Below are 115,343 nucleotides of genomic sequence, written 5' to 3'. Positions count from 1 at the left end.
TGCTTGGGCTAGTCATCATATAACCTAGTGGTACTTTTACTTTAAGATTATTTCTGTCAACGTACTCAATGTCACTGTTAACAGTTATTGTGCTAGAACCTCCGAAAACTGGTTCCGATTCTAAAGGTACAACTCCTAATCCGTACTCAAGCGACAACACACGTACGGCTGGGTAACCGAATTGATTGTGTTCGATGGAAAATACTTCTGAAACAGGGTTCAACTTGTCGGATATAGCTTGCATAGCATCTAGCCGCTCTTTAAGTGTTTTATAAACAAACCCTCTTAGTTCTATTCTCGCATTTATTACTTCATCATCTACGGTAACTCCTGCAAGAGTGTTCTTCCATTCATCAGAAAGTAACTTGTAGTCTTCGTTCCACTTTTCTTCAAGTGAAATTGCTAGTTTTTCAAGTGCTAATGCCACTTGATTTGCATCAAATAAATCAGATGATGTCTGTTCAACTAAGCGAGCTAAAGCTTCACGAACATCAATTCCATACATTTTTTCACGAATCCAGTTCGCTAACTTCCTATGAAGTTCATCCACTTTATCCATATCGACCCAATTTTCAATATCGATAGGTGTTGGATCAGTATAATATTTTGGCATTCTATCACCTTCCTAAATATTGTTTTTTAAACCTTTCAGATGGTTCTTTATTCATATCAACATTTCCTTCAATGCCAGCTATGCTACCATTTGAAGTGTATTGCCATAAATCAAAAGCATGATCTGGTGGCGTACTTCTGTATGCAGGTATCACGATGCTTCCAAAACGAGCAACATTTATATTGAACTGCTTGTATAAATGATTCGCAATATAAGCGACTTGATTCACTTGAACAACACCGAGTGAAATCATCTTGTTTTGCCATGATTCCGTACCTAGTCGCATATTTTCCATAGTAGCAACTTCTAAATCAATCATATAGAATTGAGGACTTTTTCCAGTTCCGACAATCGACCTTGTTCTATTATAAAAGTCAGTTGCTTCCTGTCCTGCATCGGCTTCATTAACATATCGGGCAAAGGCATAAACCGCATAAGGAATATTAAAGCGTTGGCATTGTTGAATGTTATAACGATAGTAGTTATCAACATAAGAACTACCATCTTGAACTCGTATGATCGCAAGTTCTATATTATCTCCCTTCACTTTTGCCCAATCAATTTGACCTTGATGTTCAGATACATCAATAATTTTCCCTATTTCTTGTGGATTAGTTCCGTTTTTAAGATTCTCAATTCGTTTATTCATTTCAGCGATCTGCTGCTGTTGTTCTGTGATTATTTTATTGCTGTTATTTAATTCATTTCCTAGCGTAGTAGTTGTTTCGCTAAGTTTACTAGTTATTCTAGATAATGAATTTGCTTTACTAGCCAAATCATTTAAGGCATTATTCTTTTTATTTATTTCATTTTGGTACTGAGATAAAGTTAAAAACCTATCTCCAAAGGTTAAATCTGAAGTAGACAGATTAATAATATCAATCCCGATTCCAACAATTCTTAACTCTTCATCAATTCCCATAACTGCATTTCTTAAAAAGTGATAGCTACCAACTTCAAAACGCCTGACATCTAAGTCGATTAACGATAAATCTAGTGCTGATATGCGATACTGAGTTAATGCCGACTTTTGGCTGTTTAAAAACTCGATTCCTTTAGACAATAGAATTTGCGGTTGAGTTACCTCTGACCATTCTTTTGTTTTTTCCATTATTCCGAACTCGTCAATCAACGCTTGAGGTGCATCAATATACTCTTTTCCGTTATTAACACTTGCTATTGTCAGTCTAGGTTGTGATGCATCAGAGTTTGTTTCTTCTGTTCCTTCCAAACGTTCCCCTCGAGGAAATAAACGAGTACAAATTTCAGTAGGATCAACACTTTTAGAAATTGAAATAAGATTTTTAGCTAACTCAATAGTGGTATCAACGTGTTCTCCTATTTCTGTAACGTAATCAATATAATTAACGCCATTTACTTCTCGAACTCGGATTTCTCCGCCGATTCTACTAATCAATTTGTCTTGTATTGTTTCCCAGGTCGTTGCCATGTCATCTACATAACGATAAACATTGTCAGTGCTGTTTGTAACTGTCACGATACCCACAATAAACCTTTTATGCTCTTCGGCCTGTGCATTGTGAATGCCTATCAGATATCTGAAAAATTGTTCTGGTGTTGTGTTTTGGATTTTGGCATACTTCTGAACAGTGTCTTGTAAATAACTCAAGTCCGAAGCACAAGTATAGCTACAGTTAAATTCACCAGTTGATTCCATCTGATCAGTAGGGATTAAAACTCTACCTTTAAATATATTCTTGTTCAATTGACTATCAAAAACTCTAATAAGCGTTGTTAAAGGTTTCATTTTTCCAAAAGCAGGATTATTAGGAATAAACGACAAATTAAAACTGTCAAAGGTGTTAATTCCTTTTTTTATTGAACCTTCAATTAATTTTAAATCATTAGAAAAAGGCGAATGAATTTCTAATTCATCGCCTTTAGGACCATTTTTAATTAAGACTTGATACATTAAATCACTTCCTTGTAAAACTTGAACTCAATTGTTCCATTTCCAATAACTTCAAGTTCGTTGATACCAGGTAACAGATAAAATCCAGCTATTTTATTTTCTCCACTTAACACCTTGTAAGACTTCCCTTTATGGCGAATTTCCATTTGAGAGCTGGCTACAACAAGTGGTGCTAAATTCGACATTCCAACATTAAACAAACTAATTGATTTTGAACCTTTGACATCATGCTTAACCAGTTGCGCCATGTCTAACTCAAAATTAAACGTATCCCAAATATCGTTTCCTTCTTGAAGTTCATATATTCTAAAGGGGTAGCATTGGAAAACTACAGTTAATTTACCTCTATATTTCAATTCGTCTATATCTGGTTTGACTTGAACCTCACCTAAATAATAATAATCTTTCATGATATCATCGTATAAAGGTATTTTTGTACTAGGTTTCATCAACCAATCAAGAACTTTAGTCCACTGAATATACATAGAATCTTTAGTCCATAAGCTACGATTAATAATATTGAATGTCACTGTAAAAGTACGTTCAGTATAGTTTTGCGTACCATATACTTGGCTAAAATCATAAACGTAATTGGAATGGGGAATGCTTATTAATACTTTGTTTTTACCTGGGAATGATATTTGTTTATCGATAACATCAAGCCCAAGCTCCGAGCTATGTCGCCCATTATATTGTATTCCGTAATCATATAGGTTGTTCATTGGATTTCTAACCCCCATCCACTAAATTTAGTTCGTTGACCTTGCACTTCATCGTTTGATGAACCTAGTCCTTTTGAAACTTTATTACTATCCAAGTAAGTGACTGCGACTATTGGGTTTTCTGTTAAAGCATTAACAGCAGAAACCAATTCTCCAATGTTTTCGTTTTGCTTAATTGAATGATTATTATTGATTGCTGCATTTATACCACTAGGACTAATTGACATTCTAGAACTAATGCCTAGCGCTGCTTCAGCATTAATTGATGGTATTTTCAAACCGCCGACTAGCGAATCCATAGCTTTATAAGCTGTTCGAGCATCCGCATCTATACCATTAGCAATTCCTTGTGGGATGAATTTACCAACATGATCACGCATCCAACGTGATGGCGAATGAATACCCAATGCCCCTGTTATATTCTCTTTAATTCCGCTAGCGACTTCTCCAACTTTTTTAGCAGCAGCATCAATCATAGATCCCACTCCATCAATTAATCCTTGAATAATATTCTTCCCAACATCAAATAAAGCATCTGGAACAAATACTCCTATAATCGCATCCAATAAATTTACAGCCGCGGATTTTACTTCCTCTTTGTTGTTTCTGATGTTTTCAGCCATACCGTTAATTAATGTCGTAACAGCTTTAAACAACCTATCTTGCGCTTGGAGTAATCCTTCGACTATTTTATCAATAAGGTACATACCAGCATCAACAATTTTTTCAATATTATTTGCAATACCTAGCACAAATTGCACAATTAAATTGACGGCCGCATCAATAATTTGCCATAAATTGTTCGCAATTCCATTAATGAAGCTAGCTATTAATGTTACTGCTGAACCGATAATATCTGGCATTCTTGAAGCTAACCCATTAACAAAACTAACAATTAAATCAACTGCAGCATTTACAATATCAGGCATTCTAGCTACAATCGCTTGAACAAAGTTAACAACAATACTGATAGCTTGGTCTGTTATTGCTCCAATATTTAAAGCAATTCCTTGTAAAAATGTGATTAATAAATTAAAACCAGCTTGTAAAATTTCTGGCATATGTTCATTCAATGCTGTTAGCCATGTTACTATCAAACTTGCTGCACTTGTAATTAGCGCTGGGAGTTGTTCCGTGATACCTTGAAGTATTGCATTGATTAGTTTTCCACCAGCTTCAATAATCCGTGGTAGAGCTGTAGTTAATGCGCCTAAAAATGCTACAATAATCGCTGTAGCAGATAGCACAACAGTAGGAATAAGAACTAACATTGCACCTGTGAAGGCTGTAATAAATTGGAATGCTGCCGCTGTTAACATCGGCAATCCTTTAGCAATTCCGGATATAAAACCCGCCACTACTTTTAAAGCCCCAGACACAATCCCTGGCAAAGCTTTAGCGATAGCTCCTAAAATGCCTTCTAGAGCTTTACCAAACGATTTACCCAAATTAGGCCCATTAGATTTAATTCCTTGAGCTAAACCGTCAAACGATTGCATAATCGTGTCAATCCCCTTGCTTACGTCGCCGCCCCCTAAAGCTTTCACAACTAACTCAAAAGCTTTTGCAAATAAACCGATTGGTCCTAATAAAGTTAGGAATACACCTTTGATTACCTTAAGGGCAATTCCAAATCCGTCAACAGATCCAGACCCTTTTTTTAAACTTTGTAAGAAATTATAAACTACATCACCTAATTTGGTAATAGCTTTCAAAATATCTGGAGGTATTTTAGCTTTCAATGAATCGAAAATACCACTAAAAGCTTCTTTTACATAAGGTTTCAATTCGTTAAACACTGCTACAAAAATAGCAGGTAAACCTTTTAGTATATTCGTAAACATAGGGATGAAATTATCTATCAAGAATGTCTTTGTTGTAGAAGCCAAATCTTTTAGTTTCGGTGTTATATCTTCCCCTAACGCTAGCCCTCCTAGAACATCCTTAAATACTGAACTCATTGCTGCAAAGGACCCAGTAAAAGTTTCGGATGCCTCTTTAGCTGTCGTTCCAGCGATACCCATTTCTTCCTGAACTGCATGAATAGCGTTATAAACGTCGTCTAGGTTGTTAATGTCGTACTTGACGCCTGTTAGTTTTTCGGCATCAGCTAAAAGTCTTTCCATTTCTGTTTTAGTACCGCCATATCCAAGAGAAAGGTTATCTAACATTGCATAATTCTGCTTGGCAAAACCTTTATAAGCATCTTGAATACTCTCCATAGACGTTCCCATCTTATTCGAATTATCCGCCATGTCAATCATTGCCATATTGGCTGTATCTGCTGCCGCTTCAGTATCTCCGCCCATAGATTGCAATAAGCTAGCACTGAAACTGGTTACAGTCTCCATATAGCTGTTTGCAGACATTCCAGCTGTTTTATAGGCCTCATCTGCATAAGCTTTTACTTTGTCTCCACTATCTTTAAAAAGTGTTTCAATACCACCTAATGATTGTTGTAATGCAGCACCTTCATTTAATGAAGCTCCAATTCCATCTTTTAAAGCTCCAAATGCAGCACTTGCAAGTTCTACAAGCCCTAATGCTGTAACAATTTTCCCGATAGAAAGAGAAGCTTTTTCACCATTGCCCTCTACACTGGCAAGATCACTATTCAATCCGTTAAGACTGTCGCCATTTACATCAACATCAATAGTAATGCTTCCATCTGCCATTCTTACTCACCCTCTTCCAAGTTTTGGCTTGGTAAAGCATATAATTCTTTAAGTTTCTTCAATTCTTTTCTTTCTTTTTCGCTACCTTTACCTTTAGGCATTTCACGCTGTCGTATATCCATAACTTGTTGGAACTTCGTATCAGTCGGTAACCCTATTAAATAGGCTCTGAACTTGTCCCAGTGCAGCTTGCCTTGTTCCTCTATCAAATCAATGTCATACGCCTGTTTGAACGAGGAAAATATGTATTCAGCATCATATTTAATGGAATACACTTGCTTGTTTTCCTCTTTAACAACTGGCATAGGATCACCATTTCTATCAAGAGCTATTTTTTCTTTTTCAGATGTGTATACTTTCGTTTCAATAATTTCATTAAAAATATCCACTTGAGTTTGTAAGTCACATTCTAGTTTTTTATCAAGTAACATTTCTAACCCCATTGTTACTTTTCTGATAGGCTGTATATCCTCATCGTCAAGCATTTCAATGACTCTTAAAACATTATCGAAACTCATGTCTATATCATGCTGAACGCCTTGAATTTCGATACTGTCGTTAAATCTATATGCAAGTGAAAACATTATTCACACCTACTTTTTAGACTTCTTTTTATCAATTAAATACTTAGCTTCTTTTTTCTCCATTTCTTTATTGCGTTTCTTTTGAATGTTGTTTATTTCTGAAACGATTCCTTCACAAACAGGATCTAATAAATCAATGAGTTTTGAAAATGATGGAACAACTTTGTACAATCTATCAAACGAACCCTCGCCGAATAAGAAATTGTAATTGATAGCTAAGTCTTTAACAGCTAAATCAAACACTTTTTTGTACTCAGTCTCGTTAAATTCGTTATCTTGAATCTTATCCAGTTCTTTTTTTAATTTATTTCCTCGTTCTTTAACTTCTTTTTCAAAGTCAAAAAATTTAATTAAATTTTCTTCAGTCGCATCAAAATTAAAAGTTTCTCCATTAATCGTAACTGGGACTAAATCTACTTCTACATTAAAATTCATTGCCATTTTTGAATTCCTCCTTGAATTAAAAAGGAGCAAAAATTAATCTGCCCCCTTCTATGGTTATTTATTTAAATTAAGTTTTGCTGTTTCAGGTGTTGTTGGCGTTACTGTTTCTTTTGGAATTTGGTTATACGAAATTGTGCAAGAGAAATCTTCAAAGTCTGTCGCATCGCCTGAACCTGCCACGATACCCGAAACTGTCGCAACCCCAATAAACGTCTTTTTCCCATCAGAAGTAACTACTTTATGCCAAACTTTACGATTCTCACCCGTTTTAAATCTAATCCCTTCGATATAAGCCTGCGCTTTATCTTCTGGATCAAAACTACCTTCGAAACTATATGCTGCACTGACACCAGTAACTGTCGTTTCCTGCGAACCGTCACCATCGTAATATCCAGTATCATCTGTTTGTTCGTCTGTATCATCAGATACGTTTGAAATCCATTTAGCTAGCTCCATCCATTCAGTTGGTGCTTCTTCACCTAATACATAAGGTGCGATAAAGTGACCTCTTAGCGCATTTTTTAATCTTGCCATTTATAATTCCCCCTCGATTGTGATATTCGCTGTAAAATCCAATAAAAAAACAAGCCAACCTTGTTCATCGTATTGATTGATGAACGGCTTGCTTGTAATAGTTAATTTGTTAAACGTAAAACTATCGTCTTGACTAATTACGCTTTTTACTTTGTCTAAATGCTCTGATATAAGCCAAAGCACCTGTTGTAACTTATCGCCATCTTTTGACTTCATAGCAATTTCATAGTTCATGTTAACGTCTTTTGCACCGTCCATGTACTCTTTAATTGCAGTGCTACCAGCCGATGAATAAATCACTAATGATTCGCTAACTCCTAGGTAACCACTCCTTAACTTAATAGGCAATTCGTCAATAGAATTAACTGAATCTTTAATCCGTTCGATAAAGTCCATTAATTAATACCACTTCCTCTTAGAAACGCTTTTTTCCACGAATCCATATACATTCCTTTAGCTTTCAAATCCCACCTAGGACCTGTTCCAGGAGTTGAGTATGTTGTGCCGTTTAAATGAAACTGCCGTTTCGCATATGGCATTTCATAAAGTATTTTACCCACACTTGTAACGTGCACCGCTGTTCTCAAATTCCCTTCTTTTCTAGGAACGAATCTATCCATGTCAGCCATAGCTTGATTGGCAACTGCATATTGACCACGTTTGACGTTTTGACTGCTTATCTTACGCTTAATACCACCGAAATTAACAGTAACACTCATCAAATCACCTCTAATTCATAAGAATAAAGGTCATCAGAATAAGCTTCTTTAATTGGAATAGCAGAAGTAATAACATGTTCTTGGCCATCGTATATTACAAGCCCTTGTTCTTTAAATGGACCGATAGGACTTGTTAGCCCTGGATAACAAAATACAACAGCGTTAAACAACAACTGCTTACCACTTGTGGTAGCTGTATATTGTGGTGTTTTATCAATGCGACAGTTTTCAATCAAAATAGGTTCTGTATAAACGGGTTTATTCCAATCACCTTCACCTAGATAGTCTTTATACTCAAAAGAATCAACTAGAAACTCTATTGGTGGTTTAGGCATCATAAAGATTTCACCCCTTTTTTAATCAACAAAAAAAGACTCAAATTAGTGAGTCTTTTTTGCTATTCATCTTCTGTTCAATCTACCTTTATAAATTAAATCTTCACCTGTGTAGCCATTTTCTATTCTCCACCAAATAGTTCCGACTTTAACACCTGTTTCATCGGACCATTCTGTCATGGTTTTTTTGACTCCGCTTATCTCTATCACTCTATTAACTCTAGTATTATTGGCTTGAATTTTGTGGCTTGCCCACCGACAATTACGGGGTTCATAGTTTCCATTAACATCTATTCTATCTAAAGTTAATTCACTAGAGTAACCATGGGTATCTGCCCAATTTTTAAAATTAAGCAAATCTTTCCATTCCTCACAATATCTTATACCTCTGCCACCATAGTTTTTGTAATCAGCGCATGTTTCAACATCACATCTTTCTTTCATGTGCCGCCATATAGTGTGAATTCTTGTTCCGTATAACCCGTGAATTTTAGCTGTTTTGCTAATTAATTCTTTTTGTAAGCACCCACAACTATTTTTTTCTCCAGATGTTAATTTGTAAGTTCTTGATATTGTAAGGTTTCCGCAATCGCATTGACAAATCCATAAAGCGTTCCCTTTTTTATCGCTCCCTGACCGTTCGATTGCAATCAACTTCCCGAATCTTTCACCTGATAGTTCTTTTGCTTTTGACATATTGATTACCTCCCAAGTAATCCCCATAAAATTTGTGGAAAGCAATTGGGTTATTGCCTTTCAGGAGCTACCCTATCCACTATTACATTATATCAAAAAATCATTAACAATGGTAGATAGATCGGTTCAAAAGTCCAGTTCCTTCTAAATAGATATAAACATCTTCTGAAACTAGAGATTTGCTTTCGTTTTGACCAGAAGCATTGTATCTAGTGCCGTTTGAAACACTTGTACGACCAGCGCTGAACGATTGTGGAGCTTTATTAATACTCTCATGAGTATCAGCTCCAACCTCGCCAAAATAGATAATTTGGGCGCATAACGCTAATTTAAATTGTTGTACTCTGAAAACTATTGGATCATCAGCGATTGAGTTGAACTGATAAAAGTGATTGGTTGTATTGTTAATAATCGCTGATGCTTTCAATAGATACTTATTAAATGTATCTTTAAAATCATCAGTTTTATTTGTCAATTCTTTGAATTCTTCAAATGTTAGATAAGCCATGAATTCCCTCCTAATATAAAAGAGGGAAGCATTTAGCTACCCTCTAATAATTTTATTAATTCACTTTTGGTATCACTTGTTTTATAAGGAATACCTTTTTCGTCAAGACTTTCTTTTAACTGTTTAACGGTAAGGCTGTTATAGTCTATTACCACCACTCTTGACTGTGGCGATATTACTTCCCCGATGGAGCAGGAACAGTAAGTTTAGCTTTCAAAATCGCTTTTTTATTCTTGTCTGGAATGTATTTAGCGTATTTACCAGCTCCTTGTAATGCTACTCCATTGAAATCTTCTGAATCCATCGCGCGCGCAACTTCAATACCGACTCCAGCAACTCCAATACCAATCGCTGTAAAGTAGGCATTTTCTCCAGTTTGAAATTGATCATCAGCAAGTTCTTCTAATTCAAAACCTTTGAAACGATATAAAGTTTGGTTGTCAATGTTTACACTCGAGTTTTTATCAGTTTTAGCAAGGTCATTATCTACCAAAAAGTTAAAGACATCTGGAGTCACATAAGCAACTTTTGCAATAGTTGAAGAAACTTTATTGTTTACGAATTTCTTATGTGCTGCTGCAAACATTTTAGTTACTCCAGCTTCTGTTAAATCACCAGTTAGTGTTTCACTAGCATTATCAGAAATTGCTTTACCTAAGAATTTATTTACATGTTCTGCCCAAGCGACACCATGTAGAGCTAAACGTTCCGCAACTACTTGGTCTGGGATATCATTCACTGTAAATTTATCAATACCTTCATGAATTGATAAAGGTTTTTCCCATGGAACACTTTTATCTGTAGACTTAACTTCTTTTCGTGTCCCAAAACGATTGGAACTACCTGTACCAGTACCGAAACCAACGTTTGCATCTGTACTGTATTCTTGAATTGTCACATCAGTGTCTGTGATTTTTAAATCCAAGAATTCTTCGTTATATTCCGCATCTGATTTGACTTGTAATTGTCCACCAAATACTCGTAAAAAAGGTGTCTTCGTCTCAAACAAACTAGGTAAAATTCCTGCATATTGTTTTGTATAGATTTTAATTGTCATTTTTTATTTCCTCCAATTTGTTATTTAAATTTATTTGCTGCCACTGTAAATGGATCGGTATTCCCAGGCGTATTATTCGCAGGATTACCAGGAGTTACAAATTGCTGTGATGTTTCAGTTGTTTCTTTTTGTTTAAACAAAAATGATTTGCTTTCTTTCAATCCATCTAACTGCTCTTTTAAACCTTGCACTCCATCATCTGATACTTTTATTGTATCCTTGTCTAAAAGCCCAAGTACGATGCTTGCATCTAAAGGATTAGCTTCTTTTAAAGCTGATTGGATAGCAAAATCTTTTTGTTGAGATAAAAGCTTTGTTTCCGTTTCTGCTTTCACCGTATCCATTTTTTCTTGGATTTCAGTTAATTGCTTTGTTAACTCTTCGTTATCTTTAGCAGACTCCTTCAAAGTATTAAGTTCACTTTGATTTGTATCTAGTTGCTCCTTAAACTGATCACGTTCCCCTTCTGCGGTAGCTACTTGCGCATTAAGCTGTGTTACAGTTTTACCATGGAGCGCCATAATAGATTTTGCCGCTTCTTCTTCGATTCCTAGTGCAATTAAATCTTCTTTTTTCATCTTTCTTCCTCCTAAGTTTTTTTAGAGTGGCAACTCCCACATTTGAGCCGTCTTTTAGAGACATACAGGCAGGTCATTAATTTTTAAGCTCCTATTCATCATCCGTTTTTATTTCAATATATTTATTCGGGCAATTTTCAATATTTAAAAGCACAGAATCGATACATCTTTCTGCCAATTTTGGAAATAGAATCGAAAGCATTCTTAGGCAAAAAATATAAACTTTAATCTTATTTTTAATCTTTATATTTATTGTGATTACTCCTTCTGACATACAATCACCCTTTCTTATTGTTCCATTGCAAATCCAGCTATATTAGCTAAAAAAAATGTCGCCTTACGCTTCGTTTCAGTGCTAACTCCAAAATATTCAAAAGAAATTACACCTGCTCTAGAATCAAAATTTTCAACCTGTTCAAAAAGAGCTGTCTTTCCATCTTTAAACCAAATTACTAGCGTTTTACTTTCCATCGTTATCTCTCCTATTCATCATATCGGAAATCCTTTACTAATAAATCTATAGGCGTATAAACCTTTTCTCTTGCGTAGTTCCTTGATAGATACTCATTGCTATCAACAAGTTCTCTAATCGCTCGTTGCGTTGCTATAATGTCTCTTTGCCATATTTTCGCACCATCTGTGTTATCCATTGACTCCGAAACCATTTTATTTTTCTTTAATTTAACAATTCTTCGTTCAAGTTCTCGTTGCCTTTTGGTCAATTTCGCAACCTTTTCATTTTCTGAAGCGTTATATTTAGTTTGATTATTCGTATTTACCCCAGGAATAAAAGGAATATGATTATGAGTACAGTTAACACCTCGATGACCCCCAGCCGTTCCGTATTCAGCATTCCAATAAGAATCGTAAATACTCCTATATTCTGCTTTGGCTGGTACAGATTCTCTCAAATCAACAACATTACCTTGTATCTTTGAACAAGCAGCACGAGCTCCCATATGGCTAGTGACAATGACCGTATGAACATCATATTCAGCCATCCTATCTTTTCTTAACTGATTATAGGTATTTCCGAGCGTTGACTTTAAAACGGTTCTTACATACCTTTCGAGTGACCATGTATGACCACCTTTATCAATAAAAGAACTATTAATTCCTTTTTGTGCCCATTTTTGAACAGTTTTCTCTAAAGCTTCTTCAAATGTAAATAGACCAGCATTAAATCCAGCAGTCGTCTTGTTGATAATATCCGTATACATTGCAGTTATTGCAGTTCTATAGCCGTTATTCGTTGAAATAAGCGTTTGGTTAACATAGTTGTCAACATCGCCCCAAGCTTGTTCGTAGTATGCTCGCATGATATTGTCTAAATCAGTTGGCAAAGGTAAATCATCATAAGGCACAGCACCATCAACATCTTTAATTATCTTAGGGCCAACTTCACCAAATATATTCTCGATTTGCTTTTGAGATAATCCAGTAGCATCAGAAACAACTTTAGCTGTATCTTTGTTAATTAACTTTAAATCGTTTAACTTCTGATGTTGCCAGTCTTGAATGTTATCTGGATTAGTATTTAATTGTTTAATGATTATCTTTAATATTTCGCCTTCTAACGATTGATAGATATGCGACATGTTACTAGACCATATATCAAGTTGATAAGGTGTAATTGGCATTTAATCACCCCTTATTAGTCTGTTCCGTAACTTCTATTCCTTCAATATCAACTTCTTTAATATGATATTCTAAATTAAGAACATAACAGCTACCGTAATCCATCGTTAACGTAGATTTAGCCAGATATTTACCATCAATTTCTACTCCATCCAGAAACATACGGTCTATTTTTCCATCACGTATAATCCTTAACTTTTTGCCAGCCATTATTCATCACTCCCAAGTTCTTTCTTCTCTAAATAATCATCAATTTCAATGCTATCAAGACCCGTCTCTTCCATCTGAATCCTTTTAAACCATTTTTGGGACTCTTCATCAGTTAGTTTGAAAATACCTTTCAAAGCTTCTGTAGTAGGTACTAACCCAACAGTTTTAGCCTTACTGTAGAACTCTAACTTCTGATCTCTACTCCCAAAAATACCATCGTCAAAATCAACGCTAATTTGGTCAAACGTCGGAATATCACCATCGTATAATGCTTTCCCATTAACCTTTGTTGCTTTAGACACTTCCAAAATAGATACAATTAATCCTTTAATGAACTTTTCAACCTCGTTACACTGCATGTTACGAGTTCTGTATGTTAATGAGTTTTCGCTAACGACTTCCGTAGCTGTTTTAAATGACTTCCCATCGAAACTAAATGTTCCAACAGATAATTGCATTTGCATTTCTAGCATTTTCAACGATTGATTGATTGCTGAAATATACTGGTCGGTTCTAATATCGCTAGTGACATCTTTAATCGCTTCGTTATTGTCGTCCATTCTTAAAGACTTGAACACATTTACATCTGGATCAAATACAGGCTTCATTACTTGATTCTTTTCATCAGGAACGTAATTAAGCATATGGTCGCTTACTAATACAGTTCGCTGCCCCATTCTAATTTCCCAGTTAAATTGGTCGAATGTATCATTTATCTGCTTTACAACACTTGCGGAATTGTCACATAAACCAATACCTAAAGGACTATATAAGCTGAAATTATTGAAACCACTTGGCTTTAGATAATTTAAAATAGGCTTACTAGGTTCAGTTATTGTGGCTGTTTCGAGCAAATCCTTATATTGATCGTTATATCCTAACGGCACTCGTTTACCAACAATAGTTGAATCTTCTGATTCGTATAACTCATTCGTAATCTTTATGTTTCCGTCTTCCCATTCGTGAAATTCTAGCAAGGTATAATAGTAAGTTTTCTTGCCACTGTTCACAACTGTTTTAAAGACGACAACACCCTCTGTAATTCCCTTAGAATTGCTTCTTAACGGATAAAAAGAGTTTGCCAAAGCCCAACTAAACTCGACTTCACCTATGCTAGTATCAACATATGGCCTAACTGCTAACCCTCCAATCGCAAACATCGGTTCTAAATATTTAGCCAAATTACGTTTGAAATCATTATGTTCAAATGTTTTTTGAATGAAGTCGTTAGCACCCTTGTTAGCTTTTGTATCAACTTTAATCTCAGTTTGTTCATTAAAAACCAACGATGACATCATTTCAGCAGTCATTTTCCTTAAATTAAGAGCCATATACTTACGCTTAGCAATTTGGTTGTTGGAGTTAATATACTCAATATCTGGATAGTCGTTTTTGTACTCTCTAAAGTTATTTTCAATTCTAATTAACTCTTCGGGATCTATGTTAATTTTCCAATGGTCATTGATAGTACCAAGTGATTCGCTATTCAAGGCATAACCTCCTTTCTTAAACATATTTTTGATTCTGTCCATAAACGTCATAAACTACCCTCCTACACCTTCAATTTCCACTCTCTAGCGTTATCAATACAACCATATTTAAAAGCATCAACAGAATGGTCAAACTCTTTAATTACATCTGGGTTATCGCTATTCAATGTTGTCTCTTTAAACTGGTATCGTTTGTGTTCTTCAACAAAGAGTGTTAAATCGTCGCAATTACTTAACCCAGTCTTAATAGTAGGAACTAAATAATAAAAACGCCCCTGCGCTAACAAATCATGGACGTAATCAATCATATCTATGTTCTTTTTCTTAGCAACCGGATGCCATCTTTGCCCATAATCTTTGTAGTATTGATTCCTTAATCCACCTTCAGCAGAATCAATGGTCCTTTGCCTAACTTGTGCATTTCCAACGCTTGGATGATTGGCAGTCTTTTTTACAAACTCGTATAAATCTTTAGATAAATCACTAGGAGCTTTTTTAACTGCTTTGCCTTGCGGACTGTAATAGTACATATTAAGCAATATAACCTTCCCTTTGGCTGTTAAACCAAAAGCTAGGCAAACTGTAGCAGATGTTTGATGACCTACGTCAGTGGCGTAATACAGGCTGGTTATCCTATCATCAGTTGGCAACTCTTCCAAAGCTTGGAACAAATCAATGTTGTATACGTTAGTACCTAACCCGACTGGTTCGCCTAAGTACAAATAGCGATAGTAATCGTAATCGTTTTTTTTAATTCGCTCAATATCGTCAAGCATTTGCTGTGTAACAAACCCTAATTCATCATTAAGGTAACTTGATTCATTCACTAGGTAATTACTTAGACCTTTTAACGACTCAACCCATTCATTTATCCATGAATATGGATTACGAGGTGGATTGTAACTCCAAAAGAACCTAACCATATCTGCATCTGGATGTTTTTGTCTCATGAAAGTTGTATTTGATTGGTCAAATTCTTCAGCATTTTTAAATTCAGCAGCTTCTTCATACCAAACTGATATGATATTACCTATATCGTTTGATTTAAGCTTTTGGAAATCATCTTGCCCATAAAAGAAAAATGTAGACCCAGTTTTTTTGTGCGTAACCCTAAAAGGAGATACAGTACAAGTAAACTGATCCATAATTCCGAACTTCGATAAAGCCCATTGTATTTTCAGATAAACCGAATCACGTATGTTGCTAGCCACTTTTCTTATAACGACAACATTAGCTTTTTTTCCTGTAACAAGGTAACTAATCATCATATAAACCAAAAGAAGCGCAATAACAGATGACTTAAAACTGTTACGTCCGCCTTTTAATATGTTATACGGTTTTTCAGTGGTCCATACTGGTTTAAAATGAGGATTTATTTCATTTTGTATTACTACAACCTTATTCACTCGCACCACCCCACGAATCTACAATAGTGATATTTTCAGTATCACTTGATTCTTCATCAAGCATATTTTCAATAGATTTAGTTTGAGCTTTCGCCAATTTGATTTGTTCTTTTTTGAACTCTTCATCAATACTATTGTGTTTTTGCCAACTATCACGCTTTCTGTTCTTAAGCCACAACGCAATAGCTCCTGTATCTGGCGAAACGTGCTTGGTAACTATTTTAGTTGTTGTAAAAGCCCCTGATTCTGTCAATTGCCTTGTCTCTTCCTCATATTCATAACCTATAGCTCTTTTGTACAAAGCATCCTCAACTTGGTAGTCAGCAATTTCTTTCCCTTTTTTTAGGGACTCCATTAACTCCGAAAACTCTCTTTTATAGTTGTTGAATGTTGACTCAGCCACATCTAACCTTTTGCATATTGGATATATACTAATAAAGTAGACAGTATTTTTAATGGTATACTGTTTATAAGTAGACACTAAAACGAAAGGAATGATTCAAATGTCCAATTACAAAAAATATGATGAAGAATTTAAGAAAAGCCTTGTTAATCTTTACCATGGAGGTAAAACACAAACTTCGTTGTGTAAAGACTATGGCGTTTCCTTTACAGCGTTATCCCGCTGGGTAAAACAATATTCTGAAGTTCAAATTGAAGATGGTTCTATCCTTACTGCTAAACAGATTAAAGACTTACAGAAGAAAAATGCTTTATTAGAAGAGGAAAACCTCATCTTAAAAAAAGCGATTGCCATCTTCACGCCACACTCAAACAACGATTAGATGCGGTTCATTTATTACGTTTTGATCATTCTATTGTGCGCCTTTGTAGAGTCTTAAACGTAAATAGAAGTACCTATTATAAACACTTTGACCCAACTCCTGCTCCTAGAACTGTTGAAAATCAACAGCTTCGACAAACCATTTTTTCTATCTATATGGATTCTAAAAAACGATTAGGTGCTGCGAAAATAAAAGTTGTTCTTGAGCGTGATTTTGGAATTTTCATTAGTGTTGGGCGAGTGTACCGATTAATGAAATCAATGGATTTGCCAAAAATGTCTACAGCTAAGCCGAAATTTTTATATGCGAAACCAAAGGTTTCTTTAGCTTACTCAAATCACTTAAACCAACAATTCAATCCGACTGAACCGAATCGAGTTTGGACGAGCGATATTTCTTACATTCCTGTTAATAAAGGGTTTGTTTATCTCTGTGTCATTTTAGATTTATTTTCCAGGAAAATTATAGGATGGCGCGTTCGTCCAACTATGGAAGCTTCTTTAGTCCTTGAGACACTTGAAACAGCTGTGAATCAAAGAAATCCCAAAGAGCCTGTTCTATTCCATACAGATCGTGGAAGCCAATACTGTGCGACTAGTGTTCGTCAATTTTTAGACACACATAACCTCGTTCCATCTTATTCCAAAGCAGCTTACCCATGGGATAATGCCGTAAACGAGTCTTTTTTTAAATATATGAAAAAAGAAGAACTGAACCGCAGAACATTTAGAACAATCCAAGAAGTTGAACAATCTTCATTTGAATATATAGAGGGTTTTTACAATTCAAAACGCCCCCATTCAGCAAACAATATGATGACCCCGAATGAAAAAGAAAAAATCTATTTTGGGTCTATCTAAATTGTATCTATTTTTGTGTCTACTTTATTGACATCTGTCCATCACTCATTTAAACCCACTCCATTCACTCTATATTCTGTAAACTCCCAATATTTATCGCTCATTTCCATTTCAATTACATAGGCGCCAAACTCTCTCGGCAACACGTAATCTATGCCTGCTTGAGTTGTAATAATGAAAATCGATTCACAACCTGTCAGCTCATTTCCTAGCCAGTCTGTTAAGGTATATTCATCATTCATCGGCTTGCTCCGCTTTCACTTTTTCAAAAAATGTTGTATCAAAAGGAATGTCATCAATTTGTTTTTGAGTAAATCGAGATTGTTTTCCGCCAGCATCTCTACCACGAACAAAAGAATACTTTCCAAGCCACTGATTCAAAGTATGCTCTCCATCAAAACAACCAGGAGTAGTTAAATAAAACCTTTCCTCTTTAGGTAGTTCGATTGACCATAAATCATTGATATCTTTTGCAGATATAATAGCTTGCACAGGTATATGTTGTTTTTTTGCTAATCCAAAATAATTTAAAGTTGATTTTTTAACATTGTAATTATCGCCTTGCGGGTTGAAAACACAAGCACCTATTGGCAATTCCTTATTCTCCAACATTGCAATAATCTCGCTAAATTTATATTGTTTGCTTTCATCAATTTTAGTCATTTTTAATTTGCTCCATTCTTTTTAGAATTTATTTAATTAAAGAATTTCTTTCTTATTAATTTCCTTAAAAATTATTTTTTCAGGCAACATTTTTGATGTAATATAAACACTAGAAAAAGGAGGATTCAAAGCCGTTTTACCTGATTCATAGTCTTTCATATAAGCAACTCGTCTATTCATATACATAATTTCAAATTCATTATCTCGAAACATCTCAAACCGTTTTTGGCTTTCAAAAATACCTACCACACCCAACAACATTGCAAAAGGCTTTTCTGTTTCAAATAGCGCTTGTAAAACCTCTGTTTTCAAGCTATAAGGAGGATTGCTGATGATATAATCACACCAATCTGCAATTTCAGAATTACTGATTTCAAAGAAATCTTCTCCATTTTCAATGTGGGTACAAATAACTTCACAGCCTTTTTCTTCTAGCATTTTTACAAATAAACTTTCTTTTTTATCAAAAGGACACCAAATTTTAGAACCTTGTTTCACATATTCTAAAATAGGTTTCACTGCATATTTGGGTGTAAAAAATTCGTCGTTTCCACTTCCTGCGATTTTATCCATCTTCATTTTTAATTTGCTCCATTCTGTGATATACTTTTGTTAGATGTTTTTTTCAAGTCGCTGATTTAGGTTGCCGCCTAGTCAGCTTTTTTGTATTTAACGCCGTTGATTTCGATTGTGTCGTCTGATCGAGAACTTTTATTGAAAAACTCATACTCTTCTTCTTTACTAAATAGACTGAAATATCTAATTCCTTCAAATTTAAACTCATATTTTGAATACGGGCCGTTAGCTTCTTGATACGTTGGAGTTTCTCCGCAAAATTCAGAATATTTAATTAAATCCTCAGATTTCACGTGCATTTCACGCCTAATACCTAAACAAGTTTTATCAAGTTCATCTAAAATACGTTGATAGGTCTTAATCCGGTTAAAGAATACCTTTCCTTCTTTACTCATACCTTTGCGACTTATCTTTTTTTCGATTCGTTTATTCATTTAAATCTCTCCTTTTTTGTAGCTCCAACCCAAACCATCGGTTTTAGCTTGCTTTGCTATTTCATCAATAGTTAAATTTCCATATTCTAGGCTTAGATAAGCTAGGATATTTTGCAGTTGTTGAGGTGTTAAAATATTCATTTCTTACACTCCCACAAAAACTCAACTTGATTATCAGATACATAGTTTGCTCTGTAGCCTTTCTGTTTCATATAAGCCACATCTTTCCGAACGTCCTTGTAGCAGTCATAAGAATGTACGATAGGACGATTACGGTAAGCAATTGATAGTATCAGTAATATGAAAAGGACAAATGCTACCATACATATGAGTACAAACTGGTTAAACTCCATTTCTGTTTTCCTCCCACCATATTTGTTTTCTGACTTTCTCGATCTCTCGCATATTCGCCCAGAGGGCTTTTAAATTCTTGCTGATTAGCAAGTAATCTGTGGTTAATTCTAGTTGTTTGAGTTGCCATTTTAAGTTGTTCATCGCTTACCTTCTTTCTGTATGCCTTTTAATAATCACCTGTTATAATTAAATTGAAAGGTGGTGATTGTATGATTAAGACTAAACCCGAAGCTTTAAAGGAGTTAAAATCTCTCTGTTCATTAATTCAATCGAACTTAGAAACGCTAGTAGAAAGCACTAGCTTGGATATCCCAAGCTCACCTAACATAAAGAAAAAAGAATTAGCGTCTATTTCTAGCTTATTAGATAGTTATCATGATGCTTGCAAAATTATTTTAACTACTTGGGAAACGAACAGAGTCAACGAAATTGATTCGTACCTTTTTAAAGCTAATTTTTTCTGGCTTTCTTACCAAAAATATTACGAAAACACGACTCAAGATAAATTGAATAGACTAGAAGACCTTTTCGATGCTCTTAAAATTCATTACAAAAAGATCTAAACTACTCTTCTTCAAAAGTCATGTAACCTATTAAGAGGACCACTGCCATATCGAAATTATGTTTCCTCAAATCACCATCAGCGTTACCTAGCTCTTTACTATTGCTTCGGAAACTTGCAGAGACTTCTTTGTAATAATCTCTAGCCTCTTTTTCCGTTTTAAATTGAGATAAGATGCCGTTTAAATAATCTTGCGTTAGTTCGTGTAAACTGCTTGCAAATTTCAAAAGTGGAAGCAATATTTCATCGGGCGTAAACTCTAATTTATTCCCACAGTTTTCACAATAATTTGCATCCGTATCATGATTTGTTTTTTTACATTTAGTACATTTGATAGTTACTTCTTCAGGAGTACTATCTTTTTTTGATTGATCATTCATCGCTTGTTCCTCCAATTCCATAATTTATAATCACATATCAGATAATTCACTTTGAATTTGAGCACAATTAGTACAAATATATTTACCATCTTCAAGTTTTAATATGCCTACCTCGTTACAATTGACGCATGGTGGGCGTTTTACTTTTTTTAAATAAAGTTCGATTAGCCACAACGGAATAATTCTATTTACAAATTTCATCGCTTGTCCCTCCAGTTCCTTCTATTTAGATACTTCTTAACACGAAACTCTCGCTCTTCCTTGTAGATGTTGATCAAACTAATTACGCAGTAGATTAAGCTAGCCAAGCTTAGTAGAAATAAGAATATGAGAATCTCTGGATGTTGTAATACTGTGAACACTACTCTTTGAGTCATGATGACCGTACCTCTTTTTTAGCTATGCGTACCTTGCAACCATTTACGACACTTAGAATCATTAATGCAATCTCATCAGGAACATGAACGTCTTTCATTGAATGAGTCCTTGTTCCGTCTTTTAATATGTTAATGACTTCCATTTTAGGAACTTCTTTTTTTGCTGGCATAACTTTACCCCCCTATGCTAATTCGAATCGGAAGAGCCTGCTTCTTTAAACATGGCAGGTTCTTCTTTTGTATGCTCTAAAACCTTGTATCCGTCGATGTAAATAATGCTATCAGTTAAAAAATCAATACTTGCGATTAACTCATTTTTTTCTGTTACGACTGAAAATCCTGTGATTTCTTGTTTTTTCATTTTGTTTCCTCCTCATATTTGTATTACGCTAGTTGTAGTTGTTCAATATCCATTAACGGATATACATTTATTTCTTTCAATGACTCGTAAATGAATAATCTGCCTTTTTGGGTCCACTTCGTGTTCATCACAACTTTTTCTTTTCCATCTGCTTTTGGAACTCGAGTAGTATGTGATTTGGTGTAGCCTTCACGTTGATGTCTTGTATATAAAATCCATTGACCGCCAACTTTGTGCTGTATTTTCAATTCATTTAATCGCTTGTTCATCGCAACTGCTGATAGACCGTAATCCGCTGCTATCTGAGTGATCGTTACAGTATCAGTTGATTCTAAAATGCTATCTAAATAGCTAATCTTAGGCTCATACTCTGCTACTCTCTGTTCAGCTACAAGCCGCAAGGTGCGTTCTTCTTTTAACTTGGTTGCAACTTCTATTAATAAATCAGGGTTGTCTAGCAGCTCGTCTGTGGCATACATTCCGTTTTTTCTAATAGATGGCAATACCTCAACCGCTAGCCAGTCTTGGAATTTTTCAGCGACTTCGTTGTTCGCTTTGAAAGCTAATTTATATACCATTGGTTCGCTGATGAAATCATTTTTCCCAACTTCTTGGGAAATCACTGTCCCCACTTGTGGGGATGACAAGTTTAAATATTTATTTACTCTTTCCCATCGAACTACTTCATTTCCGCTTTTTGCAATTTGGGTAATACCCAAACTTCTTGCTACACTTTCTACATTAAATAAAGATTCGCCATTTTCTGATTTTACTTCTAATTGGAATAACTCATTGTTGAATTTCTGTAAGTTTGACATTTTAACACTCCTTTATCTTTTTTAGTTAAATCTGTTATAATTAATTTGAAACGAGGTGATAAAATGAAATTAAACCATGAATGCGTTAGAGAAATGTTGCTTTCAATTGAAGAAATACCATACCAACAAGCGAGATTAGGTTTAGCTTTTTATGAAATAATTAAATCTTCTAGGTTGTCTATTTTTTCTCAAGAAGACCTTGAATATACAATAATTCAACTTGTGGATGCATCCTATATAGATGGAGTCATTACTTTTGATCACGCTCAAAACATAATGGATGACTTAAAACACATGACTTGGGAAGGTCATAAATTCCTTGATACAATTAGAGATAACAAAGTTTGGACTGATACTAAAAAAGTAACCTCAAAATTTTCAAGTGTTTCTATTACTATGGTTGAAACCGTTGCTTCAAATGTTCTGACAAACATAATTTCTAAGCAAATGGGACTTTCTTAATTTATTTTTTTAAATTGCTTTATCCAAAAATAAAACACTGTTATCCAGAAAATGAATATTATACCTAGCACTGCAGCTAATAGCAGTGCTAGTTTCACCTGCCAAATTAGATATACTGCTAACGCTATTAAAAGCAATACAATCGATGCTGTAATCCAAAACATCAATACAGTTCCTTCTTGAATTTTCTTTTTGCTCGGCATCTCTTTCCTCCTTTATGCTGAATGAAAACAACTTGTCCGAAATGCAACAAAACTTTTGATGTAACCTTTTGGTCTTGATTCGATTAACGCTGTAATCAAGTCGGTTTATAACACTCTTCAAGATTTACCTGAGGAGAAATAACAAAAGAGACATTAACTTCGTACTTTTCAGAAAGGGCTTCTATCTCAAGTAGAAGCTCTTTTGCTTGTTCTACGTTTTCTAAAGTTGCTGATACTGTGATTGTTTGTTTTTCCATCGTTTACACCTCCTTCACTGTCACGTTGTTAATCCCGTGTTTGATAAACGCTTCTGCTATTTCTCCGATGGTCATATTCGTTTCATCTTTAAGTTGTTTTAATTGCTCGTGTATTTCCGAGCTGACGAAAATTGGTTTTGTTTCTGCTTTAAGCTCTCGTTTAGTTAAAATTAACTCGCTCATTTTATTTCCTCCTTAAACTAATTGTAATCGTTCTTTTAATTACCTCCTAGGATGGTTGTTTACTACGCGATTCTGATTTTTCGGTTTTCCGAACTTCTAATGAAAAAAAATAAGTTTTGAAATCATTATCTGTAATTTGTAGCGCTTTTTGAATTCCTAACATTTCTTTTGGTGAAAACATGACTTTGCTGTTTAATTTTCCGCTTAGGGATGTTGCTGATAAATTTATCGCTTTTGCCAAATCATCTTGTGTAACTTTCTTTTCTCTCATCAAGCCTCTTAGCTTGTCATAATTGAATCTAATTTCTGTCGGTTTCATACTAATCACATCCTTTCGGTTTTCCGAACTAACACAATCTTACATCACCGATATTTAATTGTCAACATAAAAGTTCGTGTTTCCGAATATATTTATTAATTTTTCTTGAAACGCTTTGAATAATAGTATATAATCCTATTAAAGGAGGTTCGGAAAAATGAATGATATTTCTTCTAGAATTAAATATGCCTTAAAGTATAGAAACGTAAAAGCAAAAGAATTATCTGAAATGACTGGCATTTCTCGGTCCTCTATCAGCGAATGGCTATCTGGTAAATACGAGCCTAAACAAGATAAAATTTTCATTATTGCTAATGCATTAAACGTAGACGAAGCATGGTTACTTGGTTTAGATGTCCCTATAGAAAGGAAATCAACTATTACTTCTATATATAACGAATTAGAACCGCCTAGACAAAAAGTCGTTTATAAATTCGCTGAAAGACAACTTCAAGAACAAAACAAAAAACCTAAAGTTGTTCATCTTCCTATTATAGAAGATGACGAAGAAATCGAGATACTTAGTGGTCATGAATCAGCGGCAGGATTTGCGATACTCGGTGATGATTCTAACATGACTAGTACAGTCATGAAAGCTTCTAAAGTGCCTAACGGAGCAGACGAGGTAGTAGTAATCAAAGGTAATTCTATGGAACCACTGATTATGGACGGAGAGCAAGTCTTTATTAGACATCAACCTTCAGTTGAAAACGGAGAAATAGCAATTGTTGCGATTTTAGATGATGGTATAACTTGTAAAAAAGTGTACTATGATGATGCAGAAGGAACTGTTACACTAGAGTCTGTTAATGATGATTATGAGGATATGGTGTTTCCTGTTGAGGATATACGAATTATCGGTAAAGTTTTAGGTAAATAAAAATACCCTAGTAAGTGCTGATACACTTCTAGGGTTTCATACTCACATATTAGGATATGGTATAAAAATATTATAACACAAAGGAGATTTAAAATGAAAAAAATTATTAGTTTAGGTTTTATTAGCTTGTGTGTTGTTGCGTTATCAGCTTGTGGTGCACCAGAGGAAAAAAGCGAAAAAGCTTCTGACCAAAAAAGTTCTCAGGTTCAAAAAGAAAGTATTTCAGAAAAGAAAAAAACAGATGACGTCACTTATTCTGATAAAACTATCGAAAATAAAGATGGAAAAGTTAAAATCACTAGCATTGAAAAAGGAGTAGACTATAATGATAAACCTGCTATGATTGTTCATTTTGAGTTAACTAACAAAAAATCAGAACCCGAAAATGTGCAAATAGCTTATATGAGTTATATTAAGGCTGAACAAAATACAGGCGATACAACAGAAGATCTACAATATGCAATAATGACTGAAAATCCTTATCAAGATAAAACTGACATGTTGCAAAAAGACATCAATCCAAACGCTACTATCGAGGGCGTTTATATGTATGAGTTAGCAGACGAAACTAAACCAGTTACTCTTAAATTTTTAGATGGAATGTTTGGTAAAGAAGTAGCCACTGAAGAAATAACAGTTCAATAAAAAAGAACATCCTACTCAACTTGGCGGCTGAAGGATGTTCGGTAAAAAATCACCTTACAATAAGGCTTCTTTTCTATGCCTATTGTACCATAAAATAGGAGTGGTTAAAATGGAAATCAACAAATTAAAAGCGGCCTTATATGTTCGAGTATCAACAACTGAACAAGCTAATGAAGGCTACTCAATCCAAGCTCAAACAGAGCGTTTAATAAACTATGCTAAGGCCAAAGATTATTTCATAATCAAAACTTATACTGATCCAGGTTTCTCAGGTGCTAAACTAGATAGACCTGCCTTGCAAGAAATGATGAAAGATATAGAAAACAATCAAATTGACATCGTTTTAGTTTATAAATTAGATAGGCTTTCTAGGTCTCAAAAAAATACTCTATTCTTAATAGAAGATGTCTTTTTGAGAAACAATGTAGATTTCGTTTCTATGCAAGAATCTTTTGATACTACCAGCGCATTTGGTCGAGCAATGATAGGCATACTATCTGTATTCGCTCAGTTGGAACGAGACACTATAACGGAGCGTATGGGCATGGGGAGGACTGAACGAGCTAAAGAAGGTTACTTTCATGGAGGCGGCTCTGCTAGAATACCTGTAGGGTATGACTATATAGATGGACTGCTACAAGTAAATGAATATGAAGCGGAAATTGTTCGTTCTATATTTGAATTGTATAACTCTGGAAAAGGCGTGAATTCTATTTCTAACGAAATAAGAGATAAGTTTCCAAGCAAACGAAAGTTTGGGGTATCTCTCATAAGGTCTATTCTAACGAATAATCTTTATGTAGGATTAATTAAATTTAACGATGGAGTCTATGAAGGTAAACACGAACCTATTATATCTAAAGATATTTTTGATAAGGCTCAGAACGAATTTAAACGGCGTACAACTGGTAAGTTAAAATTGTTCACATCTAAGTATTTGCTAACTGGCATAACTTATTGCGGACATTGTGGCGCACGAGTAAAAGGGACGGGGTCGTCTAAACTAAAAGATGGCACTAGATTATCTTATTATAGCTGCTATTCAAGAGCTGGATCACCTTCACACATGGTTAAGGACCTGAATTGCCCTTCTAAAATTAATAGAACCGAAATATTAGATGAATACGTTATTTCTCAAATGAAAGAAATAACTAAAACAGATATTAGTATAGAGATTGATAGTGAATTCACTGATGATAGCGACACTGACAATACAGTTATACAAAACGAAATCAAGTCAATTGAAGATCGAATTAACAAGCTCCTAGAACTATATCAATTCGGCAATGTTCCTCTAGACGTATTGAATAGTAAGATTAATTCTTTAAACAGTGAAAAATCAAAATTAAACGAGATAATAAACGAAAGCGCAACAGAAATAATAGACGATACCATAGACAAAGTAGAAATATTTAATAACTTAAAAAAAGTAGATTGGAATACAATTACTCATGAAGAAACTAAGACTATCATTTCGAAATCAATTGAGAAAATTACAATTTTTAACGAAAAAATAGAGATAGAATGGAAGTTTTAACCACTCTATCTCCTTTATTTACAACGTTTTTAAGCTTCTATTCTTGTTAACAAACTACAAGATTCCACATGGCTTGTTTGAGGGAATAAATCAACTGGTTGAACTTTCTCAACTTTATACCCACCATCAGCTAGTAAAGCTAAATCTCTTGCCAATGTTGCTGGATTACAACTTACATAAATTATTTTATTAGGTTTCATTGTAAGTGCTGCTTCAATAAAGCTACCTTCCAACCCTTTACGAGGAGGATCCACAACTAACAAATCAACTGCTAATTCTTTCTCAGCCCACTCAACCATTACCTCTTCAGCTAAACCAGCTTCAAAAGTTACATTTTCAATGCCATTTAGTTTTGCGTTGTTTTTAGCATTCTCAACAGCTGCTTCAACTACTTCAATACCATAAACTTCTTTCGCTTCTTTAGCTAATGAAAGAGAAATTGTTCCAATTCCACAATACGCATCAATAACTGTTTCTTTTCCAGTTAGCTCAGCATATTCTAAAACTGTTTGATATAATTTTTCTGTTTGAGTTGGATTTACTTGGTAAAAAGCAGATGCTGAAATTTGGAAAGTATTGCCTAATAGCGTATCAGTAAAATAATCTTGACCCCATAAAACAATATTTTCAGGTCCTAATATTTTATTTGTACGACTTGGATTTACATTTTGAATGATACTAACCACTTCTGGTAATGCCTCTGTAATAGCAGGTAAAATTTTACTTGTTGGAAATAGTTTATTTGTTCTAGTAACTAAAACAATCATGATTTCGCCTGTATGATAACCACGGCGCACAACAATATGGCGTAAATTCCCAGTATTTTCTGCTTCGTTATAAGGTTTCACATTAAATTCGCGCATAATATCGCGTACAATCACAACAGCTTGATCAATTTTTGGATCTTGAATGACAAAATCTTCCATTGCAATTAAATCATGACTATTTTTACGGAAAAAGCCAGTTGTTAGTTTATCATTTTGTTTACGAACTGGGATTTGAGCTTTATTACGATAACCCCAAGGTTCTGCCATTCCGATTGTTTCAAAAACAGGAACTTCTGGCATTTTAGCAATTCGTTCCATAACATTTCGTAATTGTTGGCGTTTAAAAACTAATTGAGAGGCATAAGTCATATGTTGTAGAGGCGTAATTCCCACTCTAGTATAATTTTCATCTTTAATTTCTACTCGACTTTGGCTTGAAGTCAAACGTTTCATCATTTTTCCGTAACCAAAAGATTTACCTGTTTTATGGATTTTAATTTCCATTTGTTCCCCAGGTAAAGCATTTTCGATAAAAATTGGGTAACCTTCTATTTTAGCAACCCCCATACCTTCATGAGTTAAATCCTCAACCTTAACTGTATGTTTTTCATTTTTTTTAACGGGTATAATTCTTTCTTCTTTCATTAAAAAGCTCCTTTCGCTTGACAATGTCTATTCAACAGTAATAAGCAGTGTTTTATGTCCTACAATTTTCAAGGTTCTAACTTTATTTAAATAGGATGTATGTTTTTATTTTAAGGACAATCACAAAATTGAATCACAAGTAACAAAAGACTAAGTTCCGCTAATCCTCGTCACTTTTCCATTCAAAAAGTTTGCTGTCCTTTTAGAGTATCTCACAAAAGGACAGCAAACTCAAAATAATTTGTCGTTTAATTCGTAATTTCTACTTTTTATCAGGTTTTGAAATAACTCCATCCCCGTCAATATCTTCATTCGTTAAGTGTTCCATTTCTTTAATGAAGGCTTCTTCAGCGGCTTCTATCTCTTCTTCACCAATAACAGCATCATCAGGAATAGCATCTAAATCACCAAACATTTCAATATGTTGATGTAAATTTGTAAAAGTCATCGGTGCATCTCCACCATATTCACCATCTAAATTAATCATCATTCTTGATCCATCCATTGGCTCAGCTTTTACTTTACTCGATTTTACATAGAGAAGTTTTGGATGATCAATATGTTTTCCACCATTTAACATTAAAGCCACAAGATGTAGAATTTCCACAACATTAGAAGTTTTAATGATCATTAGCGAAAATAAACCGTCATCTAAATGGGCGTCTGGTGCAATTTGCTCAAAACCGCCAACTGAATTTGTTAATCCTAATAAGAACATCGAAGCTTTTCCTTCATAGACACCTTCATCATATTCAATCCGCATTGGAATCGGTTTGACTCTCGGTAGCATTTCAGCCCCTTTGACTAAATAAGCTAAATAGCCAAAAATCGATTTTAATTGAGATGGAACATCATAAGTTAATTCAGTTAAATTCCCACCGCCAGCAATATTTATAAAATAAGTTTCATTGGCTTTACCGATATCCATTTTAATGGTTTGGCGCTTCTGAATAACTTTTGCTGCAGCAACAACATCATTTCGTGGAACATGAAGTGCTCTTGCATAATCATTAGTTGTTCCAGCAGGAATAATGGCCATTTTCGGACGATTTTCTAAATGCGCAATGCCGTTAACAACTTCATTAATCGTTCCATCCCCACCAGCTGCTACTATTAATTCAAAACCATCTAAAGCAGCTCGTTCGGCTTCTTTCTTGGCTGAATTTGGTTCTGCAGTTGTAGCGAATGCGCTGGTTTCATAACCCTCTGCTTCAAGAATCTCTAAAATGTCGACTAAACTTTTTTTAAGAACTTCTCTTCCTGAAGTTGGATTATATATGACTCTTGCTCTCATAAATATCCTCCTTTGGAAATATCTATTTCCAATTAATTACCGTTTTGCCAATTCTTGGTTCAATAATTGATTTACTACACCAGGATTTGCTTGTCCTTTAGTAGCTTTCATAATTTGACCAACTAAGAAACCGACTGCGCGATCTTTTCCGTTTTTGAAATCTTCAATCGATTGTGCATTATTATCTAAAACCTCATTAATCATTGGTAATAGTTGCGCTGGGTCAGATAATTGAACTAAACCTTTAGCTTCAACCACTTTCTTCGCATCTCCACCGTTTAAAATTAATTCACGGAAAACTTTTTTCGCAATTTTAGAACTAATCGTCCCATCTTCAATTAAGGTAATCATACCAGCTAAGTTTTCAGGAGTTAATTTTGTTTCAGCTAATTCAAGTTTTTCACTGTTTAAATAAGCAGATACTTCACCCATTAACCAGTTTGATGCTTGTTTTGCATCAGCTTTTTTGTTTAGCATTTCTTCAAAGAAATCAGACATTTCTTTTGTTTGCGTCAGAACCATCGCATCATACTCTGGTAAACCTAGCTCATTTACATAACGTAAACGACGAGCTTTAGGCATCTCTGGAATGCTTTGACGAACCCGTTCCACCCACGCATCATCAATTTCTAAATTGGGAATGTCAGGTTCTGGGAAATAACGATAATCACTTGAACCTTCTTTAACACGCATTAAAATAGTTTCGCCGGTTACTTCATCATAACGACGTGTTTCTTGTTGAATTACACCACCGGATAATAATACTTTTGCTTGACGAATTTCTTCATGAGCTAACCCACGACGAACAAAGTTAAATGAGTTTAAGTTTTTAAGCTCCGCTTTTGTCCCAAATTCTTCTTGACCAATTGGACGTAAAGAAATATTGGCATCACAACGCATTGAGCCTTCTTCCATTTTCACATCACTAACACCTGTAAATTGAATAATTTGTTTAACTGCTTCTAAATAAGCATAAGCCTCTTCTGGTGAACGCATATCTGCTTCTGAAACAATTTCAATTAATGGCGTACCTTGACGATTTAAATCAACATAAGAATACCCATCTGAACCATGGTTATTTTTACCAGCATCCTCTTCCAAGTGTACACGTTCAATTCTGATTTTCTTCGTTACACCCTCAACTTCAATTTCAATCCAACCATCATGTCCAATTGGTTGATCAAATTGTGAGATTTGGTATGCTTTGGGATTATCTGGATAAAAGTAATTTTTACGGTCAAATTTAGTATGTTGTGAAATTGTACAATTCAAAGCTAAGGCTGCACGCATTCCAAAATCAATTGCTCTTTGGTTAACAACTGGTAATACACCAGGGTAACCCCAGTCAACAACGTTCGTATTTGTATTCGGTTCTGCACCAAAATGAGCTGGAGCAGACGAGAACATTTTAGAGTCGGTTTTTAATTCTACATGGACTTCAAGTCCGATTACTGTTTCAAAATTCATCTAGCTTTCTCCTCCTACAAGTTTGGTTTTTTTTGATGAAAATCAGTTGCTTGCTCGAAAGCATAAGCCGCTTTATAGATAGTTTCCTCGTCGAAATGTTTTCCAATTAATTGTAACCCGATTGGCATGCCATTTTCTGCAAAACCACATGGAATTGAAATCGCAGGAACCCCCGCTAAGTTAACAGGAACCGTTAAAATATCGTTCATGTACATAGTCAATGGATCATCCATATTTTCACCTAGATTAAAGGCCGTTGTTGGAGTAGTTGGTCCTAAAATTAAATCATAGTCCGCAAAAACATTTGCAAAATCTTGCTTAATTAATGTACGAACTTGACCCGCTTTTTTGAAATAGGCATCATAATAACCTGAGCTTAATGAGAATGTTCCTAACATGATACGACGTTTTACTTCCATACCAAAACCTTCTGAACGACTCATAACATATAGCTCTTCTAACGATTCAGCTTCTGGAGAACGATAACCATAACGAACACCGTCAAAGCGTTGCAAATTAGATGACGCTTCACTTGAGGCGATAATATAGTAAACGGCAATCCCATATTTTGAATGAGGTAAACTAACTTCTTCAACTGTTGCACCTAATTCTTTATAAGTGTCAATCGCAGCTAAAACAGATTTTTTAATCTCTTCATCAATACCCTCTTGTAAGTATTCTTTTGGTACACCAATCTTCATACCTTTAATATCTCCAGTTAGATTAGCTGTAAAATCTGAAACGCTTGTACCAGAACTCATTGAATCATTTGCATCATAGCCACTAATTGCGTTTAAAACATAGGCATTATCTTTAACTGTACGTGTAAATGGTCCGATTTGATCTAAACTTGAAGCAAAAGCAATTAAACCAAAGCGTGACACGCGGCCATAAGTTGGCTTCATCCCAACAACACCTGTAAAAGCCGCTGGTTGACGAATACTTCCACCAGTATCACTACCTAAGCTAATTAAAAGTTGTCCAGCTGCTACTGCAGCTGCAGATCCACCTGATGAACCTCCTGGAACTTTAGTTAAATCCCACGGGTTTTTTGTTTGTTTAAAGTACGAGGTTTCTGTGCTTCCGCCCATAGCAAATTCATCCATGTTTAATTTACCAACAGGAATTAAGTCCGCTTCGTAAACTTTATTCATGACTGTTGCATCATAAATTGGCATAAAATCTTCTAGCATTTTGCTGGCTGCTGTTGTGCGTAAATCTTTCGTCACAATATTATCTTTAATACCAATTGGTAAACCAGCTAGAACATTTGATTCAGTAATGCCTTTAGCATCCATATTTTTAGCTAACTGTAAGGCTACCTCTTCATTTAATGTAATAAATGATCCGACTTTATCTTCTGTTTCATGAATACGTGAAAAAGTTTCTCTCATGATATCTTCTGCAGTAATTTCTTTTGATACAAGTAAATTGTGTAACTCAATTAGTTCTTTATCTAATAAACTCATGCTCCAGCCTCCCCATTATCCATGATTGCAGGCACTTCAATTAGGCCGTCTTTTTCAGCTTTAACGTTTTTAAATAATTCTGAGCGCTCTGTTCCAGGTACAGCAACATCTTTGCGCATTGCATTTACGATTTCTAAACCATGAGTAGTTACAGGAACTCCTGTTGTATCAACTTGTTCTAATTGTTCAACCATTCCAATAATTTCATCCATTTGTTCTGTAAAATGTGCAATCTCACTATCTTTAAAAGCTAGTTTAGATAGCTTTGCAACGTGCTTCACTTCATTTTCATTAATTGCCACTATATCTCAACCCTCTTTCTTTTGATTTTTCAATCATAAAAACTCAACTCCTATTTTAGCATAAACCTGATGTACTAACTATCTAAATCTTAAGTTTTTAGTGCTATTTCAACGAAAACAACTTACTTTTGAAAATAAGTTCCTTCTCTTTATTTCTTTTATCTGATTAAATACAAGAAAATGCCGAGAAAGTTCTCAGCATTTTCTTCTTTATTAATCAAAAACATGATACTTAAATTCATTACTATTAGGTTCTCTGCTTAGGAAAGCTTCCATTCCTTGCATTGAGTTAATGGAAATTTCAATTGGGATTCCTGATGGAAGTAAATTGGTTTTATCCGCTACAAATTGTGTGAATGCAATGATTTCAGAGGCTCCATAAAATTGAGTCGTAATATTGACCGTCATCTTTGTAAGCACATCATCTTTATAGTATGCTTCTGCCGTTACTCCACTTAAATTTGGGAAAAATTCTTGAACGGAAGATTTAAAATCAGCAAATTTTGATTTTTCTTCATTTGAATCGTCCTCATTATTTGGAAAAATGACTTTCTTTTCATTGATTGCCGTCCAATCCCCAACAGTAGTTGATCCATCTTTACTAACTGCCGAAGCAAAATAAACACCACCAGCTAGTGTATCTCTTGGTGATTGTTCAAATAAAGAAATCATAATAGGAACATTTCCCATACCTTCCATTTTTCTCATTCGAGCAATAATTTCATTTGCCATCGCCTTACCTTGAGCTTCTAAGTCAGCACGTGAAATTTCAGTTTGAAACTCTGCACCATATAATACTTTTTGGTAATAATCCACACTATTCATAGCTAGTCCAATACTCACACCAGCTAGTTTAAAATCGTCGCCCTCTTTCACCATGTAATTTTGCTCTAAAATTTGAGCTAAATAACGTGGTGCTCTTGTATCTGGTTCAACTTGACCATTGTCAGCTGGATTTAATCCATTCGGTCCGTTATTTGAATTTGGATCTTCTTCAGCTGCCTGTCTAGCAATCCAACTTTTAATCGTTCCGCTATCAAGCATTTGACCTTCTCTAAAATAATAACTATCCGTTGGAAATGGTTCTTGAGATAGACTAATCAATCCTGTTTCAAAAGCTTTCATATTGTACCCAGAATTCAAACTTAGACTGATACCTCGTGACTTACTTGTTTGATACTCTTTATCATTTTTCATGACTGTGCGATAATAATCAGTCGATAATTGTGTTTTTGTAGTCTTCTCAGTACCTTTTGAACTTTCTGATTTACTAGCTTCATTTGGAGTTGCACCATTGCCACAAGCAGCTAATGCTACCACACACATTGCTAACAAGACCATTAATTTTTTATTCATGTAGATTCTTCCTCTCCTTCCAACTGTTCTAATAGCTGATCTTCATTCCAAACAGCTACTTCTAATTTTTCCGCTTTAGTTAATTTACTTCCTGCTTCAGCACCTGCAACAACTAAATCAGTCTTCTTCGAAACACTCCCTGTTACTTTTCCACCTAAGTTTTCGATTCGTTCCTTAGCTTCTTCACGAGTAAAGTGGGTTAGTTTCCCTGTCAAAACAATTGTTTTTCCATTAAAATAGGAATCACTTTCAGCTAATTCAGCTCTTTTCTTACCCAAGTACGTTAAATTAACTTGGCATTGCTCTAGTTCGGCTAATAACTCTGCCACTTCTGGCAATTCGAAGTAGGTCACGACACTATCAGCAATAATCTCGCCAATACCATCTACTTCAATAATATCTTCTTTAGTCGCTTGACTCAGCTCCGCCATCGATTCAAACCGTTCAGATAAAAGCTTGGCAGCTTTAGCACCAACATGACGAATTCCTAAACCAAATAGCAAACGTTCCATTGAATTCTGCCTACTATTATCAATCGCTGTTAAAATATTATTAGCAGACTTCTCTTTAATTTTTTCTAATGTCAACAATTGCTCAAAGGTTAATTGATACAAATCAGCGACATCATGAACAAGCTCTTTTTCATACATTTGTACAATAACTCGATTACCTAAACCATCAATATTCATTGCATTTCGTGAAACAAAATGGGATAACCCTTCTGTAATTTGAGCTGGACATTTCGGATTTATACAACGCAATGCGACTTCTTCTTCTAAATGAACCAGTTCACTTTGACAAGCCGGACAATGGGTGGGCATTAAATAAGGCTGACTATTGGGTTCGCGTTTATCCGTTATAACTCGTGTCACCTCAGGGATTATATCCCCAGCCTTATGAATCACAACGGTATCTAACAAACGTATATCACGTTCTTTAATTAAATCAACATTGTGCAAACTTGCTCGTTGCACTGTCGTTCCAGCTAAATGAACCGGGTCCATAATCGCTGTTGGTGTCACCACCCCAGTCCGCCCGACTGTCCATTCAATTTCACGAACCACTGTAATGGCTTCTTCTGCTGGAAATTTATAGGCAATTGCCCAACGTGGGGCTTTAACTGTAAAACCTAAGGCTGCTTGTGTAGCAAAGTTATTGACTTTAATTACAATTCCATCAATCTCATAAGGCAAATCAACACGCTTCTCATGATAGTTTTCAACATACTCCCATACCTCGTCAATTGAATTACATAAATGACGCTCATGATTGGTTCGTATCCCCAATTGATCTAATTCATTTAAGGCTTCATCTTGACCTGTAGCTGTAATTTCACCAAAGTCTGCAATAGTATACAAAAAGGTATTTAAATTACGCTTAGCCGCTAATTTAGGATCTAATTGACGCAAGCCACCAGCAGCAGCATTCCGCGGATTCGCAAAAACATCTTCACCATTTTCTTCACGCTCTTTATTTAAAGCTATAAATGAAGACTTAGGCATATAACATTCACCACGAACTTCAATTGAGTAAGGTTTTTGTAAACGCAATGGCACTGATTTTACGGTGCGAATATTTTGAGTAATATCCTCACCAATCGTCCCGTCTCCTCTTGTTGCTGCCTGGACAAGCTGTCCATTTTCATATTTTAAGGATATTGCTAAACCATCAATCTTTAACTCACAAATATATTGAATGTCTTCATCTGGTAAAAGTCGCTTAATACGTTCATCAAAACTAATTAAATCTTCGCGATCAAACGCATTTCCTAAACTTAGCATCGGAATTTCATGAACAACCTTTGTAAAACCTGGTAATACCTGACCCCCAACTCTTTGAGTCGGAGAATCACTTGTAATTAAATCAGGATACTCTGTTTCTAATTGAACCAATTCATGGTAAAGCACATCGTAGTCATGATCAGATATTGATGGATTGTCTTTAACGTAGTACTGATAGCTATATTGATCTAATTCCCCACGTAATTCTACAGCTCTTTTTTTGGCTTCCTCAAAGGATATCGGTTCACTCATTTTCAAATCCCTCTTTCTTACTGGTTAATTTTCAAGCTTTTTCTATTGGTGCAAAGGCTGCTAACAACCTTTTAATGCCTTGCTCTTTAAAGGCCACATCTAATTCTAAATTATCTGCATCTCCAGAAACTTTCACGACCGTTCCGACACCCCATTTTTTGTGCATCGCTTTATCGCCAACTGTCCATGGTAGTTTTTCTGCACCACTTTCTACTTTATTTTGAGAAACAGGTGACTTATAGGTAGAAGCTGTCGCACGTTGCGTTTGATTGCGATTTAGTAAACTGCTGCCTCCCATCGAACTGCCACTACGTCCAAATGGCAAATTCCCTGACATTTGATTGCCAGATTCTAATGCTTCTTCGCTAATTTCTGCAATAAAGCGCGATGCAGCATTTGCTTGCGTTCGACCATACAACATCCGTGAATAAGCATTCGTAATATAAAGTTTTTGCTCAGCTCGAGTAATTCCAACATAAGCTAATCGGCGTTCCTCTTCTAGTTCATTCTCCTCCATTAGCGCTCTGGAAAGTGGGAATACGCCCTCTTCCACACCAATTAGGAAAACGATTGGAAACTCTAATCCTTTGGCTGCATGAAGTGTCATTAAAGTAACTTCACTCGTTTGTTCTTCCTCTAAATTATCCAAATCAGAAACTAAAGCTAAATCCGTCAAGAATGTTAGTAAACTCTTATCTTCGCTACTGTCTTTTTCAAATTGTTGCGTTACAGAAAGGAATTCTTGAATATTTTCAATTCGCGATTCAGATTCTAATGTTTTCTCTATTTCTAACGCTTTTAAATATCCACTACGTTTTAAAACTTCTTGAACGAGTTCTGTTACAGGCAAGTACTCTTGCATTTTATGAAAATCTTTTAACATAAAGGCAAATCCTTCTAATTCTCCAGCTGCCTTACCCGTAATTGGCGTAATGGTTACATTAAGAGCTGTTTCCAATAACGACCAACCATACTGGTTAGCTGCTGTTCTTAACTTATCAACTGTACCAGGACCAATCCCACGTTTTGGAACATTAACAATTCGTTCAAAACTCATATTATCTTCTGGGTTGGCAATTAAGCGTAAATAAGCCAAAATATCGCGTATTTCTTTACGATCATAGAACTTATGACCACCAACCATTTTATATGGAATATTTGATTTCAACAGATTTTCTTCCATTACCCGTGATTGAGCATTTGTTCGGTATAGAACGGCAAAATCGCCATAATTTAATTTACGTGTTCGCATTTCTTCTTGCATTTTAGAAACAATGTAGCGAGCTTCATCATGCTCAGATTGGCCACGATAATAAGTGATTTTTTCACCGTCTGCATTGTCTGTCCATAAATTCTTATCGCGACGATTTGAATTGTTCCCAATAACATCATTGGCTGCTTTTAAAATCATTTTAGTCGAGCGGTAGTTCTGCTCTAACAAAACAACTTTTGTATCTGGATAATCTTTTTCAAAGTTTAAAATATTTTCCATGTTCGCACCACGCCAACCATAGATACTTTGGTCCGCATCCCCAACGACACATAGATTTTTAAATCGTTTAGCCAAAGTGTTTACTAATGTGTACTGCGCATGGTTCGTATCTTGATACTCATCAACATGAATATAATGAAATTTATTTTGATAAAAATCTAGTGTCTCAGGACTATCTTTAAATAAACGTGCTGTCAACATAATCAAATCATCAAAATCTACTGCTTGATTACGACGCAATTCTTTTTGATAGTCATCGTAACAATCAGCCACAATTTTTTCAAAAATACTTGATGCATATTCGCGGTACTCTTCCGCCGTTTGCAATTCATTTTTAGCATTACTTATTTGACTTAATATTGATCTTGGGTCATATTTTTTAGGGTCAATATTTCGCTCTTTTAAAATGCGTTTCATTAAAGTTTGTTGCTCACTTGGATCGCTGATTGTAAAAGCACGATTGTATCCAATTTTATCAATATCGCGACGTAAAATACGCACACACATTGAGTGGAAAGTCGATACCCAAACATCATTTCCCCCACGTACATTTAACCGATTTACCCGTTCTTTCATTTCTTTAGCCGCTTTATTTGTAAAGGTAATAGCTAAAATATTCCATGGATTCACTTGTTTTTCTTCAATTAAATAGGCAATACGATGCGTTAATACTCGTGTCTTCCCACTTCCAGCACCAGCCATAATTAAAAGAGGTCCTTCTGTTGCGATAACGGCCTCTTTTTGTCTTGGATTCATTCCACTTATTAAATCATCTCTTGATACCAACTTCTAACATCCTCTCAGTTTCATCCTCTATTACCGAATACTAGTTCTTTTATTTGTATGTGTAGTAGCATCGAAAAAATGTATCTACATCACGAACTTTTGCAAAAAAAGGAACTCCTTATAAAAAATCGTCAAGGACTTTCTATGCACAACTAGTTCAATTATAATCATTACACTATTATAGCAAAAAAAAGCAAAAACTTCTTTAAAAAAAGAATAAGAGTCGTTGAAACTTTAATCAATAATTAAGAATTCTGATTTTTATGAAAAATCCATAAAAAAATAAGGCTGAAACAGGTGTCTCAGCCTTATATATTTGAACAATTGGTAACTATCAAATTCTAGTTCAACTATTTAGTGACGTTATACTTTTAAAGAGTTTATTGTTTTTTGTTCTAATCCTGTAATTTCATGAATTAAATCAACTGTAAAATTTTTTCCTAACATATTTTCTGCTATTTCTATTTGATTTACATGGATTCCTTTTTGGATTCCTTCTCGCTCCGCGTAAATAATCGTCGCTTTTAGATCTTCACGTGCCTTTTCTGCCGCATCTATCATGGTTCGTTCCTCCCTTTCTAGATTTTGATAATCAACTATTTGATAGGCTTCTTTAATATAGCTTGGCGCACTTTCAGCTACTTTTTCACCTGTGAAATACTGAATCCAATAACGTAAATGCTTTTGGGTTTTGTTCGTATGTTTTTTTAATTCTAAAAATGCCAAAGTGAATAACTGGCGGTTGTTTTCATCCACAAAGTACAACTCTTGATTGTTGTCATACAATGTAAAGGAATGATGCGGATTTTCATCTTCCTTGAACAAAATAAATTCTAAAATATTGATACCGTAAACGGGATACAATGAACTATATTTTGCGCCTGTTTTTTTATTTTCTAACCTTGCGACGTCCTCTTGTCCATAATTAGAGATATATTTTTCTGCGGCATAATAAAGCGCTCGCTCTTTAAAATAAATCTGGGCACGTAATTGAATTTCAATTGTGACTAAAGTTTGGTCGCTTAACCTTGCTAATACATCTACTTCTGTTTGCAATAGCTGCTTTTCTTGTGAGGCTTGGTAATATGTATCAATGTTATAAGGGTTTTCAATCGTGACTTCCTCAACATCTATATCCAAGATATCTTTAATAAAACCGATTAAAATATGACGGTATTTGGGACTTCCAAATACTTTTTTGAAGAGAATATCATTTGCAGGTGTTACTTTTTGATTTGACAAAACATCACATCCTTCACGACAAATTGTTCGTTCATAGATTAGATAAGTTTCGCCATTTTCTTATCTTCATTATATACTAATTCACTATGAACCTCAATTTTTAAAAGGTTAAATCCCTTTCACTTATACTATATGTAAACAACTTGAAAAATTGCTTATCAAGTTGATTTATCCAAAGGTTCTCTAAAAGAAAAGTAGTATTATTATAATTTATTCTTCTGTCACTGCACTTAGCATCAACTGATTAATCATGATCCTCACTTGTTTCCTAGCAAGCCCATACTCTTTTTTTCGTAGTAAGTCTAACGTCTTTGAGTAATGTTGTAATTTTTTTGCTAACGTTCGTTTCATCAAGGTTTCAATCTCATGATTTTTTTGTAAATGTAAATTGCGTAATGTATCAATGACTAGTGCCGTTTTAAATTGATTTCGGCCGTAACCTAAAAAGTCTTTTAGGAGATCACGCTCTTTACCTTGATAAACCTCTGGATCATTTAGCTCAACAAGCTGAAATAATTCATTTAAACTTGCGTCTAATTTAGAAAAATCAAGCTGAATTTCTTTTAATTCAATAAAATGGATTTGTTGAACAAAAAGTAGTTCTAAAAACTCAAGGCGTTCCAAATAGCCTCTTACATCAATTTTCTGTTCTAGTATTTTAGCTCCTTTATGAGCTTCTATCATTAAATAGCCTTCCGATTCTAACTTAAAAAATGCTTTTCTAACCGGTGTTCTACTAATACCTAATAACTTTGCTGTTTTTACTTCAGTTAAATGGGCTTGCGGTGGCCACTCTTTTGTAATTATTTTTTCTTTAATTGTTAAATAAGCCACCGTTTCTAAATTATTCCCACGTTCCATAAATCTGCTCACCTACTTTTCCAGCTTAAAATGGGTGCATGTTTATTGCCTTACTGCCAATATCCATTCGATAAAAAGTTTGATCAGTCTCTGCTTGTTCTAGATTTGAATAAACCTTTTCTCGCGCTTCTTCTAATGTATTTCCGCTAGCTGAGACTAAGTAAATTCGTCCGCCATCCGAAACTAGGTGTCCACCTTTTTCCTTTACCCCAGCTGTATAAACTTTAACATCTTTAAACTGAGTAAAATCTGGTAAAGGAATATCCGTTGTGTAACTAGTTGGATAACCATCTGCAGCAACGACAACACCGATTTCAAAACCAGTTGTTTTCCAACTTATTTTTGGTTCACGCCCTTCTAATAGATCATCTATAATAAGCGCAAAATCGCTAGTTAAACGATTTAAAACAACTTGAGTTTCTGGATCGCCAAAACGAGCATTAAACTCAATCGCTTTTGGCCCAGATTCTGTTGCAATAATTCCAGCATATAAAATGCCAGTAAAAGGTCGTCCTTCTTTAAGAAGCCCAATTGCTGCTGGTTTTAAAATTGTTTCTATCGCTTCATTTACAATAGACTCTGAAATCTGTGGCACTGGAGTATAGGCACCCATGCCGCCAGTGTTTGGTCCTTCGTCACCTTCATAAGCACGCTTATGATCTTGAGAAATAACCATTGGGTATACCTTATCATTTTTTACAAAAGCTAACAATGAAAATTCCTCACCTGACAAATATTCTTCAATTACTACTTTTTGAGAATTTGTACCAAAACGTTGCTCTATTAGCATATCTTTTAAGGCTAGCGTTGCTTCATTTAAATCTTCTGCAACAACCACACCTTTCCCAGCTGCCAACCCATCGGCTTTAATAACAATCGGGGTACCATGTTTAGTTACATAAGCTAAAGCCTGCTCATATTCTGTAAAAGTTTCATAGTAAGCTGTTGGAATAGCATAAGTCATCATAATTTCTTTAGCAAAATTCTTTGAGCCCTCAATTAAAGCTGCATTTTTACGCGGACCAAATATTTTTAAACCCGCTGCTTCAAAATCATCTACAATACCATTTAAAAGTGGAACTTCCGGTCCAACAAAAGTCCATGTTATTTGTTTTTCTTTAGCAAATTCAATTAAACCATCATGATTATCTTCCTTAATATCAACCAATTGAATCCCATCAATTGTCATACCGGCATTCCCTTTTGCACAATAAACATTTTCTACCAATGGACTCTCACTAATTTTTTTACAAATCACATGTTCTCTACCACCACTGCCAATTACTAAAATATCCATTTATTTAACGCACTCCTTTGTAACTAAAAATTTTAACTACATTTATTCAAAATAGAAAAAGACTGGGGAATCATTCCTCAGTCCTTTAATTTATGAATCTTTATTTCTTTTTTACAGAACAGCTTTTTCCACACCTTTTTAATGTCTAAAATGTCTAGTTTTGGTAAAAATCATTGTCATGCCAGATTCATTGGCTGCATCAATAGACTCTTGATCCTTGATGCTTCCTCCTGGTTGGATAATCGCTTTGATTCCTTGGCTTGCTGCATACTCCACACTGTCACTCATTGGGAAAAAGGCATCGCTAGCAAGAACGGCTCCATCTAATTGACCAGCAGCTTGTTCTAAAGCAATTTTTACAGAACCAACACGATTCATTTGTCCAGCACCAATCCCTAATGTATGTTGGTCATTAGCAATTACAATTCCATTACTTTTGACGTGTTTCATAACTTTCCAAGCAAATTCCATCGCTTTTAATTCTTCTTTTGTTGGTTGGCGTTCAGTGACAACTTGCCATTTTGGCGTTTCTGTTGGACTCAATAAATCTTGATCTTGAATTAATAAGCCGCCTAAGACACTTGTCATTTCTTTGCCTTTAACTGCTGCTTGATCGAAATTTAAGGTCATTAAACGTAAATTTTTCTTTTTAGTTAATAAAGCAAGTGCTTCTTCAGAAAAACTTGGTGCCAGAATAATTTCTAAGAAAATACCATGTAACTTTTCTGCAGTTACTAAATCAACTTCTCGATTTAATACAATAATTCCACCAAATATTGAAACTGAATCGGCTTCGTAAGCGCGCTGGAACGCTTCAAAAACAGTTGCGCCTATCCCAACACCACAAGGATTCATATGCTTCACTGCAACTGTAACTGGCTCAGAAAATTCTCTCGCTATGCGAATAGCCGCATCTGCATCTTTGATATTATTATAAGAAAGTTCTTTACCATGAATTTGTTTAGCATTCGTAATTGAAAAGTCAACAGTTAATGGTTCTTTATAAAAACTAGCTTCTTGATGACTATTTTCACCATAACGTAAACCTTGTTGGCGATCATAGGTTAATGTAACTTTTTCTGGCTCTGTTTCTCCAACTAAATTCGTTAAAAATCCAGCTATTAACGCGTCATAGCTAGCAGTATGTCTAAAGACTTTCGCCGCTAATTTTTCTCGCGTTTTTAAGGTGGTTTCGCCCTCCTTTTGAATTTCCTCGATGACAACTGGATAATCTAAAGGGTCTACAACAACCGTTACTGCTGCATAGTTTTTTGCTGCACTACGTAACATACTTGGCCCGCCAATATCAATGTTTTCAATCGCTTCTGCCGTTGTAACATCAGCTTTCATAATTGTTTCTTTAAATGGATAAAGATTGACACATACATAATCAATGGGTTGAATATTGTGTTCTTTCATCGCTTCTAAATGGCTAGCTAAATCTCTTCGTCCTAATAACCCACCGTGAATTAAAGGATGCAAAGTCTTCACTCGACCGTCTAACATTTCGGGGAAACCAGTAATCTCTTCGATACTTTTTGTGTGAATACCAGCCTCTTCTAAAACTTTTTTAGTTCCACCTGTTGAAATAATCTCAATATCATTCTCAATCAAGGCTTTCGCAAATTCTACAATCCCATTTTTATCTGAAACACTAATTAGTGCTCTTTTCATGTCACAACGCTCCCATTTCATTTAAATTAGTTTTTACTCATTTCCAACTCTTCAATAAACTGTTGAATGACAATTGGATACAAACGATGCTCAACTTGATGAATTTTTCTCTCCAAAGATTCCAATGTTTCTCCTACTTCTAACGAAACAGCTTCTTGAGCTATAATCGGCCCTGTATCCACTCCATCATCTACTAAATGAATGGTTACACCGGTTTGACTTACTTGGGCTTCAAATGCATCACGAATCCCATGAAGTCCGGGGAAATCAGGCAATAATGCTGGATGGATATTCAGGATTTTCTGCTGATAAGCCATTAACAAAGTGGTACCAATTAAACGCATATAACCTGCTAAAACAATTAACTCAATTTGATTTTCTTGTAAAAGAGCCAAAATAGCTTCTTCGTATTCGGTTTTACTAGTAAAATCAGCTGGACTAAATGAATAACTGGGTATGCCTAATTGGCGACTTCGTTCTATAACAAATGCTTGCTTTCTATCACAAAATAAAAGGACCAGTTCTGCTTCATTATTTTCTGCTCGAATCTGATTCGCAATCGCTTCAAAATTACTGCCATTCCCTGACGCAAAGACTGCTATTTTCATTCCTACACCTCAGCTTTAAAAATGATAGACTCTTCTTGTTTTTCCGTAACCTTCCCAATCACAGATGCTCCTTCTCCAGCTTCATGAAATAAAGCCAACGCTTCATCTACGTTTTCTGCCGAAACAGCTACAACCATTCCAATTCCCATATTAAAAATTTCATACATTTCAGTAGTTGGAACTTGCCCATATTTTTCTAAAGCTTTAAATATTGGCAACACTTCCCAAGTGCCTAACTGGATTTCAGCAGCTAAATGCTCTGGCAACATCCGCGGAATATTCTCGACAAATCCGCCACCAGTAATATGCGAAATGCCATGGACTAAATCAGCTTGAAGTGCTTTTAACAAGGGTTTTACATAAATTTTAGTTGGAGTTAAAAGCTCTGAACCTAAGGATTTACCAGAAATTTCAGCGAGCTGACTGTCATAAGTGAAGTTGTTTTGTTGGAAGAATATTTTTCGAACTAATGAGTATCCATTGGAATGAATACCACTTGAAGCCAATCCAATCAAACAATCTCCTGCTTGAATATCATTTGAATTTAATAAATTCTTTTTCTCCACGACCCCTACCGCAAAACCAGCTAAATCATAGTCATCTTCCTCATACATTCCTGGCATCTCAGCCGTTTCTCCACCAATTAAAGCGGCTCCTGCTTCAATACATCCCTCAGCGACACCAGCGACAACTTGTTCCAATCTAGCTGGCTTATTTTTTCCTGTTGCAATATAATCTAAAAAATAAAGTGGCTCTGCTCCTTGCGCGATAATATCGTTGACGCACATTGCCACACAATCGATTCCAATCGTCTGATGTTGATTCATAGCAATAGCAATCATCAATTTTGTTCCGACACCATCTGTTCCAGAAACCAAAACTGGTTCTTTTACACCTGTAATAGATAAATCAAAGCAACCTCCAAAACCACCCAGAGCACCCATTACACCCAGACGTTCTGTTCGTTTCACGTGCTTTTTAATTCGTTCAACAGTTTCATATCCTGCTGCTACATCTACACCTGCTTTTGCATATGCATTTGTCATTTTTAGGAATCCCTCCACCTGTTCTTTTAGATTTTAGTTATTGCTGGTTCCTCTTCTAAAGAAGCTAAATATTCAGCTTCATAATCATATAAAGACGTTGGAAAATCACCATTGAAATACGCCATACATAATCCAGTATAGGGAGCATCATAATTTAAACCAATCGAGTCAATTAGCCCATCCTGGCTCAAATATGCTAAACTATCTGCCCCAATCAGTGTTTCAATTTCAGAAACCGAATGATTGGCTGCAATCAACTCTTGTCTTGTTTGAATATCAATCCCATAGAAACACGGATAACGCAGCGGTGGCGAAGCAATTCTTACATGAACTTCAGCAGCACCAGCTTCTTTTAATAATTTTACAATTCGGCGACTCGTTGTCCCACGAACAATTGAGTCATCCACCATCACAACTTTTTTGCCTGCAACAACACCACGAACTGCGGAAAGCTTCATTCTGACACCTTGCTCTCTCAATTCTTGCGTCGGTTGAATAAACGTACGAGCAATATATTGATTTTTAACTAAGCCCATTTCATAAGGAATACCACTCATTTCTGCATAACCACTGGCTGCTGACAAAGATGAATTTGGCACGCCAATCACAATATCCGCCTCAATTGGCGCTTCCTCAGCTAGGCGACGTCCCATATTTTTACGAGCTGTATGAACATTTACCCCAGCAATATCTGAATCCGGTCTCGCAAAATAAATATATTCCATCGAACAAATTGACATAGTCGTTTCATCTGTATATGTTTCAATTCGATACCCCGAGTCATCAATAATGACAATTTCACCAGGCATTACCTGACGAACAAACTTGGCTCCAACTACATCAATTGCACAGGTTTCACTGGCTAAAATATAGGCTCCATTCTGCATTTGGCCAATCGATAACGGTCTAAAACCATTGGGATCTAAAGCTCCAATTAGTGCTTCTGGTGTTAAAATTAAATAGGCAAATCCGCCTTTTACAGTGTTTAAACTTTCTTTCAACTTATCTAAAAAAGTGGCTTCTTTACTTCGTCTAATCAAATGCATTAACACTTCTGTATCTGAATTAGAATGAAAAATAGCTCCTTCACGTTCCAATTCAAAACGTAAACTTTTAGCATTAATTAAATTGCCATTATGCGCTAAAGCCATCTCTTCATCATAAAATTTAAAGAGAAAGGGTTGAATATTATTGATTCCATCGCTTCCGGCTGTTCCATAACGAACATGTCCAATCGCAGCATGCCCTTCTAGACGTTGCAAATCAGCCTCATCCTTAAAAACCTCTGCAATTAATCCAACATTTCGATGGCCTTTTAATTTTCCAGCTTGATTGGCAACGATGCCGGCTCCTTCTTGTCCCCGATGTTGCAAACTATGAAGACCAAAATAACTCAATCTAGCTGCATCGTGATGTCCCCAAACACCAAAAACGCCACATTCTTCATTTAAACTTCTGACTTCAGTAAGCACGGAATCGCATCCTCCCATAATTCTCTTAGTTGCTTCGTTTCTAATTGTAAATTTCCATCTTTCGCAGTCAAATTAAACTTTCCGTCATTTGTTACTTTTCCAATTTCTGTTGCAGCATCATCAAAAAGTTGTTTAAATGCAGATGTTTTTTCAGTTTTGACTGAAATTACATAACGAGATTGTGTCTCGCTAAATAACCAGTTTAATGGCATATCAACTGCCACTTCGATACCTAAGTCATTTCCAAAAGCGGATTCTGCTAAAGCTACAGCCAAACCACCTTCAGCTAAATCATGAGCACTAGTAACTAAACCAGCTTTGATTGCTGCTAAAACTTTATCTTGATGCGCCTTTTCAACTACTAAATCAAAATCCATTAATTTACCTTCTATGCGACCTAGCTCCATTTTTTGTAATTCAGAACCATTAAAATCAGCTTTTGTTGTTCCCACTACAAAAATATGATCCCCTGCTTGCTTAAATTCTTGTGTTGTAACATGTGCTAAATCTTCAATTAAACCAACCATACCAATCATCGGAGTAGGGTAAATGGCTTGGCCATTAAATTCATTGTACAAAGAAACATTACCGGAGATAACCGGAGTATCCAGGACTTCACAGGCTTTTGCAATACCATCAGCTGAGGTCCATAGTTCCCAAAAAATTTCTGGCTTATCTGGATTCCCATAATTCAAACAATCCGTTATCGCTAATGGTTTACCACCACTACAAACAATATTTCGAGCTGCTTCCGCAACTGCAATTTGTCCGCCTTTTTCAGGATTTAAATAGAGGTACCGTGCATTACAATCTGTCGTTAAAGCTAAAGCTTTTTTAGTTCCTCTAATGCGCACTACAGCGGCATCACTACCTGGTCCAACAACAGTATTCGTACGCACCATTGAATCATACTTTTCAAAAATAGAACGTTTAGAAGCAATTGTCGGTTGTTGTAAAAGTTTTTTTAATGTCTCAGCTGGATTAGTAGTCTTTGGTTGATACTTTTCTAAAGCACTAAATGCTTGGATTCTTGCCGGCTCCTCATACTTTTTATAATAGGTTGGTGCATCTTCTGCCAAAGCATCAACAGGTAAATCAGCAACTAAATTCCCTTCATGATATAAACGATACATGCCATCGTCTGTTACATGTCCAATAGTTACTGCCTCAAGTTCATAGCGTTGAAAAAGTTCCTCGACTCTTTTTTCAGAACCTTTTTTCACACAAATCAACATGCGCTCTTGCGATTCCGAAAGCATCATTTCATAAGGAGTCATTTCTGTTTCCCGTTGTGGAACATCATCTAAATTCAGAACTAAACCACTTCCAGCTTTAGAAGCCATTTCTGAACTTGAAGAAACTAAACCAGCTGCTCCCATATCTTGGATACCGACTAATATATCTTGATAATCATAAATTAATTCTAAACAAGCTTCTAGTAAGAGTTTTTCCATAAATGGATCGCCAACTTGTACAGCTGAACGTTGTGCTTCTTCCTCATCGTTAAATTCCTCAGAAGCAAATGTTGCGCCATGAATTCCATCACGCCCTGTTTTTGCTCCCACATACATAATGGAATTCCCAGTTCCTTTAGCTTGACCTTTTTGAATATCTTTATGATCAATTAAACCTACACACATAGCGTTTACTAATGGATTTCCAGCGTAACAAGAATCAAAAGCAATTTCTCCACCAACTGTCGGAATCCCAATACAATTCCCATAACCCGCAATCCCAGCAACAACTTCTTCGACTAAATACTTGGTTCTTTCATTGTCTAATTCACCAAAACGAAGCGAATCCAAAATCGCAATCGGTCGAGCTCCCATGCTGAAAATGTCACGAATAATGCCTCCAACTCCAGTTGCTGCCCCTTCATAAGGTTCAACTGCGGAAGGATGATTGTGGCTCTCTGCTTTAAAAACAACTGCTTGCCCGTCACCGATATCAACAATACCAGCACCTTCTCCTGGACCTTGTAACACTTGTGGACCACTTGTCGGGAATTTTCTTAACACAGGCTTCGAATTTTTATAAGAACAATGCTCACTCCACATAACTGAAAACAAGCCGGTTTCTGTATAATTAGGCAAACGTTTTAAAATATCAACGGAGATCAGTTGATATTCCTCATCGGTTAGACCCCATTCAAGATAAATGCGCTCATTTTTAATTTCTTCTGGGGTTGGTTCATGTACCATTATCATGTATTTGTCACCTTTCCGTAATTTGCTACAATTGATTTAAAAAAACGTAATCCATCATTAGAACCCAATAGTTCCTCAACCGCTCGTTCAGGATGTGGCATCATTCCTAAAACATTTCCAGCCTGATTAGTAATTCCAGCAATATTTGCTAAACTACCATTTGGATTTTCTGATTCGTAAGTAAAAATAATTTGATTGTTCGCTTTTAGCCCTTCTAGCGTCTCCGCATCACAATAATAATTCCCTTCTCCATGAGCAATTGGAATTTGGATAACTTCGCCTTTTGCATATTCCGATGTAAAATTGGTTTTATTCGTCACAACTTTCAACCCAACTGTTTTGCAGACAAAATGTAACGATTCATTGCGTCGTAACGCACCCGGTAATAAGCCTGCCTCTAACAAAATTTGAAATCCATTACACGTTCCAAAGACAGGTTTCCCTTCATTTGCAAAACGGATAACTTCACTCATAATCGCTGAAAATCGAGCAATTGCACCACAGCGTAAATAGTCGCCATAAGAAAATCCACCTGGTAATAGCACACCATCAAAACCAGCTAAGCTTGTTTCATAATGCTGAACATATTCTGCTTTTTCACCAAGAATATCTGTCACAGCAGACAGCATATCCATGTCACAATTTGATCCTGGAAAAACAATGACAGCAAACTTCATTTAGCTGACCTCCTGAATTTCATAATGATAACTTTCCATCACAACATTGGCTAACAATTTATCACAAATTTCTTCAATCGTTGTTTCAATTTTAGTTTCGGATTTAGCCACTTTAATTTCAAAATATTTTCCAATTCGAATATCTTCAATTTCACTATACCCAAGTCTGTGAACTGCCCCTTTAACAGCCTCACCTTGTGGATCTAAAACAGATTGCTTATACATTACGTAAACTTTAACCAAATACATGATTCCTAAACCCCTCTATTTTTTATTTTTTAAACGTTGTAAAACTTCCTCATAAACGGGAACCAAATCCCCTAAATCTCGACGATAAATATCCTTATCTAAATGTTCATTTGTTTCCTTGTCCCATAACCGGCAGGTATCTGGTGAAATCTCATCTGCTAACAAAATTGTTCCGTCATCTCGTTGACCAAACTCAAGCTTAAAATCAACTAAACGAATCCCAATTTCTTGAAATAAATCAAGTAATTCAAGATTAATCTGATGTGCTTTTTCTTTAATCACAACTAACTGGTCTTTTTTAGCCAAACCTAAAACAGCTACATGGTCGTCATTAATCAACGGATCATCTAGCTTATCTTCTTTAAAATAAATTTCCAAAATTGGGAAAGTTAGTGGAGTACCTTCAACAATACCTAAACGCTTAGAAAAACTTCCTGCTGCTACATTTCGAATCACAATTTCTAAAGGAAACATGGTCACGCGCTCAATCAACTGATCTGTTGCTGAAAGTTGCTGAATGAAATGACTCTCAATGCCCTTTTTCTTCAACTTTTCAAAAATGATACTTGTAATTTGATTATTTAGTTGACCTTTCCCACTAATCTGATCTTTTTTAGCCCCATTTAGTGCAGTCGCTTGATTTAAATAACTAACCCAAATATGTTTCTCATGATCCGTTTCAAATAACATTTTTGCTTTTCCTTCGTATATAAGAGCTTTTTTCTCCAACTGACTAATCCCTCTCTTTCTCACACTACAAAAAATGAACATTAAAAACTAAAAAACATTAATTGTTCACTTTTAACATATTCTTATTTTAACAATCTAACAAGTAAGTGTCAACAGTTTTAACGAATTATAAAAACTTTAAAAGTTTAATCGTTCGTGTTTTTTTGATTTGGAATTTCTAAACATTCGGCATTTTTTTTGATATTCCCGTTATTGTCTAGTACAATAGTAAAGTAAGATTCGAAGGGAGTTTTTATTTATGTCAAAAAAAATGTTACACACCTGTGTCCGTGTCCAAAATCTAGAAAAATCAATGGACTTCTATACTAAAGCTTTAAACTTAAAAGAAATGCGTCGTAAAGATTTTCCGGATTATCAATTTACTTTAGTCTACCTAGCCTTTGAAAAAGGCGGTTATGAATTAGAATTAACATACAATTATGATCAAGCTGAACCTTATGAAATTGGAAATGGTTATGGTCATATCGCTATTGGGGTGGATGATTTAAAAGCAACTCACGTTGCTCATAAATCTGCTAACTATGAAGTAACTGATTTAAAAGGCCTTCCTGGATCAGAGCCAAGTTATTACTTTATCCAAGATCCTGATGGATATAAAATTGAAGTCATTCAAAACTAAACAAAAAAGTCTGCTGAACCCTTATATTTTAGGATTCAACAGACTTTTTTCTGTTATTTTTCGATTTCAGTTATCACTCCGGCACCAACTGTTCTACCACCTTCACGAATGGAGAATTTTGTTCCAACTTCAACAGCAATTGGTGCAATCAATTCAACATCAATGGTGACATTATCGCCGGGCATAACCATTTCAGTACCACTTGGCAAGTCAATAACCCCTGTCACATCAGTGGTTCTAAAATAAAATTGTGGACGATAATTAGTAAAGAAAGGAGTATGACGTCCACCTTCTTCTTTGGAAAGAATATAGACCTCACCTTTGAATTTTGTATGAGGTGTAATACTACCTGGTTTCGCAATAACTTGCCCACGTTCAATATCCTCACGACCAATTCCACGTAATAGAATTCCAACGTTATCACCAGCTTCACCAACATCCAAAATTTTTCTAAACATTTCGATACCCGTTACCACTGTTTTTTTCGTTTCAGGGAACAAACCAACTAATTCAACTTCATCGCCAACCTTCACAACACCTCGATCAATTCTGCCACTAGCCACAGTTCCACGACCAGTAATCGTAAAGACATCTTCAATTGGCATTAAGAAAGGTTTATCCATTTCTCTTTTAGGAGTTGGAATATAGCTATCAACCGTATCCATCAACTCTAAAATAGCTGCCTCAGCTTTTTCGTCTCCTTCAAGTGCTTTCAAAGCAGAACCTCTAATTACCGGGATGTCATCTCCTGGATAATTATATTCAGAAAGTAACTCACGAATTTCCATTTCAACTAAATCAAGTAATTCTTCATCGTCAACTAAATCGACTTTATTCATAAAGACAATCAAATCATTTACCCCTACTTGGCGGGAAAGTAAGATGTGCTCACGTGTTTGTGGCATAGGACCATCTGTTGCGGAAACAACTAAAATTGCTCCATCCATTTGCGCTGCACCTGTAATCATATTCTTCACATAATCCGCATGACCAGGAGCATCAATATGCGCATAATGACGTTTTTCAGTTTCATATTCTACATGAGACGTGTTAATTGTAATTCCTCTTTCACGCTCTTCAGGGGCTGCATCAATGCTCGCATAATCTTGGGGATTTGCAAGACCTTTCTTAGCTAAAACAGAAGTAATTGCTGCGGTTAACGTTGTTTTCCCGTGGTCAACGTGCCCAATTGTTCCAATATTAACGTGTTCTTTTGTTCTTTCATAATGTTGTTTTGACATAACTTACAAACCTCCTTGATTGATTTGGTTAGCAATTGCTAGCCCATTTACGAGTTTGACCATTACTGACCAACCTCTTATCTATAGTTATACACCCTTTTAAAGAAAAAAGCAAGAACTTTCGCTTATTTTTTGTAAGTAGTTTTATTTACTTGTATTTTTAACACTAAAAGGATATAAAAATCCTGAGACCATCTTATTAAGTAAGATAGTCCCAGGATTTTAAATGGGTCTAATTGGAAAACGTAAAGTTGTCTTTTGTTTATCTGGAATTACCTTTCGAGGATCAGAAAGATAAATTTCTTTATGCCATTTACCAATCTTTTCTAGCTTATTCTCCTCACAATAGGCTTCCATCTCAGCAAAAGTTATAGACTCAGTATCATAACTCCCTACATGTAACATTTGCAAGACTTGCCCTTCTTCAATTTGCTGAAATTGAACTTGTTCTGCTAGTTCTACACCAATTTTTTTAGCAACTTGTTCGTTCAAACTAGCCACTAATTCTTTGGATACAAAATCGGGTTGGCGAATCATTAATTGATAAATCAGTGTATCCTTATCTACTGCTTCCCCTGGCTTAGGTTTTTCCTCTGACGTCCAAAAACCTTCTAATGGGAAAACAGTGTATTCAAAGTACCCCTCAGGTATAATTCCTTTTTTAGGCAACATTCTAATTGCATAAGAATAAGCATATAACGCTCCAACTACCTCTTGAAATTCAGCTGAATTAGGATTACCTTTTCCTTCAATTGTCAAATAGTTATAACTGGGTAACGTTATTTGTGTTGGAATAGCTTTTGGAATATAAATTAACTTATCTTTTTTCCGCCACTCATATTTCATTTTCCACACCTCTTATTTTTTATTTAATGGATAACAAACTTCCGTTACCCAGTTAACAGGATTAGCGTCTTGCCCTGGAGAAACGTGGTAAATATTAAACATTGGGCCTTTTAACTTTTCACCTGTGACTTCAAACCATTTAGCTACTGCTTCATTAACTGCTGGTAGTTGATCATAGCTTCCATTCATCATCACAGACGCCACCTTGATGGAGGGTGATTTTTTAATTTCAAATACGTTTGTTTTAAGCGGATCTGTTTCTGAAATCGCCATTTGAATTTCTACATCAACATCCTCATCTTTATATTCCTCATCACGGAAAATAGCTAAACTATAACTTGGATTTTCTGGTTTGAGTTGATACTCATTTAAAGCTTTTCCAACAATTTTCCATAATTGACCTTCTTCATGATAACTAGTTAATATCCGTCGCACACTGATGACATGTCGAGCTGGTATAAGCTTCACACTAACATGGTAGTCCATTTCCAACTCATCTTCTTTCACGAGCTTTAAAGAGCTTTTTAATAAATTCTGCTGCTGGTTTAGCTCATCTAGTTCTACCTGTAATTCCTTTTCACGAGTTTTTAAATAATTTTCAACTTGTCTTGGATCTTGTTCAATTGCTACGAGCTCTTTAATAATTGCTAGACTAAAACCCATGTCTTTCAACTTTTTTATTTTATTGATTTGACTAAGCTGTGCAGCCGTATAATAACGATAACCCGTAGCTTCATCAATTATCGCTGGAGTTAAAAGTTTTATTTTGTCATAATAGCGTAGCATTCGAATACTAGTTGTTGCTAGTCTTGAAAAATCTCCAATTTTAAACATCATATTTCCTCCATTAAAAATAATTTGCTTGATTTTTAACTTAATTATAGTATAAAGCCTCTCACAGTGATAGAGTCCACAACTTGTTTCTCTTTATTTATTTTTTTACTCCTAAAGTAAAGAATAAAAAAACCTACCTCAATTTTTCAATCAAGGTAGGTTTTTTAAATTTTAAACTAAGTCAACTTAGTCTAAAAATCGAAAATTATTTATTTTTTAAGTTGTAGAAAGAACCTAAACCACGGTAAACAGCTAAGTCACCTAATTGGTCTTCAATTCTTAATAATTGGTTGTATTTAGCAATACGGTCAGTACGGCTTAATGAACCAGTTTTGATTTGTCCAGCATTTGTAGCTACAGAGATGTCAGCAATTGTTGCATCTTCTGTTTCACCAGAACGGTGAGAAACTACCGCAGTGTAGCCAGCTTCTTTAGCCATTTCGATTGCTTCAAATGTTTCAGTTAAAGTACCGATTTGGTTAACTTTGATAAGGATTGAGTTACCAATTCCTTTTTCAATACCTTCAGAAAGTTTAGCAGTGTTTGTAACGAATAGATCGTCACCAACTAATTGAACTTTATCGCCAAGAGCTTCTGTTAATAGTTTCCAACCATCCCAATCATTTTCATCCATACCATCTTCGATAGTAATGATGAATGGGTACTTGTTAACTAATTCTTCTAAGAATGCTACTTGTTCAGCGCTAGTGCGAACTGCTCCGCCTTCGCCTTCGAATTTAGCATAGTTGTAAACACCATTTTCGTAGAATTCTGAAGCAGCACAGTCAAAACCAAGACGAACATCGTCACCGATTTTGTAGCCAGCTTTTTCTACTGCTTGAACGATTGTATCAACAGCATCTTCAGTTCCTTCAAAGCGAGGTGCGAAACCACCTTCATCACCAACTGAAGTTTCTAAACCACGGTCGTGTAAGATTGATTTTAATGCATGGAATACTTCTGCACCCATACGTAAAGCTTCTTTAAATGATGGAGCACCAACTGGTACGATCATGAACTCTTGGAATGCGATTGGAGCATCTGAGTGAGATCCGCCATTGATAATGTTCATCATTGGAGTTGGTAAAACTTTAGTATTAAATCCACCTAAATATTGGTATAAAGGTACATCTAAATAGTCAGCTGCTGCACGAGCTACGGCAATTGAAACACCTAGAATCGCGTTTGCGCCTAATTTACCTTTGTTAGGAGTACCATCTAATTCGATCATAGTTTTATCGATCGCCATTTGGTCACGAACATCGAAACCTAAGATAGCTTCAGAGATAATGTTATTTACATTATCAACTGCTTTAAGAACTCCTTTACCAAGGTAACGAGATTTGTCTCCGTCACGTAATTCAACAGCTTCGTGTTCACCAGTTGAAGCTCCAGATGGAACCATTCCGCGGCCAAATGCTCCGCTTTCTGTGTAAACTTCTACCTCGATTGTTGGGTTTCCACGTGAGTCTAAAACTTCGCGTGCTAAAATATCTGTAATAAATGGCATTTAATTTCTCTCCTTTGAGTTTAGAAAATTTTTATTACTAAGGAACAAGGTCCCTTAGCTTCATTTTAGTCAATTTTACTGCTAGATGCAATGAATTTCGTCAAATCCAAGGCATTCTTACCTATTATTTTTGAATTAAGCTTTCACCAGTCATTTCAACTGGTTTTTCAACACCTAATAAATCTAACATTGTTGGTGCTACATCCGCTAGACGGCCGCCTTCGCGTAAGCTAACACCTTTTTTAGTAACGATCACAGGAACCGGTACAGTCGTATGAGCTGTATGAGGATTTCCTTCTGGGGTCGTCATTGTTTCAGAATTTCCGTGATCGGCAAAAATAATTGCATAACCGCCTTTAGCAATTAATGCATCTACTACACGACCAAGATTTTCATCCACAGCTTCAATCGCCTTGATTGTTGGTTCAACCATTCCAGAGTGACCAACCATATCAGGATTTGCAAAATTTAAAATAATCGCATCATGTTTGTCTGCTTCAATATCAGCTACCAAAGCATCCGTAACTTCATAAGCACTCATTTCAGGCTTTAAGTCATACGTTTCTACTTTTGGTGAGTTAATTAGAATACGGCTTTCACCTGGGAATTCTTCATTACGTCCACCATTCATAAAGAACGTTACATGAGGATATTTTTCTGTTTCAGCAATACGTAATTGTTTTAATCCTTCGTCTGAAAGAACTTCACCAATCACATTTTTCATTTCAATTGGTGCAAATGCAACTTCTGCAACAACACTTGGATTGTAAAGTGTCATTGTCACAAATTTAACATTTTCAGCACGTGCTCCACGGTCAAAATGTTCCCATTCAGTATCCGTAAACGCATTTGACAATTGAATAGCACGATCTGGACGGAAATTAAAGAAAATAATCGCATCATTATCTTTAACTGTTGCAACAGGTTCTCCATCTTTTCCGATTACAGTTGGAAGAACAAATTCATCCATTTTTCCATCAGCATAGCTAGATTCAACTGCAGCTTTAGCTGAGTCAAATTTTGCGCCAGTTCCGTGTGCAATGGCATTATATGCTTTTTCAACACGTTCCCAACGTTTGTCGCGATCCATTGCATAAAAACGACCAGAAACCGTTGCAATTTCACCAAAGTGAAGATCTGCTAACGCTTTTTCTAATGCTTCAACGTATTTATGTCCTGAATCAGGTGCTACATCACGACCATCTAAGAAAGCATGAATATAAACGTTTTTAACACCTTTCGCTTTTGCTGTTTCAACTAAAGCAATTAAATGATTGATGTGGCTATGAACCCCACCATCAGATAAAAGACCAAATAAGTGTAAATCAGAGTTATTTTCTTTTGTATGGGTAAAAGCATTGTTAAGAGCTTCATTTTCTTGAAATTCTTTTTCTTCAATCGCTTTATCAATACGCGTTAAACTTTGATAAACAATTCGTCCTGCTCCAATATTTGTGTGTCCAACTTCTGAGTTTCCCATTTGACCAACAGGAAGACCCACGTCAAGACCAGCAGCTTTCAATTGACCATGTGGGTATGTTTCCCAATAACGATCAAAGTTTGGCTTATTGGCTAAAGCAACAGCGTTTCCTACAGTTTCATTACGCAATCCAAATCCATCAAGGATAATGATTGCAACAGGTGATTTACTCATTTATTTGACAGCCTCCAATAATGCTAAGAAAGAATCAACTTCAAGACTAGCGCCACCTACAAGAGCTCCATCAATATCAGATTGAGCCATGTATTCAGCAATATTTTCTGGTTTCACAGAACCGCCGTATTGAATACGAACTGCTTCAGCTACTTCCTTAGAATAAAGTTTTTCAACCGTTTGACGAACAACTCCACAAGTATCATTTGCATCTGCAGAAGTTGATGATTTGCCTGTTCCGATTGCCCAAATTGGTTCGTAAGCAATAACTGAAACTGCTACTTGTTCAGCAGTTAAGCCTTTAAGAGCTCCTTCAATTTGACCACTTACCCATGCATTTGTTTCGCCAGCTTCACGTTGTTCTAACGTTTCGCCACAACAAATAATTGGTGTCATACCGTTTTTGAAAATAGCATGTGCTTTTTTGTTAATATCTTCGTCTGTTTCGTGGAAATACTCACGACGTTCAGAATGACCAATAATAACGTAATCCACACCTAAATCATTTAAAGCAGCTGGGCTTGTTTCACCAGTGAAAGCACCTGATTCTTCAAAGTAACAGTTTTGTGCTGAAATTTTTAAGTCAGTACCTTTCGCTGCTTGAACTAATTCTTGTAAAAATAAAGTTGGAGATCCAATAACTGAATCTACAGCTGAGTTAGCTGGAATTTTTGTTTTAACTGCTTCAGCAAAAGCTAATGCTTCAGCTGCTGTTTTATTCATTTTCCAGTTTCCTGCAATAATTGGTTTACGCATCTATTAAAACTCCTTCTCTTACTCGTTTTATTTTTCAGAAATGGCTGCAACACCTGGTAACACTTTACCTTCTAGATATTCTAGAGAAGCTCCGCCACCAGTTGAAATATGAGTGAATTTATCAGCAAAACCTAATTGCATCGCTGCAGCTGCTGAATCTCCTCCACCAATAATTGTTGTAGCACCTTCTAAGTTAGCTATTGCTTCACAAACACCAATTGTTCCATTGGCAAAGTTGCTCATTTCAAATACGCCCATTGGACCATTCCAAATAACTGTTTTAGCACCTTGTAACTCTTTAGTGAATAATTCAACTGTTTTAGGACCTACATCAAGACCCATCATATCAGCTGGAACATCATCATGAGTTTCAGTTGGTACATCATTACTAAATTCTTTTGCGCAAACTGAGTCAACTGGTAAAATTAATTTGCCATTTGCTTGATCTAACAAACTTTTAGCTAAATCAATTTTATCCGTTTCAACTAATGATTTCCCAATTTCACGACCTTGTGCTGCATAGAATGTATAAGTCATTCCACCACCAACAAGAACTTTATCTGCAACTTTTAACAAGTTTTCGATAACGCCGATTTTATCTGATACTTTAGCGCCACCTAAGATAGCAACTAATGGACGTTCTGGAGCATCAACGACACCACCGATGAACTTAATTTCTTTTTCCATTAAGAAACCAGCAGCAGATTCAAGGTTAGAAGCAATTCCAACGTTTGAAGCATGCGCACGGTGAGCAGTTCCAAATGCATCATTTACAAATACATCACCTAAGCTAGCCCAGTATTTACCTAGTTCTGGTTCATTTTTACTTTCTTTTTTACCCTCGATATCTTCAAAACGTGTATTTTCAAACATCACCACTTCGCCATCTTTCATTGCAGCGATAGCAGCTTCTAGTTCAGCTCCACGAGTTTCAGGTACAAAAGTAACTGGTTTACCAAGTAATTCGCTCAAACGTTCAGCAACTGGACGAAGCGTTTTATCCGCCTTATCTTCTTCAGTTTTAACTTTACCTAAATGAGAAAATACAATTACTTTACCATTTTGTTCTAAAATGTATTCAATAGTTGGCAATGCTGCGACAATACGGTTGTCATTAGTAATCACGCCATCTTTCATTGGTACATTAAAATCAGCACGTACTAAAACTTTTTTATCTTTTAAATCTAAATCTGTTACAACTTTTTTAGCCATGTGTATACCTCCTGTATAGTAAAAAGTTAAAAATCGCTTTAACAATTTCTAAAGCATAAAGAAAAAGCGGGAAGCGCGATGGCTCCCCGCTTTTCACAAATCTCATGAAATTAAGCTGTTAAAATTAAGCTTATTTACCTAATTTTGCAAAATACTCTAAAGTACGAACTAATTGTGCAGTGTATGACATTTCATTGTCATACCAAGCAACAGTTTTAACCAATTGGTTATCGCCAACTGACATTACTTTAGTTTGTGTTTCGTCGAATAGAGAACCGTAAGTCATTCCGATAATATCAGAAGAAACGATTGGATCTGCAGTATAACCGTAAGATTCGTTAGCTGCTGCTTTCATTGCTGCATTAACTTCGTCTACTGTTACTTTTTTGTCCAAGATAGTTACCAATTCTGTTAAAGAACCAGTTGCTACAGGAACACGTTGAGCAGCTCCATCTAATTTACCATTTAATTCAGGGATTACTAAACCAATTGCTTTAGCAGCTCCAGTTGTATTAGGAACGATGTTTTCAGCTGCAGCACGAGCACGACGGAAATCTCCACCAGGGTGAGGACCATCAAGAGTCATTTGGTCTCCTGTATAAGCATGGATAGTTGTCATTAATCCTTCAGCGATACCAAATTCTTTGTTTAATACGTCAGCCATAGGAGCTAAACAGTTAGTCGTACATGAAGCACCAGAGATAACTGTTTCTTCACCTGTTAAGATATCATGGTTAGTATTGTAAACGATTGTTGGAACGTCATTTCCACCTGGAGCAGAAATTACAACACGTTTAGCGCCACCTTTAAGATGTTTTTCAGCGCCTTCTTTAGAAGTGAAAAAACCAGTACATTCTAATACGATTTCAACACCTAAGTCGCCCCATGGTAATTCCTCTGGGTTACGGTTAGCTAATACTTTAACTTCTTTACCATTAACATTGAAAAAACCATCATGAACTTCCACATCACCATTGAAACGGCCTTGTGTAGTATCATATTTTAATAAATGAGCCAACATTTTTGAATCTGTTAAATCATTGATTGCTACTACTTCAATACCTTCTACTTCTTGAATGCGACGGAATGCAAGACGACCAATACGTCCAAAACCATTAATACCTACTTTTACTGTCATAACTAGATTTCCTCCTTTAGGAATTCTTAAATATATTTATTTTAAAGGGTTACCCCTTTTAAAATCTGATTAGCAGCACCTTCATCGGTAATTAACCAAGTCTGATTCGGTGCGTTTTTCATATAAGCTTCAATTGCTTTCGCTTTTGATTTCCCTCCAGCTATTGCCAGGACACAAGGAACACGGGCTAAATCTTTTAACTGTAAACCAATTCGTGGAATTTTATAAACCACTTTACCAGTTTCATTAAAGAAATACCCAAAAGCTTCACCAACTGCGGCTTCTTTTTCAATTAGAGCTAGGACATCTGAACTCATGCCACGACGCTCTGCCATCAATCTCGCATCTCCAATACTATGGAGCACGCAATTCGCTTTGTCGACCATTTTCAGTGTATTATACACTGCCGGCTCTTGTAAAAGAGGTTTATACGTTTCTTCGCTCACCTGTTCAGGCACGTAAAGCACACGATTTTCTCCACCGGTTTTTTTTGCCATCTGTGCACTTACCGAATTAGCTTGAATACTAACAGCTTCGCCAAGTCCACCTCTAGCTGGTACAAATACAAGATGACGTTTATTCGATAGAATCGTTGTCATATGATCTGCAACTTCGGCCATTGTCGTCCCACCCATTACCGCAATAATATTATCGCCTTCTGGTAATAAGTAGTTTAAAGACTCCATTGTTGCTCGACCCAATTCATCCATCACTTTTTGTTGCTCATCACTGTCACCACTTGCAATGATACAATGTTCGATTTGAAAGTAAGTTGCTAACTGATTTTCTTTTTCGCGCATTCCCAAAAGCTGACCCATGACTTTATCTAATTCATGGTAAAGGACCTCACCAGAAGCTGATAGCTCCATGCCGACTTTTGAACTTGTAATAATATTTCTTTTTTTTAGAAAATCTGTTTCCGTGCGCAAAACACGCTCAGTCACATCCATTTTACTAGCAAGAACCCGTCTTCCAACTGGACCCAGCAAATAAATATTCCGCAAAATTTGGTACCGCTCTCGCAAAGTATCCATGATATCAGGTGCTACTTTTTCAATAATAGATAATACATCCTGCATATGATTGCCTCTTCCTTCGTTGGTCACACAACGACCATGTAAGTCGTTTAGCGACCCTAAGTGACTAAAAAAAGAAGAGATTCTATTAAAACAACAACATCTATCTGATTCTTCAATCTACTTGTTATTATTTCTACACAGTAATTATCCACTGCTCTCATCTCTTACCAATTCATTTTAACAGTTTTCCCCTTATCTTTCAACTAAAATGTTTATAAATATTTACTTAAGATTGTTCTTTATATTTTGTGACTAGCATGTGTCATCCTTCACTTAAAAAAAAGACTCAAATTAAGATTAAGGTGTGAAACAGCTGTTTCGTTTCATGAAACAACCTTTTTCTTTTAAAATAAAATAAAAAGAGTAGGTCTCGAAACGACCCACTCTTTCAACTTTATAACTCTAATCAAATCGTTTTCTCTTAGATGATGACGGAATCGCCAATATATCTCGGTACTTTGCAATCGTGCGACGTGATACATCGATTCCATCTGCTTTCATTAATTCAACAATTTTTTGATCAGATAAAGGCTTTCCTTTATCCTCTTCTTCAATAATTACAAGCAGTTTCTTTCTAACGCTATCTCCAGAAATATCTTCTTCAGTCTCTGTCCCATCATTTTGGTTACCTAATGAATTCGTAAAGAAACTTTTCAGTTCAAAAATTCCAAAACTAGTTTCCAAGTATTTGCCATTAACAGAACGACTAACCGTCGATTCATGAATGCCTAATTTTTCTGAAATTTCTTTTAGAGTTAGGGATTTGATTGGATGCTCTGGATTAATAAAAAATTCTTTTTGACGTTCAACAATTGCTGTTCCTACCTTAACAATCGTTTCACCACGTTGCATAATACTCCTTTTAATCCATTCATACTCATTATATTTCTCTTTCATAAAATGCGTAACATCTTTATCCTTAAACTGAGACATCTCTTGATAATACTCTTTCTGGAAGTTTACAACTGGTAGACCCGTTTTTGTTGACAAGACTTTAATACTTTCATTCTCAATTCTCACAACTAAGTCAGGTCGAATGTACTGTTCTCTTGTGCCATCATAAACTGCTCCAGGGCGAGGAGTTAACGTCTGAACATAATCTGATATTTCTTGAATCTCAGCTAAGCTAACATCAAATTTTTTTGTAATTTCTTTCCATTTGCGATTAGCAAAATTTTCAAACTCTTCTTCCATAATAACGTAAGCCATATTCGGAGCACGGTCGTCTCTTTCGATTTGGAGCATTAAACACTCTTGTAGATTTCTCGCACCTACACCTGGTGGGTCCAATTGTTGTAACAACGTTAGAGCATCAAGCATCTGGATTTCTTCTGCCCCAACTGACTTGGCAACTTCAACTAAATCAATTTTCAGATAGCCGTTATCATCAATATTTTCGGTTAAAAGTAGCACGAGCTCGCGTAAATATGTATCACGCATAGTTAAATGAATTTGTTCTAGTAGGAATTCAAATAGGGATGTGCTGGTATCTGGAACTTGATTTAAATAATTCTGTTCATCTTGACCAGAGCTATTTTGATAGTTTGTTTTTTGAATTGGATAAAGTGCAGCTTCCTCAGCAAAATCTCTTTCAACAGTTACTTCTATCAACGGATTTTCTAAAGCTTTCTGTTCTAAAAAACTAATCAACTCATCTGCATTATATTGTAGCATTTGGATAGATTGTTGCAGTTGTTGGGTCATAGCCATTTTCTGAACTTGTTTTTGTTGCTGGCTGAATTTTTGTTCAAAATTCACAGGAATTCCTCCTTCTTAACCTAAGCTTCCTCATCTACTGCTATCATACCATAATTTTAAAATAAATTGGGAGACAGCTTGAATTATTTCACGTTTAAGCTAATTTTGTATTTAACTAATAAAAACTGTTAAATCTATTGATTTAACAGTTTTTTATTAGTTGATTCTTTCACTTAAAATAAGTTGAACTCTTTGCTTATTTTCCAAATTCAATTCGAGTATGCATATCTAATTCTGGCCATTTTTTTACTATTTGTTGCTGAATAATTTCAGCTTCATTCTTCGAAAGGTGTTTCATTCGAATTCCTTGCTTGCCATCAATGGTTGTTCCAAATACAAAAGGTCCCATTAAATCTAAAGCTACTGTTCGTCTAATTAAAGGAATTAATTTGTTCGCTTCATTCGCTGTTCGAATATTGATAGCTCGAATCCAAAAAGATCCATTGCTTTGAGGAACTCCAAAGGTATCCATCAAATTATAATTTGGTACAGTTCCAGCAACTAAACGTTGAATTACTGGTACATATTTAACCGCTTGTGGTTTCGTCAATGCTACTACTTTAATTTCATAAGCATTATTAGATTGAACAATACTAACAATGTCACTTAAAAAAGTAAGTGCAAAAGTTTCTTGTAGTTTAGGCACCATTTCCACTGCTTTAGCTTGAGTAATATTAAAAATATCAATCCCGTATTGTTGATCTAGTCTTGCTGTTCCAGTTGGTGGATTTGTTGTATTTCCTTTTAAGCGATAAAAATAAACTGGCGGACCGCCCATCCAACCTTCTGCTACAGTTTCTACAATCCCTCGACCACCTGTACAATGAATAATACTTGCATTGTTCACAAATACTCCTGTGTGTCCATTGGCTCCACCGCTTCCACCTTTAGCTCCGGCAACAAAAATATCTCCTCGTTGGACTTGAGAACGACTAATTTCAGTTAATAATGATCCTTCTAACTGGTATAAACTTTCAGTATTTCCGATTCCTGTTCCTTGAGGTAAAAATCCACCCTCAATTAGTGAAAAAAATACTGCCGAACTACAATCATAACTATTGGGTCCGAGTCGGTTAGTCATTGAATAACTTACCTTTCCTTTTCTTGCCTGAAACCAATTAATTACTGCTTCTACATTTGCCATTTTACTACCTCCTTATTATTTTTATTAAATGATATCCAGCTATCGTATCTAATAGCTAGCCGCTCATTCAACACATTAAGAATAGCATCTGACTTAGTTAAAAAGGCTCTTAATTAAATACAAATAAGTTACAAACTAATTATAAAATACATGCGTTTTACAATTACAGCATAATGTTTCAGTAACAAACCATTTTTTAAAATTTTTCATAGGGAAAAGTAAATTGGTTTTCGGTCGTAATTTGTAAGTTGTAGCTTAGTTTTAATTGACCATTTTTAATGTAGTCATCCCTCATTCGCATAAAGGTTGCGTCGTGATCGATTTCCGAGTAGCTATTTCAGTTTTGAGAGGGCTCTAAAAAATCCATATAATTCTGTTTTCTAGGTAAATAATCTTCTTTGATTTTCCGATTGAATCTCTTTAAGGTTCATCGTTTTTTCTTTAATTCAGAGCTTTTTTACTTTTCGCATTGGCTTCAATTTTTGTGCCATTAATATAAATGGCATGATTGTTGATTAAATCTGCTTGAGCGAGTTGAGAACGAAATTAAAGCATTCTTGAAAGAGAGCAGCGGTATGAGGAGTGGCTCGAAGACGGTTCAACCTACAGTAACTCACAACTTCATGATGAGCCAACCACATCATCCGAATACTATCGGTCATCATTCGTTCGATTTTGCGACCTGGAAATTGATTTTGAGTATAGGAATATAAAAGAACCTTAAGCATCAGTTTAGGGATGATACCGAGCCCTCCAGTTTTTGTTTCTAGTTGATATATGTACGAATTCAACTAACCACATTCACAGCACGAACAAAATCCGTTTCTGGAATGTTCATCTCTAAATTTAATGGTAGAATAAATTGGTTCATGGTATAATTTTGATACATCAACAGCACTCCCTTTTGGTTTAGTCACTTTAATATTAACAGGAAGTGCCGTTTTTGTGTAACTAAAAATAGTGGTCCACTAGGAAAACTAGTGGACCACTATTTTTAGTTTAGAAGAGAGTTTTGTCCCAGCCTCTTTTTTTAGTTAACTAACTGGATATTGTCACGATCTGCAAACCCAGCTGTCATTCCATTTTTCACTAAACGGTAAGGCGCTTTTTTGCCTCCATCTAGATACTGTGCGACCCAGTAGGTTTGATAGCCCGTTGGATTTAATGGTGTACGATCAGCTGATACTGAATTTCTATAACAAGTAACATTACTTCCTTCTGGAATTGAGTTAGCAGGTAATTGATTTACTCGAGAGATATTCGCTCGAGCAGTATAACCCGCTACTTTTCCATCTCTAGAAATCTCATACGGTGATGGTCGACCAGGTATAAAATCAGTTACCCAAGCTGAATTAACTGGTCCAATTGGGCCTGGAGACGGTTTTACTGATGAATCTACTAATGAACCAAAATTCGCATAAATATTGGTTCCCACTGAAATTCCACCAACCGGAATAATAGTTTCTGGCTTAATTAACCCCATATAATGAGCTACTCTAGAAATAAAATAATCTTTAACTGCATTTAACTCTTTTCCATGTAAATCCCAAGAACGATGCGGACATGCAGTATTAAAGAATTCTTTATGAAGTCGGACAGTATCTCTATTGGGTGTAATAGCATACAGTTTGAAATCTTTTGCTACTTGTTGAAAAACAGCTTCTTCATTTGCTAAAAAATCAGTATCAGATGCTGAAAAACTTTCGCATACTTCGTAGCTCAATAAATTTCCATTCCCCCATGAATTTCCACAGTGCCATGCAACACGATTTGTTTCCATCGCTTGATAATTTTCATTCCGATTGATATAAAAATGTGCAAAACCTAATTCTAAATCTCGTCCTTTTAACCACTCGATATACTGAAATGGCGTCATGCTTCCCGCATCGTTATGGATAACCGCACCCAGTGGCTTTAAACTGTTTGTCTGTGCATTAACGATATCAATTTTATAGTTCATACTTTTATTCCCCTTTCTTTTTGTATATTCATAATAACAATAATCAATAACAGAAGACTTGTTAATTCCTTACATATATTCTATAAATTCTATCCAAATACTTCACGATTTGAAGATCAGTTTTATTTGTATAAATCATTATTAAACTGTTTTTTTTATAAACCATAAGCTAGGTATGGTTCCATCAACCTAAGTAACAGTCCTATATGTTTGATATTTTATTTACTTGCAAGATACCAAACAACATTCCACTATAAATATTTAATAAAGTTGAAAAAGTATAAGAACAATATTTTCGTTAACTTTTTGTCTATGTACTAATACGAATTACTTTAAGGAATAATCATTAAAATCACATGCTAAAATAAATTACATTTGTTTAAAGAATCTTTATATCTTCAGAAGAAAGGTTTTATTAACTTATAGCATAGTTAAAAAAGCAGTTTGAGAATTTTCCTCAAAACTGCCTGAATGCTTCTGGCTTTCATTCTTTTGAAAAATCCAGCAATATACTATCTGATAAACAGCCATAGGTAGACTAACGACTATTTAGCTAGTTCAGCTTCAATTAGTTCAGTTAATTCAGCTGTTGTACTATGTTCATCAAAGATGTGCTCTCCGATAATAACTGTTGGTACAAAGAATATATTGGCAGCTTCTGCTTCAGCAATAATTCCTTTTATTTCTTTTTCGTTAGGTTGATCTGCTAATCCAAGTGTTTTTTCCACGTAGTTAGCAACTTCAGTGTTTTCTAAATCGCCCCAATCATCTTGATGATCGTAAAGATAATCAATTGTAGTGACTGCTTTTTGTTGGTCAGAATAATCAATATGGTGATGTGCAACGTTGCCTTTTTGTAGAGAAGGTTTCTCTTTATCAAAATGTTTTACAATGCGCTGTATTTTTCCATCAGCAACATATTTAGCTAAAACATCTTTCGATAAGTCATGCCATTTCCGGCAATACGGGCAACGTAAATTGATAAATTCAATGACTTTAACAGGAGCTTTATCTTCTCCAATTTTAATTCCAAATGTGGTTCCAACTTCAGAAGCTTTAATTTTACTAATATCCATATTTAATTCCTCCTTAAATTTTACTCTTTCATTGTACCTTGAATACACAGAGTATACACGTTTTTAGCCTATAAAAAACTAGAAAGGCGAATTTACCTTTCTAGTCTCTGCGATTTATTTAGGTAAAGATTTACTATTTACCATGATTTCATCAATTAAACCATAGGCTTTGGCTTCATCAGCACTCATAAAGTTATCGCGATCTGTATCTTTTTCAATTACTTCAATTGGTTGCCCAGTTTGATCAGCTAAAATTTTATTTAAACGTTCGCGTGTTTTTAAAATATGACGAGCGGCAATTTCAATTTCAGTTGCTTGTCCTTGAGCCCCACCAAGTGGTTGGTGAATCATAATTTCAGCATTTGGTAAAGCAAAGCGTTTGCCTTTAGTTCCAGCTGTTAATAAGAAGCTTCCCATTGAAGCTGCAATTCCCATTGCAATAGTTTGAACATCGGCTTTAATGAAGTTCATTGTATCGTAGATGGCTAAGCCAGATGTTACACTTCCACCGGGAGAATTGATGTAGATGTAAATATCTTTTTCTGAATCTTGAGCATCTAAAAATAAAAGTTGGGCAATAACAGCATTTGCGACGTTGTCGTCAATAGCTCCGCTTAGCATAATAATACGATCTTTTAAAAGACGAGAATAAATGTCGTAAGCGCGTTCCCCTCTAGATGATTGTTCAATGACTGTAGGTACTAAGTTCATATGTTATTTCCTCCTTCATAGGTTTCACTTCATTAGTTATTGTAACATAAATAATAGAACTGTTACTAATTGTATTTTAACCTAATGGTCAATAAAGGTCAATTTTTTTTACTTATAATTAAGCGAGAAAATCGATTTAGTTACTAATATGAAGAAAAGTGTCTATTTATACAATAAATGGTTAAAAGAGATGAAAAATAATAATTTCTTATTTTGCATTACTTGTAAGTTCTTCTTGTCTTTTTTATAAAATTCAGCTAAAATGTAGTAGTTGAGCTTTTCTGAAAAGTCTCCTTAGTGTAATGGATATCACGTAAGATTCCGGTTCTTGAGATGGGGGTTCGATTCCCTCAGGAGACATAGTTATAAAAATATGAGGAAAACCATTAATGCATCTGTAAATAAAAAAAATAGAAAAGCGAGAAATATATGTTTATTTTCCAACATACATTTCTCGCTTTTTTATTAAACTTTATTAACTAGCTCTTTCCCTCTTAAATCATCTGCAATTTCATTTAATTTTCGTAGACGATGATTAATACCAGATTTACTAATTGCCCCGCTTGGAACAATCTCACCCAATTCTTTTAAGCTGATATCCGGATTTTCTACGCGAGCAACAGCAATCTCTCGTAATTTTTCTGGTAATTTATCCAACCCTAACATTTCATCAATGTACATTATATTGTCGATTTGCTTGCCTGCTGCATTAATCACCTTATTTAAATTGGCATTTTCACAATTCACTAAGCGATTAACTGAGTTTCGCATATCTCTTACAATACGAACATCTTCAAATTTTAACATTCCTGTTGAAGCCCCGATTAATGCTAAAAAATCAGCAATCTTTTCAGCTTCTTTTAAATACGTAATGTAGCCATTTCGACGCTCAAGTGTTCTCGCATTTAAACCAAAATGATTCATCATTTGGCAAATATCATTATTATGTTCTTCATAAATTGAATAAATTTCTAAGTGATACCGGCTTGTTTCGGGATTATTAACTGAACCCCCAGCTAAAAATGCACCTCTTAGATAAGAGCGAATTTTTTGTGGATTGTATAATACTTCGTCTGCAACATGGGCATGAAAAAGTAAACCATCCATAATCGATAAATCAGATAAAACTTCTTTTGTCCCTTGTTTCAAACGCACAATATACACATTGTTTTTCTTTAATTTCATTTTACGACGCACAAGCAATTCACTTTCAACTTCATAATGATCTTTTAATAAGACATAAATACGTCTAGCAATTGCTGCATTTTCAGTTTGAACATTTAAAATAAATTTTTGATTCAATAAGCTTACAGCACCATTCATTCGAATTAATGCAGCTAACTCAGCTTTTGCATGTTCTTTATGAACTTCTAAAGTCGTTAATTCTTTTTTCACATCTGAAGCATATGACATACTAAGCTCCCCCTTTCCACTACTAGCCTCGGCACGTAGTACTTTTATACTTTAGCACCAAATGCTAGGCGAAAGAGCTCTTCAACTACTTTATCGCCATCATGAAAGACACCATCATCTCTCAACTCTAAAAAGTCTGCCGAAACGACTTTACAGCCTTCATTTCTTAAGCCTTCAAAATCATGGGAAACCTGAACTAGATATTCATCATAGCGTTCTTTATCCAAATATCCTTCTGGAACATGCTCCGTATTTACCAAAACTGTGCTAATAAATTTAGCCTCAAGATGCTCATGCAACACACGAATATGTTCTGCATCAGAAAAATTCTCTGTTTCTCCTAGTTGAGTCATAATATTGCATATGTGAACAACCTCTGCTTTTGTTTCAACTACAGCTTTGCCCAAATCTGAGATCATCAGATTTGGCAATATACTTGTAAACAAGCTACCAGGTCCTAAAACAACCATATCCGCATCCATAATAGCAGCAATAACTTCACGTGATGCTTTCGCTTCATGATTATTTTCAGTTGGAGTAACAAACACGCGTTTTATTTTTTTTCGATCCAAAGCTATTTTAGATTCACCAGAAACTTGAGTGCCATCTTCAAAAATTGCATGTAAAATCAAGGCTTCTTCGGCGGCTGGATAAACATGTCCTTCCACGCGCATCATTTGAGATAGCACTTGAATTGCTTCAAAAACATTGCCTCGCATTTCAGAAATCGCTGCAATAATTAAATTTCCTATGGCATGACCTGCTAAAAAATCATCCTCTGTATCAAAACGATATTGAAAAATCTCTTGTTGCATCTCAGGAATATCTGAAAGTGACAATAATACATTTCGAATATCCCCAGGGGGAACAACATTTACATAATTACGTAATGTGCCACTACTTCCACCATCATCCGCTACAGTGACGATTGCGGTAATATCTGCATTCTGTGCTTTTAATCCTTTTAAAATAACAGGAAGTCCTGTTCCACCGCCAATTACAACCATTTTTGGTTTGCGATTGCGTTTAATTGTTGTCATGAGCGATTCACAGTCTCCTTACGTTTCCCCTTATCACGATGGGAAATATTTACTTTGTAGTCATCTGCAATCAATTGACGACCGATTCTTTCAGATAATGCTACTGATCGATGTTGCCCACCTGTACAACCAATCGCAATTGTCACATTATTTTTACCTTCTTTTTTGTATCCAGGTAATACATATTCTAATAAATCAATAAATTTTCGGTAAAAAAGCTCCGTTTCAGGTTGTTGCATAACATAATCGTAAACTGGTTTATCCATCCCTGTTAACGGACGTAAATTGTCGATATAATGAGGATTTGGTAAAAATCGGACATCCATTACCACATCAGCATCAATTGGCAAACCATATTTAAAACCAAACGAAACAACTTCAACACGAAATAGCTGTGTATCATCTGTTTTAAAACTCGACATGATTTTTTCTCGAAGCTGTCTAGGCGTTACATCACTGGTATCTATCACCATTTGAGCACGGCCTTTAATATCCGCTAACAAAGCTCTTTCAGTGCGAATTCCGTCCATGATACGGCCGTCCATAGCTAAGGGATGTGTTCTTCGTGTTTCTTTGTAACGAGAAACCAATTCTTCATCACTTGCTTCTAAGAATAAAATTTTAGTCGTGATAAATGATGTATTATCCATCGTACCAATCGCAGACATAATTTCCTCAAAAAATGCTCTTGAACGTAAATCTATTACTAATGCAATTTTCGTTAATTTACCAGATTCTTTTACTAATTCCCAAAATTTAGGTAATAAACTCGGTGGCATATTATCTACACAAAAGTAACCCATATCCTCAAAACTTTGCATAGCAACAGTTTTTCCTGCTCCACTCATTCCTGTAATAATAACTAATTGAAGGCTATCAACCATCGAATCATCTCCTTCTACTCTCTTGTTCTTCATCTATTATAACATACCGGGCGTATCATAGGAACTAGATTATTCTTTAGCACATTTCTATCTAAATATTGTGGTCCTAAAAAAGAAGTCACTATGACAAAACTACTTTTTTGAGTGAAAATCAATCTAAAGCAAAATAAAAAATAGCACGAAATCAATATTTATAAAAATTGATTTCATGCTATTTCTGACTAAATTTATGCGTTGATTAACGTTTGAATTGTTTTCTCAAATTCTGCAACTTTTTTGTCTACTTCTACAGCCGATGAAGCAACTGCTGCAATATAGAATTTAATTTTTGGCTCTGTCCCAGATGGGCGAATAGCAATCCAACTACCATCAGCTAAACTGTATTTCAACACATTTGCCGCGGGCATGTCGATTATTTCAACTTTACCATCACTATAAATTCTCTGACTTGCATCAAAGTCTTCCATGCTTGCTACTGAAATACCAGCAAACTCAATTGGAGCTTCTTCACGGAATTTAGCCATTAGGGCTTTAATTTTAGCAGAACCTTCAATTCCAGCTAATGTAACAGAAATTGTTTTTTCTTCATAATAGCCATATGTGGCATAAATATCTTGTAGTCCATCATACATAGTTTTTCCTTGTTTTTTATAAAATGCTGCTACTTCTGCAACTAAAACAAGGGCTTGGATTGCGTCTTTATCACGAACAAATGGTTTAACTAAATAACCATAACTTTCTTCGAAACCAAATAAGAAAGTTTGAGTATGATCCATTTCATATTGTTTAATTTTTTCAGCGATAAATTTGAACCCAGTTAAAACATCAACCATTTTAATTGAGAAGCTCTTAGCAATAGCGGTTGCTAATTCACTAGAAACAATTGATTTTAAGACCACTCCATTGCTTGGTAATGTGCCTGCCTCTTTTTGAGCAGTTAACAAATAATGTAGCATTAATGAGGCAATTTGGTTACCTGATAAAACTTCATAATGACCAGCTGGAACCTTGACTGCAATTCCCAATCGGTCTGCATCAGGGTCCGTTGCAACCAATACGTCTGCATTCTCTTTTTCACCTAAACGAATTGCGTATTCAAAAGCACTGTGTTCTTCTGGATTAGGTGACTTAATCGTTGGAAAATTAGGATCAGGAATCGCTTGTTCAGGTACAACGCTAATACTAGCAAAACCAGCATTTTTCAAAGCACGCTCCCCTAACATTTGACCCGTTCCATGTAATGGAGTAAAGACCAATTTCATCTCTTTACTCATGTCTTTCACTAAATCTGAGTTAACAGTGACTGTCTTAACTAGTTCTAAGTAAGGCGCATCAACATCCTCACCTAAAATCGTTAATAGATTTGATTTTTTTAAGTCTTCCTCTGAAAGAACATCAATAGTTAAGCTGTTTTTTATTCCACGAACATACTCAGTTAACGCATCTGCTTCTTTAGGTGGCATTTGCCCACCATCTTCACCATAAACCTTGTACCCGTTATATTCAGCAGGGTTATGGCTAGCTGTAATCATAATACCAGCATAAGCATTCTTAAAACGAACAGCAAATGATAGTTCAGGTGTTGGTCTTAGACTTTCAAAAACATAAGATGGAATCCCATGTGCTCCAAGTGTTTTAGCCGCTTCCATCGCAAATTCCGGTGACTGATGTCTTGAATCAAAAGCAATCGCTACACCACGTTTTTTCGTTTCTTCACCTAAACTATCCATAAATCGAGCTAAACCTTCTGTTGCTTGTCTAACCGTATAGATATTCATCCGATTCACGCCAACACCTAAAACCCCGCGCATTCCTGCTGTTCCAAATTCAAGTGGTGCATAAAAAGCATCTTCTAGCATTTTTTCATTCTCTGCTAAAGATACCAATTCTTCTTTTAAATTAGTCTCCAAATCTTCAAAATTTCCCCATGTTTCATACGTTGTCTTCCATGTCATTTCAACCCATCCTCTACTCATTTTATATAAATCATCAAGCCTTTGTTTCTATCGTCTTGATTATACCATATCATTCTAAAGGCTTTCATTAACTTTAAGTAAATATTCTCATTTCCTACTTAAATAGATTTTAAAAACAGAAAAAGCTGTAGCCATTTATTAGTAAATAGCTACAGCATAGATTTTTATTTTTCTAATGTTTCCATTAACTCTTCAATATATTTGAAAACAGCTTGTCCTGCTTGACCACCATCACCAACAGCAGTTGTTACTTGACGTAATGATTTTTGGCGTACATCGCCAACAGCAAAAATGCCTGGTAGCTTAGTTTCCATTTCCTCGTTTGTCACAATCCAACCTTCGTCATCTGTAATACCAAGGTTTAGAAAAGCTTTTGTTTGAGGCAATATACCCACATAAATAAATGCTCCATCAGCAGAAATCTCACGCTTAGAGCCATCTTTAGTATCAACTAAAACAGCCCCAGTAACTTTCATGTCGTCCCCGTGAATTTCTTCTACAACAGAATTCCATGCAAAATCAACTTTTTCATTTTTAAAAGCCCGATCTTGTAAAATCTTTTGCGCTCTTAATTCCTCACGACGATGAACAATTGTTACCTTGCTAGCAAATTGAGTCAGATAAACACCTTCTTCAACCGCTGAGTCTCCTCCACCAATTACAATTAATTCTTTATTTCGGAAAAATGCTCCATCACAAACGGCACAATAAGATACACCTCGCCCATTGTACTCATTTTCTCCTGCAACACCTAACTTACGGTGTTCAGCACCAGAAGCAATAATAATGGCACGGGTTCTATATTCTTTATTTCCAGCTATAATTGTTTTATAGGCTACTCCATCAATAACTTCTTTAACATCTCCATAAGCATATTCAGCACCAAACTGCTTAGCACCTTCAAACATTTTATCTGATAATTCTGGTCCTAATATACTTAAAAAACCTGGATAATTTTCAATTTCTGCAGTGTTAATCATTTGTCCACCAGGAACACCACGCTCTAACATTAGCGTTGATAAATTAGATCTTGATGCATACAAAGCAGCAGTCATCCCCGCTGGACCAGATCCAATAATTATGACATCATAAATTTTTTCAATAACTTCCATCTTAGTACCCCATTCCATTCTTTCTATATATCCTTACTTTACCTTTTATTTACTAACTAGTCTATTTATATGCTTACTAATAATAAGCAATTTAATTAAAACTCGTTCAACTCTGACTGAATCGTTTCTAACAATTCTTTTGCCTCTTCACTAAAATCACCTAATGGATCTAATTTTAAGTATGTTTCAACTAATTCCAACGCTTTTGGTAAATCTTCTAGAAAAGCATAATTATTTGCCTGAAAATAATAAGCCTCACTAAAAATATCGCCACTTTCAGCAATTAAATCTGTTAGTATTAGAATTGATTCTTGAAATTCCCCAACATGTTGATGACAAATCGCTAATTGACATAGGGCAAATATCTTCTCTTCTTCTGTTTTACAAAGCGTCACTGCACGAGATAAATATTTTTTAGCTCGTTTCATATCATTTTTTTGGAAAGCTTCAATTCCCAAATTAAAATAATAGTCACTTGAAGGAAAAAAATTAATAATCGGTGCTCTATTTTGCTCTATATCAGACATAAGTACCCTCCTAACGTTAAAGTTCGTCCCTAAGTATAACACAGACAATTCCTATTCGATAGCCTATTTTTAGAATTAATCTGATTCCTATTTACAACACAATAAAAAGTGACTAAAACCATTATATAAACCGATTCAGTCACTTTTTATATTTATTTTTTCTCAGGTGTTGCTTTTTTTTCTACTACTTTTTTATCGGCTAAAGCAAGTTCTGCACCTAATTTAACAATATATTGGCGTAAACTGTCTTTAATTTCAGGATGTTTCAAACCATATTGAATACTCGTTTTCAAGAAACCAAACTTATCTCCAACATCATAGCGGATGCCCGTAAATTCATGGGCAAAAACACGTTGCGTTTTGTTCAATGTATCAATCGCATCGGTTAATTGAATTTCATTACCCGCACCAGGTTCTTGATTTTCTAAAATATCAAAAATTTCTGGTGTTAATAAATAGCGACCAATAATAGCTAAGTCACTTGGTGCATCTTCAGGTTTAGGTTTCTCAACAAAATTACGAACATTATACAACCCTTTATCTACCTGACCTTCAGGATCAATAATACCATATTTAGAAGTTTCTTCATGTGGCACTTTCATCACGGCAATATTTGATGCGTGTGTTTTTTCATAACGATCCATTAATTGTTTTGTTAAAGGAACTTTATCTTCCATAATGTCATCGCCTAACATGACAACAAAAGGTTCGTTCCCAATAAAGGCTTTAGCTTGCAAAACAGCATGCCCTAAACCTTTAGGGTAAGATTGACGAACAAAATAAAGATTTAAACCAGTCGTTTCTTCAACTAACTTTAATAAATCTAATTTGTCTTTTTCTCTTAAATTAGCTTCTAATTCTGGATTGGAATCAAAATGATCTTCAATCGGTCGTTTACTTTTACCAGTCACAATCAAAATATCTTCAATTCCTGAATTAATTGCTTCTTCAACAATAAACTGAATCGTTGGTTTATCAACAATTGGCAACATTTCCTTAGCCATTGCTTTTGTTGCAGGTAAAAAACGTGTTCCTAATCCAGCAGCAGGAATAACTGCTTTTTTTACTTTTTTCATCCTATTTACACCCTTCTAATTGAATTAATCTTCTGATTTTCCGTCACGAGTCATTAAATTGGAAACGACTAATTTAACATCTGCTTTTTTATACAAAACAGCATAAATCGCTTCTGTAATTGGCATTTCAATTCCTTTTTGTTTAGCTAACTCATATGCAGCCTTTGTAGTTGAGACACCTTCTACAATCATCCCCATATTCGCTAAAACTTCCTCTAAGTTGTGGCCTTTACCTAGTAAATTTCCTGCACGCCAGTTACGCGAGTGAATACTTGTACAGGTTACAATTAAATCACCAACACCACTTAACCCAATAAAAGTTAACGGCTCTGCACCAAAAGCTACACCTAAACGGCTAATCTCAGCTAGCCCACGTGTCATTAATGCTGCTTTGGCATTATCACCATAACCCAAACCATGTAGAGCACCGGCACCAAGAGCAATAATATTTTTTAAAGCCGCTCCCAGTTCTACCCCAATAATATCATCATTTGTATAAACTCTGAAATAATGATTCATAAATAATTGTTGAATCAACTTAGCTGCATCCTCATTACTAGAAGCAGAAGTAATTGTTGTAATATCCTTTACAGCCACCTCTTCAGCATGACTAGGTCCCGACAGCACCACAATTGCTTTTCTTTTTTCAACTGGTATTTCCTCAGCTAAAATTTCTGAAATACGTTTATGACTCTCTTGCTCTAACCCTTTGCTCGCATGAGCAATAACAACTGGTCCTTCTAATACTTTTGCTAGGTCATGTGCAACAGAACGAATTGCTTTTGTTGGAATAACAAATAAAACAACATCTACATTCTTTACAGCTGCTTTTAAATCTGTATAACCTTTAATATTTTCATCTAAAAGAACGTCTGGTAAGTAATGAGAATTACTGTGTTTTTCATTTATTTCTTGCATTTGATTAGCATGATTTCCCCATAGACGAACTTCATGACCATTTTCATTTAAAACCATTGATAATGCTGTTCCCCAAGAACCTGCTCCTAAAACAGCTATTTTTTTCACCATATTATATTCTCCTTTATTTCTGGTTTTCCTCAAGCACAAAATGTGTCAACTCATCCATTGAATGAACAATTAAATCCGGTTGATAAGGTTTGATTTCTTCCAAAGTTTTTTCTGACCAAGCAACAAAAACACTTGGAATTCCTGCGTTTTTACCAGATTCAATATCATGGGAGTTATCTCCAATCATGATTGTCTCATTTAAATTTGCAGATAACTTTTCAACAGCTACAAAAATAGGTTCTGGATTTGGTTTGGGATGTGTATAATCAAGACCACCTACAATAACTTCAAAATAATCTTTGATTCCCAATACTGTTAAGCCACGCGTTAAAATTTCATTATATTTAGTTGAAACAACACCTAGCTGAATGCCATGTTTCTGCAATTTAGCTAAATTTTCAGATACTTTTGGAAACAATTTTACCATGTCATCATGGTGACGTTCATTATATGCACGATACTTTTTAATCATTTGATCTTTTTCTTGAGGGTTTAATGAACCGTAAACCATTTCTAAAGAGGGACCGTTAAAGGCTCTGACACTGTCTAAGTTGTATGCACCTGGATAATACTCTTCTAAAACATGTAGGTGCGAATGACTAATTAACGCATTTGTATCAGCCAAGGTTCCATCAAAATCAAATAAAAGAGTTTTTATTGCCACCTAATTCCCAACTTTCTAATTTTTTTGTGCGAATTCAGCACCTGTTAAATAATAAGGATTTTCTGGATATTTCTTCCGGCGATAAATCCATAAAAGAATAGCTCCGACAAATAATAAAATGGATAACAATTGAGACACGCGAATTGTTTGAGCTAACATTAAACTGTCTGTTCGAAGTCCTTCAATAAAGAAACGACCAAACGAATACCATAAAACATAACTTAATGCTACTTCACCGCGTTTTAATAAATTTTTACGTCTTCTTAAAATCAATAATAAAATAAACCCAAGTACATTCCAAAGAGATTCATATAAAAAAGTAGGTTGGTAATAGACACCTTCTATATTCATATTATTCACAATAAAATCAGGAATGTGTATGCCTTCTAAAAAGGCTTTAGTCGTAGCTTCACCATGAGCTTCTTGATTCACAAAGTTTCCCCAACGTCCAATTGCTTGAGCAATAATCACACTTGGAGCAGCTATATCTAAGACTAGCCAGAAAGGCAAACCACGCTTTTTAGTAAACCAATAAACCGTTAAACCTCCAGCAATTAAACCTCCATATATTGCAATCCCACCATTCCAAATAGCAATAATTTCAGCAGGATGTTGAATATAATAACGCCATTCAAAAATGACATAATAAATTCTAGCTCCGATAATCGAAATAGGTAATGCCCATAACATCATATCAATAATGTCGTCGCCTTTTATACCACGTTTTTCAGATTCATTTGTACCTAAAAATATCGCTAATAGGACAGCAGATGCAATAATTACACCATACCAGTGTACAGATAGACCTCCTAATGAAAAAGCAATTGGATCGATTGCACCTAATTGTAAACTCATCTTCTAGCCCCGTTTCTTTAGTTGTTTTCTTTTGAATTTTTCTCAATTAAAATTTCTAAGTTTTTTTCGAAAGTTGCTGTTGCATCATAGCCCATACTCTTAGCTCTAAAGTTCATTGCTGCTACTTCAATAATAATTGCTAAGTTACGACCCGTTTTAACCGGAATCGAAATTTTAGGTACATCTACATCAAAAATACGGGTTGATTCATCACCACTACCTAAACGATCAAATTTCTTTTCTTTACTCCATAATTCTAAATTAACAATCAACTGGATTGTCTTGCTACTACGAACAGCACCAGCACCAAATAAATTCATCACATCAATAATTCCAATTCCACGGATTTCAATTAAGTGACGCAAGATATCAGGAGATTCACCAACAACTGTTTGCTCATCTTGTTGATGAATTTCAACACGATCATCAGCAACTAAACGATGCCCTCTTTGAATTAATTCTAATGCTGTTTCGCTTTTCCCAACGCCGCTATCTCCCATAATTAAAACACCTAAACCGTAAACATCAATTAAAACACCATGCATTGAAATTCTTTCAGCTAACTTTCCTTCCAAATAATTGGTTACATTACTAGATAAACGTGTCGTTGTTAAACTAGAAAGAAGTAAAGGGATACCCGCTTCAGTTGTTGCTCGAATTAACTCCTCTGGCGGCACTAAACCACGTGATAAAATAAAGGCTGGTGTATTGGGACGGCACATCCGGCGCATCACAATTAAGCGCTCCTCACTGGTCATTCGTTCAGAAAATGAAATTTCTGTTCGACCAAACAATTGAACACGCTCTTGCGGATAATAATTAAAATAACCTGTTAATTCTAAACCAGGACGTGAGACATCACTAGTAACAATTTTTCTATCCAATTGTTCTTCCCCGTTATGTACACTTAAACGAAGAACTTCAACTAATTCTTTTACAGTTACACTATTGGTCATAAGTTTATTACGCTCCTCTAGATTTATTCTACTTTTAAGCAAGTATCGCTAGTATCTATTCTACCATTTTATAGCGTGGCTTTAAAGAAGAATCCAATTCGTTAAAAAAAGCTTCGGGTTATTACTGACTTTATAATAAAAAAAACAGGACTCATGTCCTGTTTTAAAATAATTCGCTTGTGCCTTAATAACGCTCACTAGTTGTTTGTTTCCCAATTACAGCATTAGATAGCGACAATAAAATTGCTACCCACATAGCTGTTCCAAAACTAGCAAAGTGGAAACCACTACCTACAATAGCTGAGGTTAAACTTAGCATACCTGCATTAATAACAATACTGAACAAGCCTAAAGTTAAAAATGTAATTGGTAGAGCTAAAATAACTAAAATCGGCTTAATCGCCATATTGAGAATCGCTAATACTAAGCTGGCTGCTAAAGCAATCCAGATACTTTCAACATAGAAAGTGCTTCTGAATAACCCCGATAATGCTAGGAATAATAGTGCATTAATCACAACACCCTGCCATAGTTTCATTAGAAATCACTCCAGTCATTATCATCAACTTTTTCTGCTTCTTTACGTTTTGGCTCTTTTTTTGTATTTCCAAAATCATGATTTGAATAAGGATTGCCACCTTGGTAGCCATTCCATTCATTATTTTTTCTTGGAGCTTCTGGCATAACAATCGCTAACACAATATAGATTAGGAATGGTGAGCCTACTCCAAATACAGTTAAAATGACAAATATAATACGAACAATAGTTGGATCAATATTAAAATATTCACCGATACCACCTAAGACCCCGCTAATAACTCGATTTGATCTTGATTTTTCTAGTCTTTTCATGTTTTCCACCTCTTTGTAGGATACCTTACTAAAGTAAAGCTTTATTTTATCTAATTAGGGTATCAAGCAGAGTAGGACTCACTCTGCTTTCACCCCGAATTTGTTATTCTGAATCTTTCAACATAATACTACCTGTTGTTGTACTTAACTTAACGACTAATATATTTTCACTTGCTACGCGTCTAAATTCTTGGAACTGGTTTGTACGGTCTTTTTTCTCTTTAATGATTTCAGTGTTTTCTAAACGACTTTGAATCGATCCAAGATTAGTTTTTGATGTTCCTTCAACACTTAAGTTAGAAGGTATCGCAACTTTAACCGCTCCATTAACAGAACTAGCTTCTAAACGTTTTAAATCAGTTCCTGTAAGTGTTGCCTTGACAGTTCCGTTGACAGTCGATAAATTACCACTCTTAATATCCCCGCGAGCCGTAATTCCGCCATTAATGCTACTGATTAACAAATCACGAATTTGACTATCTAAAACAGATACATTTCCATTAACACCTTCTGTTTCTAACATAGTTGCAGTTAGACGATCAAAAACAATATTGCCGTTTGTTGATTTTGCATAAATATCTTTAGCTTCGAATTCTTCAAATCGTAAATTTCCGTTTAATAATTTAACAGCTGTATGATCGTAAGTTCTTTCAGGTAAATAGAAAGTTAAATCACTACGAATTCGTTTATTAGGAACATGGAACAACAAATGTTCATCATTGACTTCAATTGTACTACGTTCTAAGAAAGCTTCGAATGGATTTTCTACATCTAATCGCCCATAAATTTTGATTTTAGCTTCAATTTTTATATCTTCACTGTCCCAATTTTTAAAGACAACATCTCCATTAGCGACCTTTACATCTAAGATTGTTGCTTCACTCGCTGGGTAAACAAAATCATGATCAAATTTAGTTGTAGCTAATCCAGGTACACGAATATTTACATCTTTCCAGTCGACATTTTCGATGACTGAAGAGAAAGTTTCTTTCATGAATTTACCAAATTGAGTTCCAGCTTCTGTTACTTTATCCCCAACTGTATTCAACGTTTCAGTGGCAGTTTCTTTCCAATCATCAGGAATTTCAAATTTTTCTGTAATATTTTTTTTATGGGTACCCCATTGTTGTTTTTTAACAGTTTTTAGTTTTTCTTCTAATTCTTCTTTTTCATCTTCTAAAATAGCCACTTCATCTTCTAAAGCATCAATTTCATTCTCTAAAATGTTTACTTCAGCTTCTTCTTCAGCAGAGAGTTCATCTAACTCTTCTTTTGTTTCAAAAACCATTTGTACTTCTTTTTTAGCGTTAATTTGTTCTTTCAAATCATCGATAACTTTATTCGTTTCATCTAGTTTAGCCGAATAACCAGAAGCTTCATTTGCTAGCTCCTCAAGAATGGCTTCCAAACGTTCACGATCTTGATTCTGTTCTTGTTCTAAACGTGCTTCACCTTCCTCAGCAACATCTTCAATATCTGATAAAACCGGTTCAGCTGATTTTTCTTCTTTTATTTCTGGAATTGGAGCAACTGGTGCCTTTTTTAAAATTGGCTTTTGGATATTCGCTTGTTCTTTTTTCACAGCCGCTTTGCCTTCTTTATGAGCTGAGTTTTCTAATAACACGAGCGCTTCCTCAGTTGAAATCACGCCTTCTTTAACTAATTCTAAAATTCGTTCTCTTTCTTTCATGATTGTTTCCTCCCTCTAAGTCCTATCTATTTACTTTCAATTGATTCATTTTAATTTCATTAAGCAAGTTTTACTTCTTACTATAATTATATTATCCTCTTCATTGTAGAAAATGTCATAGGACTTTAGAATGATTTATCTTTCAGCATATAGGCTGAACTTAAATGTTACCTATATCTACTCTTTATTTTGTAATTGGATTACGATTAAAACGGACTTCATATTCTCTCTGTGGCAAATACACAACGACATTACAACGAACCAATTTACTTGGTACATGGAAAGTTAATATTCCATCTTTCGTTTCAATTGTGCTACGTTCTAAAAATAGTTCTAAAGGTTTTTCCTCTACATCCACTTTTCCATAAATTTTAACATCTACATCAATTTTCAAATCTGAACTAAAACCATTTTTGAAAATAACATCTCCATTAAATACTTTTAAATCAATAACTTTTGATTCTACTTCTGAATAGCTAAACTGGTGAGTGAATGTTGTTGACGTCAAATGTGGTACTTTAACGGTTAAATCTTTCCAATCTAAATGTTCATTCACTGAATCTAATGTTTTTTTAGCAAATTTACTCACATGAGCACTTGCTTCTGTGACTTTTTCAGTTACTTGATTAACTGTTTCATTCACAGTTTCTTTCCAATCCTCTGATTCTTTTGGTTCTTCTACAAAGGTTTCAGTCTTATTTTCCTCAGGTGCTTTAGCCTCATTCTCTAGTAATACTAAAGCCTCTTCTGCAGTAATTAATCCTTCTTTGACTAAATTTAAAATTCTCTCTTTTTGACTCATAATAATTTTCCTCCTTCAATTTTTTTATCTATGATTGATTATCCAGTGACATCGACAACTATTTATTGATGCAAGTAAGGTTATCTTCTTGCTATACTCCTATTATGCCAGTAATTTATCAAATTGCCATCAGACTTAAGAGGGAGTTTTTATTCATTCTTGAGTCAGAGTTCTTCTTTCTTACTATTTTAACATGAATGGTACTTTGATACTGGTCAAATGCTTACAAACAAAAAACATTCATTTCTACCAAAGGCAACTCGCCTTAGTAAAAATGAATGTTTGACTGACTGAATCTAGCTTAATTTCGTCGTACGATCTTTATCACGTTTTAATATTGGCGCTAAATAGCGTCCTGTATAACTTTCAGCTACCTTCGCTACATCTTCAGGTGTTCCTTTAGCAACAATCATTCCGCCACCGGCTCCACCTTCTGGACCTAAATCAATTAAATAATCAGCTGTTTTAATAACATCTAGATTGTGTTCAATCACTAGCACCGTATTCCCAGTTTCAACAAGTCGGTTTAATACGACTAAAAGTCTGGCAATATCATCAGTATGCAAGCCAGTTGTAGGTTCATCTAAAATATAAAAATTATCGCCATTAGATTTTTTGTGCAACTCACTCGCTAACTTCATTCTTTGCGCTTCTCCACCAGAAAGGGTTGTAGCAGGCTGTCCTAGAGTTACATAGCCCAGTCCTACATCGACAATTGTTGCTAATTTCCGATGAATTTTAGGGATGTGTTCAAAAAATTCAACAGCTTCTTCAACAGTCATATTTAAAATCTCAGAAATATTTTTTCCTTTATAGTGTACTTCTAGTGTTTCAGAGTTATATCTCGTTCCATGACAAACCTCACAAGGAACATAGACATCTGGCAAGAAATGCATTTCAATTTTTAAAATTCCATCTCCGCGGCAAGCTTCACAGCGTCCACCTTTGACGTTAAAACTAAAACGTCCTTTTTTATAACCACGAATTTTAGCTTCATTAGTTTGAGCAAACAAATCACGCATATCATCAAAAACGCTTGTATAGGTTGCCGGATTACTTCGTGGTGTACGACCAATAGGACTTTGATCAATGTTAATGACTTTTTCTAACTTTTCAAACCCGGTCATTTTTTTAAACTTACCTGGTTTATGCTTATTACGATTTAGCTCCTTCGCTAACGCTCGCTTCAAAATGCTATTTACTAAAGTACTTTTACCTGAACCAGATACTCCTGTCACAGCAACAAATCGTCCTAAAGGAAAATCAACAGTAACATTCTTTAAATTATTTTCAGTTGCACCTGTAATCCGAATTTTCCCTAGATTTTCTTTCCGACGTTTTTCTGGTACTGGAATAAATTTTTTACCCGATAGATAATCTCCCGTCAATGACTTTGGATTATTTGCTACTTCTTCAGGCGTACCACTTGCAATGATTTCGCCACCTTTTTCACCAGCTCCTGGTCCGATATCAATTAGATAATCTGCTTCACGCATAGTATCTTCATCATGTTCAACAACAATTAATGTATTCCCTAAATCACGCATTTTCTTTAGTGAACCAATTAAACGGTCATTATCTCTTTGATGCAATCCGATTGAAGGTTCATCTAAAATATATAATACACCTGAAAGATTTGAACCAATTTGAGTTGCTAAACGAATCCTTTGTGCTTCACCACCAGACAATGTTCCGGCTGTTCGGCTCAAAGTTAAATACTCTAACCCTACATTTTCAAGAAAATTGAGCCTTGAGTGAACTTCCTTTAAAATTGGTTTAGCAATAAGTTTTTCTTGATCAGATAAAGTGATTTTGTCAAAAAAGCTAACTGCATCTCCAATTGCTAACTCACAAACTTCTCCAATATCCGTTCCATTAATTTTAACAGAACGAGCTTGACGATTAAGGCGTAGTCCATGACACGTTTGACAAGGTAATTCAGTCATATATGTGCGCATTTGATCACGTGTAAAATCACTATTTGTTTCATCATGACGGCGTGATAAATTGCGTACAACACCTTCAAAAACAATATCTACATCTCGAACGCCACCAAAATCATTTTCATAATGAAAATGAAATTTCTTTCCTTGAGATCCATTTAGAATAAAATCCTTTTGATGTTCAGTTAGTTTTTTATAAGGTTTATCCATATCAATTTTAAAATATTGACACGCTTGTTCTAGCATTTGCGGATAATAATTCGAACTAATAGGATTCCATGGTGCAATTGCACCTTCACGAAGAGTTAAATTAGGATCTGGAACAACTAAGTCTAAATCAACCTCTAATTTCATTCCCAAGCCGTCACAGTCTGGACAAGCACCAAAAGGAGCGTTAAATGAAAATAAACGCGGCTCTAGTTCTCCAACTGTGAAACCACAATAAGGACATGCATAATGTTCGCTAAACAGCATTTCTTCCCCATCAATAATATCGGCAATGGCATAGCCTTCTGCAAGACGCAAGGCAGCTTCAAACGAATCAAATAAACGGGAACGGATACCTTCTTTAATTACAATCCGGTCTATAATAATTTCAATGTTATGTTTTTTATTTTTATCTAACTCAATTTCTTCAGAAATATCATACATCTCTTGATCCACTCGTAAACGAACATAACCTTCACGTTTAATCATCTCAAAAACTTTTTTATGCTGCCCTTTTTTACCCACTACAACTGGAGCTAATATTTGTAACTTTGTTTTTTCCGGCAACTCTAGTACACGGTCAACCATTTGTTCAACCGATTGACTACTAATTTCAGTTCCATCATTTGGACAAATCGGATGTCCAACACGAGCATAAAGCAATCGCAAATAATCATTGATTTCAGTAACTGTTCCAACTGTTGAACGAGGATTTCTGCTTGTTGTTTTTTGATCAATTGAGATTGCAGGACTGAGCCCATCAATACTATCAACATCGGGTTTATCCATCTGACCTAAAAACTGACGAGCATAGGCAGATAAACTTTCTACGTAACGACGCTGCCCTTCAGCATATAAGGTATCAAAAGCAAGCGAGCTTTTCCCAGATCCTGATAACCCTGTTAAAACGACTAATTTATCGCGAGGAATAGTTACATCAATATTTTTTAAGTTATGAGAACGTGCACCATGAACAACAATTTTATCATTTACCATCGACTTACTTCCTTTATGATTAGTTTTTAATTCAATTTAATTTTTAGTAACAACAAAAAATGAGAGACTAGCCCTCATTTCTTTTTCTACTCATTCAGTTTACCACAAATCAGTTTCTTTTGCGAACGTTTGTTCATATTTTAGTATCTGTTAAAATTTTCTGAGAAATTTTTTGTAATTGAGCTTGATTTGTGAAGTCACCACTTAAAAGATCTGGTAAAATAGCCTCTAAAAAATATTGAACACTTTTCAAATGTTTAAACTCCAAAATTGTTTTAAGAGACTCTTCATATATTTCTGTAAAGACATTTTCAGGATTACCTTTTTGAATCTCACCAAAAGACTCATAAAGCAAATCAACTTTATCAGCAACGGACAAAATTTGGCCTTCTAAACTACCATCTTTTCCTTCTTTCAATCGATCTAAATAAACTGCTTGAAACTCTTCTGGAATCTCTCTTTGCACAAAATTCTCCATCATCGATTCTTCAACATCTGCTAACATTTCCCGCAAAGCTGGTGTTGCATATTTTACTGGCGTTTTAATATCGCCAATAAATAGTTCTGTATAATCATGATTCAAGGCTTTTTCATATAACGAACGCCAATTGACTTCTTTCCCAGCCTGCTCCTCTACAGTGCCTAAAAATTGAGCAATTTGAGTCACTTTAAAGGAGTGTGAAGCAACTGAATGGTCCTCATATTTAAATTTACCTGGACAACGAATAATATTTTCTAAATCACTTAAACTTTTAATATATTGATGCATCCCCATTGATATCATCCTTTCATTGTTAAATTTTTACTATCCTACCATAAATTCTCTTACCTGTCACTATGGCATTTTTTTTCTTAAAATAAAATCGACAATTTCTGAGCCTTTTAATTTTTTACGAATTCCATCTAACTTAAGATATACATCTGAGCCATGATCAAAAAAAACTTCATTTAAGCGACTTCGATTCGGCACAACAACTTCTAAAACATACATATCGGGAAATAGTTCTTCTTCATTCAAATAAACTTCATGAAATCTGATCAAGTAATTATCTCCGCTAATTTTAGGTTCGATCGTTTCTAAAATGCTATACATATCTTTTTTTAATTCATCTAATTCACTTCTTTGTGCTTTAAATCCTGTTACGCGCCCATCATCATCAATCCCATAATAAATACTTCCACCTCGGCTATTTAAAAAAGCGGTGGCATAACTACTTAAATTCCGAATCGCATTTTTAGGTGTTTGTCTTGTTACATCTTTAAATTCATGATCTAAATCTTCAAAATAGGGGACCTCTTTTAAATATAGGTAACGAAAAGTTTGTTCAATTTGACGCTCAAACTCACTTTCTTCAGCAATTCCTGTTAAAAAAGATAAACCTGTATTAATTTGTTTTAAGATTTCAGGACTTAATGTCCCTACTCGTTGATCTAAATCCGCTTTAGGGATACTAACAATTTTCGCTAAATCTAATAACTGAACTGTTGTTAAACCAGTTTCTTTTGGAGTTAGAATAAACTGTGTTGCTAAAATTTTCCTCGGAATCAAATTACTTAAAGGTAAAACAACCACTGTGTTCAACAAATTGTTTAGTGTTTGATTTTGTAAAACAACCACGGGACGCTGCCAAAATTTAGCCCCTTCTTTACCTAAGTATATATCCCCACGGTAAATAATCTCTTCATTAGGAAGACTCAAATTATTTTGCACCACAGCTCCTCCTCGCCAGACTTACTTCTCTTTAAATCATACCAAATTGTAACGACTTTTCAAAGTAACTCGTTTTATACACTTATTTCCCCGGAAATAAAAAATCATCCTCTAGCTAAACGCTGAGGATGATTTTTATTTTATTTTTTATTTGTAGAATTTAATTCAGATACTTTACCTGTAGAAAGATAAACAATCCACTCACAGATATTTGTTACGTAGTCACCAATTCGTTCTAAATAACCAGCTACTAACATATAATCAGAAGCTCCAACAACGATTTCAGAGTTACTCTTCATTTCTTCAATACAATTTTTATAGATTTTTTTGAAATAAATATCTACTTCAGAATCCATAGCAGCAATTTTTTTCGCTCTTTTGGCATCATTTTTAACATAAGCTTCCAGTACATCTTCCACCATTACTTTAACTTTATCGGCCATTTCAGCAATTTCTGCCTCAATTTCTGGAATGCGTTTATTCCCTTTTACACGAATCGTAGATTTAGCAATACTAACTGCATGATCTGCCATTCTCTCTAAATCTGAGCTAGCTTTCATAACCGTTACAATAATACGTAAATCAGTTGTAACTGGCTGTTGCAAAGCAATCATTTCAAAGCTACGTTTTTCTAAATCTAACTCGCGTGCATTTATGGCTTGGTCACTTTTTATAACCTCAGAGGCCAATTCCTTATCATGATTAATAAAAGCTTTAACAGATTTATAGATAGCTTCATTTACCATCATACCCATTTCTGAAAAGCGTAAATGTAAATCGTTTAATTCTTCCTCAAAGACACGTCTCATTTAATGATTCCTCCTTTATTTTACTCGTTTATTTTATCTTAACCAAAACGTCCAGAAATGTAGTCATCCGTTTCCTTTTCTTTTGGGTTTACAAAAATTTGGCGTGTATCACCAGCTTCGATTAGATTCCCTTGTAAGAAGAAAGCTGTTCTATCTGAAATACGCGATGCCTGTTGCATATTATGTGTTACCATTATCATGGTATAATATTCTTTCAATTCTAGCAACATATTTTCAATTTTACCACTAGAAACAGGATCTAAGGCACTTGTTGGTTCATCTAACAAAATAACTTCTGGTTCAATAGCTAAAACACGTGCAATACAGACACGTTGTTGTTGGCCACCTGATAACGAAAGCGCACTTTTATTTAATTTATCTTTTACATCATCCCAAACAGCGGCTTTTCTTAAGCTTTCTTCAACAATCTGATCTAATTTTTCTTTATCGTTCATTCCAGCAATTCTTAAACCATAGGTTACATTATCATAGATAGAAAACGGAAATGGATTAGGTTGTTGAAAAACCATGCCAACCTGTTTTCTTAACTTAACTGTATCCATTTTAGGTCCATAAATATTTTCACCTTTTAATAATACATTTCCAGTAATCGTTACATCTGGGATTAAATCGTTCATCCGGTTTAAAGTTCTTAGATAAGTTGATTTACCACAACCACTTGGTCCTATTAAAGCAGTAATACCTTTGGGTTCAAAGTTTAGTGAAACACCTTTTAAAGCTTCATTTTTACCGTAATATAAATGTACATCTGATGATTCAATGACATATTCTTTTTGATCCAATCTACTTCCTCCTAACCAAAGTGCCCAGATACATAGTCTTCTGTTGACTGAATTTTTGGACGTGTAAAGATTTTTCTAGTCTCATCATATTCTATCACATTTCCCATATAAAAGAACGCCGTATAGTCGCTAATTCGAGCTGCTTGTTGCATATTGTGTGTCACAATAATAATTGTATAGTGCTCTTTTAATGCTAAAAGAGTATCTTCAACTTTACTTGTTGAAATTGGATCTAATGCACTGGCTGGTTCATCTAATAATAAAATATCTGGTTTCATTGCAATTGCTCGAGCTATACATAAACGTTGTTGTTGTCCACCAGATAATGCTAAAGCACTTTTATGAAGGATATCCTTAGCTTGATCCCATAATGCCGCTTGTTTTAAACTCGTTTCAACAATCTCATCTAGCTCGTGTTTATCTTTAATACCATGACGTTTCAAGGCAAAAGTAATATTTTCATAAATTGATTTACTAAAAGGATTTGGACGTTGAAAAACCATTCCAATATTTTTGCGCATTTCATAAACATCTACGTTATCCGCATTAACATCAATTCCTTGATACATAATTTTACCTGTTACATTTGTGTTAGCAATTTCATCATTCATCCGGTTAAGTGAACGTAAATAAGTTGATTTACCACATCCACTGGGACCTATCAATGAAGCTATTTTATTTTTTTCAAATTCTAAAGATACGCCTTTTATTGCTTCATTTTGTCCATACCAGACATGAATATCATCTGTTGACAAGGCAACATTTTGCCCTTGATTCATGCGATATATATGACTTTCAACCTGTTCATTATCTGTCACAGTATTCACTCCTTATATAAAAAGTTTGTTGAGCCGTTTAGTCCTGGCAGAAAAATAGGAAATTCCAAGAAAAGTCGCTCTTTACTTTTTTGGGAATTTATCTTTTTTCCGAGGGACTGGCTCATAAGAACTGGCCTTGATAAAAAGTTTGTTGAGCCGTTTAGCTCCGGAAAGAAAATAGGAAAAATTGATAGGACGCTTTTTGTCCTCTCGAATTTTTATCTTTTTCTCTACGAGTCGGCTCACTACTATCTTAAGCAGATGTTGCTTTCTTATGAATCCATTTACCTAAGAAACGAGCTAGGAAGTTAAATAGTAATACAGAAATAATTAAGACTGCTGATGCACCTGCAGAGACAGCAGCTGCATCTGGCATAATGCCTTCACTATTTACTTTCCAAATATGCACGGCCAAAGTTTCCGCTGGTCGCATTGGATTTAAAGGACTTGAAATATAAAGTGGATTCCAATTGCTGAAATCTAAAGCTGGTGCGCTTTGTCCAGCTGTATAAATCAAAGCTGCTGCTTCACCAAAAACTCGTCCTGCTGCTAAAATCATTCCAGTTAAAATCCCTGGCAATGCTGCTGGTGTAATAATCTTTGTGACTGTTTCCCAACGTGACAATCCTAAGGCTAGTCCCGCTTCTCTTTGCGTTGGAGAAATTGCTCGTAAAGAATCTTCGACTGTTCTAGTTAGTAAAGGTAAGTTAAACAAAGTTAATGCTAGTGCCCCTGAAAGTATGGAGAATCCAAATCCCATTTGCACAACAAAAATTAGGAAACCGAATAAACCTACGACAATTGATGGCAATGAACTTAAAACTTCAATTGCAGTTCTAATGACATCCGTAATCCAGTTTTTCTTTGCATACTCTGATAAATAAATCCCTGCTCCTAATGAAATCGGTACACTAATTAACATAGTTAAAATTAACAAATAAAATGAGTTAAACAATTGAATCCCAATTCCGCCACCTTTAGTAAATGTTTTGGCTGGACTTGTTAAAAACTCCCAAGAAAGATGCGGTACTCCACGCCATAAAATAAAGGCTAGCAGGCTAAATAAAATTAAAACAATAATTCCTGAAATTCCATAGAGAATCCCTACAGCTAATTTATCAGCTTTTTTTGCATTCATTTTATTTCATCGCTCCTTTCTTTCCAATTAAACGGATCGCAATATTGAAGAATAATGACATAAGTAGTAGGATTAGCGCTAATGACCATAGAACGTTATTTTCTAATGATCCCATTACCGTATTCCCCATACCCATTGTTAAAATACTTGTTAATGTTGAAGCTGGTGAAACCAAGCCAGATGGCATTAAAGCAGCATTTCCAATGACCATTTGAATAGCCAAAGCTTCCCCAAATGCACGTGCCATACCGAATACAACTGAAGTTAAAATTCCAGGAATGGCTGCACGTAAAACAACTTTATAAATAGTTTGCCATCTTGTTGCTCCTAAAGCTAATGATGCCTCACGATAATATCTTGGTACTGAGTTTAAAGCATCGACAGTCATACTTGTTACCGTTGGTAAAATCATAACAAACAACACAAACGTTCCTGCTAAAATTCCAAAACCACTTCCACCAAAATAATTTCGAACAAATGGAACAATAACTGTTAATCCAATAAATCCATAGACAACTGAAGGAATTCCAACTAATAATTCAATGACTGGTTGTAAAACCCTTTTACCTGTCTTAGGCGAAATTTCAGTCATAAAAATAGCTGCTCCTAAGGCAAATGGTGTCGCTACTATAGCAGACAATAAGGTCACGATGAAGGAACCTGTAATCATTGGCAATGCACCAACTAAAGGTTGCCCGTCAGCTCCTGTTGAACTAGGATTCCAAACTGTTCCGGTCAAAAATGCCCAGACAGATACTTTATTCGTTGTAAATGTAGCAATTCCTTTGCTGGCAACAAAATACAAAATAGAAGCTACAACTACCACAATAAAAGCAATGCAGATAAAACTAATAAACTTACCTATCGATTCCAGCTTAGCTTTCTTTGATTTTTTTAACAATCTTTCTTGAATTTCTTCCAAAAGAAACCCTCCCTTTTTTAACAAAACTGACTTACTAGACTTTGTAAGTAAACGATAAAAAGCGACATGTTTAACTAAACAGTCGCCTTTTTCTCATAATCCCAACTAAACTTAGCTGGTTTAATTATTTGATAACTCCATTATGATCACGTTCGACTTTCATTGAACTAATTGGAAGGTAGCCTAATTGTTTAACAATTCCTTCTTGCACTTCTTCTGAAAGCATATAATCTAGGAATGCCTTAACTGGTTTAGTTGGCTCACCTTTAGTATACATATGCTCATAAGACCAGATTGGCCAAGAATTATCCGCTACATTTTTTTCCTTAGGTTCAACATCGTCAAGTGATAATGTTAAAATACTGTCATCGAAATAAGAGAATGCCAAATAGCTAATTGCACCTGGAGTCTCAGAAACAATCTTACGTACTGCACCCGAGGAATCTTGCTCTTGCGATTGAATCGCACTTGCACCATCTAGTCCCCATTTTTCAAAAGAAGCTCTTGTACCACTGCCAGAAGCTCGATTTAAGACAACGATTGATTGATCTGCACCACCAACTTCTTTCCAGTTAGTAACTTTCCCAGTAAAGATATCAATTAATTGTTTTTTCGTAATGCCTTTTACACCGACTTCTTTGTTTACGACAGGTCCCATACCTACAACTGCTACCTTATGGTCAACAATTGCTTTAGCATCAACACCTTCTTTTTCTTCTGCAAATACATCTGAGTTTCCAATATCCACAGCGCCTGTGGCTACTTGACTTAATCCAGTTCCACTTCCACCACCTTGAACTGTAATAGAGCTTTCTGGATTGGCGTTTTTATATTCTTCTGCAGCAGCCTCAACTAATGGCTGTAATGCTGTTGATCCAACTGCTGTAATTGTTTTATTCGTTGCTACTTCACTACCTTTATCACTACTGGCATTTTTATCTGTTGCATTATCATTATTGCCACATGCTGCTAAAGTAAAGCCTAAACCAATTGTTAGTATTACCTTTGTCAAATTAGTTACTTTCATTTTTAATCCATCCTTTTCAAATGAGGTGTTAGACTAGCAAGTTTTTTGTACTTCCTGTCTACTCATTTATCATAAGGTTTGAATATTAATTTTGGTTCGCTAATTTGTAAGGAATTTGTATGCTATTGTAAATTTTATCTTTTTTTGTAAATCTTTTCCTATTAAATAGGAGTCACAACTCCATCAACAGAACGCTCAACCTGCATTTGATTTGAAGGAATATAGCCAAGCTGACCAACAATCGTTTTTTGGATTTCATCAGATAAAATAAATTCAATAAATTGCTTCGTTAACCCTGTTGGTTCACCTTTTGTATACATATGTTCATAAGACCAGATTGGCCATTTATTCGTTTTCACATTAGCATCAATTGGTTTTACTCCATCAATCTTTAATGATTTAACCGTATCATTCACATAAGAAAAAGCGACATAGCTGATTGCACCTGGGGTATCTCCAACGATTTGACGGACCATCCCAGTTGAATCTTGCTCTTGAGCTTGCTTACTTTCCTGACCATCTAAAGCCCATCTTTCAAAAGTAGAGCGTGTCCCACTACCAGATGCACGATTTAAAATAATAATTTTTAAATCTTTGCCCCCGACCTCTTTCCAATTTGTAATTTTACCAGTAAAAATCTTTTGCAATTCTTCTTTTGTAATCCCTGTAACACCAACATCCTTATTCACGATAGGCGTAATTCCAACCACTGCTACACGATGATCGACTAATGCGTTAGCATCAATTCCTTCTTTTTCCTCAGCAAAAACATCCGAATTACCGATATCAACAGCACCAGCAGCAACTTGACTTAACCCAGTCCCACTACCTCCGCCCTGTACATTAATAAATTTCCCAAGATGTTGGGCTGAAAATTCCTCACCTGCTGCCTCAACTAAAGGTTGTAAAGCTGAAGATCCTACAGCAGTAATAGATTCTCCCCGATCAACTCCACCACAAGCTGTTAAAAGTAAGGGAATCGCAAGCATACTTAATAGTAACGCTTTTTTTATTTTCATTTGTAAACCTCCTAAAATCAAAAGTTTGTTGAGCTGATTAGGCCTGGCAGAAAAATAGGGAAATTTGATGTGGCGCTTTTTGCCACCTCGAAATTTCATCTTTTTTCCGAAGGACTGGCTCATAAGAACTGGCCTTGATAAAAAATTGTTGAATTTGCTTATGTTTTAAGAGCTAAAATTAGAACTAGCTTTGCCAAAAAAGCATCTTAATTTATTAATCTAGCATTTCATACTATTTTATCATACCTTAACATTGTAAAGAACAAATCAGACTTTTGTAAATTTTATGTAAAGGAAATAAATCAATACTAAAAAAATAGGATTATTTTCTGCTATGTTTGTATAAACCAACTACTGTAGCTTAACTTTTACTATCTATTTTTAAACAACTATTTTAACTTAAGTTGATTCACTCAATCTTATTCTTAAAAAAACATGAGAAATAAAGTTATTTTTTAAGGATACACATGATATTTTTTGTTTTTTTAATTCTTTTATGTTATTCTAAGTTACGCAACTGATGTAGGCTTTAATTTTTTCTTGAGGAGGAATCATGAGCATGGAAAACAATAAAAGTTTCATTGATGAATTAATTGAATCTGTAGTAAAAAAAGCGCCCCTTTACGCTAAAGCTACCAAAAAAAATTCAAGTAATTCAACAAAAATTTCTGCTAAATAAAGTCAATTTATAACGAACAGTGTGCAAGGTGATTTACCATCTGACACTTGCTGAATTAAAAATTAATTTTATTTAGTCAAACTAGCTTTGTTCACATAATCTATTAAGAAAATGAATTTAATTATCTATTTATAAAAAAAACCAACCGCTAAAATCTAACGGTTGGTTTTTATTAGTTATTTTAGAGGTAAGATAATGGTAAAAGTAGTCCCTAAGCCAAGCTTGCTTTCCACTTGAATTGTCCCATTGAAATTTTCAACTAGATATTTAACAATTGATAATCCCAAGCCGGTTCCACCTGAATTACGACTACGTGCTTTATCAACTCGGTAAAATCTCTCAAAAATACGATCTAATTCAGCTTCAGGAATTCCCATTCCATTGTCAGAAATTTTTATCGTCGCTTCTGTTTCCGATTGTTCAACAAAAACTTCAACTTTCCCGCCAGCCTCAGTATATGAAACAGCATTGGTTAGCAGATTTGTTATAATTTGTTTTAGCCTTCCGCTATCTCCTAATAAATAAATAGGATCCGCATCATTTAATAACAAATTCATATTTTTTTCATCTGCTTTATGCTTGACCAATCTAAAACTAGAACGAACTGCTTCTTGAACTTCAATTAACTCCTGTTCCAATGGAACTTGCTTCTGTTCTAATTTAGACAACTCTAAAATATCATTGACAAGTAAATCTAAACGGCTACTCTCAGCATACATAATTTCTAGAAATTGTTTCAAGATAACTTTATCATCCATAGCCCCATCCAATAACGTTTCGGAGAAACCTTTCAGCGCTGTCACTGGCGTTCTTAGTTCGTGAGAAGCATTTGTAACAAAATCTGTTTTTATTTTTTCTAGTTTTTTTATCTCAGTAATATCATATAATAAGACAATTAAATTAAGCTCACCTTTATGTTTACCAGTAATTGGTACAATATTTGCGTCTAAAATCCGATCCTTAGGATAATAAAAGTAGATTTCTTCATTTTGCGGGATCCCTTTTTGATAGGCTTTTTCTATCATATGAGTTAACCCATAACTTTTGGTTACTTCAACATAAGATTTCCCAATTAAATAACTATTATCTTGGCCTAACATAACAGACATAGCTGGGTTTACAATTTGAATATGGCGCTGCTCATCAAGTAACATTACTCCGATAACTAAATGATTAATTAAGCCATTAATTCGTTCTTCGTTCTGTTGAATTTCATACATTTGTCCTTCTAAACTCTCTGCCAAATGGTTCATGACTTCACCCAACTCAGCAATTTCTCCATAGCCTTTACCGTGGTAGCGATTATGATAAAGTTTATTTGATAAATCTTCTGCAACTTCCATCACTTCTTCAATTGGTTTTGCAATTTGTTTAGTCGTTAAAGAAGTGAGTAGAATACCTAGTATTAAAGAGAAAACAATGCTCATAATTAAAGATAATCTAATTTGCTGATCAACATTTTCCATTTTATTTATGGGCTTAGATAGTCTTAAAACGCCTATTAACTGCCCATCTTGATTATTCAAAGGAACTCCGACATAATATAAAGTTTCATTTGTTGAATCGCTTTTTCGTTCAGCAGTCCCTATTTTAGCTCCTTCAAGAACTTTTTTTATTTCAATCCGATTTCCATGATTTCCCAAGTTGTCTTTTATTACTTTCGAATCATAGATTACCGTTCCATCTAGGCTGACAAGTGTCACACGTTGATTGTTTGGTTGTTGTAATTCGCTAAGCGGAGCAATCAGATCTTGTACTTGTGTTGATTCCAATGATTTTAATGGCAACAAACTTGAAATTAGAGTCGCATTTTCTTCCAATTGTTCTTTTTGGCTCGAAAAGGCATGGTCCCTTAATAACTTACTTGAAAAAGTACCAATGCAGACACTTAATATACTGAAAATCAAAACAAATATTAAAATAATTCGTAATTGGAGCTTTTTCATACTTTTGGAGCCTCAAATTTATAACCAAAGCCCCGAACTGTCCGAATATACGCTGGATTTTTAGTATCTACTTCTATTTTTTCACGTAAATGACTAATATGAACATCTACAATTCTAGTCTCACCAGCATAATCAAAGTTCCAAATAGCATTTAATAATTGTTCACGACTTAAGATTCGGTTAACTCTTTTCATCATATACAACAATAATTCAAATTCTTTTGGAGTCACTTCAATTAATTCACCACGAACTTTTACTTCATACAACTCTGGGAAAATTTGCAATTCACCAATAACTACCTCTTCTTCAGGGCTAGCCTCATGGCTCTCGTTTATCTTCTCTTTGCTTTCTGGCTTAATTCTACGCATAATAGCTTTCATACGTGCTAATACTTCTCTAGGACTAAAAGGCTTAGTCATATAATCATCGGCCCCTAATTCAAGACCTATAATTTTTTCTAATTCATCATCTTTAGCAGTTAAAATCATAATTGGAGTCTCAATTTTTTCTTGTCGTAATTTCTTACAAACTTCCATACCGTCCATTGATGGCATCATTAAGTCCAATATAATAAAGTCGTATTGATTTTCCAAAGCTAGTTGGTAGCCGATTAGCCCATCCATTGCTGTTTGAACTTCATAACCTGCTTTTTCTAAATTAAAAGCCAATAAGGTCAAAATTGATTCTTCATCATCTACAATTAAAACTTTTTTCATACTCATCCTCCGATATCTACGTAAAAAGATACTAACTTTAGTTTATTTTATCAGGAATCGTAACAATTCCTAATTCGTGGGGAGAATCAGCAAATATCGCTGTTTCTGTTAACCGATATTCACCATCTAATCCTCTAATTTTCAAATGACAGTATGCGCTATTAATTAAAAGTGCTTGATAAAATTCATCATCATTTTTAACTGCTTGATTATTACAGACTACGATTGTTTCTCCAATTTCTAGCTGCATTTTAGTTGCAGGAGTATCCGGTCGAATCCCAACAATTTTGATGCCATCTCCAACAGGACCATACAAAAACTGCCACTTTTTTTCGCGAATATTGTGTCTTATTAACGTAGCTACACCACCTATAAATATGAGCAACAATGTAACTTCCGCAGCGTAATAAACATAGTAGCTTAAAACTGTACCAACTATCCCCACTATACTCACCAGTACTATATCTTTTTGAATTCCTTTAATCGCTACTTTTAAAGGCTGTGTTTCAATTTTAATTCTTAAACCAATTAAAACTGGAATAGCTACTAAAGTATACGTTTCGTTGCCTATTGAAAAAACTGGCCACCAACTAAACAACTCAGTAAATTGTTGACCTGGTACTAGTAAAAACAATGGCAAAAATGTTAATGGCTTAACTAAGTAACTAGCAATCCATTTACCTCGACTTGTTTTTCGAAAATTTGGTGATAAATATTTCAACGCTTGCTTAAATAAAAAATAGGTAGCAAGTATCAACAATATAGTAAGAATTAGACTGTTTTGAACTAATCCTGTATTTATAAAGTCCATATTAAAATCTAACTTACCAACTGAAAATCCTGAATCAGCTTTAATTAGATACGATGTTATAAATAATATACCTATAGTAATCGGAATAGTAAACATAGGATGAATAAAGCGATACCCTAGTAAAATAAAACAAAAGGCAACAACTATTGGATAAACCCATAACCACTCTATGTTAATTGTAATTCCTAATAAAATAACTATCGCTGATATGATAAGTCCAGGTAACAGACCACTGATTAAATAATTACGAACTTCATTAAAACCTTTATGAATTGCAACTCGATAAATCTTTCGTTCTCTCTTTATTCGTAGTATGCTACTTAGCAAAGCTACTAAAGCGCCTAACCAAAAAAGAGGTTGAGCAAAAAATAAAATGATTGCCTTAAAAATAATACCTGCAACTGAATCCAAATAATTCACCCTTTCTATCTCTATTATTTATTTTAACAAAATTTCACACGTTTTAACTAGTAAAATCTATTTTGAACCTGATTCTAATAAATGCTACTTTCTAACACTTATCTATCTTATTATAACAAAATAATCCTCACTTACTAGTCTCAATCTAAAAGCAATTTACCAAATAACTTTCAACAATGAAAATAAATTATTTTGAATTCAAAAATAGCCTTCAGTCAATCTCGCAAAATGAGATTGACTGAAGGCTATTTTATCCGGGGTAATAATTAAATATTAAACTAAATTAGTTGACACGTCCAAAACCAACTAGGTATTGAGCCCAGTAGTATGGAGAAATTGAAGCTACTGCTACGCCAGATGAAGATTGTGAACCGATAAACTGTCCACCACCCAAGTAAATTCCAACATGATCAATTGAACCAGTTTGGTTAAAGAAAACTAAATCTCCTGGCTGTGCTTCTGCTTGTGAAATACGAGTCGTTGCTGAGTATTGCGCACTAGCAACACGAGGTAAACTAACCCCAATTGCTGCAAAGGCAAATTGTGTAAAACCAGAACAATCAAATCCAGCAGTTGTTGTTCCACCATATAAATAAGGTGTTCCAATTACACTATAAGCAGCCCCTAATACGCCACCAGAGTTATTAACAGGTGGAGCAGCTGGTGCATTATTTTCCGCAACTGGTGTAGCTGCAGGTGCAGTTGTACTTGTTTGAACAGCTACAACTGGTGCAGCATTTGCGGTTGCAATTGCTTTAGCTGCTTTTTCAGCATCTTCTTTTTTAGCTAGGAAAGAAGCTTTTTCACTTTCAGCTCCAGATTGTTCTGAAGCTAAAGTTGCAACAATTGCTTCTTTTTCAAGTTTTTGTTGTTCTAAATCAGCTTTAGTCGCTTCTAACTTTGCAGCTAAAAGAGCTTGTTCTTGTGATTTAGTTTCTGTTTCTTTTTGTTTAGAAGCAACTTCTTCTTTATCTGACTTTTGCTCTTTCACTAAATCTTGATTTGCAGAAACCATTTGGCTAACAACATCAACACGACCTACAACATCACCGAATGATTTTGCTGATAAGACAAAGTCTATATAATTTTGTGTATCACCATTCACTTGAATAGTGCGAGCTTGTTCTTTTAACTTATCTTCACGTTGCGCAATTTTTTCATTTAACGCAGTTACTTCAGTTGTTAAAGTTTTCAAAGTTGCTTGAGTTTCTTTCATTTCTGCAACTAATTTAACTGAATTTTCTTCATTTTTAGCAATAGTATCAGTAATAGTTCCAATTTCAGTTTGTGCTGCATCTTTTTTACCCGAAATTTCACTGATTTTTTGTGATGTACGATTAATATCATCGTCTACCGCTGCTGCTGCGCTAAATGGTAAAGCTAATGAACTTAAACCAACTGTACCAACTACTACTAAAGTTAACATTTTTTTATTCACGAATTGTTTCCCCCGGTTTCCCTTATAATTATGTTATCTAATTTTTTATTTTTAAACTTTCAAGAAACGACGCATTGAAATTAATGAACCGAATGCACCGATGATAATTCCAATCCCTAGTAAAAGTCCACCAATCTGGATTAAGAATGGATTTGGCGTTAACAAAGCAAAGTATGTTCCTTGCAACGCTCCTGTACTAAAGTTATAAATCGCTACATAAATGAAGCTTAGGATCGTTATTGGCAAAACAGCACCAAAGAATCCAATCCATGCACCTTCTAATAAGAAAGGCCATCTAATAAAGCCGTTTGTTGCCCCTACTAGTTTCATAATTTCAATTTCTGTACTACGTGACAAAATTGTAATACGAATTGTATTAGAAATTAAGAAAATAGCTGTTAATAACAAGGCCACAATAATAACTGATCCGACATTTCGTATCGTTGAAACAAATTTAAATAGTTTTTTAGCATCTGAACCACCGTAATTTACTTTTGCAACATACGTTAATTTTTCAGCTGCCTTTGCAACTTTTTCTGTATCCTGTGGTGACTCAGTACTCACTACATAAACATCATATAATGGGTTATCATCGCCGCCGAATAAAGTAAATTCAGATCCATAACTTCCAACTACTTTTTCTAATTCGCTCTCACGACTTGAATAGTCGATTGAATCAACATTTGATAATTTTTGTAATTCTTCTTTTAATTGAGTTTTCTGATCTTTCGTCGCAGCTAAATCAATGTAGACACGCACACTGACATCATTTTCAACATCAGTAGCTAATTTATTAATATTCAGTAGGATAGAGATAAAACTCCCTACTAATAGTAAAGTTACTGTTACAGCACTAATCGCCGCAACAGACATCCAACCATTTCGTTTTAAGCTTTTTAAACTCTCTACTAAATGTCTTTTAAACGTTCTAAGCTTCATAACCGTAATCTCCTTCCAATTGATCTCGGACAATTCGTCCATTTTCAACCGCAAGAACACGGTGTTTTACAACATTTACAATTTGACTATTATGAGTCGCCATGACAACTGTTGTACCTTGATTGTTGATTTCTTCCAAAATATTCATAATTTCCCATGAAGTATCTGGATCTAAGTTCCCTGTTGGCTCATCAGCTATTAGAACTCTTGGCATATTTGCAATGGCTCTCGCGATTGCAATACGTTGTTGTTCTCCACCTGATAACTCATTTGGAAACATTCGAACTTTATGTTTTAATCCAACTAAATCTAAAACTTCTAAAACTCGTTTTTTAATTGTTTTAGGATTTTTTTCAACTACTTCCATTGCATAAGCAATATTTTCATACACTGTTAAACGTGGTAATAATTTAAAGTCTTGGAAAACAACTCCAACATGACGTCTTAAAAAAGGAACATCTCGATCTTTCATTGTAACTAAATCAAAATCTCCTACTTTGATACTGCCCTTTGTTGCATTTTCTTCACGGTACATCATTTTTATAAAGGTTGATTTACCCGCACCACTTGGTCCAACCACATAGACAAATTCACCTTGCTCGATTCGAACTGTTAAGCCGTTCGCGGCTGTAATGCCATTGGGATATTTCTTATAGACATTCAGCATTTCTATCATATAATCACCTTACTTTTCTAGTTTTGCTATCCTTATCAGGTGTTTCATCCTAATCTTCGGGAACTATTTTCCCTAATGCCTTCTCATTATAGCATTATACAAGCTCATGTCTGTACTAATTTCTTTACAAGTTTATTTCAAAATAAGCAAAGTCTGTAACGAAATGTCTTATTTAAAATATTTCAGACTTAATAACAATAAAATTAGGCTTAAGCTAGTTAAACAAATGTTTTTCACACTATCCCTCCCACTTAACGCCATTAAATAGCTTTTTTTTGGGAAAAGACAATTAACCTTGTAATATTCTTTTGTTTTTTTAAGGAAATACTGGAGTATGTTTGAATCAATTTTAATACTTTTTAGCTTTTTGTAACAATTTTACTTTTCAGATACGCATCAATAAAGGGATCTAAATCACCATCCATGACGCCTTGGACATTTCCAGTTTCATAGTTAGTGCGATGATCTTTAATCATTGAATAAGGATGAAAAACATAAGAACGGATTTGTGATCCCCATCCAATCTCCTTTTGTTCTCCACGAATTTCAGCCATTTGTTTCTCTTTTTCTTCTAATTCAAGTTGGTATAATTTAGCTTTTAGCATTCCCATTGCTTGATCTTTATTTTTCATTTGTGACCGTTGAGCTTGGCTTGCAACAACAACTCCTGTTGGAAGATGCGTAATTCGAACTGCTGAATCGGTTTTATTAATATGTTGCCCACCTGCTCCGCTAGCTCGGTAAGTATCAATTCGCAAATCATCTGTATTGATTTGAATATCCACATTATCTTCCATTTCTGGTATTACATCAATAGAAACAAATGAAGTATGGCGACGTCCAGCAGAATCAAATGGAGAAATACGAACAAGACGATGAACCCCTTTTTCAGCCTTCAAATATCCATAAGCATTATGACCTTTAATTAACAAAGTGACACTCTTAATTCCTGCTTCGTCCCCATCCTGGTAATCCAAATACTCAACCTTAAAGCCTTTTTTCTCTGCCCATCTTGTATACATTCGTAATAACATACTACCCCAATCTTGCGACTCTGTTCCGCCAGCTCCAGGATGTAACTCAATAATGGCATTGTTTTTATCATAAGGTTCACTTAATAACATATCTAATTCAAATTGATCTAATACAGCTAAAAAAGTAGTTAGATTTTCTTCTAACTCTTTTTCTAATTCCGCATCTTCTTCTTCTTTAACCATCTCTAAAAGCAGGTCTAACTCTTCTTTCGTCTCTGCTAACTGTTGAAATTGATTGTATTTTTCTTTAATAATATTGGCTTCATTAATCACACTTTGTGCTTTAATTCCGTCATCCCAAAATCCAGGTTCGCCCATCAACTCATCAAATTCAGCAATATCTCGTTCCATTGATTCTAAGTCAAAGAGACCTCCTGAAACCAGCAATTCTTTCCTCTGCTGTTGCTAAATTATTTCTGATTTCACTTAATTCCATAAAAACACGTCCTTATTCTATAGTCTATTTATTATTATGGTAACAAAGAACACGATTTGGCATCAACCAAATCGTGTTCAGTAGAGAACTATCTATTTATCCTTGCCATGACAATTTTTATATTTTTTGCCACTGCCACATGGACATGGATCATTTCTACCAATCTTATCATCGTTCTTAACTGGTTTATGTTTTGCAGCTTCTACTACGTCCCCATCACCTGTTGAACGGGCTGGTGAACCTTGAGCCACTTGTTCTCTTTGTAGATTTTGTCTAATTTCTGATTTCATCAATAGACGTGTTACATCATATTCGATTGCTGCAATCATTTCTTCAAATAATTTGAATCCTTCAGCTTGGTATTCAACCAGTGGATTTGTTTGCGCATATGCTCGTAAACCAATTCCTTGACGTAGTTGATCCATTGTATCGATATGATCTGTCCACTTACTATCAACAACACGTAGAATAACAACTTTTTCAAATTCAAGCATTTGTTCGTTAAATTGTTGTTCTTTAGTTGTATAGATGTCTTCAACACGTTTCATTAATAAAGCTTCAATTTCTTCTGGTGTTTTGTTCTCTAAATCTTGAACAGTCAAGCTATCTTCATGGACAATTGCAGATGTTGCAAAATCATGAATACCTTGTAAGTTCCACTCTTCTTTATTTCCTTGTGTGTTAACACTTACCATACGATTCACTGTACGTTGAATCATAGCCATTGTAATTTTTTTCAATGATTCAGTTGCCATAATAACTTCCAAACGTTGTCCGTACATAATTTCACGTTGTTCACGCATAACATCATCATATTCTAAAACGTTTTTACGAGTATCATAGTTGTTTCCTTCAACACGTTTTTGTGCAGATTCAACTTGACGTGAAATCATTTTACTTTGGATAACCGCATCTTCTTCTTGAACTCTTAAACGTTCTAAAATTGCTTGGATTCTTTCAGAACCAAATCGTTTCATCAATTCATCTTCTAATGATAGATAGAATTGAGTCACCCCAGGATCTCCTTGACGACCAGCACGACCACGTAATTGATTATCAATACGTCGTGACTCATGACGCTCAGTGCCAATAACACATAAACCACCAGCTTCAATAACGCCAGCACCTAACTTGATATCTGTACCACGTCCAGCCATATTCGTTGCGATGGTAACTGCTCCTTTTTGACCTGCGCTCATGATAATTTCAGCTTCTTTAAAGTGATTTTTAGCATTTAAAACTTCATGATGGATTTTAGCTTTAGTTAATAGATCTGATAATAATTCAGATGTTTCAACAGCTACAGTACCAACTAAAATTGGCTGTCCATTAGCATGACGTGTTTTAATGTCCTCAACCACTGCATTAAATTTACTTTCTAATGTTGGATACAATAAATCAGGACGATCATCACGAATAATCGGCTTATTCGTTGGGATTTCAACTACTTGTATATTGTAAATTTCGCGGAATTCTTCTTGTTCTGTTTTAGCAGTACCAGTCATTCCAGATAATTTTTTATACATTCTAAAGAAGTTTTGGAACGTTACATTGGCCATTGTTTTTGATTCATTTTCAATTTCAACGCCTTCTTTAGCTTCGATCGCTTGGTGTAAACCATCTGAATAACGACGACCATCCATAATACGACCTGTAAATTGATCAACAATCAGTACTTCACCTTCTTGAACAACATAATCAATATCACGTAACATAATGTAGTTCGCACGTAATGCTTGATCAATGTGGTGAATCAAGGCTGTATTATCAATATCATATAAGTTTTCAACTTTAAAGGTTTTCTCAGCTTTAACCATACCTTCTTCAGTTAATGCAATTGTTTTTGATTGAACATCAATAGTATAATCTGCTTCAGCTGTCAAACTTTTCACAAAAAAGTCAGCACGTGTATACAACGCTGTTGATTTTTCAGCTTGTCCTGAAATAATTAGCGGCGTTCTCGCTTCATCAATTAAGATTGAATCGACTTCATCCACAATCGCATAGTTTAATGGACGTTGAACCATTTGTTCACGGTAAACAACCATGTTGTCTCTTAGGTAATCAAAACCTAATTCATTATTTGTACTGTAGGTAATATCAGCATTGTACGCTTCACGTTTTTCTTCTGAACTTTTAGAATTTAAATTCAACCCAACAGTTAATCCTAAGAAAGTATATAACTCTCCCATTTCTGTTGCATCACGACTTGCTAAATATTCATTTACTGTAACAACATGAACCCCTTCGCCTGCTAATGCATTTAAGTAAACCGCCATTGTCGCAGTCAAGGTTTTCCCTTCACCTGTTTTCATTTCAGGGATATTCCCTTTATGCAAAGTCATTCCACCCATTAATTGGACACGGTAAGGGTACAATCCCAAAACACGTTTAGCAGCTTCACGAACAACTGCAAATGCCTCTGGTAAAAGATCATCTAATGTTTCACCCGCTTGGTAACGTTTCTTAAATTCAGGTGTTTTTGCTTGTAACTCTTCGTCAGATAAAGCCGCCATTCGATCGCCATAAGCATCAATCTTATCAGCAACTTTTTCTAGGCTTTTAATTTCTTTTTTATCGTTTTCAATTAACTGCTTTAAAAAATTAGCCATCACTATTTCTCCTCTTTTTCATATATTCTTTTAATTTAATCTTGTCTATGTTTTTAAAATCTGTAGTAGCTGTCAGATAATAAATTAACCTTTGCTAAGCAGACTACTGCCATCCTTACAATTTTATCATTACTTCCCTACAATTGAAACCCTTTTTTCATCAAAACGGCTCTAGCAAATTGATTAAAGCGATTTCTAAAACAATTCTGTTCAAAAAGTTGTCATTTTTTTTAATGGAGATTAAATTAAAAAGCTAATGCTCCCTTCATTTATAAAAACGACATTAATTTATTATACCTTTTTTTTTTATTTTTTTCTATTTTTAACCAAAATAAAGAAGTTACTTGTTAAGTTTAACAAGTAACTTCTGCTTTTTAATCTTTAGTTTGTTTCAATTAATCCGTATTTTCCATCTGTACGACGGTAAACAATACTGATACCATTAGTCTCTGCATCTTCAAAAATGAAGAAATTGTGACCTAACATATCCATTTGTAAAACAGCTTCTTCACTGTCCATAGGTTTTAATGAAACACGTTTTGTTCTCACAATATCAAGTTCACCAGTGGCTACATCTAGCTCAGCAGCATTAGGTACAACAAAGTCGAAACCTTTTTCACGAGATTTGCGGTTAATTTTTGTTTTATATTTACGCATTTGTCTTTCTAATTTGTCTACAACTAAATCCACACTTGCATACAGATCAGGTGAGGTTTCTTCGGCACGTAGAACCAAATAAGGTAGTGGAACAGTTACCTCCACTTTAGCAGTTTTATCAGAGTAGACTTTTAAGTTTACGTGAGCCGTTGCATCAGGCACATCGCTAAAATATCTTTCTAATTTGCCTACTTTTTTCTCAACATACTCACGGATTGCTGCTGTTACCTCAATATTTTCGCCACGAACATTATATTTAAACATAAACGCTCTCCCCTTTCAACTGACACTGTCAGAATGGTGACACATCATGAGGACCACTCAAATGATGTTGTCCTTAACTCAATTATAAGCGATAGCGCTTTAATTGACAAATGAAATCCGTCATTATTCTCTGACTATTTTTTCACCTTGCTAAAGAAACGCTTCGTACCAAGCTTGCGCCTGAATCTTCTATTAATTTTTTTGCATATAAAATCGTTCTACCAGTTGTGTAGACATCATCTACAAGTAAAATTGATTTTCCTTCAAGCTTTCCTTGCCACTCTTTCTTGATGCTAAAAGGCTGTTTTAATAGTAAACGTTCTTGTCTATTTTTGCTAGATTGTTTCATTTCTTGACTTTCATTCAATAAAATTGACTGATAAGTTACTTTTGCAAAATCTAATAATGCCTCAACTTGATTAAAACCTCTATTAGCATAACTGTGTTGGCTACTTGGAATTGGAGCAACGAGAAAACCTTGTTGTTTTTTAAAATATATAAATTTTTTCAGTTCTTCTGAAAAAACACAGCCTAATTGGTAATTCCCTTTAAATTTAAACCCCTCAATCCATTCTTTCATCCAATCATTGTATTCAAATAAACTTTGATGATTCAAAGTAGCGGTTGGCTCTATTTTCTTCCAATTGATACAATCATTACAATATCCCTTTTCAAAGCTAATACGTCCACATCCTTGACAAACGATCTGATTGGTTAATGGATTAAATTTATCCCGACAGTCTTTACATATGCTTTCTTGTTGTAACTTAATAAAAAAAAGTATTTTTCTAAGAGTAATCAGTTCATTTAAGCCCTCTTAGCACATTAAACATTTTTTCATGAAAGAATAAATCCTTTTTGCCTAGCGAGCTGATTCATTTTCTTTATTTGCTTAATTGCTCGTTTCATATCTCGAGTTAAACTATGATATAAAAAAACTACCTGACCAGTTGGGTAATCACGGTGTCGCCCTGCTCTGCCAGAAATTTGTACTAATGCAGCTTCTGTAAAGGTTCGATCTTCTGCCCCTAAAACTAAAACATCAATATCTGTAAATGTCACTCCTCTTTCGAGAATCGTCGTACACAATAAAAAATCCAATTCCCCTTTTCGCATAGCTAGCACTTTTTCTTGACGTTCAGGATCTCCTGAATGAACACTCGCAATAGTTTTAGTAAAAAACTCGGCTTGAACTATTTTTTCTAACTCTTGCATCTTCTTTATATTTGGTGAAAACAATAAAAATCGTCGCTTTTGATTGACAAAGTGGTGTAAAATATTCAACAATCTCTTATTAGCCTTCTTTCCCTCCATTTTTTCACCTAAAAAAATACATTTAGGTTCTGGTAATGGATGACCGTGATATCTTGCTGGTAAAATAGACGCAATTAACTCTTTATTTTGAAGCTCTTTTTGCATTTTTTTTGAAGGTGTTGCAGATAAATAAATTAAACAACTTCTTTTTTTTCTGGCTTTTTCTGCTGCAAAAGCTAATGTTTTATCTGCAGTAAACGGAAAAGCGTCAATTTCATCAATAATTAACACATCAAAAGCTTCTTTGAATCGCATTAACTGATGTGTAGTCGCAATAATTAATTGCTTATAAGTATCTCGTTCTTGACTAGTTCCGTGGAGTAAAGCAATTGGAACATTTGGAAAAGCACTCTGAACTCGTGGAGCTAACTCTAGACAAACATCAACTCTTGGTGAAGCAATGCAGACCCGCTCGCCATTCTTTAAAGCTTGTTCAATTCCTGCAAAAATCATTTCTGTCTTACCAGCTCCTGTCACTGCCCAAATCAACCTCGTTTCCTTCTTTATTACAGATTCGGTAATTTCTTTTGAAGCTTTTTCTTGTTGTTTCGATAGAATCCCTTGCCAAGTCATAATTGGTGAGCTTAACGAATCAAACTGATTCAACTCAACTAAGGAATATAACAAACTACATCTCCTTATTTTTCCCATTTGTAAACAATTCAAACAATAAAAACATTTATTTTGACAATAACATGGGGCTTCTATTCGGAGTTTATTTGATTTGCACCCACAGCGCTGACAAGATATTTGACTACCCTTAATTAAAAAACCAGGTCTAACTTCTATCTGCTGATTCATTTCATTCGTATTACTATTAAATTCATTTGCTAGTAATTCTCGTCCCATTAATTGTTTCATAGTGTTCCTCCCTGCCCAATAAATATATGCAAAAAAACCGATAGATTTTTCTATCGGTAAGTCAAAATACATTTAATTTTTTTGTTCTAGGCAGTCGGGTGGGATTTAGCCCTGTCTTCAACCCAGGCCATACCTAATGAACCTTCACCTAGATGTGTTCCAATAACTGGACCAAAATAACTAAGTTCAAACCGAACTTCAGGCATTTTCTTTTCCATCTGTTTTTTCCATTTCAGTGCTTCTTCTTCCGCATTTGCATGAATAATAGTGGCTACAATCGGATAATTTTTATGCGTGTCCTCTTCTAGCATGCCTTCGATTCTTTTTAATGCTTTTTTAGAAGAGCGAATTTTTTCAAAAACAACAATCTCTTTATCTGAAAAATGTAAAATAGGTTTAATTTTCAGCATGGATCCTAAAATAGCTGCTCCATTTGATAAACGGCCTCCTCTAACTAAATGATTTAAATCATCTACCATAAAGTAAGCTCGTAAAGTTGTTTGCATTTCATCAAATGTCCCTAAAATTTCCTCAGGTGTAGCACCATGTTTAGCCATTCCAGCTGCTTCTAAAGCAAAATACCCTTGCGCCATACAGCTAATGCCAGAATCGTATGGATAGACCTTAATTGATTCAACCATTGATGCAGCAACAGAAACATTTTGATAGGTTCCACTAATTTTACTAGATAGATGAATACTAATCACAGCATCATACTCTTTACTAAGACGTTCTAGTAAACTCACAATCTCACCTGTTGTTGGTTGGGAACTCGTTGGTAAACTTTCCATTCCTCTAACTTTTTCATAAAACTCAGCGCTTGTAATATCAACTTCTTCACGAAATACATCTTCTCCGATAATTACAGACAGAGGTAACATGAAAATATTATTCTTTTGGTATTGGTCATGTGTTAAATACGCTGTACTATCTGTTACAACTGCTATTTTCAATTTTTCACCCCATTGCTCTTCACACTTATATTTAAGCTTTTATTTCTAATTTAAAATCCATTCAAGTGATTCAACAAATAATTATAGCATATTTTCATTGTATCGTCTTGACAATTTAATAAGTTCTAGTACTATTTAACAAAAAATAATAACAAGTTAACTTTTAACTCTTTGAAAAAATTAACATTTTAAATTGGCAAAATGTACTAGATTAAATGCGCTAGTTTTCTTATTTTATCCATTTCTCTAACAATTTACTTTTATTTATCATATAATAGAAAGTAATCAACCGCTAGAAAGGGTGAATAATATGCTCCTACTAAAACAATATTATACAATTAAGAGTTCTGGCAGCCATGAAATCGAAATAAAAAAATCTCGTTTTATTTGCCATTTAAAAGAAGTTGATACAGAAGCGGATGCTCAGCAGTTTATTCAAAAAATAAAAAAAGAACATTGGAAAGCCAATCACAATTGTGCCGCTTATTTAATTGGTGATAAAGATCAAGTCCAACGTGCATTAGATGATGGCGAACCTGTTGGGACAGCAGGAATACCTATGCTAGAAGTCTTGAAGAAACGCCAATTAAAAAATGTTGTCGCTGTAGTAACACGTTATTTTGGTGGAACAAAACTTGGAGCTGGTGGTTTGATTCGCGCTTATGGAAAAAGTGTTAGCAGTGCATTGGATGCTATCGGTATTGTTGAACGCAGCTTACAACAAGAAATAAATGTTAGGATTTCCTATACAGCAGTTGGTAAACTCGAGAATTTTTTTAGCCATTCACCCTATTCAATCAAAGAAACACTCTATACAGAAAATGTTATCTTCGTTTGTTTTGTCCTTGAAGATCAAGTGGATACTTTTAAAGAAGAAATTACTAATCTTCTAAACGGCCAGGTCTCATTTGAAAATGGTCAAAAAAATTATCAGGAAACAGTGGTCCTTACTGAATCTTAAGAAATCGTTACATTTTATAATTAAACTATCAGTTCCCGATTTTATATGATAAAATATTTAAGAATATTCAGCCTATTTTTATTTAATGAGGAGAATGACTGTGAAAAAAAATAAAAGACCGACTACATCGCATAAAGTAACTAACAAGAAGAACCGCAACAAAATAATTTTAATGATTTTAATTCCCATTATGATTATTATTTTGGCTGGTGTTACTTATGGAGCAAAACTCTATGCTGAAGCAAAGAAGACTGTTGACGATTCTTATTATGAGTTGGATCGAGACAAAGCAAGCACTTCAAAAGGTAATGAAATTAAAGTCAATCCAATTGAAGACACAATTTCTGTATTAGTCATGGGAATTGATGATGATTCAGCAAGACAACTTGGTAGTGCTCGAACTGATGCACTAATCTATCTGACCATTAACCCTAAAGAACATAAAATTAATATGGTTAGTATTCCGCGCGATAGCTATACAACAATTGTTTCAAAAAAATATAATGGAAAAGACAAAATCAATTCTGCCTATACTTATGGTGAAGAACAAGCTACCATTGAAACTGTTGAAAATTTACTAAATGTTCCCATTAATTATTATGTAACCTTTAACTTTGATTCCTTTTTAGAAATTGTCAACGCACTTGATGGAATTGAAGTAGATGTTCCTGTAAGTTTTACTGATACAAATACACTAGGTACTGGTGAGGTTCACTTAGAAAAAGGAAAACAACTTCTAAATGGTGAAGAAGCTTTAGCTCTTGCTAGAACTCGCCATATTGACAACGATATTAAACGTGGTGAGCGTCAACAACTTATTTTACAAGCCATCGTTGATAAAGCTATGAATGTTGGATCTATTAACAAGTATTCAGATGTGATTAAAGCAGCTGGTAAAAATATGCGTACGAACTTAAAATTTAACGAAATGTTGTCAATTGCCCAAACTGGATTAGATGGTCGATATACATTTAACTCTTATGTTTTTGATTGGACTGATTTTGAATTAGAAGATGCTAGCATGGTTGAACTTTATCAAGATAGCGTTGATTTTATTAGCCATCGCTTTAGAGTTTCATTAGGTTTAGACGAGCCTAACGAACAAGATGCTGCAGATTATCAATTTGTAACAAATGGCTATAGTCAATACAAGTCAACTAATTCTTGGTCAAACTCAAATGATAACACTGAAAATTCTGGTTCCAATAACAATTGGTAAAAAAATATCGAAGTACTCAGTTTTTATTCTGAGTACTTCGATATTTTTATTTTTCTTCTTGATTGTTCTTTTTTGCAAATTTCTTAAAGCGAGATAGGAGCGGTTGATGATTTTCTCCAACCAGTCCAATTAGCTCTACAAATAATTCTAATCCAAAAAGTAGACCTACTGTTAAAAAGACCGAACCCCATAATGTTGAAACCTTGTAAAGTAATGCTGTAAAAGAAAAAATCACAGCTAAACTATAAATAGCTAAAACAGTTTGACGATGAGTTAGACCTAGAGCCATTAAACGATGATGCAAATGCATTTTATCTGCACTTGAAATGGGTTTATTATTTAATTTTCTCCGTAACATTGCATAAATCGTATCTGTAATTGGAACACCTAAAATGACAACTGGAATAATCACAGATATAAAGGTCACATTTTTTAACCCCTGCAAAGACATCACAGAAATCATAAAACCTAAAAACAGGGCGCCAGTATCTCCTAAAAAGATTTTGGCTGGAAAAAAATTATACGGTAAAAATCCAATTAAAGCAGCAACTAATGCAAATATCATAATTGGAATATTCACACTTGCAACAGTCAAAAAGAAATAACCGATAATTCCCATTGTTGTTAAAGCAATTATTGACACACCTGTTGCCAAACCATCAAGTCCATCAATTAAATTCACAGCATTTGTAATAGCTAAAATCCAAATTAGAGTAACTGGAAAACTTAACCAACCTAATTTGAAGGTTCCGAAAAACGGAATGGTAAACATATCCATTTTTATATCTGCCATAAAATAGATAATTAAAGCTGCAATAATAATTCCAAGAAGCTTCATTTTCGGGCTAAGTTCTTTAATATCATCTATCAACCCTGTAATAATAATTACTGTAGCTCCTAAAAACAACGGAAAAGCTTGCTCGAATGGAATTGGAAGCATAAAAAATATAGCTATGAAAAAAGCTAAATAAACAGCTAAACCACCGATAGTTGGCATTTCTTTTTTATTCACTCTGCGAGCATCAGGTTTATCCGTTGCACCAATTTTAAAAGCTAATTTTCTTACCAATGGAGTCAAAATCAAGGATAAAATCATAGTGCCGACTAACATCACCACAATATGAAACATATTATACATAAAGAAACCTACTTTCATCAAACACTTTTCTATTTCTTACCTATTATACATTATACAAATTAAAAATACAGAATACAATTGCATTTTCCTTAAAAATCATCTACACTTAGAGAATAATTAAAATTTAGGAGAAAATTAATGAGATCAGATAAACATAGCTCTAACAAAAAAAACACAGAAAAAGAAATAAGTCCGGATATTAAAAGCCGATCTAGTCGTATCAATAATAAAAAACGCCTGACTAAAAAAAATAAAACGATTCTCTTAACAATTTTATTTACTTTAATAATTGCTTTAATTTCTTACGCAACTTATTTTGCTTTAGCAGCAAACAGGGCTGTTGAAAATATTCAAGGAGAAGATCTAAGTTCGACTAATGCTAATCCTAGATCAAAACCAGTTGCTTTAAAAAATAAAGAACCCTTTTCAGTTTTACTTTTAGGTGTAGATGAACGACCTGAAGATGCTGGACGAAGCGATTCAATTTTGGTAGCAACTGTAAATCCGATTGAAGATAGTGTTAAATTAGTCTCAATTCCTCGTGATACATTGGTAACGATTCCTGGTTATGGCAAAGATAAGGTCAATGCGGCTTTTGCATATGGTGGAATTAATCTTGCTGTTGAAACTGTCGAGAACTATCTAAACATTCCCATTAATTTTTACACAAAAATTAATATGGAAGGTATGGTTGATTTAGTTGACGCTGTTGGTCGAATTAATGTTGATAATAAATATGCTTTTGAGCTAGATGGTGTAGAATTAGATGTTGGTAATTTTGATTTAAATGGCAATCAAGCTTTACAATACGCTAGGATGCGTAAACAAGACCCTGCTGGAGATTTTGGTCGACAAGAACGTCAAAAAGAAGTCATTAGCAAAATTGTAAAAAATGCATTAAGCATTAATAGCTTAACCAATTTTAATAAAATTTTTAATGCCGTTGGAAAAAATGTAGAAACAAACTTTACTGGTAGTGAACTTTGGGAACTCGCTAAAAATTATGCGAGTACTGCAAATAATATTACAAACCTAACATTAGAGGGACCTGACGGATTTCTCTATTATATTCCTTCCTATGGACAAGATGTCTATGTTTGGCAACCTAGTTCTGAATCTCTGCAAGAGGTGTCAAACCAACTTCGAAAACATCTTGGTTTAACAGCTGAGTCGATTCCTACAACGGATGTAAGTACCGATAAAAAGACAATAGATTCAACAACGGAAAACAATTCTGTTGATACGTATTCTTATACAGAAGAACCATATGTCCCTCCAGTACAAGAAACACCAAGATGGATTCCAGAAGAACAGCAACCAGCTGCTCCTCCTGTTGAGAATCCACCAATTACTGAAACACCTACTCCTGAGGTTCCTTCTACGCCAGAACCTGAAATACCTGAAACCCCTGATCCACCAGTGGATGAGAATTCTTCATCTGGCAGTGCAGGTACAGGCGGGATACAACCACCTGGTAGCACAAATGAAGGGAATGCCCCTTCTAATCCTTGATTATAATAAAAGCAGATGTAGTAAGAGCTTTGGCTCTTACTACATCTGCTTTTTAATTGTTTTTTTCTAAATAAAATTCGAAGCGACTACCAACATACTGAGTTCTTACATACTCAAAAGGTTGTCCATCACTAAAATAACTAATTTGTTTTAAGCGTAATACTGCTTCATTACGTTTAATCGCTAGATAATCAGATATCCGTTCTGAGGCTAACATAGCTGAGATTGTCTGTTCCGCCTGCCCAATTTTAAACCCTTTTTCTTGCTCTAAGGTTTTGTATAGAGAACGAGTCACTTCAACCTTGCTTAAACTTTCAACTAAATGGTAAGGAATTGTGGCTACTTCAAAACAAATTGGGATTCCATCTGCATATCTGATTCGTTCCATTCTCAAAACTAAAGCTTCTTCATCTAATTGTAATTTTTCAGATTCGCTCGTGCTAGCAGGCTTAACATGA

The 115,343-nt window shown here is 34.9% G+C and carries 118 protein-coding genes and 1 tRNA gene (2 of these 119 running past the window's edge); 11 read left to right on the top strand and 108 right to left on the bottom strand.

Annotated features, from left to right (window positions below; all coding sequences use genetic code 11):
- The 21 genes from BR77_RS15615 to BR77_RS18405 form a co-directional block, all read right to left on the bottom strand.
- Positions 1-613, bottom strand: the 5' portion of a protein-coding gene (locus BR77_RS15615) for a hypothetical protein (protein WP_035065649.1). It extends 80 nt beyond the left edge of the window; the window shows 613 of its 693 coding nt (coding positions 1-613); its start codon is at positions 611-613; its stop codon lies beyond the left edge, outside the window.
- Positions 614-617: 4 nt separating this feature from the next.
- Complete coding sequence (locus BR77_RS18410; RefSeq protein ID WP_051926766.1) at positions 618-2,546, bottom strand: phage tail spike protein; 1,929 nt, start codon at positions 2,544-2,546, stop codon at positions 618-620.
- The gene (locus BR77_RS15605; RefSeq protein ID WP_035065646.1) at positions 2,546-3,268 is read right to left on the bottom strand and encodes a phage tail domain-containing protein; all 723 of its coding nucleotides are present in this window, start codon (positions 3,266-3,268) and stop codon (positions 2,546-2,548) included. The genes BR77_RS18410 and BR77_RS15605 overlap by 1 nt, the downstream gene beginning before the upstream one ends.
- Positions 3,265-5,943 (bottom strand): phage tail protein, encoded by a 2,679-nt coding sequence (locus BR77_RS15600; protein ID WP_051926764.1) that lies wholly within the window; start codon positions 5,941-5,943, stop codon positions 3,265-3,267. The genes BR77_RS15605 and BR77_RS15600 overlap by 4 nt, the downstream gene beginning before the upstream one ends.
- A gap of 2 nt (positions 5,944-5,945) precedes the next feature.
- Entirely contained in the window at positions 5,946-6,527 is a 582-nt protein-coding gene (locus tag BR77_RS15595; protein WP_035065643.1) for a bacteriophage Gp15 family protein, read from the bottom strand.
- Between the two features lie 9 nt (positions 6,528-6,536).
- A complete protein-coding gene (locus BR77_RS15590; protein WP_051926762.1) occupies positions 6,537-6,968 on the bottom strand; it encodes a hypothetical protein in 432 nt (143 codons plus the stop codon).
- A gap of 57 nt (positions 6,969-7,025) precedes the next feature.
- Positions 7,026-7,505 (bottom strand): phage tail tube protein, encoded by a 480-nt coding sequence (locus BR77_RS15585; RefSeq protein ID WP_035065640.1) that lies wholly within the window; start codon positions 7,503-7,505, stop codon positions 7,026-7,028.
- Entirely contained in the window at positions 7,506-7,901 is a 396-nt protein-coding gene (locus tag BR77_RS15580) for a minor capsid protein (protein WP_035065637.1), read from the bottom strand.
- On the bottom strand, positions 7,901-8,224 hold the full coding sequence (locus BR77_RS15575) for a minor capsid protein (RefSeq protein WP_015077109.1): 324 nt from the start codon (positions 8,222-8,224) through the stop codon (positions 7,901-7,903). Before BR77_RS15575 ends, BR77_RS15580 begins: the two co-directional genes overlap by 1 nt.
- Positions 8,224-8,562: a minor capsid protein gene (locus BR77_RS15570; RefSeq protein ID WP_035065633.1), complete on the bottom strand. Its 339-nt coding sequence runs from the start codon at positions 8,560-8,562 to the stop codon at positions 8,224-8,226. Before BR77_RS15570 ends, BR77_RS15575 begins: the two co-directional genes overlap by 1 nt.
- A 63-nt stretch (positions 8,563-8,625) precedes the next feature.
- Positions 8,626-9,255 (bottom strand): hypothetical protein, encoded by a 630-nt coding sequence (locus BR77_RS15565; protein WP_035065629.1) that lies wholly within the window; start codon positions 9,253-9,255, stop codon positions 8,626-8,628.
- Between the two features lie 103 nt (positions 9,256-9,358).
- Positions 9,359-9,763: a head-tail connector protein gene (locus BR77_RS15560; protein WP_035065628.1), complete on the bottom strand. Its 405-nt coding sequence runs from the start codon at positions 9,761-9,763 to the stop codon at positions 9,359-9,361.
- Between the two features lie 32 nt (positions 9,764-9,795).
- Positions 9,796-9,918, bottom strand: coding sequence for a HeH/LEM domain-containing protein (locus BR77_RS18825; RefSeq protein WP_015077112.1), 123 nt, complete (start codon positions 9,916-9,918; stop codon positions 9,796-9,798).
- Positions 9,919-9,938: 20 nt separating this feature from the next.
- Entirely contained in the window at positions 9,939-10,820 is an 882-nt protein-coding gene (locus BR77_RS15555) for a hypothetical protein (RefSeq protein WP_015077113.1), read from the bottom strand.
- Positions 10,821-10,840: 20 nt separating this feature from the next.
- Positions 10,841-11,398, bottom strand: coding sequence for a phage scaffolding protein (locus BR77_RS15550; protein WP_035065625.1), 558 nt, complete (start codon positions 11,396-11,398; stop codon positions 10,841-10,843).
- A gap of 288 nt (positions 11,399-11,686) precedes the next feature.
- Positions 11,687-11,869 carry a hypothetical protein gene (locus BR77_RS15540; RefSeq protein ID WP_035065619.1) on the bottom strand — a complete coding sequence of 61 codons (183 nt, stop codon included), beginning with the start codon at positions 11,867-11,869 and terminating at the stop codon, positions 11,687-11,689.
- Positions 11,870-11,880: 11 nt separating this feature from the next.
- Positions 11,881-13,038, bottom strand: coding sequence for a phage minor capsid protein (locus BR77_RS15535; protein WP_035065616.1), 1,158 nt, complete (start codon positions 13,036-13,038; stop codon positions 11,881-11,883).
- 4 nt (positions 13,039-13,042) lie between these two features.
- Positions 13,043-13,246 carry a hypothetical protein gene (locus BR77_RS15530; RefSeq protein WP_035065613.1) on the bottom strand — a complete coding sequence of 68 codons (204 nt, stop codon included), beginning with the start codon at positions 13,244-13,246 and terminating at the stop codon, positions 13,043-13,045.
- The gene (locus tag BR77_RS15525) at positions 13,246-14,787 is read right to left on the bottom strand and encodes a phage portal protein (RefSeq protein WP_051926760.1); all 1,542 of its coding nucleotides are present in this window, start codon (positions 14,785-14,787) and stop codon (positions 13,246-13,248) included. The genes BR77_RS15530 and BR77_RS15525 overlap by 1 nt, the downstream gene beginning before the upstream one ends.
- Positions 14,788-14,798: 11 nt before the next feature.
- Complete coding sequence (locus tag BR77_RS15520) at positions 14,799-16,142, bottom strand: PBSX family phage terminase large subunit (protein WP_236700893.1); 1,344 nt, start codon at positions 16,140-16,142, stop codon at positions 14,799-14,801.
- The gene (locus tag BR77_RS18405) at positions 16,135-16,497 is read right to left on the bottom strand and encodes a hypothetical protein (RefSeq protein ID WP_051926759.1); all 363 of its coding nucleotides are present in this window, start codon (positions 16,495-16,497) and stop codon (positions 16,135-16,137) included. Before BR77_RS18405 ends, BR77_RS15520 begins: the two co-directional genes overlap by 8 nt.
- Positions 16,498-16,645: 148 nt before the next feature.
- Here BR77_RS18405 and BR77_RS18820 point away from each other — a divergent pair.
- Positions 16,646-17,787, top strand: a protein-coding gene (locus tag BR77_RS18820; RefSeq protein WP_233463432.1) for an IS3 family transposase whose coding sequence is annotated in 2 segments (ribosomal slippage) — positions 16,646-16,892 and positions 16,892-17,787 — 1,143 coding nt in all. Because the reading frame shifts where the segments join, the coding sequence is not laid out codon by codon here.
- Positions 17,788-17,828: 41 nt separating this feature from the next.
- On the opposite strand, the gene BR77_RS15500 is transcribed toward BR77_RS18820, so the two are convergent.
- From BR77_RS15500 to BR77_RS19185, 5 genes are all read right to left on the bottom strand, one after another.
- On the bottom strand, positions 17,829-18,029 hold the full coding sequence (locus BR77_RS15500; protein WP_035065608.1) for a hypothetical protein: 201 nt from the start codon (positions 18,027-18,029) through the stop codon (positions 17,829-17,831).
- Positions 18,022-18,450: a hypothetical protein gene (locus BR77_RS15495; protein ID WP_035065604.1), complete on the bottom strand. Its 429-nt coding sequence runs from the start codon at positions 18,448-18,450 to the stop codon at positions 18,022-18,024. The genes BR77_RS15500 and BR77_RS15495 overlap by 8 nt, the downstream gene beginning before the upstream one ends.
- 36 nt (positions 18,451-18,486) lie before the next feature.
- Positions 18,487-19,029, bottom strand: a complete 543-nt coding sequence (locus tag BR77_RS15490; protein WP_035065602.1) for a methyltransferase domain-containing protein — start codon at positions 19,027-19,029, stop codon at positions 18,487-18,489.
- A gap of 71 nt (positions 19,030-19,100) precedes the next feature.
- Entirely contained in the window at positions 19,101-19,460 is a 360-nt protein-coding gene (locus BR77_RS15485; protein ID WP_035065599.1) for a hypothetical protein, read from the bottom strand.
- Positions 19,461-19,601: a hypothetical protein gene (locus tag BR77_RS19185; protein WP_015077143.1), complete on the bottom strand. Its 141-nt coding sequence runs from the start codon at positions 19,599-19,601 to the stop codon at positions 19,461-19,463.
- Positions 19,602-20,023: 422 nt separating this feature from the next.
- Between BR77_RS19185 and BR77_RS15475 the strand changes: the two genes are divergently transcribed.
- Entirely contained in the window at positions 20,024-20,377 is a 354-nt protein-coding gene (locus BR77_RS15475; protein ID WP_035065595.1) for a hypothetical protein, read from the top strand.
- A 1-nt stretch (position 20,378) separates the two neighbouring features.
- On the opposite strand, the gene BR77_RS15470 is transcribed toward BR77_RS15475, so the two are convergent.
- The 5 genes from BR77_RS15470 to BR77_RS15460 form a co-directional block, all read right to left on the bottom strand.
- Positions 20,379-20,756 carry a hypothetical protein gene (locus BR77_RS15470; RefSeq protein WP_035065593.1) on the bottom strand — a complete coding sequence of 126 codons (378 nt, stop codon included), beginning with the start codon at positions 20,754-20,756 and terminating at the stop codon, positions 20,379-20,381.
- A 30-nt stretch (positions 20,757-20,786) separates the two neighbouring features.
- Complete coding sequence (locus BR77_RS19180; RefSeq protein ID WP_155520253.1) at positions 20,787-20,957, bottom strand: TFIIB-type zinc finger domain-containing protein; 171 nt, start codon at positions 20,955-20,957, stop codon at positions 20,787-20,789.
- Between the two features lie 172 nt (positions 20,958-21,129).
- The gene (locus tag BR77_RS19175; protein ID WP_155520254.1) at positions 21,130-21,303 is read right to left on the bottom strand and encodes a hypothetical protein; all 174 of its coding nucleotides are present in this window, start codon (positions 21,301-21,303) and stop codon (positions 21,130-21,132) included.
- A 17-nt stretch (positions 21,304-21,320) separates the two neighbouring features.
- Positions 21,321-21,494, bottom strand: coding sequence for a hypothetical protein (locus BR77_RS19170; protein ID WP_155520255.1), 174 nt, complete (start codon positions 21,492-21,494; stop codon positions 21,321-21,323).
- 23 nt (positions 21,495-21,517) lie between these two features.
- On the bottom strand, positions 21,518-22,312 hold the full coding sequence (locus BR77_RS15460) for a phage antirepressor (protein ID WP_035065589.1): 795 nt from the start codon (positions 22,310-22,312) through the stop codon (positions 21,518-21,520).
- Between the two features lie 63 nt (positions 22,313-22,375).
- Here BR77_RS15460 and BR77_RS15455 point away from each other — a divergent pair, with 63 nt between their 5' ends.
- Positions 22,376-22,774, top strand: coding sequence for a DUF2513 domain-containing protein (locus BR77_RS15455; RefSeq protein ID WP_035065587.1), 399 nt, complete (start codon positions 22,376-22,378; stop codon positions 22,772-22,774).
- Here the strand turns inward: BR77_RS15455 and BR77_RS15450 are convergent.
- From BR77_RS15450 to BR77_RS15440, 4 genes are all read right to left on the bottom strand, one after another.
- Positions 22,771-22,977 (bottom strand): hypothetical protein, encoded by a 207-nt coding sequence (locus BR77_RS15450; protein ID WP_035065584.1) that lies wholly within the window; start codon positions 22,975-22,977, stop codon positions 22,771-22,773. The genes BR77_RS15455 and BR77_RS15450 overlap by 4 nt on opposite strands.
- 95 nt (positions 22,978-23,072) lie before the next feature.
- Complete coding sequence (locus tag BR77_RS19165) at positions 23,073-23,234, bottom strand: hypothetical protein (protein ID WP_155520256.1); 162 nt, start codon at positions 23,232-23,234, stop codon at positions 23,073-23,075.
- Positions 23,235-23,237: 3 nt separating this feature from the next.
- Positions 23,238-23,417, bottom strand: coding sequence for a hypothetical protein (locus BR77_RS15445; protein WP_015077155.1), 180 nt, complete (start codon positions 23,415-23,417; stop codon positions 23,238-23,240).
- A gap of 46 nt (positions 23,418-23,463) precedes the next feature.
- Complete coding sequence (locus BR77_RS15440) at positions 23,464-23,736, bottom strand: DUF739 family protein (protein WP_035065582.1); 273 nt, start codon at positions 23,734-23,736, stop codon at positions 23,464-23,466.
- Between the two features lie 157 nt (positions 23,737-23,893).
- Between BR77_RS15440 and BR77_RS15435 the strand changes: the two genes are divergently transcribed.
- From BR77_RS15435 to BR77_RS15425, 3 genes are all read left to right on the top strand, one after another.
- Positions 23,894-24,616: an XRE family transcriptional regulator gene (locus BR77_RS15435; RefSeq protein ID WP_051926757.1), complete on the top strand. Its 723-nt coding sequence runs from the start codon at positions 23,894-23,896 to the stop codon at positions 24,614-24,616.
- A gap of 93 nt (positions 24,617-24,709) precedes the next feature.
- Positions 24,710-25,261 carry a DUF5067 domain-containing protein gene (locus BR77_RS15430; RefSeq protein WP_035065580.1) on the top strand — a complete coding sequence of 184 codons (552 nt, stop codon included), beginning with the start codon at positions 24,710-24,712 and terminating at the stop codon, positions 25,259-25,261.
- Positions 25,262-25,370: 109 nt separating this feature from the next.
- Positions 25,371-26,798 carry a recombinase family protein gene (locus BR77_RS15425; protein ID WP_035065578.1) on the top strand — a complete coding sequence of 476 codons (1,428 nt, stop codon included), beginning with the start codon at positions 25,371-25,373 and terminating at the stop codon, positions 26,796-26,798.
- A gap of 29 nt (positions 26,799-26,827) precedes the next feature.
- On the opposite strand, the gene rlmD is transcribed toward BR77_RS15425, so the two are convergent.
- The 19 genes from rlmD to purC all read right to left on the bottom strand — a co-directional run bounded on the left by rlmD (position 26,828) and on the right by purC (position 50,471).
- Positions 26,828-28,210: a 23S rRNA (uracil(1939)-C(5))-methyltransferase RlmD gene (gene rlmD, locus BR77_RS15420; protein WP_016356574.1), complete on the bottom strand. Its 1,383-nt coding sequence runs from the start codon at positions 28,208-28,210 to the stop codon at positions 26,828-26,830.
- A gap of 262 nt (positions 28,211-28,472) precedes the next feature.
- Complete coding sequence (locus BR77_RS15415) at positions 28,473-29,504, bottom strand: diacylglycerol kinase (protein ID WP_015077161.1); 1,032 nt, start codon at positions 29,502-29,504, stop codon at positions 28,473-28,475.
- Between the two features lie 36 nt (positions 29,505-29,540).
- Entirely contained in the window at positions 29,541-30,971 is a 1,431-nt protein-coding gene (gene gatB / locus BR77_RS15410; RefSeq protein WP_010051659.1) for an Asp-tRNA(Asn)/Glu-tRNA(Gln) amidotransferase subunit GatB, read from the bottom strand.
- Positions 30,972-30,985: 14 nt separating this feature from the next.
- Positions 30,986-32,440 (bottom strand): Asp-tRNA(Asn)/Glu-tRNA(Gln) amidotransferase subunit GatA, encoded by a 1,455-nt coding sequence (gene gatA, locus BR77_RS15405; protein ID WP_015077162.1) that lies wholly within the window; start codon positions 32,438-32,440, stop codon positions 30,986-30,988.
- Entirely contained in the window at positions 32,437-32,742 is a 306-nt protein-coding gene (gene gatC / locus BR77_RS15400) for an Asp-tRNA(Asn)/Glu-tRNA(Gln) amidotransferase subunit GatC (protein WP_015077163.1), read from the bottom strand. The genes gatA and gatC overlap by 4 nt, the downstream gene beginning before the upstream one ends.
- Positions 32,743-32,955: 213 nt before the next feature.
- On the bottom strand, positions 32,956-34,098 hold the full coding sequence (locus BR77_RS15395; RefSeq protein ID WP_010051656.1) for a CamS family sex pheromone protein: 1,143 nt from the start codon (positions 34,096-34,098) through the stop codon (positions 32,956-32,958).
- Positions 34,095-36,131: an NAD-dependent DNA ligase LigA gene (gene ligA, locus BR77_RS15390; RefSeq protein WP_015077164.1), complete on the bottom strand. Its 2,037-nt coding sequence runs from the start codon at positions 36,129-36,131 to the stop codon at positions 34,095-34,097. Before ligA ends, BR77_RS15395 begins: the two co-directional genes overlap by 4 nt.
- A gap of 31 nt (positions 36,132-36,162) precedes the next feature.
- Positions 36,163-38,409, bottom strand: coding sequence for a DNA helicase PcrA (gene pcrA, locus BR77_RS15385; RefSeq protein ID WP_035065574.1), 2,247 nt, complete (start codon positions 38,407-38,409; stop codon positions 36,163-36,165).
- A gap of 363 nt (positions 38,410-38,772) precedes the next feature.
- A complete protein-coding gene (locus BR77_RS15380; protein ID WP_016356575.1) occupies positions 38,773-39,651 on the bottom strand; it encodes an Rpn family recombination-promoting nuclease/putative transposase in 879 nt (292 codons plus the stop codon).
- 210 nt (positions 39,652-39,861) lie between these two features.
- Positions 39,862-40,512, bottom strand: a complete 651-nt coding sequence (locus BR77_RS15375) for a GntR family transcriptional regulator (protein WP_010051650.1) — start codon at positions 40,510-40,512, stop codon at positions 39,862-39,864.
- Between the two features lie 25 nt (positions 40,513-40,537).
- The gene (gene purD, locus BR77_RS15370; protein WP_015077168.1) at positions 40,538-41,809 is read right to left on the bottom strand and encodes a phosphoribosylamine--glycine ligase; all 1,272 of its coding nucleotides are present in this window, start codon (positions 41,807-41,809) and stop codon (positions 40,538-40,540) included.
- A gap of 138 nt (positions 41,810-41,947) precedes the next feature.
- Positions 41,948-43,483, bottom strand: a complete 1,536-nt coding sequence (purH, locus tag BR77_RS15365) for a bifunctional phosphoribosylaminoimidazolecarboxamide formyltransferase/IMP cyclohydrolase (RefSeq protein WP_015077169.1) — start codon at positions 43,481-43,483, stop codon at positions 41,948-41,950.
- Between the two features lie 26 nt (positions 43,484-43,509).
- Positions 43,510-44,091 (bottom strand): phosphoribosylglycinamide formyltransferase, encoded by a 582-nt coding sequence (gene purN, locus BR77_RS15360; protein WP_015077170.1) that lies wholly within the window; start codon positions 44,089-44,091, stop codon positions 43,510-43,512.
- Positions 44,092-44,093: 2 nt separating this feature from the next.
- Positions 44,094-45,137, bottom strand: coding sequence for a phosphoribosylformylglycinamidine cyclo-ligase (gene purM / locus BR77_RS15355; protein ID WP_015077171.1), 1,044 nt, complete (start codon positions 45,135-45,137; stop codon positions 44,094-44,096).
- A gap of 26 nt (positions 45,138-45,163) precedes the next feature.
- Positions 45,164-46,609, bottom strand: a complete 1,446-nt coding sequence (purF, locus tag BR77_RS15350) for an amidophosphoribosyltransferase (RefSeq protein ID WP_010051642.1) — start codon at positions 46,607-46,609, stop codon at positions 45,164-45,166.
- The gene (gene purL, locus BR77_RS15345; protein WP_015077172.1) at positions 46,585-48,816 is read right to left on the bottom strand and encodes a phosphoribosylformylglycinamidine synthase subunit PurL; all 2,232 of its coding nucleotides are present in this window, start codon (positions 48,814-48,816) and stop codon (positions 46,585-46,587) included. Before purL ends, purF begins: the two co-directional genes overlap by 25 nt.
- Entirely contained in the window at positions 48,813-49,493 is a 681-nt protein-coding gene (gene purQ, locus BR77_RS15340; RefSeq protein WP_010051639.1) for a phosphoribosylformylglycinamidine synthase subunit PurQ, read from the bottom strand. The genes purL and purQ overlap by 4 nt, the downstream gene beginning before the upstream one ends.
- Positions 49,494-49,742, bottom strand: coding sequence for a phosphoribosylformylglycinamidine synthase subunit PurS (purS, locus tag BR77_RS15335; protein WP_010051638.1), 249 nt, complete (start codon positions 49,740-49,742; stop codon positions 49,494-49,496).
- A 15-nt stretch (positions 49,743-49,757) separates the two neighbouring features.
- Positions 49,758-50,471: a phosphoribosylaminoimidazolesuccinocarboxamide synthase gene (purC, locus tag BR77_RS15330; protein WP_010051637.1), complete on the bottom strand. Its 714-nt coding sequence runs from the start codon at positions 50,469-50,471 to the stop codon at positions 49,758-49,760.
- A 259-nt stretch (positions 50,472-50,730) separates the two neighbouring features.
- Between purC and gloA the strand changes: the two genes are divergently transcribed.
- Positions 50,731-51,111, top strand: a complete 381-nt coding sequence (gene gloA, locus BR77_RS15325; protein WP_015077173.1) for a lactoylglutathione lyase — start codon at positions 50,731-50,733, stop codon at positions 51,109-51,111.
- A 53-nt stretch (positions 51,112-51,164) separates the two neighbouring features.
- Here gloA and tuf read toward each other — a convergent pair whose 3' ends face one another.
- From tuf to clpP, 15 genes are all read right to left on the bottom strand, one after another.
- Positions 51,165-52,352 (bottom strand): elongation factor Tu, encoded by a 1,188-nt coding sequence (tuf, locus tag BR77_RS15320; RefSeq protein WP_010051635.1) that lies wholly within the window; start codon positions 52,350-52,352, stop codon positions 51,165-51,167.
- 222 nt (positions 52,353-52,574) lie between these two features.
- Positions 52,575-53,198 carry a GyrI-like domain-containing protein gene (locus BR77_RS15315; RefSeq protein ID WP_015077174.1) on the bottom strand — a complete coding sequence of 208 codons (624 nt, stop codon included), beginning with the start codon at positions 53,196-53,198 and terminating at the stop codon, positions 52,575-52,577.
- Between the two features lie 12 nt (positions 53,199-53,210).
- Positions 53,211-54,032 carry a MerR family transcriptional regulator gene (locus BR77_RS15310; RefSeq protein WP_015077175.1) on the bottom strand — a complete coding sequence of 274 codons (822 nt, stop codon included), beginning with the start codon at positions 54,030-54,032 and terminating at the stop codon, positions 53,211-53,213.
- 205 nt (positions 54,033-54,237) lie between these two features.
- Entirely contained in the window at positions 54,238-55,542 is a 1,305-nt protein-coding gene (eno, locus tag BR77_RS15305; protein ID WP_010051629.1) for a phosphopyruvate hydratase, read from the bottom strand.
- 124 nt (positions 55,543-55,666) lie between these two features.
- Positions 55,667-57,196: a 2,3-bisphosphoglycerate-independent phosphoglycerate mutase gene (gene gpmI, locus BR77_RS15300; protein WP_015077176.1), complete on the bottom strand. Its 1,530-nt coding sequence runs from the start codon at positions 57,194-57,196 to the stop codon at positions 55,667-55,669.
- The gene (gene tpiA / locus BR77_RS15295; RefSeq protein ID WP_010051625.1) at positions 57,197-57,952 is read right to left on the bottom strand and encodes a triose-phosphate isomerase; all 756 of its coding nucleotides are present in this window, start codon (positions 57,950-57,952) and stop codon (positions 57,197-57,199) included.
- A gap of 27 nt (positions 57,953-57,979) precedes the next feature.
- Complete coding sequence (locus BR77_RS15290; protein ID WP_015077177.1) at positions 57,980-59,164, bottom strand: phosphoglycerate kinase; 1,185 nt, start codon at positions 59,162-59,164, stop codon at positions 57,980-57,982.
- Positions 59,165-59,294: 130 nt separating this feature from the next.
- A complete protein-coding gene (gene gap / locus BR77_RS15285; protein ID WP_010051622.1) occupies positions 59,295-60,302 on the bottom strand; it encodes a type I glyceraldehyde-3-phosphate dehydrogenase in 1,008 nt (335 codons plus the stop codon).
- A gap of 41 nt (positions 60,303-60,343) precedes the next feature.
- Positions 60,344-61,381 carry a sugar-binding transcriptional regulator gene (locus tag BR77_RS15280; protein WP_010051621.1) on the bottom strand — a complete coding sequence of 346 codons (1,038 nt, stop codon included), beginning with the start codon at positions 61,379-61,381 and terminating at the stop codon, positions 60,344-60,346.
- Between the two features lie 402 nt (positions 61,382-61,783).
- Entirely contained in the window at positions 61,784-63,139 is a 1,356-nt protein-coding gene (rpoN, locus tag BR77_RS15275) for an RNA polymerase factor sigma-54 (RefSeq protein ID WP_015077178.1), read from the bottom strand.
- 196 nt (positions 63,140-63,335) lie between these two features.
- Entirely contained in the window at positions 63,336-64,283 is a 948-nt protein-coding gene (locus BR77_RS18400) for a peptidoglycan amidohydrolase family protein (protein WP_015077179.1), read from the bottom strand.
- A 515-nt stretch (positions 64,284-64,798) separates the two neighbouring features.
- Entirely contained in the window at positions 64,799-65,074 is a 276-nt protein-coding gene (locus tag BR77_RS19720) for a transposase (protein WP_080732560.1), read from the bottom strand.
- A 239-nt stretch (positions 65,075-65,313) separates the two neighbouring features.
- A complete protein-coding gene (locus tag BR77_RS18395; RefSeq protein WP_015077180.1) occupies positions 65,314-66,243 on the bottom strand; it encodes a peptidoglycan recognition protein family protein in 930 nt (309 codons plus the stop codon).
- A 545-nt stretch (positions 66,244-66,788) separates the two neighbouring features.
- Positions 66,789-67,319: a DsbA family protein gene (locus BR77_RS15260; protein ID WP_015077181.1), complete on the bottom strand. Its 531-nt coding sequence runs from the start codon at positions 67,317-67,319 to the stop codon at positions 66,789-66,791.
- A gap of 114 nt (positions 67,320-67,433) precedes the next feature.
- Complete coding sequence (clpP, locus tag BR77_RS15255; RefSeq protein ID WP_015077182.1) at positions 67,434-68,030, bottom strand: ATP-dependent Clp endopeptidase proteolytic subunit ClpP; 597 nt, start codon at positions 68,028-68,030, stop codon at positions 67,434-67,436.
- A gap of 288 nt (positions 68,031-68,318) precedes the next feature.
- Here clpP and BR77_RS15250 point away from each other — a divergent pair.
- Positions 68,319-68,390 (top strand) — tRNA-Arg (locus BR77_RS15250).
- A gap of 105 nt (positions 68,391-68,495) precedes the next feature.
- Here BR77_RS15250 and whiA read toward each other — a convergent pair.
- From whiA to BR77_RS15065, 37 genes are all read right to left on the bottom strand, one after another.
- Complete coding sequence (gene whiA, locus BR77_RS15245) at positions 68,496-69,443, bottom strand: DNA-binding protein WhiA (protein WP_010051612.1); 948 nt, start codon at positions 69,441-69,443, stop codon at positions 68,496-68,498.
- 44 nt (positions 69,444-69,487) lie between these two features.
- Positions 69,488-70,483 carry a gluconeogenesis factor YvcK family protein gene (locus BR77_RS15240; RefSeq protein WP_015077183.1) on the bottom strand — a complete coding sequence of 332 codons (996 nt, stop codon included), beginning with the start codon at positions 70,481-70,483 and terminating at the stop codon, positions 69,488-69,490.
- Positions 70,480-71,367, bottom strand: a complete 888-nt coding sequence (gene rapZ / locus BR77_RS15235) for an RNase adapter RapZ (protein ID WP_010051608.1) — start codon at positions 71,365-71,367, stop codon at positions 70,480-70,482. Before rapZ ends, BR77_RS15240 begins: the two co-directional genes overlap by 4 nt.
- A 227-nt stretch (positions 71,368-71,594) precedes the next feature.
- Positions 71,595-73,322: a phospho-sugar mutase gene (locus tag BR77_RS15230; protein WP_015077184.1), complete on the bottom strand. Its 1,728-nt coding sequence runs from the start codon at positions 73,320-73,322 to the stop codon at positions 71,595-71,597.
- A gap of 185 nt (positions 73,323-73,507) precedes the next feature.
- A complete protein-coding gene (gene trxB / locus BR77_RS15225; protein WP_010051606.1) occupies positions 73,508-74,455 on the bottom strand; it encodes a thioredoxin-disulfide reductase in 948 nt (315 codons plus the stop codon).
- A gap of 95 nt (positions 74,456-74,550) precedes the next feature.
- Entirely contained in the window at positions 74,551-74,982 is a 432-nt protein-coding gene (locus BR77_RS15220) for a tetratricopeptide repeat protein (protein ID WP_010051605.1), read from the bottom strand.
- Between the two features lie 152 nt (positions 74,983-75,134).
- The gene (gene galU / locus BR77_RS15215; RefSeq protein ID WP_015077186.1) at positions 75,135-76,058 is read right to left on the bottom strand and encodes a UTP--glucose-1-phosphate uridylyltransferase GalU; all 924 of its coding nucleotides are present in this window, start codon (positions 76,056-76,058) and stop codon (positions 75,135-75,137) included.
- Positions 76,059-76,082: 24 nt separating this feature from the next.
- Complete coding sequence (locus tag BR77_RS15210; RefSeq protein ID WP_015077187.1) at positions 76,083-77,087, bottom strand: NAD(P)H-dependent glycerol-3-phosphate dehydrogenase; 1,005 nt, start codon at positions 77,085-77,087, stop codon at positions 76,083-76,085.
- A 13-nt stretch (positions 77,088-77,100) separates the two neighbouring features.
- A complete protein-coding gene (gene ppaX, locus BR77_RS15205) occupies positions 77,101-77,751 on the bottom strand; it encodes a pyrophosphatase PpaX (protein WP_010051600.1) in 651 nt (216 codons plus the stop codon).
- Positions 77,752-77,766: 15 nt separating this feature from the next.
- A complete protein-coding gene (gene lgt / locus BR77_RS15200; protein ID WP_010051597.1) occupies positions 77,767-78,606 on the bottom strand; it encodes a prolipoprotein diacylglyceryl transferase in 840 nt (279 codons plus the stop codon).
- A gap of 17 nt (positions 78,607-78,623) precedes the next feature.
- Positions 78,624-79,562, bottom strand: coding sequence for an HPr(Ser) kinase/phosphatase (gene hprK, locus BR77_RS15195; RefSeq protein ID WP_010051596.1), 939 nt, complete (start codon positions 79,560-79,562; stop codon positions 78,624-78,626).
- A gap of 184 nt (positions 79,563-79,746) precedes the next feature.
- The gene (locus BR77_RS15190; RefSeq protein WP_010051595.1) at positions 79,747-80,100 is read right to left on the bottom strand and encodes a phage holin family protein; all 354 of its coding nucleotides are present in this window, start codon (positions 80,098-80,100) and stop codon (positions 79,747-79,749) included.
- On the bottom strand, positions 80,100-80,414 hold the full coding sequence (locus tag BR77_RS15185) for a PspC domain-containing protein (RefSeq protein ID WP_015077188.1): 315 nt from the start codon (positions 80,412-80,414) through the stop codon (positions 80,100-80,102). The genes BR77_RS15190 and BR77_RS15185 overlap by 1 nt, the downstream gene beginning before the upstream one ends.
- Before the next feature lie 103 nt (positions 80,415-80,517).
- A complete protein-coding gene (gene liaX / locus BR77_RS15180; protein ID WP_015077189.1) occupies positions 80,518-82,104 on the bottom strand; it encodes a daptomycin-sensing surface protein LiaX in 1,587 nt (528 codons plus the stop codon).
- A gap of 184 nt (positions 82,105-82,288) precedes the next feature.
- Positions 82,289-82,906, bottom strand: coding sequence for an SHOCT-like domain-containing protein (locus BR77_RS15175; protein WP_015077190.1), 618 nt, complete (start codon positions 82,904-82,906; stop codon positions 82,289-82,291).
- A 296-nt stretch (positions 82,907-83,202) separates the two neighbouring features.
- Complete coding sequence (uvrA, locus tag BR77_RS15170; protein WP_016356576.1) at positions 83,203-86,052, bottom strand: excinuclease ABC subunit UvrA; 2,850 nt, start codon at positions 86,050-86,052, stop codon at positions 83,203-83,205.
- 133 nt (positions 86,053-86,185) lie between these two features.
- Entirely contained in the window at positions 86,186-86,827 is a 642-nt protein-coding gene (locus BR77_RS15165; RefSeq protein WP_010051584.1) for an HD domain-containing protein, read from the bottom strand.
- Positions 86,828-86,887: 60 nt separating this feature from the next.
- Positions 86,888-87,763 carry an RNA-binding domain-containing protein gene (locus BR77_RS15160; protein ID WP_016356577.1) on the bottom strand — a complete coding sequence of 292 codons (876 nt, stop codon included), beginning with the start codon at positions 87,761-87,763 and terminating at the stop codon, positions 86,888-86,890.
- 140 nt (positions 87,764-87,903) lie between these two features.
- Positions 87,904-88,572 (bottom strand): phosphate signaling complex protein PhoU, encoded by a 669-nt coding sequence (gene phoU / locus BR77_RS15155; RefSeq protein ID WP_010051581.1) that lies wholly within the window; start codon positions 88,570-88,572, stop codon positions 87,904-87,906.
- A gap of 38 nt (positions 88,573-88,610) precedes the next feature.
- Positions 88,611-89,375 (bottom strand): phosphate ABC transporter ATP-binding protein PstB, encoded by a 765-nt coding sequence (gene pstB, locus BR77_RS15150; protein ID WP_010051580.1) that lies wholly within the window; start codon positions 89,373-89,375, stop codon positions 88,611-88,613.
- An 11-nt stretch (positions 89,376-89,386) separates the two neighbouring features.
- Positions 89,387-90,154, bottom strand: coding sequence for a phosphate ABC transporter ATP-binding protein PstB (pstB, locus tag BR77_RS15145; protein ID WP_051120447.1), 768 nt, complete (start codon positions 90,152-90,154; stop codon positions 89,387-89,389).
- 292 nt (positions 90,155-90,446) lie between these two features.
- The gene (pstA, locus tag BR77_RS15140; protein WP_010051578.1) at positions 90,447-91,331 is read right to left on the bottom strand and encodes a phosphate ABC transporter permease PstA; all 885 of its coding nucleotides are present in this window, start codon (positions 91,329-91,331) and stop codon (positions 90,447-90,449) included.
- A 1-nt stretch (position 91,332) separates the two neighbouring features.
- Entirely contained in the window at positions 91,333-92,253 is a 921-nt protein-coding gene (gene pstC, locus BR77_RS15135; RefSeq protein ID WP_010051576.1) for a phosphate ABC transporter permease subunit PstC, read from the bottom strand.
- 124 nt (positions 92,254-92,377) lie between these two features.
- Positions 92,378-93,280 (bottom strand): phosphate ABC transporter substrate-binding protein PstS family protein, encoded by a 903-nt coding sequence (locus BR77_RS15130; RefSeq protein ID WP_010051573.1) that lies wholly within the window; start codon positions 93,278-93,280, stop codon positions 92,378-92,380.
- Positions 93,281-93,441: 161 nt separating this feature from the next.
- Positions 93,442-94,299, bottom strand: a complete 858-nt coding sequence (locus tag BR77_RS15125) for a phosphate ABC transporter substrate-binding protein PstS (protein WP_010051571.1) — start codon at positions 94,297-94,299, stop codon at positions 93,442-93,444.
- A gap of 855 nt (positions 94,300-95,154) precedes the next feature.
- Positions 95,155-96,924, bottom strand: coding sequence for a two-component system histidine kinase PnpS (gene pnpS, locus BR77_RS15120; RefSeq protein WP_015077197.1), 1,770 nt, complete (start codon positions 96,922-96,924; stop codon positions 95,155-95,157).
- Positions 96,921-97,640, bottom strand: a complete 720-nt coding sequence (locus tag BR77_RS15115) for a response regulator transcription factor (RefSeq protein ID WP_015077198.1) — start codon at positions 97,638-97,640, stop codon at positions 96,921-96,923. Before BR77_RS15115 ends, pnpS begins: the two co-directional genes overlap by 4 nt.
- Before the next feature lie 37 nt (positions 97,641-97,677).
- Entirely contained in the window at positions 97,678-98,871 is a 1,194-nt protein-coding gene (locus tag BR77_RS15110; RefSeq protein WP_231857776.1) for a PDZ domain-containing protein, read from the bottom strand.
- 283 nt (positions 98,872-99,154) lie between these two features.
- On the bottom strand, positions 99,155-100,309 hold the full coding sequence (locus BR77_RS15105) for a C40 family peptidase (protein ID WP_015077200.1): 1,155 nt from the start codon (positions 100,307-100,309) through the stop codon (positions 99,155-99,157).
- Positions 100,310-100,360: 51 nt separating this feature from the next.
- Complete coding sequence (gene ftsX / locus BR77_RS15100) at positions 100,361-101,248, bottom strand: permease-like cell division protein FtsX (RefSeq protein WP_010051565.1); 888 nt, start codon at positions 101,246-101,248, stop codon at positions 100,361-100,363.
- Entirely contained in the window at positions 101,238-101,924 is a 687-nt protein-coding gene (gene ftsE / locus BR77_RS15095) for a cell division ATP-binding protein FtsE (RefSeq protein WP_010051563.1), read from the bottom strand. Before ftsE ends, ftsX begins: the two co-directional genes overlap by 11 nt.
- 359 nt (positions 101,925-102,283) lie before the next feature.
- Positions 102,284-103,394, bottom strand: a protein-coding gene (gene prfB / locus BR77_RS15090; protein WP_119906694.1) for a peptide chain release factor 2 whose coding sequence is annotated in 2 segments (ribosomal slippage) — positions 102,284-103,321 and positions 103,323-103,394 — 1,110 coding nt in all. Because the reading frame shifts where the segments join, the coding sequence is not laid out codon by codon here.
- 92 nt (positions 103,395-103,486) lie between these two features.
- Positions 103,487-106,006 carry a preprotein translocase subunit SecA gene (gene secA, locus BR77_RS15085; RefSeq protein ID WP_035065561.1) on the bottom strand — a complete coding sequence of 840 codons (2,520 nt, stop codon included), beginning with the start codon at positions 106,004-106,006 and terminating at the stop codon, positions 103,487-103,489.
- A 381-nt stretch (positions 106,007-106,387) separates the two neighbouring features.
- Positions 106,388-106,927, bottom strand: a complete 540-nt coding sequence (gene hpf / locus BR77_RS15080; RefSeq protein WP_010051557.1) for a ribosome hibernation-promoting factor, HPF/YfiA family — start codon at positions 106,925-106,927, stop codon at positions 106,388-106,390.
- 142 nt (positions 106,928-107,069) lie between these two features.
- Positions 107,070-107,543: a ComF family protein gene (locus BR77_RS15075; protein WP_236700868.1), complete on the bottom strand. Its 474-nt coding sequence runs from the start codon at positions 107,541-107,543 to the stop codon at positions 107,070-107,072.
- Between the two features lie 221 nt (positions 107,544-107,764).
- The gene (locus BR77_RS15070) at positions 107,765-109,102 is read right to left on the bottom strand and encodes an ATP-dependent helicase ComFA (RefSeq protein ID WP_016356580.1); all 1,338 of its coding nucleotides are present in this window, start codon (positions 109,100-109,102) and stop codon (positions 107,765-107,767) included.
- A gap of 86 nt (positions 109,103-109,188) precedes the next feature.
- Positions 109,189-110,055, bottom strand: coding sequence for a DegV family protein (locus BR77_RS15065; protein ID WP_015077206.1), 867 nt, complete (start codon positions 110,053-110,055; stop codon positions 109,189-109,191).
- A gap of 310 nt (positions 110,056-110,365) precedes the next feature.
- On the opposite strand from BR77_RS15065, the gene BR77_RS15060 reads away from it, so the two are divergent.
- Positions 110,366-111,016, top strand: coding sequence for a YigZ family protein (locus BR77_RS15060; protein ID WP_016356581.1), 651 nt, complete (start codon positions 110,366-110,368; stop codon positions 111,014-111,016).
- 100 nt (positions 111,017-111,116) lie between these two features.
- Positions 111,117-112,235: an LCP family protein gene (locus tag BR77_RS15055; RefSeq protein ID WP_015077209.1), complete on the top strand. Its 1,119-nt coding sequence runs from the start codon at positions 111,117-111,119 to the stop codon at positions 112,233-112,235.
- A 46-nt stretch (positions 112,236-112,281) separates the two neighbouring features.
- Here BR77_RS15055 and BR77_RS15050 read toward each other — a convergent pair whose 3' ends face one another.
- A complete protein-coding gene (locus tag BR77_RS15050; protein ID WP_016356582.1) occupies positions 112,282-113,364 on the bottom strand; it encodes a glycosyltransferase family 4 protein in 1,083 nt (360 codons plus the stop codon).
- 147 nt (positions 113,365-113,511) lie between these two features.
- Here BR77_RS15050 and BR77_RS15045 point away from each other — a divergent pair, with 147 nt between their 5' ends.
- Complete coding sequence (locus BR77_RS15045) at positions 113,512-114,885, top strand: LCP family glycopolymer transferase (protein WP_051926755.1); 1,374 nt, start codon at positions 113,512-113,514, stop codon at positions 114,883-114,885.
- Between the two features lie 52 nt (positions 114,886-114,937).
- On the opposite strand, the gene BR77_RS15040 is transcribed toward BR77_RS15045, so the two are convergent.
- Positions 114,938-115,343, bottom strand: the 3' portion of a protein-coding gene (locus BR77_RS15040) for a GntR family transcriptional regulator (protein WP_035065557.1). The gene runs 308 nt beyond the window's last position; the window shows 406 of its 714 coding nt (coding positions 309-714); the start codon falls outside the window, past its right edge — the gene reads right to left on this strand; it ends in the stop codon at positions 114,938-114,940.

This window comes from Carnobacterium maltaromaticum DSM 20342, assembly GCF_000744945.1.
Lineage (GTDB): Bacteria > Bacillota > Bacilli > Lactobacillales > Carnobacteriaceae > Carnobacterium > Carnobacterium maltaromaticum.
Note: the sequence above shows the minus strand (reverse complement) of the source record. Positions and strands in the feature narration are given on the sequence as shown.

What these genes read in the sequence shown, in the direction of transcription:
- BR77_RS15460 (WP_035065589.1), bottom strand. Translation starts at nt 22,312, where the DNA reads ATGTCAAACTTACAGAAATTCAACAATGAGTTATTCCAATTAGAAGTA.
- gpmI (WP_015077176.1), bottom strand. Translation starts at nt 57,196, where the DNA reads ATGAGTAAATCACCTGTTGCAATCATTATCCTTGATGGATTTGGATTG.
- BR77_RS15555 (WP_015077113.1), bottom strand. Translation starts at nt 10,820, where the DNA reads ATGACAATTAAAATCTATACAAAACAATATGCAGGAATTTTACCTAGT.
- BR77_RS19170 (WP_155520255.1), bottom strand. Translation starts at nt 21,494, where the DNA reads ATGAAAAAACAAGAAATCACAGGATTTTCAGTCGTAACAGAAAAAAAT.
- uvrA (WP_016356576.1), bottom strand. Translation starts at nt 86,052, where the DNA reads ATGGTAAATGATAAAATTGTTGTTCATGGTGCACGTTCTCATAACTTA.
- pstB (WP_051120447.1), bottom strand. Translation starts at nt 90,154, where the DNA reads ATGAATCAAGGGCAAAATGTTGCCTTGTCAACAGATGATATTCATGTC.
- BR77_RS15435 (WP_051926757.1), top strand. Translation starts at nt 23,894, where the DNA reads ATGAATGATATTTCTTCTAGAATTAAATATGCCTTAAAGTATAGAAAC.
- gatB (WP_010051659.1), bottom strand. Translation starts at nt 30,971, where the DNA reads ATGAATTTTGAAACAGTAATCGGACTTGAAGTCCATGTAGAATTAAAA.
- gatA (WP_015077162.1), bottom strand. Translation starts at nt 32,440, where the DNA reads ATGAGTTTATTAGATAAAGAACTAATTGAGTTACACAATTTACTTGTA.
- BR77_RS15415 (WP_015077161.1), bottom strand. Translation starts at nt 29,504, where the DNA reads ATGAGAGCAAGAGTCATATATAATCCAACTTCAGGAAGAGAAGTTCTT.
- BR77_RS15470 (WP_035065593.1), bottom strand. Translation starts at nt 20,756, where the DNA reads ATGAATGATCAATCAAAAAAAGATAGTACTCCTGAAGAAGTAACTATC.
- BR77_RS15600 (WP_051926764.1), bottom strand. Translation starts at nt 5,943, where the DNA reads ATGGCAGATGGAAGCATTACTATTGATGTTGATGTAAATGGCGACAGT.
- BR77_RS15210 (WP_015077187.1), bottom strand. Translation starts at nt 77,087, where the DNA reads ATGGTGAAAAAAATAGCTGTTTTAGGAGCAGGTTCTTGGGGAACAGCA.
- BR77_RS15260 (WP_015077181.1), bottom strand. Translation starts at nt 67,319, where the DNA reads ATGGATATTAGTAAAATTAAAGCTTCTGAAGTTGGAACCACATTTGGA.
- ftsE (WP_010051563.1), bottom strand. Translation starts at nt 101,924, where the DNA reads ATGATAGAAATGCTGAATGTCTATAAGAAATATCCCAATGGCATTACA.
- lgt (WP_010051597.1), bottom strand. Translation starts at nt 78,606, where the DNA reads ATGAGTTTACAATTAGGTGCAATCGATCCAATTGCTTTTTCATTAGGA.
- BR77_RS19185 (WP_015077143.1), bottom strand. Translation starts at nt 19,601, where the DNA reads ATGAATATTTTAACACCTCAACAACTGCAAAATATCCTAGCTTATCTA.
- tpiA (WP_010051625.1), bottom strand. Translation starts at nt 57,952, where the DNA reads ATGCGTAAACCAATTATTGCAGGAAACTGGAAAATGAATAAAACAGCA.
- tuf (WP_010051635.1), bottom strand. Translation starts at nt 52,352, where the DNA reads ATGTCAAAACAACATTATGAAAGAACAAAAGAACACGTTAATATTGGA.
- galU (WP_015077186.1), bottom strand. Translation starts at nt 76,058, where the DNA reads ATGAAAAAAGTAAAAAAAGCAGTTATTCCTGCTGCTGGATTAGGAACA.
- pstA (WP_010051578.1), bottom strand. Translation starts at nt 91,331, where the DNA reads ATGAATGCAAAAAAAGCTGATAAATTAGCTGTAGGGATTCTCTATGGA.
- phoU (WP_010051581.1), bottom strand. Translation starts at nt 88,572, where the DNA reads ATGAGACGTGTCTTTGAGGAAGAATTAAACGATTTACATTTACGCTTT.
- liaX (WP_015077189.1), bottom strand. Translation starts at nt 82,104, where the DNA reads ATGAAAGAAAGAGAACGAATTTTAGAATTAGTTAAAGAAGGCGTGATT.
- BR77_RS15395 (WP_010051656.1), bottom strand. Translation starts at nt 34,098, where the DNA reads ATGAATAAAAAATTAATGGTCTTGTTAGCAATGTGTGTGGTAGCATTA.
- BR77_RS18400 (WP_015077179.1), bottom strand. Translation starts at nt 64,283, where the DNA reads ATGGCAAATGTAGAAGCAGTAATTAATTGGTTTCAGGCAAGAAAAGGA.
- BR77_RS15605 (WP_035065646.1), bottom strand. Translation starts at nt 3,268, where the DNA reads ATGAACAACCTATATGATTACGGAATACAATATAATGGGCGACATAGC.
- BR77_RS15125 (WP_010051571.1), bottom strand. Translation starts at nt 94,299, where the DNA reads ATGAAAATAAAAAAAGCGTTACTATTAAGTATGCTTGCGATTCCCTTA.
- purH (WP_015077169.1), bottom strand. Translation starts at nt 43,483, where the DNA reads ATGAAAAGAGCACTAATTAGTGTTTCAGATAAAAATGGGATTGTAGAA.
- BR77_RS19180 (WP_155520253.1), bottom strand. Translation starts at nt 20,957, where the DNA reads ATGAAATTTGTAAATAGAATTATTCCGTTGTGGCTAATCGAACTTTAT.
- BR77_RS18395 (WP_015077180.1), bottom strand. Translation starts at nt 66,243, where the DNA reads ATGAACTATAAAATTGATATCGTTAATGCACAGACAAACAGTTTAAAG.
- BR77_RS15595 (WP_035065643.1), bottom strand. Translation starts at nt 6,527, where the DNA reads ATGTTTTCACTTGCATATAGATTTAACGACAGTATCGAAATTCAAGGC.
- gloA (WP_015077173.1), top strand. Translation starts at nt 50,731, where the DNA reads ATGTCAAAAAAAATGTTACACACCTGTGTCCGTGTCCAAAATCTAGAA.
- eno (WP_010051629.1), bottom strand. Translation starts at nt 55,542, where the DNA reads ATGCCATTTATTACAGATATTTTAGCACGCGAAGTTTTAGACTCACGT.
- BR77_RS15450 (WP_035065584.1), bottom strand. Translation starts at nt 22,977, where the DNA reads ATGCCGAGCAAAAAGAAAATTCAAGAAGGAACTGTATTGATGTTTTGG.
- BR77_RS15060 (WP_016356581.1), top strand. Translation starts at nt 110,366, where the DNA reads ATGCTCCTACTAAAACAATATTATACAATTAAGAGTTCTGGCAGCCAT.
- BR77_RS15220 (WP_010051605.1), bottom strand. Translation starts at nt 74,982, where the DNA reads ATGTCTGATATAGAGCAAAATAGAGCACCGATTATTAATTTTTTTCCT.
- purL (WP_015077172.1), bottom strand. Translation starts at nt 48,816, where the DNA reads ATGATAATGGTACATGAACCAACCCCAGAAGAAATTAAAAATGAGCGC.
- BR77_RS15580 (WP_035065637.1), bottom strand. Translation starts at nt 7,901, where the DNA reads ATGGACTTTATCGAACGGATTAAAGATTCAGTTAATTCTATTGACGAA.
- BR77_RS15575 (WP_015077109.1), bottom strand. Translation starts at nt 8,224, where the DNA reads ATGAGTGTTACTGTTAATTTCGGTGGTATTAAGCGTAAGATAAGCAGT.
- BR77_RS15445 (WP_015077155.1), bottom strand. Translation starts at nt 23,417, where the DNA reads ATGAGCGAGTTAATTTTAACTAAACGAGAGCTTAAAGCAGAAACAAAA.
- BR77_RS15525 (WP_051926760.1), bottom strand. Translation starts at nt 14,787, where the DNA reads ATGACGTTTATGGACAGAATCAAAAATATGTTTAAGAAAGGAGGTTAT.
- BR77_RS15455 (WP_035065587.1), top strand. Translation starts at nt 22,376, where the DNA reads ATGAAATTAAACCATGAATGCGTTAGAGAAATGTTGCTTTCAATTGAA.
- purD (WP_015077168.1), bottom strand. Translation starts at nt 41,809, where the DNA reads ATGGATATTTTAGTAATTGGCAGTGGTGGTAGAGAACATGTGATTTGT.
- BR77_RS15050 (WP_016356582.1), bottom strand. Translation starts at nt 113,364, where the DNA reads ATGTTTCATATTGTGGTGATGTTAGTCGGCACTATGATTTTATCCTTG.
- purN (WP_015077170.1), bottom strand. Translation starts at nt 44,091, where the DNA reads ATGAAAATAGCAGTCTTTGCGTCAGGGAATGGCAGTAATTTTGAAGCG.
- BR77_RS19165 (WP_155520256.1), bottom strand. Translation starts at nt 23,234, where the DNA reads ATGGAAAAACAAACAATCACAGTATCAGCAACTTTAGAAAACGTAGAA.
- BR77_RS15280 (WP_010051621.1), bottom strand. Translation starts at nt 61,381, where the DNA reads ATGCAGGATGTATTATCTATTATTGAAAAAGTAGCACCTGATATCATG.
- BR77_RS15440 (WP_035065582.1), bottom strand. Translation starts at nt 23,736, where the DNA reads ATGAAACCGACAGAAATTAGATTCAATTATGACAAGCTAAGAGGCTTG.
- clpP (WP_015077182.1), bottom strand. Translation starts at nt 68,030, where the DNA reads ATGAACTTAGTACCTACAGTCATTGAACAATCATCTAGAGGGGAACGC.
- ligA (WP_015077164.1), bottom strand. Translation starts at nt 36,131, where the DNA reads ATGAGTGAACCGATATCCTTTGAGGAAGCCAAAAAAAGAGCTGTAGAA.
- BR77_RS15565 (WP_035065629.1), bottom strand. Translation starts at nt 9,255, where the DNA reads ATGTCAAAAGCAAAAGAACTATCAGGTGAAAGATTCGGGAAGTTGATT.
- gap (WP_010051622.1), bottom strand. Translation starts at nt 60,302, where the DNA reads ATGACAGTAAAAGTAGGTATTAATGGTTTTGGACGTATTGGTCGTCTT.
- BR77_RS15375 (WP_010051650.1), bottom strand. Translation starts at nt 40,512, where the DNA reads ATGGAACGTGGGAATAATTTAGAAACGGTGGCTTATTTAACAATTAAA.
- BR77_RS15550 (WP_035065625.1), bottom strand. Translation starts at nt 11,398, where the DNA reads ATGAAAAAAGAAGATTTAATTGCACTAGGAATCGAAGAAGAAGCGGCA.
- BR77_RS15190 (WP_010051595.1), bottom strand. Translation starts at nt 80,100, where the DNA reads ATGAAACTATGGCAGGGTGTTGTGATTAATGCACTATTATTCCTAGCA.
- BR77_RS15185 (WP_015077188.1), bottom strand. Translation starts at nt 80,414, where the DNA reads ATGAAAAGACTAGAAAAATCAAGATCAAATCGAGTTATTAGCGGGGTC.
- BR77_RS15485 (WP_035065599.1), bottom strand. Translation starts at nt 19,460, where the DNA reads ATGAATAAACGAATCGAAAAAAAGATAAGTCGCAAAGGTATGAGTAAA.
- whiA (WP_010051612.1), bottom strand. Translation starts at nt 69,443, where the DNA reads ATGTCATATGCTTCAGATGTGAAAAAAGAATTAACGACTTTAGAAGTT.
- BR77_RS18410 (WP_051926766.1), bottom strand. Translation starts at nt 2,546, where the DNA reads ATGTATCAAGTCTTAATTAAAAATGGTCCTAAAGGCGATGAATTAGAA.
- BR77_RS15570 (WP_035065633.1), bottom strand. Translation starts at nt 8,562, where the DNA reads ATGATGCCTAAACCACCAATAGAGTTTCTAGTTGATTCTTTTGAGTAT.
- hprK (WP_010051596.1), bottom strand. Translation starts at nt 79,562, where the DNA reads ATGACCAATAGTGTAACTGTAAAAGAATTAGTTGAAGTTCTTCGTTTA.
- BR77_RS15315 (WP_015077174.1), bottom strand. Translation starts at nt 53,198, where the DNA reads ATGAAATATGAGTGGCGGAAAAAAGATAAGTTAATTTATATTCCAAAA.
- BR77_RS18405 (WP_051926759.1), bottom strand. Translation starts at nt 16,497, where the DNA reads ATGGAGTCCCTAAAAAAAGGGAAAGAAATTGCTGACTACCAAGTTGAG.
- BR77_RS15165 (WP_010051584.1), bottom strand. Translation starts at nt 86,827, where the DNA reads ATGGGGATGCATCAATATATTAAAAGTTTAAGTGATTTAGAAAATATT.
- hpf (WP_010051557.1), bottom strand. Translation starts at nt 106,927, where the DNA reads ATGTTTAAATATAATGTTCGTGGCGAAAATATTGAGGTAACAGCAGCA.
- BR77_RS15310 (WP_015077175.1), bottom strand. Translation starts at nt 54,032, where the DNA reads ATGTTTAAAATTGGAGATTTTTCAAGACTAGCAACAACTAGTATTCGA.
- trxB (WP_010051606.1), bottom strand. Translation starts at nt 74,455, where the DNA reads ATGGAAGTTATTGAAAAAATTTATGATGTCATAATTATTGGATCTGGT.
- BR77_RS15500 (WP_035065608.1), bottom strand. Translation starts at nt 18,029, where the DNA reads ATGAATGATGAATATACCTTAACAGACTGGCTAGGAAATGAGCTGACA.
- BR77_RS15290 (WP_015077177.1), bottom strand. Translation starts at nt 59,164, where the DNA reads ATGGCTAAAAAAGTTGTAACAGATTTAGATTTAAAAGATAAAAAAGTT.
- BR77_RS15540 (WP_035065619.1), bottom strand. Translation starts at nt 11,869, where the DNA reads ATGGAAAGTAAAACGCTAGTAATTTGGTTTAAAGATGGAAAGACAGCT.
- BR77_RS15535 (WP_035065616.1), bottom strand. Translation starts at nt 13,038, where the DNA reads ATGCCAATTACACCTTATCAACTTGATATATGGTCTAGTAACATGTCG.
- BR77_RS15425 (WP_035065578.1), top strand. Translation starts at nt 25,371, where the DNA reads ATGGAAATCAACAAATTAAAAGCGGCCTTATATGTTCGAGTATCAACA.
- BR77_RS15590 (WP_051926762.1), bottom strand. Translation starts at nt 6,968, where the DNA reads ATGGCAATGAATTTTAATGTAGAAGTAGATTTAGTCCCAGTTACGATT.
- BR77_RS15585 (WP_035065640.1), bottom strand. Translation starts at nt 7,505, where the DNA reads ATGGCAAGATTAAAAAATGCGCTAAGAGGTCACTTTATCGCACCTTAT.
- BR77_RS15130 (WP_010051573.1), bottom strand. Translation starts at nt 93,280, where the DNA reads ATGAAAGTAACTAATTTGACAAAGGTAATACTAACAATTGGTTTAGGC.
- BR77_RS15045 (WP_051926755.1), top strand. Translation starts at nt 113,512, where the DNA reads ATGAGATCAGATAAACATAGCTCTAACAAAAAAAACACAGAAAAAGAA.
- secA (WP_035065561.1), bottom strand. Translation starts at nt 106,006, where the DNA reads ATGGCTAATTTTTTAAAGCAGTTAATTGAAAACGATAAAAAAGAAATT.
- BR77_RS15560 (WP_035065628.1), bottom strand. Translation starts at nt 9,763, where the DNA reads ATGGCTTATCTAACATTTGAAGAATTCAAAGAATTGACAAATAAAACT.
- BR77_RS15490 (WP_035065602.1), bottom strand. Translation starts at nt 19,029, where the DNA reads ATGAAGATGGATAAAATCGCAGGAAGTGGAAACGACGAATTTTTTACA.
- BR77_RS15230 (WP_015077184.1), bottom strand. Translation starts at nt 73,322, where the DNA reads ATGACATGGAAGACAACGTATGAAACATGGGGAAATTTTGAAGATTTG.
- pnpS (WP_015077197.1), bottom strand. Translation starts at nt 96,924, where the DNA reads ATGAAAAAGCTCCAATTACGAATTATTTTAATATTTGTTTTGATTTTC.
- BR77_RS19175 (WP_155520254.1), bottom strand. Translation starts at nt 21,303, where the DNA reads ATGCCAGCAAAAAAAGAAGTTCCTAAAATGGAAGTCATTAACATATTA.
- purM (WP_015077171.1), bottom strand. Translation starts at nt 45,137, where the DNA reads ATGACAAATGCATATGCAAAAGCAGGTGTAGATGTAGCAGCAGGATAT.
- BR77_RS15530 (WP_035065613.1), bottom strand. Translation starts at nt 13,246, where the DNA reads ATGGCTGGCAAAAAGTTAAGGATTATACGTGATGGAAAAATAGACCGT.
- BR77_RS15175 (WP_015077190.1), bottom strand. Translation starts at nt 82,906, where the DNA reads ATGAGTCAAAAAGAGAGAATTTTAAATTTAGTCAAAGAAGGATTAATT.
- purS (WP_010051638.1), bottom strand. Translation starts at nt 49,742, where the DNA reads ATGTATTTGGTTAAAGTTTACGTAATGTATAAGCAATCTGTTTTAGAT.
- rapZ (WP_010051608.1), bottom strand. Translation starts at nt 71,367, where the DNA reads ATGGTTGATAGCCTTCAATTAGTTATTATTACAGGAATGAGTGGAGCA.
- BR77_RS15475 (WP_035065595.1), top strand. Translation starts at nt 20,024, where the DNA reads ATGATTAAGACTAAACCCGAAGCTTTAAAGGAGTTAAAATCTCTCTGT.
- purQ (WP_010051639.1), bottom strand. Translation starts at nt 49,493, where the DNA reads ATGAAGTTTGCTGTCATTGTTTTTCCAGGATCAAATTGTGACATGGAT.
- BR77_RS15240 (WP_015077183.1), bottom strand. Translation starts at nt 70,483, where the DNA reads ATGACAACAATTAAACGCAATCGCAAACCAAAAATGGTTGTAATTGGC.
- rlmD (WP_016356574.1), bottom strand. Translation starts at nt 28,210, where the DNA reads ATGAAAGAAGAAAGAATTATACCCGTTAAAAAAAATGAAAAACATACA.
- BR77_RS15070 (WP_016356580.1), bottom strand. Translation starts at nt 109,102, where the DNA reads ATGAAACAATTAATGGGACGAGAATTACTAGCAAATGAATTTAATAGT.
- ftsX (WP_010051565.1), bottom strand. Translation starts at nt 101,248, where the DNA reads ATGAAGCTTAGAACGTTTAAAAGACATTTAGTAGAGAGTTTAAAAAGC.
- BR77_RS15430 (WP_035065580.1), top strand. Translation starts at nt 24,710, where the DNA reads ATGAAAAAAATTATTAGTTTAGGTTTTATTAGCTTGTGTGTTGTTGCG.
- BR77_RS15115 (WP_015077198.1), bottom strand. Translation starts at nt 97,640, where the DNA reads ATGAAAAAAGTTTTAATTGTAGATGATGAAGAATCAATTTTGACCTTA.
- BR77_RS15495 (WP_035065604.1), bottom strand. Translation starts at nt 18,450, where the DNA reads ATGACTAAAATTGATGAAAGCAAACAATATAAATTTAGCGAGATTATT.